General features: G+C 64.8%; 101 protein-coding genes, 1 tRNA gene and 1 rRNA gene (1 of these 103 cut by a window edge). 34 read left to right on the top strand and 69 right to left on the bottom strand.

Going from position 1 to position 114508, the window contains the following annotated elements:
- From AB4Y73_RS06385 to AB4Y73_RS06365, 5 genes are all read left to right on the top strand, one after another.
- Nucleotides 1–1414 carry the 3' portion of a leucyl aminopeptidase gene (locus AB4Y73_RS06385; RefSeq protein ID WP_441870045.1) on the top strand. Its footprint begins 110 nt before the window's first position, so only the last 1414 of its 1524 coding nucleotides appear in the window; its start codon lies beyond the left edge, outside the window; it ends in the stop codon at nt 1412–1414.
- 251 nt (nt 1415–1665) lie between these two features.
- Nucleotides 1666–3048: a dihydrolipoyl dehydrogenase gene (gene lpdA, locus AB4Y73_RS06380; protein ID WP_441870043.1), complete on the top strand. Its 1383-nt coding sequence runs from the start codon at nt 1666–1668 to the stop codon at nt 3046–3048.
- 122 nt (nt 3049–3170) lie between these two features.
- The gene (gene sucB, locus AB4Y73_RS06375) at nt 3171–4946 is read left to right on the top strand and encodes a 2-oxoglutarate dehydrogenase, E2 component, dihydrolipoamide succinyltransferase (protein WP_441870041.1); all 1776 of its coding nucleotides are present in this window, start codon (nt 3171–3173) and stop codon (nt 4944–4946) included.
- Nucleotides 4947–5095: 149 nt separating this feature from the next.
- The gene (locus tag AB4Y73_RS06370; protein WP_441870039.1) at nt 5096–5449 is read left to right on the top strand and encodes a hypothetical protein; all 354 of its coding nucleotides are present in this window, start codon (nt 5096–5098) and stop codon (nt 5447–5449) included.
- Between the two features lie 192 nt (nt 5450–5641).
- Nucleotides 5642–6070, top strand: a complete 429-nt coding sequence (locus AB4Y73_RS06365) for an OsmC family protein (RefSeq protein WP_441870037.1) — start codon at nt 5642–5644, stop codon at nt 6068–6070.
- 97 nt (nt 6071–6167) lie between these two features.
- Here the strand turns inward: AB4Y73_RS06365 and AB4Y73_RS06360 are convergent, their stop codons facing one another.
- Nucleotides 6168–9677 (bottom strand): S41 family peptidase, encoded by a 3510-nt coding sequence (locus AB4Y73_RS06360; protein ID WP_441870035.1) that lies wholly within the window; start codon nt 9675–9677, stop codon nt 6168–6170.
- 81 nt (nt 9678–9758) lie between these two features.
- Between AB4Y73_RS06360 and AB4Y73_RS06355 the strand changes: the two genes are divergently transcribed.
- Entirely contained in the window at nt 9759–10649 is an 891-nt protein-coding gene (locus AB4Y73_RS06355) for a TIGR01777 family oxidoreductase (RefSeq protein WP_441870277.1), read from the top strand.
- 18 nt (nt 10650–10667) lie between these two features.
- Here AB4Y73_RS06355 and AB4Y73_RS06350 read toward each other — a convergent pair whose 3' ends face one another.
- The gene (locus AB4Y73_RS06350) at nt 10668–12515 is read right to left on the bottom strand and encodes a serine/threonine protein kinase (protein WP_441870033.1); all 1848 of its coding nucleotides are present in this window, start codon (nt 12513–12515) and stop codon (nt 10668–10670) included.
- Between the two features lie 136 nt (nt 12516–12651).
- Here AB4Y73_RS06350 and lipB point away from each other — a divergent pair, with 136 nt between their 5' ends.
- The 4 genes from lipB (at nt 12652) to AB4Y73_RS06330 (ending at nt 15636) form a co-directional block, all read left to right on the top strand.
- Nucleotides 12652–13320 (top strand): lipoyl(octanoyl) transferase LipB, encoded by a 669-nt coding sequence (gene lipB, locus AB4Y73_RS06345; protein WP_441870031.1) that lies wholly within the window; start codon nt 12652–12654, stop codon nt 13318–13320.
- A complete protein-coding gene (gene lipA, locus AB4Y73_RS06340; protein WP_441870029.1) occupies nt 13317–14324 on the top strand; it encodes a lipoyl synthase in 1008 nt (335 codons plus the stop codon). The genes lipB and lipA overlap by 4 nt, the downstream gene beginning before the upstream one ends.
- Nucleotides 14325–14414: 90 nt before the next feature.
- Nucleotides 14415–15179 carry a DUF4191 domain-containing protein gene (locus tag AB4Y73_RS06335; protein ID WP_441870027.1) on the top strand — a complete coding sequence of 255 codons (765 nt, stop codon included), beginning with the start codon at nt 14415–14417 and terminating at the stop codon, nt 15177–15179.
- Nucleotides 15180–15285: 106 nt separating this feature from the next.
- Nucleotides 15286–15636 (top strand): DUF3817 domain-containing protein, encoded by a 351-nt coding sequence (locus tag AB4Y73_RS06330; RefSeq protein WP_441870025.1) that lies wholly within the window; start codon nt 15286–15288, stop codon nt 15634–15636.
- A gap of 22 nt (nt 15637–15658) precedes the next feature.
- Here AB4Y73_RS06330 and AB4Y73_RS06325 read toward each other — a convergent pair whose 3' ends face one another.
- Entirely contained in the window at nt 15659–16096 is a 438-nt protein-coding gene (locus tag AB4Y73_RS06325) for an RDD family protein (RefSeq protein ID WP_441870023.1), read from the bottom strand.
- 261 nt (nt 16097–16357) lie between these two features.
- On the opposite strand from AB4Y73_RS06325, the gene glnA (AB4Y73_RS06320) reads away from it, so the two are divergent.
- Nucleotides 16358–17782 (top strand): type I glutamate--ammonia ligase, encoded by a 1425-nt coding sequence (glnA, locus tag AB4Y73_RS06320; protein ID WP_441870021.1) that lies wholly within the window; start codon nt 16358–16360, stop codon nt 17780–17782.
- A gap of 279 nt (nt 17783–18061) precedes the next feature.
- On the opposite strand, the gene AB4Y73_RS06315 is transcribed toward glnA (AB4Y73_RS06320), so the two are convergent.
- The 5 genes from AB4Y73_RS06315 to glnA (AB4Y73_RS06295) all read right to left on the bottom strand — a co-directional run bounded on the left by AB4Y73_RS06315 (nt 18062) and on the right by glnA (AB4Y73_RS06295) (nt 25396).
- On the bottom strand, nt 18062–18583 hold the full coding sequence (locus AB4Y73_RS06315) for a GNAT family N-acetyltransferase (protein ID WP_441870019.1): 522 nt from the start codon (nt 18581–18583) through the stop codon (nt 18062–18064).
- Between the two features lie 53 nt (nt 18584–18636).
- A complete protein-coding gene (locus AB4Y73_RS06310; RefSeq protein WP_441870017.1) occupies nt 18637–19386 on the bottom strand; it encodes an amino acid ABC transporter ATP-binding protein in 750 nt (249 codons plus the stop codon).
- Nucleotides 19383–20822, bottom strand: coding sequence for an amino acid ABC transporter substrate-binding protein/permease (locus tag AB4Y73_RS06305; RefSeq protein ID WP_441870275.1), 1440 nt, complete (start codon nt 20820–20822; stop codon nt 19383–19385). The genes AB4Y73_RS06310 and AB4Y73_RS06305 overlap by 4 nt, the downstream gene beginning before the upstream one ends.
- Nucleotides 20823–21034: 212 nt before the next feature.
- Nucleotides 21035–24046, bottom strand: a complete 3012-nt coding sequence (locus tag AB4Y73_RS06300; protein ID WP_441870015.1) for a bifunctional [glutamine synthetase] adenylyltransferase/[glutamine synthetase]-adenylyl-L-tyrosine phosphorylase — start codon at nt 24044–24046, stop codon at nt 21035–21037.
- Nucleotides 24047–24055: 9 nt separating this feature from the next.
- Complete coding sequence (gene glnA / locus AB4Y73_RS06295; protein WP_441870013.1) at nt 24056–25396, bottom strand: type I glutamate--ammonia ligase; 1341 nt, start codon at nt 25394–25396, stop codon at nt 24056–24058.
- A 265-nt stretch (nt 25397–25661) separates the two neighbouring features.
- Between glnA (AB4Y73_RS06295) and panB the strand changes: the two genes are divergently transcribed.
- Nucleotides 25662–26567, top strand: a complete 906-nt coding sequence (gene panB / locus AB4Y73_RS06290) for a 3-methyl-2-oxobutanoate hydroxymethyltransferase (RefSeq protein ID WP_441870011.1) — start codon at nt 25662–25664, stop codon at nt 26565–26567.
- Between the two features lie 24 nt (nt 26568–26591).
- On the opposite strand, the gene AB4Y73_RS06285 is transcribed toward panB, so the two are convergent.
- Both AB4Y73_RS06285 and AB4Y73_RS06280 read right to left on the bottom strand, forming a co-directional pair.
- Nucleotides 26592–27167 (bottom strand): YceI family protein, encoded by a 576-nt coding sequence (locus AB4Y73_RS06285; protein WP_441870009.1) that lies wholly within the window; start codon nt 27165–27167, stop codon nt 26592–26594.
- Between the two features lie 23 nt (nt 27168–27190).
- Nucleotides 27191–27355, bottom strand: a complete 165-nt coding sequence (locus AB4Y73_RS06280; protein WP_441870007.1) for an SPOR domain-containing protein — start codon at nt 27353–27355, stop codon at nt 27191–27193.
- Nucleotides 27356–27474: 119 nt separating this feature from the next.
- Here AB4Y73_RS06280 and map point away from each other — a divergent pair, with 119 nt between their 5' ends.
- From map to AB4Y73_RS06265, 3 genes are all read left to right on the top strand, one after another.
- Nucleotides 27475–28353, top strand: a complete 879-nt coding sequence (gene map / locus AB4Y73_RS06275; protein WP_441870005.1) for a type I methionyl aminopeptidase — start codon at nt 27475–27477, stop codon at nt 28351–28353.
- 57 nt (nt 28354–28410) lie between these two features.
- Nucleotides 28411–29214, top strand: coding sequence for a polyphosphate--glucose phosphotransferase (gene ppgK / locus AB4Y73_RS06270; protein ID WP_441870003.1), 804 nt, complete (start codon nt 28411–28413; stop codon nt 29212–29214).
- 189 nt (nt 29215–29403) lie between these two features.
- Entirely contained in the window at nt 29404–30333 is a 930-nt protein-coding gene (locus AB4Y73_RS06265) for a patatin-like phospholipase family protein (RefSeq protein WP_441870001.1), read from the top strand.
- 33 nt (nt 30334–30366) lie between these two features.
- Here the strand turns inward: AB4Y73_RS06265 and nrdR are convergent, their stop codons facing one another.
- The 3 genes from nrdR to AB4Y73_RS06250 all read right to left on the bottom strand — a co-directional run bounded on the left by nrdR (nt 30367) and on the right by AB4Y73_RS06250 (nt 32955).
- Nucleotides 30367–30873: a transcriptional regulator NrdR gene (gene nrdR / locus AB4Y73_RS06260; protein WP_441869999.1), complete on the bottom strand. Its 507-nt coding sequence runs from the start codon at nt 30871–30873 to the stop codon at nt 30367–30369.
- A 126-nt stretch (nt 30874–30999) separates the two neighbouring features.
- A complete protein-coding gene (gene hisD, locus AB4Y73_RS06255; RefSeq protein ID WP_441869997.1) occupies nt 31000–32376 on the bottom strand; it encodes a histidinol dehydrogenase in 1377 nt (458 codons plus the stop codon).
- Between the two features lie 9 nt (nt 32377–32385).
- Nucleotides 32386–32955 carry a hypothetical protein gene (locus tag AB4Y73_RS06250; RefSeq protein ID WP_441869995.1) on the bottom strand — a complete coding sequence of 190 codons (570 nt, stop codon included), beginning with the start codon at nt 32953–32955 and terminating at the stop codon, nt 32386–32388.
- Between the two features lie 130 nt (nt 32956–33085).
- Here AB4Y73_RS06250 and AB4Y73_RS06245 point away from each other — a divergent pair, with 130 nt between their 5' ends.
- Nucleotides 33086–33583, top strand: a complete 498-nt coding sequence (locus AB4Y73_RS06245) for a flavin reductase family protein (protein ID WP_441869993.1) — start codon at nt 33086–33088, stop codon at nt 33581–33583.
- 27 nt (nt 33584–33610) lie between these two features.
- Here the strand turns inward: AB4Y73_RS06245 and dnaE are convergent, their stop codons facing one another.
- The 24 genes from dnaE to AB4Y73_RS06125 form a co-directional block, all read right to left on the bottom strand.
- The gene (dnaE, locus tag AB4Y73_RS06240) at nt 33611–37168 is read right to left on the bottom strand and encodes a DNA polymerase III subunit alpha (RefSeq protein ID WP_441869991.1); all 3558 of its coding nucleotides are present in this window, start codon (nt 37166–37168) and stop codon (nt 33611–33613) included.
- Nucleotides 37169–37219: 51 nt separating this feature from the next.
- Entirely contained in the window at nt 37220–38146 is a 927-nt protein-coding gene (locus AB4Y73_RS06235; RefSeq protein WP_441869989.1) for an RluA family pseudouridine synthase, read from the bottom strand.
- The gene (gene lspA / locus AB4Y73_RS06230) at nt 38139–38711 is read right to left on the bottom strand and encodes a signal peptidase II (RefSeq protein WP_441869987.1); all 573 of its coding nucleotides are present in this window, start codon (nt 38709–38711) and stop codon (nt 38139–38141) included. Before lspA ends, AB4Y73_RS06235 begins: the two co-directional genes overlap by 8 nt.
- A gap of 91 nt (nt 38712–38802) precedes the next feature.
- Nucleotides 38803–39498 carry a DivIVA domain-containing protein gene (locus AB4Y73_RS06225; protein WP_441869985.1) on the bottom strand — a complete coding sequence of 232 codons (696 nt, stop codon included), beginning with the start codon at nt 39496–39498 and terminating at the stop codon, nt 38803–38805.
- A gap of 177 nt (nt 39499–39675) precedes the next feature.
- On the bottom strand, nt 39676–39963 hold the full coding sequence (locus AB4Y73_RS06220; protein ID WP_441869983.1) for a YggT family protein: 288 nt from the start codon (nt 39961–39963) through the stop codon (nt 39676–39678).
- A 121-nt stretch (nt 39964–40084) separates the two neighbouring features.
- The gene (locus tag AB4Y73_RS06215; RefSeq protein ID WP_190988925.1) at nt 40085–40615 is read right to left on the bottom strand and encodes a cell division protein SepF; all 531 of its coding nucleotides are present in this window, start codon (nt 40613–40615) and stop codon (nt 40085–40087) included.
- 89 nt (nt 40616–40704) lie between these two features.
- On the bottom strand, nt 40705–41430 hold the full coding sequence (locus tag AB4Y73_RS06210; RefSeq protein ID WP_441869981.1) for a YggS family pyridoxal phosphate-dependent enzyme: 726 nt from the start codon (nt 41428–41430) through the stop codon (nt 40705–40707).
- A gap of 4 nt (nt 41431–41434) precedes the next feature.
- Complete coding sequence (locus tag AB4Y73_RS06205; RefSeq protein WP_441869979.1) at nt 41435–42127, bottom strand: polyphenol oxidase family protein; 693 nt, start codon at nt 42125–42127, stop codon at nt 41435–41437.
- An 8-nt stretch (nt 42128–42135) separates the two neighbouring features.
- Nucleotides 42136–43368 carry a cell division protein FtsZ gene (ftsZ, locus tag AB4Y73_RS06200; protein WP_441869977.1) on the bottom strand — a complete coding sequence of 411 codons (1233 nt, stop codon included), beginning with the start codon at nt 43366–43368 and terminating at the stop codon, nt 42136–42138.
- Nucleotides 43369–43570: 202 nt separating this feature from the next.
- A complete protein-coding gene (locus AB4Y73_RS06195) occupies nt 43571–44488 on the bottom strand; it encodes a cell division protein FtsQ/DivIB (protein WP_441869975.1) in 918 nt (305 codons plus the stop codon).
- Nucleotides 44481–45857, bottom strand: a complete 1377-nt coding sequence (gene murC, locus AB4Y73_RS06190; RefSeq protein WP_441869973.1) for a UDP-N-acetylmuramate--L-alanine ligase — start codon at nt 45855–45857, stop codon at nt 44481–44483. Before murC ends, AB4Y73_RS06195 begins: the two co-directional genes overlap by 8 nt.
- Nucleotides 45854–46954: an undecaprenyldiphospho-muramoylpentapeptide beta-N-acetylglucosaminyltransferase gene (murG, locus tag AB4Y73_RS06185; protein WP_441869971.1), complete on the bottom strand. Its 1101-nt coding sequence runs from the start codon at nt 46952–46954 to the stop codon at nt 45854–45856. The genes murC and murG overlap by 4 nt, the downstream gene beginning before the upstream one ends.
- Before the next feature lie 6 nt (nt 46955–46960).
- The gene (gene ftsW, locus AB4Y73_RS06180) at nt 46961–48289 is read right to left on the bottom strand and encodes a putative lipid II flippase FtsW (RefSeq protein ID WP_441869969.1); all 1329 of its coding nucleotides are present in this window, start codon (nt 48287–48289) and stop codon (nt 46961–46963) included.
- Between the two features lie 2 nt (nt 48290–48291).
- Nucleotides 48292–49869: a UDP-N-acetylmuramoyl-L-alanine--D-glutamate ligase gene (murD, locus tag AB4Y73_RS06175; protein WP_441869967.1), complete on the bottom strand. Its 1578-nt coding sequence runs from the start codon at nt 49867–49869 to the stop codon at nt 48292–48294.
- Nucleotides 49851–50960 carry a phospho-N-acetylmuramoyl-pentapeptide-transferase gene (gene mraY, locus AB4Y73_RS06170; RefSeq protein WP_441869965.1) on the bottom strand — a complete coding sequence of 370 codons (1110 nt, stop codon included), beginning with the start codon at nt 50958–50960 and terminating at the stop codon, nt 49851–49853. Before mraY ends, murD begins: the two co-directional genes overlap by 19 nt.
- Nucleotides 50957–52423: a UDP-N-acetylmuramoyl-tripeptide--D-alanyl-D-alanine ligase gene (locus AB4Y73_RS06165; protein WP_441869963.1), complete on the bottom strand. Its 1467-nt coding sequence runs from the start codon at nt 52421–52423 to the stop codon at nt 50957–50959. The genes mraY and AB4Y73_RS06165 overlap by 4 nt, the downstream gene beginning before the upstream one ends.
- A 6-nt stretch (nt 52424–52429) precedes the next feature.
- Nucleotides 52430–54067, bottom strand: a complete 1638-nt coding sequence (locus AB4Y73_RS06160) for a UDP-N-acetylmuramoyl-L-alanyl-D-glutamate--2,6-diaminopimelate ligase (RefSeq protein WP_441869961.1) — start codon at nt 54065–54067, stop codon at nt 52430–52432.
- Nucleotides 54068–54148: 81 nt separating this feature from the next.
- On the bottom strand, nt 54149–55951 hold the full coding sequence (locus tag AB4Y73_RS06155) for a peptidoglycan D,D-transpeptidase FtsI family protein (protein WP_441869959.1): 1803 nt from the start codon (nt 55949–55951) through the stop codon (nt 54149–54151).
- A gap of 94 nt (nt 55952–56045) precedes the next feature.
- Nucleotides 56046–56723, bottom strand: coding sequence for a hypothetical protein (locus AB4Y73_RS06150; protein WP_441869957.1), 678 nt, complete (start codon nt 56721–56723; stop codon nt 56046–56048).
- Nucleotides 56720–57712 (bottom strand): 16S rRNA (cytosine(1402)-N(4))-methyltransferase RsmH, encoded by a 993-nt coding sequence (gene rsmH / locus AB4Y73_RS06145; protein WP_441869955.1) that lies wholly within the window; start codon nt 57710–57712, stop codon nt 56720–56722. The genes AB4Y73_RS06150 and rsmH overlap by 4 nt, the downstream gene beginning before the upstream one ends.
- A gap of 166 nt (nt 57713–57878) precedes the next feature.
- A complete protein-coding gene (gene mraZ, locus AB4Y73_RS06140; RefSeq protein WP_354216860.1) occupies nt 57879–58307 on the bottom strand; it encodes a division/cell wall cluster transcriptional repressor MraZ in 429 nt (142 codons plus the stop codon).
- Between the two features lie 526 nt (nt 58308–58833).
- Entirely contained in the window at nt 58834–59205 is a 372-nt protein-coding gene (locus AB4Y73_RS06135) for a DUF3040 domain-containing protein (RefSeq protein ID WP_441869953.1), read from the bottom strand.
- 262 nt (nt 59206–59467) lie between these two features.
- Nucleotides 59468–60625 carry a DNA polymerase IV gene (gene dinB, locus AB4Y73_RS06130; protein ID WP_441870273.1) on the bottom strand — a complete coding sequence of 386 codons (1158 nt, stop codon included), beginning with the start codon at nt 60623–60625 and terminating at the stop codon, nt 59468–59470.
- Nucleotides 60626–60701: 76 nt separating this feature from the next.
- Nucleotides 60702–60959, bottom strand: coding sequence for a hypothetical protein (locus AB4Y73_RS06125; protein WP_441869951.1), 258 nt, complete (start codon nt 60957–60959; stop codon nt 60702–60704).
- Nucleotides 60960–60972: 13 nt separating this feature from the next.
- On the opposite strand from AB4Y73_RS06125, the gene AB4Y73_RS06120 reads away from it, so the two are divergent.
- Together AB4Y73_RS06120 and AB4Y73_RS06115 are read left to right on the top strand one after the other, a co-directional pair.
- Nucleotides 60973–61293 carry a hypothetical protein gene (locus AB4Y73_RS06120; protein ID WP_441869949.1) on the top strand — a complete coding sequence of 107 codons (321 nt, stop codon included), beginning with the start codon at nt 60973–60975 and terminating at the stop codon, nt 61291–61293.
- A complete protein-coding gene (locus AB4Y73_RS06115) occupies nt 61290–62384 on the top strand; it encodes a polyprenyl synthetase family protein (protein ID WP_441869947.1) in 1095 nt (364 codons plus the stop codon). The genes AB4Y73_RS06120 and AB4Y73_RS06115 overlap by 4 nt, the downstream gene beginning before the upstream one ends.
- Nucleotides 62385–62387: 3 nt before the next feature.
- Here the strand turns inward: AB4Y73_RS06115 and AB4Y73_RS06110 are convergent, their stop codons facing one another.
- Entirely contained in the window at nt 62388–62741 is a 354-nt protein-coding gene (locus AB4Y73_RS06110; protein ID WP_190988944.1) for an Rv2175c family DNA-binding protein, read from the bottom strand.
- Between the two features lie 240 nt (nt 62742–62981).
- Here AB4Y73_RS06110 and AB4Y73_RS06105 point away from each other — a divergent pair, with 240 nt between their 5' ends.
- Together AB4Y73_RS06105 and pknB are read left to right on the top strand one after the other, a co-directional pair.
- A complete protein-coding gene (locus AB4Y73_RS06105) occupies nt 62982–64373 on the top strand; it encodes a LysM peptidoglycan-binding domain-containing protein (RefSeq protein ID WP_441869945.1) in 1392 nt (463 codons plus the stop codon).
- A 113-nt stretch (nt 64374–64486) separates the two neighbouring features.
- Nucleotides 64487–66571, top strand: coding sequence for a Stk1 family PASTA domain-containing Ser/Thr kinase (gene pknB / locus AB4Y73_RS06100; protein ID WP_441869943.1), 2085 nt, complete (start codon nt 64487–64489; stop codon nt 66569–66571).
- Nucleotides 66572–66621: 50 nt separating this feature from the next.
- On the opposite strand, the gene AB4Y73_RS06095 is transcribed toward pknB, so the two are convergent.
- A complete protein-coding gene (locus AB4Y73_RS06095; protein ID WP_441869941.1) occupies nt 66622–68016 on the bottom strand; it encodes a class II 3-deoxy-7-phosphoheptulonate synthase in 1395 nt (464 codons plus the stop codon).
- Between the two features lie 68 nt (nt 68017–68084).
- A complete protein-coding gene (locus AB4Y73_RS06090; RefSeq protein ID WP_441869939.1) occupies nt 68085–68828 on the bottom strand; it encodes a lysophospholipid acyltransferase family protein in 744 nt (247 codons plus the stop codon).
- Nucleotides 68829–68939: 111 nt separating this feature from the next.
- On the opposite strand from AB4Y73_RS06090, the gene AB4Y73_RS06085 reads away from it, so the two are divergent.
- The 3 genes from AB4Y73_RS06085 to AB4Y73_RS06075 are packed head-to-tail and all read left to right on the top strand — an operon-like array spanning nt 68940 to nt 71261.
- Complete coding sequence (locus AB4Y73_RS06085) at nt 68940–69782, top strand: alpha/beta hydrolase (RefSeq protein WP_441869937.1); 843 nt, start codon at nt 68940–68942, stop codon at nt 69780–69782.
- Entirely contained in the window at nt 69779–70579 is an 801-nt protein-coding gene (locus AB4Y73_RS06080; RefSeq protein ID WP_441869935.1) for an alpha/beta hydrolase, read from the top strand. The genes AB4Y73_RS06085 and AB4Y73_RS06080 overlap by 4 nt, the downstream gene beginning before the upstream one ends.
- Nucleotides 70566–71261, top strand: coding sequence for a hypothetical protein (locus AB4Y73_RS06075; RefSeq protein ID WP_441869933.1), 696 nt, complete (start codon nt 70566–70568; stop codon nt 71259–71261). The genes AB4Y73_RS06080 and AB4Y73_RS06075 overlap by 14 nt, the downstream gene beginning before the upstream one ends.
- A gap of 8 nt (nt 71262–71269) precedes the next feature.
- On the opposite strand, the gene AB4Y73_RS06070 is transcribed toward AB4Y73_RS06075, so the two are convergent.
- The gene (locus tag AB4Y73_RS06070; RefSeq protein ID WP_441869931.1) at nt 71270–72361 is read right to left on the bottom strand and encodes an ROK family glucokinase; all 1092 of its coding nucleotides are present in this window, start codon (nt 72359–72361) and stop codon (nt 71270–71272) included.
- Between the two features lie 178 nt (nt 72362–72539).
- On the opposite strand from AB4Y73_RS06070, the gene AB4Y73_RS06065 reads away from it, so the two are divergent.
- Nucleotides 72540–74357 (top strand): AMP-dependent synthetase/ligase, encoded by a 1818-nt coding sequence (locus tag AB4Y73_RS06065; RefSeq protein WP_441869929.1) that lies wholly within the window; start codon nt 72540–72542, stop codon nt 74355–74357.
- A gap of 83 nt (nt 74358–74440) precedes the next feature.
- Here AB4Y73_RS06065 and AB4Y73_RS06060 read toward each other — a convergent pair whose 3' ends face one another.
- On the bottom strand, nt 74441–77836 hold the full coding sequence (locus tag AB4Y73_RS06060; RefSeq protein ID WP_441869927.1) for a pyruvate carboxylase: 3396 nt from the start codon (nt 77834–77836) through the stop codon (nt 74441–74443).
- Between the two features lie 303 nt (nt 77837–78139).
- On the opposite strand from AB4Y73_RS06060, the gene AB4Y73_RS06055 reads away from it, so the two are divergent.
- On the top strand, nt 78140–78961 hold the full coding sequence (locus tag AB4Y73_RS06055; RefSeq protein WP_441869925.1) for a ParA family protein: 822 nt from the start codon (nt 78140–78142) through the stop codon (nt 78959–78961).
- Nucleotides 78962–79045: 84 nt separating this feature from the next.
- On the opposite strand, the gene AB4Y73_RS06050 is transcribed toward AB4Y73_RS06055, so the two are convergent.
- From AB4Y73_RS06050 to gcvH, 5 genes are all read right to left on the bottom strand, one after another.
- Complete coding sequence (locus tag AB4Y73_RS06050) at nt 79046–79645, bottom strand: MerR family transcriptional regulator (protein ID WP_441869923.1); 600 nt, start codon at nt 79643–79645, stop codon at nt 79046–79048.
- 237 nt (nt 79646–79882) lie between these two features.
- Nucleotides 79883–80386, bottom strand: a complete 504-nt coding sequence (locus AB4Y73_RS06045) for a bifunctional nuclease family protein (RefSeq protein WP_190988956.1) — start codon at nt 80384–80386, stop codon at nt 79883–79885.
- Nucleotides 80386–81102, bottom strand: coding sequence for a transcriptional regulator FtsR (ftsR, locus tag AB4Y73_RS06040; RefSeq protein ID WP_190988999.1), 717 nt, complete (start codon nt 81100–81102; stop codon nt 80386–80388). The genes AB4Y73_RS06045 and ftsR overlap by 1 nt, the downstream gene beginning before the upstream one ends.
- Before the next feature lie 23 nt (nt 81103–81125).
- Nucleotides 81126–81602 carry an FHA domain-containing protein gene (locus AB4Y73_RS06035; RefSeq protein WP_441869920.1) on the bottom strand — a complete coding sequence of 159 codons (477 nt, stop codon included), beginning with the start codon at nt 81600–81602 and terminating at the stop codon, nt 81126–81128.
- A gap of 142 nt (nt 81603–81744) precedes the next feature.
- On the bottom strand, nt 81745–82131 hold the full coding sequence (gcvH, locus tag AB4Y73_RS06030; RefSeq protein ID WP_190988958.1) for a glycine cleavage system protein GcvH: 387 nt from the start codon (nt 82129–82131) through the stop codon (nt 81745–81747).
- A gap of 118 nt (nt 82132–82249) precedes the next feature.
- Here gcvH and AB4Y73_RS06025 point away from each other — a divergent pair, with 118 nt between their 5' ends.
- A complete protein-coding gene (locus AB4Y73_RS06025) occupies nt 82250–82849 on the top strand; it encodes a hypothetical protein (protein ID WP_441869917.1) in 600 nt (199 codons plus the stop codon).
- A gap of 4 nt (nt 82850–82853) precedes the next feature.
- On the top strand, nt 82854–83723 hold the full coding sequence (locus tag AB4Y73_RS06020) for an Fpg/Nei family DNA glycosylase (RefSeq protein WP_441869914.1): 870 nt from the start codon (nt 82854–82856) through the stop codon (nt 83721–83723).
- A gap of 952 nt (nt 83724–84675) precedes the next feature.
- Here the strand turns inward: AB4Y73_RS06020 and AB4Y73_RS06015 are convergent.
- From AB4Y73_RS06015 to AB4Y73_RS05970, 10 genes are all read right to left on the bottom strand, one after another.
- Nucleotides 84676–84752: transfer RNA gene (locus tag AB4Y73_RS06015), tRNA-Pro, on the bottom strand.
- 147 nt (nt 84753–84899) lie between these two features.
- Complete coding sequence (der, locus tag AB4Y73_RS06010) at nt 84900–86450, bottom strand: ribosome biogenesis GTPase Der (RefSeq protein ID WP_441869911.1); 1551 nt, start codon at nt 86448–86450, stop codon at nt 84900–84902.
- The gene (locus AB4Y73_RS06005) at nt 86447–87139 is read right to left on the bottom strand and encodes a lysophospholipid acyltransferase family protein (protein ID WP_441870271.1); all 693 of its coding nucleotides are present in this window, start codon (nt 87137–87139) and stop codon (nt 86447–86449) included. Before AB4Y73_RS06005 ends, der begins: the two co-directional genes overlap by 4 nt.
- A 28-nt stretch (nt 87140–87167) precedes the next feature.
- A complete protein-coding gene (cmk, locus tag AB4Y73_RS06000; RefSeq protein WP_441869908.1) occupies nt 87168–87881 on the bottom strand; it encodes a (d)CMP kinase in 714 nt (237 codons plus the stop codon).
- Nucleotides 87881–88990, bottom strand: coding sequence for a prephenate dehydrogenase (locus tag AB4Y73_RS05995; protein WP_441869906.1), 1110 nt, complete (start codon nt 88988–88990; stop codon nt 87881–87883). Before AB4Y73_RS05995 ends, cmk begins: the two co-directional genes overlap by 1 nt.
- 3 nt (nt 88991–88993) lie before the next feature.
- A complete protein-coding gene (locus AB4Y73_RS05990) occupies nt 88994–90274 on the bottom strand; it encodes a pseudouridine synthase (protein ID WP_441869903.1) in 1281 nt (426 codons plus the stop codon).
- Between the two features lie 111 nt (nt 90275–90385).
- The gene (gene scpB, locus AB4Y73_RS05985) at nt 90386–91072 is read right to left on the bottom strand and encodes an SMC-Scp complex subunit ScpB (protein ID WP_441869900.1); all 687 of its coding nucleotides are present in this window, start codon (nt 91070–91072) and stop codon (nt 90386–90388) included.
- Nucleotides 91069–91881 carry a segregation and condensation protein A gene (locus tag AB4Y73_RS05980; RefSeq protein WP_441869897.1) on the bottom strand — a complete coding sequence of 271 codons (813 nt, stop codon included), beginning with the start codon at nt 91879–91881 and terminating at the stop codon, nt 91069–91071. Before AB4Y73_RS05980 ends, scpB begins: the two co-directional genes overlap by 4 nt.
- Before the next feature lie 7 nt (nt 91882–91888).
- Entirely contained in the window at nt 91889–92788 is a 900-nt protein-coding gene (locus AB4Y73_RS05975) for a ParA family protein (RefSeq protein ID WP_441869894.1), read from the bottom strand.
- 234 nt (nt 92789–93022) lie between these two features.
- Nucleotides 93023–94369, bottom strand: coding sequence for a cation:dicarboxylate symporter family transporter (locus AB4Y73_RS05970; protein WP_441869891.1), 1347 nt, complete (start codon nt 94367–94369; stop codon nt 93023–93025).
- 143 nt (nt 94370–94512) lie between these two features.
- On the opposite strand from AB4Y73_RS05970, the gene AB4Y73_RS05965 reads away from it, so the two are divergent.
- Nucleotides 94513–96153: a sensor histidine kinase gene (locus AB4Y73_RS05965; protein ID WP_441869888.1), complete on the top strand. Its 1641-nt coding sequence runs from the start codon at nt 94513–94515 to the stop codon at nt 96151–96153.
- Nucleotides 96150–96863 (top strand): response regulator, encoded by a 714-nt coding sequence (locus AB4Y73_RS05960; protein ID WP_441869880.1) that lies wholly within the window; start codon nt 96150–96152, stop codon nt 96861–96863. The genes AB4Y73_RS05965 and AB4Y73_RS05960 overlap by 4 nt, the downstream gene beginning before the upstream one ends.
- Here AB4Y73_RS05960 and AB4Y73_RS05955 read toward each other — a convergent pair.
- Entirely contained in the window at nt 96860–98758 is a 1899-nt protein-coding gene (locus AB4Y73_RS05955; protein ID WP_441869877.1) for a propionyl-CoA synthetase, read from the bottom strand. The genes AB4Y73_RS05960 and AB4Y73_RS05955 overlap by 4 nt on opposite strands.
- Before the next feature lie 173 nt (nt 98759–98931).
- On the opposite strand from AB4Y73_RS05955, the gene AB4Y73_RS05950 reads away from it, so the two are divergent.
- From AB4Y73_RS05950 to AB4Y73_RS05935, 4 genes are read left to right on the top strand one after another with little or no spacing between them, the layout of a single operon-like run.
- Nucleotides 98932–99588, top strand: coding sequence for a GntR family transcriptional regulator (locus AB4Y73_RS05950; RefSeq protein WP_441869874.1), 657 nt, complete (start codon nt 98932–98934; stop codon nt 99586–99588).
- Nucleotides 99581–101101, top strand: coding sequence for an MmgE/PrpD family protein (locus AB4Y73_RS05945; protein WP_441869871.1), 1521 nt, complete (start codon nt 99581–99583; stop codon nt 101099–101101). The genes AB4Y73_RS05950 and AB4Y73_RS05945 overlap by 8 nt, the downstream gene beginning before the upstream one ends.
- 37 nt (nt 101102–101138) lie before the next feature.
- Nucleotides 101139–102044, top strand: coding sequence for a methylisocitrate lyase (prpB, locus tag AB4Y73_RS05940; RefSeq protein WP_441869869.1), 906 nt, complete (start codon nt 101139–101141; stop codon nt 102042–102044).
- Between the two features lie 33 nt (nt 102045–102077).
- Nucleotides 102078–103217 carry a bifunctional 2-methylcitrate synthase/citrate synthase gene (locus tag AB4Y73_RS05935; RefSeq protein WP_441869866.1) on the top strand — a complete coding sequence of 380 codons (1140 nt, stop codon included), beginning with the start codon at nt 102078–102080 and terminating at the stop codon, nt 103215–103217.
- A gap of 73 nt (nt 103218–103290) precedes the next feature.
- Here AB4Y73_RS05935 and AB4Y73_RS05930 read toward each other — a convergent pair whose 3' ends face one another.
- From AB4Y73_RS05930 to AB4Y73_RS05885, 10 genes are all read right to left on the bottom strand, one after another.
- Complete coding sequence (locus AB4Y73_RS05930; RefSeq protein ID WP_441869863.1) at nt 103291–103776, bottom strand: 8-oxo-dGTP diphosphatase; 486 nt, start codon at nt 103774–103776, stop codon at nt 103291–103293.
- Between the two features lies 1 nt (nt 103777).
- A complete protein-coding gene (gene xerD, locus AB4Y73_RS05925) occupies nt 103778–104749 on the bottom strand; it encodes a site-specific tyrosine recombinase XerD (protein ID WP_441870269.1) in 972 nt (323 codons plus the stop codon).
- A 56-nt stretch (nt 104750–104805) separates the two neighbouring features.
- Nucleotides 104806–105468, bottom strand: coding sequence for an NUDIX domain-containing protein (locus tag AB4Y73_RS05920; RefSeq protein WP_441869860.1), 663 nt, complete (start codon nt 105466–105468; stop codon nt 104806–104808).
- Between the two features lie 25 nt (nt 105469–105493).
- Nucleotides 105494–107269, bottom strand: a complete 1776-nt coding sequence (locus AB4Y73_RS05915; RefSeq protein ID WP_441869857.1) for a CTP synthase — start codon at nt 107267–107269, stop codon at nt 105494–105496.
- Nucleotides 107270–107357: 88 nt separating this feature from the next.
- Nucleotides 107358–109097 (bottom strand): DNA repair protein RecN, encoded by a 1740-nt coding sequence (gene recN, locus AB4Y73_RS05910; protein ID WP_441869854.1) that lies wholly within the window; start codon nt 109095–109097, stop codon nt 107358–107360.
- 3 nt (nt 109098–109100) lie between these two features.
- A complete protein-coding gene (locus AB4Y73_RS05905; protein ID WP_441869851.1) occupies nt 109101–110129 on the bottom strand; it encodes an NAD kinase in 1029 nt (342 codons plus the stop codon).
- A 13-nt stretch (nt 110130–110142) separates the two neighbouring features.
- Nucleotides 110143–110955: a TlyA family RNA methyltransferase gene (locus tag AB4Y73_RS05900; RefSeq protein ID WP_441869848.1), complete on the bottom strand. Its 813-nt coding sequence runs from the start codon at nt 110953–110955 to the stop codon at nt 110143–110145.
- 2 nt (nt 110956–110957) lie between these two features.
- On the bottom strand, nt 110958–111188 hold the full coding sequence (locus tag AB4Y73_RS05895) for a hypothetical protein (RefSeq protein ID WP_441869845.1): 231 nt from the start codon (nt 111186–111188) through the stop codon (nt 110958–110960).
- A 17-nt stretch (nt 111189–111205) separates the two neighbouring features.
- A complete protein-coding gene (locus AB4Y73_RS05890; RefSeq protein WP_441869842.1) occupies nt 111206–112195 on the bottom strand; it encodes an HAD-IIA family hydrolase in 990 nt (329 codons plus the stop codon).
- A 6-nt stretch (nt 112196–112201) separates the two neighbouring features.
- Complete coding sequence (locus AB4Y73_RS05885; RefSeq protein ID WP_441869839.1) at nt 112202–113119, bottom strand: hypothetical protein; 918 nt, start codon at nt 113117–113119, stop codon at nt 112202–112204.
- Between the two features lie 6 nt (nt 113120–113125).
- Here AB4Y73_RS05885 and AB4Y73_RS05880 point away from each other — a divergent pair, with 6 nt between their 5' ends.
- Nucleotides 113126–113974 carry a hypothetical protein gene (locus tag AB4Y73_RS05880; RefSeq protein WP_441869836.1) on the top strand — a complete coding sequence of 283 codons (849 nt, stop codon included), beginning with the start codon at nt 113126–113128 and terminating at the stop codon, nt 113972–113974.
- Between the two features lie 462 nt (nt 113975–114436).
- On the opposite strand, the gene rrf is transcribed toward AB4Y73_RS05880, so the two are convergent.
- Nucleotides 114437–114508: ribosomal RNA gene (rrf, locus tag AB4Y73_RS05875) — 5S ribosomal RNA — on the bottom strand; the annotation flags it as partial.

Genomic DNA, 114508 nt, shown 5'->3' with positions numbered 1-114508 from the left:
GCTCGGGAACCCACTGACCGCGAAGTCAGCCGAGGCGCTGAGCGATTCCCTTAAGGTCCTGGGAATCACCGGGGCTGCCGATCAGGCGGTCCGGCTTCCCGGCCTGCCCGAAACCGGCGCCGGAGTGCTCGTCCTGGCAGGCGTGGGCAAGGTCGCCGCCGGCCAGCAGCTGTCCGAAGAGGCGCTCAGGCGCGCTGCCGGTTCCGCCGTCCGCCAGTTGGCCGGCATGCCCACTGTTGTCCTGGCACTCCCGACGACGGGAGTCGCCGACGTCGCGGCAGTCGCCGAGGGTGCCGCACTGGGCGCTTACGCCTTCACCGAGCACAGGTCCACCAGCGATGGTCTCAAGGACCCGGTGCGCAATGCAGTGATTTACACGGACGTGCCTGCAAGCGACGAACTCAGCGCAGCACTGAAGCGCGCGAGCCTGATCGGCGAGGCAGTCAACGCCACCCGGTCGCTGGTCAACCAGCCGCCGAGCCACCTCTACCCCGAGTCCTTCGCAGAGGCCGCGAAGGAACTGGCCAAGGGCCTGCCCATCAAGGTGACTGTCTGGGATGAAAAGCGACTGGAGAAAGAAGGCTTCGGCGGCATCATGGGCGTGGGCAAGGGCTCCACGCGCCAGCCGCGCCTGGTGAAAGTGGAGTACACCCCCGCGAAGGCGACAAAGAAGATCGCCCTCGTCGGGAAGGGAATCACCTTCGACACCGGCGGCATTTCCTTGAAGCCGGCCCTCGGCATGGGTGACATGAAGAGCGACATGGCGGGCGCCGCCGTCGTCCTAAATACTGTGCTGGCAATAGCGCGTCTTGGCCTGCCCGTGAAAGCCACCGCATGGCTGTGCATCGCCGAAAACATGCCCGGTGGTGCGGCATCCCGCCCCGCCGACGTCCTCACCATGTTCGGCGGCAAGACCGTTGAGGTGCTGAACACCGACGCCGAAGGCCGCCTGGTCATGGCGGACGGGATCGTCGCTGCCAGCCGCGAATACCCCGATGCGATCATCGACGTCGCCACGCTCACCGGCGCACAGCTTATTGCCCTCGGAAACCGCACAGCGGGGGTCATGGGCTCAGACAGCGTGACGGGCCCGCTCAAGGCCGCCGCCGACCGCGCCGGTGAACTGGTGTGGCCCATGCCCCTGCCGGAGGAACTGCGCCCCAGCATCGACTCCCAGGTGGCGGACCTGGCCAACATCGGCGAACGCCACGGGGGCATGATGACCGCTGCGGTCTTCCTGCGCGAGTTCGTGGGCAAGGGCAAGGATGGGGAACAGATTCCCTGGGCCCACATCGACATTGCCGGCCCGTCCTTCAACAACGGCAGCCCGTACGGCTACACCCACAAGCAGGCCACCGGCTGCACCGTACGTACGCTGGTGGCCTATGTGGAGGATGTCCTGGCGGCAGCCTGACCACGTCCCGGTGTGGCACGCGGCTTTGTGGAACCGGCGTGATCCGTCGGGCACAAAGCCGCGTGACACTGGACACAAGCGCTCCACAAACGCAGCGGCGAGGTGGAGCATGGATAGGTGGTTCGCTAAGGTAAACCACGGTAGTCACAAATGAAAGAGAACCTGCCTGCTGGCATAATCACGGCAGTACAAGTTCCAAAGACCAGATGATGCGCAAGCTCGCGTCATCGTTCACGCGAGGGAGCGTCTAAGTGGCCGATCAGGCAACTGCGCAAGAATTCGACATTCTGGTACTCGGCGGCGGAAGCGGCGGCTACGCCACCGCCCTTCGGGCCGTTCAGCTTGGCTTCACCGTTGGTCTCGTTGAGAAGGGCAAGCTCGGTGGTACGTGCCTGCACAACGGCTGTATCCCCACCAAGGCCCTGCTGCACTCCGCTGAGCTGGCCGACCACGCCCGCGACTCCGCAAAGTACGGCGTGAATGTGACCCTGGACAGCATCGACATCACGGCTGTCAATGCTTACAAAGACGGCATCATTGCCGGCAAGTTCAAGGGCCTCCAGGGCCTGATCAAGTCCAAGGGCATCACCGTCATCGAAGGCGAAGGCAAACTGACCGCCCCGGACACCGTTACGGTCAACGGCACGGCCTACAAGGGTAAGAACATTGTGCTTGCCACCGGCTCGTACTCGCGCACGCTCCCGGGCCTGGAAATCGGCGGCAAGGTCATCACCTCCGACGAAGCCCTCACCATGGATTACATCCCGAAGAGCGCCATCATCCTGGGCGGCGGCGTGATCGGCGTCGAATTCGCCTCGGTGTGGAAGTCCTTCGGCGTCGACGTCACCATTGTTGAGGGCTTGCCCTCCCTCGTGCCGAACGAAGACGCAACGATCGTCAAGAACTTCGAGCGTGCCTTCAAGAAGCGCGGCATCAAGTTCTCCACCGGCGTCTTCTTCCAGGGTGTGGAGCAGAACAACGACGGCGTCAAGGTCACCCTCGTGGACGGCAAGACCTTCGAAGCCGACCTGCTCCTCGTTGCCGTGGGCCGCGGCCCCGTCACCGCCAACCTGGGCTACGAGGAAGCAGGCCTGAACATCGACCGCGGCTTCGTCATCACCAACGAGCGCCTGCACACCGGTGTGGGCAACATCTACGCCGTGGGCGACATCGTCCCAGGCGTCCAGCTCGCGCACCGCGGCTACCAGCAGGGAATCTTCGTGGCCGAGGAAATCGCCGGCCTGAAGCCCGTCATCGTCGAGGACGTCAACATCCCCAAGGTCACGTACTCGGAGCCGGAAATCGCCACCGTGGGTTACACCGAAAAGGGTGCCAAGGAGAAGTTCGGCGACGACCAGGTGGAAACGCAGGAGTACAACCTGGCCGGAAACGGCAAGAGCTCCATCCTGGGTACCAGCGGCATCGTGAAGCTCGTCCGCCAAAAGGACGGCCCCGTCGTCGGCGTGCACATGATCGGTGCCCGCATGGGCGAGCAGATCGGTGAGGCGCAGCTGATCGTCAACTGGGAAGCCTACCCGGAGGATGTGGCAGCACTGGTCCACGCCCACCCGACCCAGAACGAGGCCCTGGGCGAGGCCCACCTCGCACTCGCGGGCAAGGCTCTCCACGGCTAACAGCCCCCGTTTCACCGCAAGACATCAGGGTTTGGTGCACCCGGCTCATATTGCCGGGTGCACTAAGCTCGAACAGGCAGCAATCATCCGCACTAAAGATCAATAAGGAGAACGGGGACGACATGTCTGAATCCGTTAACTTGCCCGCCCTCGGTGAGAGTGTCACCGAAGGAACCGTCACCCGCTGGCTCAAGCAGGTAGGTGACCGGGTAGAGGTGGACGAACCGCTGCTCGAGGTTTCCACCGACAAAGTAGACACTGAAATCCCCTCTCCAGTAGCTGGCATTATCGAGGAAATCCTCGTAGCCGAAGACGAGACCGCCGAAGTCGGCGCTCCCCTGGTCCGCATCGGCGACGGCTCAGGCGCCGGCGCAGCTCCCGAAGCTGCTCCGGCCGCAGAAGAAGCGCCCGCAGCTCCGGCAGCGGAGGCCCGCGCGGAAGAAACTCCCGCCGCACCTGCTGAGGAAGCTCCTGCCGCTGCACTTTCCGAAGAAGCGCCAGCCGCTTCGGGCGGCGAAAGCCACGACGTCACCCTCCCCGCCCTGGGCGAAAGCGTTACCGAAGGCACCGTCACCCGCTGGCTGAAGGCCGTGGGCGACACGGTAGCTGTCGATGAGCCGCTGCTCGAGGTGTCCACCGACAAGGTTGACACCGAGATCCCCTCTCCCGTTGCCGGCACGCTGCAGGAAATCCGGGTCAACGAAGACGAAACTGCCGAGGTTGGCGCCGTCCTCGCCGTCATAGGCTCCGGCGCGGCAGCCCCTGCGGCTGCTGCCCCGGCACAGCCGGCACCCGCCGCTGCTGCCCCGGCCCCCGCAGCCCCTGCTCCGGCACCGGCTGCACCCGCTGCACCCAAGGCAGAAGCGGCTCCGGCTGCTCCTGCGCAGGCTCCGGCTCCGGCTCCTGCTCCGGCAGCCGCCCCGGCCGCAGCCGCGCCCGCCCAGGCTGCCGAGCCGGCCGGGAACGGCGAGTCCGGCTACGTGACCCCGCTGGTCCGCAAGCTGGCCAACCAGCACGGTGTTGACGTCTCCGCGCTCTCCGGCACCGGCGTCGGTGGCCGCATCCGCAAGCAGGACGTGCTCGCGGCAGCAGAAGCCAAGGCCGCCCCCGCAGCAGCCCCGGCCAAGCCGGCCACCGCTGCAGCCCCGGCTGCGTCCGGACCGTCTGCCTCCTCCCTCCGCGGCACCACTCAGAAGGCTCCGCGAATCCGGCAGGTCATCGCCCGCCGCATGCGTGAGTCGCTGGACCTTTCCGCCCAGCTGACCCAGGTGCATGAGGTCGACATGACCCGCATCGTCAAGCTCCGCGCCGCAGGCAAGGATAACTTCCTGGCCACCAACGGTGTGAAGCTGACCTACCTGCCCTTCATCGCCAAGGCCGTAGCCGAGGCTTTGAAGCAGCACCCGAAGCTGAACGCAGAGTACAACGAGGAAACCCAGGAGATCACCTACCACAACGCCGAGCACCTGGCGATTGCGGTGGACACGGAAAAGGGCCTCCTCGTTCCCGTCATCTCCAACGCAGGCGACTTGAACCTGGGCGGCATCGCCGGGAAGATCGCCGATGTTGCCTCCCGGACGCGCCAGGGCAAAATCGGTCCTGACGAGCTGTCCGGCGGCACCTTCTCCATCACCAACATCGGCAGCGTGGGGGCCCTCTTCGACACCCCAGTCATCAACCAGCCGAACGTCGCCATCCTCGGGACCGGCGCGATCGTGAAGCGCGCCGTTGTAGTGGCCGATGAGAACGGCGACGACTCCATCGCCATCCGCTCCATGATGTACCTCTCACTCACGTACGATCACCGACTGGTTGACGGCGCGGACGCCGGCCGCTTCCTGATGTCCCTGAAGGCCCGCCTTGAAGAAGGCGCCTTCGAAGCGGACCTGGGGCTCTAACGTCCGGGCTTGAAACGAGCAACGGCGGGGCGGGAGCCGGCGGGAAACCACCGGCACCTGCCCCGCCTCTTTCGTTTGGGCACGACTTTTCGCTTGCCCTGTGCGTGGCTTTGCTACATTGCGTAGAAACGACTGGATAAGCTGATCCCATGACTATCGTCCTCAGCATCCTGGTGTTTCTGCACATCGTCGGCGCCGCAATGATCGTTGGCTACTGGATCGCCACCATCAAAGAGCCCACCGTCCACCCCCGCCAGCGGGACGGCGCCTTCCTGCAGCTTCTGACCGGCATCGCCATGATGGGCATCATTCCCATGCTGCCCAACGCTGACCCCAACTACGTCAAGCTGGGCATCAAGTTCGCCATCGGCCTCGCGGTCGCCGTGCTGGCCGTGATCGGCACCCGAAAGGTGAAGAAGGGTGAACCGGTCTCCACCGGCCTCGCCCACGGCGTTGGCGGACTGGCCCTGGTCAACATTGCCATCGCCACGCTCTGGAACTGATCGCCCACGCACCACCCACGACGGCGCCGCTCCCCACTGCGGGGAGCGGCGCCGTCGGCGTTTAAGCACCTGGGTGGTCATAATCCACTGAGAGCGGACAGTCCGTGCAAGCGTGCAGCCGAATCCCTAGGATGGGAACCGGCGGGGGCGGCAACGGCCGGCCCCGGTTCGTATCGACCTTGAGGAGTGGACATGGCAGCAACACGCACCGCACACACAGTATGGAACGGCGACCTTATGTCGGGGTCCGGTCAGACCACGCTGGACAGCTCCGGCCTGGGCACGTTCGACGTCACCTGGAAGGCGCGCACCGAGGCCGCCGAGGGGAAAACCAGCCCCGAAGAGCTGATCGCCGCAGCCCACGCGAGCTGTTTCTCGATGGCATTCAGCCATGCACTGGCACAGGCCGGCCACGCCCCCGAGGAAGTCAACACCAAGGCGGACGTCACCTTCGTTCCGGGCACCGGCATCACCGGCAGCCACCTGACGATGTCGGCGAAGGTCCCGGGCCTCTCCGAAGAGGAATTCCAGCGGATCGCCGGCGAGGCCAAGACGGGCTGCCCCGTATCGGCGGCTCTTGCCAGCATCGATATCACATTGGACGCGACCCTGCAGTCCTAATCACACCTTGCGGTAAGCCGCGAGCACAAAACAAAAGGCCCTGCCCCCGCCCGGATAACCGGCGGGAGCAGGGCCTTTTGGTCTGCTGCGGTCGCTGTCAGCTGTGGCGGGCCGGGAGCGGCGCGGGCCGCAGGCGGCGGTAGCCTTCACGCGCCGGGGGCCGGTCGGTGGGCAGTTCCTGGATCATTTCCCTCAGGGCGCCGATGCCGTATTCCAGCTGCGGATCCCTCCCGGCCGCATAGGCGTGCGGCGGGTAGGTGACTTCGATGTCGGGATCCACGCCGTAGTTTTCCACGGACCATCCCACACCGCCGCCAAACCAGGTAGCGTAGCGCGGCTGGGTGACGCCGGTACCGTCAGCCAGGGAGAACCTGTTATCGATCCCCACCACACCGCCCCAGGTCCGTGTGCCGATGACAGGCCCGATGCCCCGCAGCTTGGACACCTGGGTGATGATGTCGCCGTCGGACCCGGCAAACTCATCGGCGAGGATGATCACCGGACCCCGCGGAGCGTGGTGCGGGTACGTGCGCGGGCGTTCCCCGCGCGGCATGCTCCAGCCGGTAACCTTCCGGCCGATCAGCTCGGCCACGAGCTGCGATGTGTGGCCGCCGCGGTTGCGCCGGACGTCCACAATCAGCCCGTCGAGGGCCGTCTCGGTGTCCAGGTCCCGGTGCAGCTGCGCCCAGCCGTTCGCCATCATGTCCGGGATGTGGAGGTACCCGTAGCGGCCGCTCGAAGCCTCCCGGACGGTCCTGCGGTTCGCCGCCACCCACTCCTGGTAGCGCAAGCGTTCCTCGTCCTTGACCGGAACGACGGCGATGCGCCGCTGCTTGCCCGCATCGGCTCCGTGGCCGGGACCATTGCGGAGGGTAAGTTCCACAGCGCGTCCGGCGGCGCCCACCAGCTGCATGGCCGGTGTCACGGTGCCGGACAACGGCACGCCGTCAATGGCGAGGAGCACGTCCCCGGCAACGGCGGCAGCACCCGGGCGCGTCAGCGGCGAGGTGGCCAACGGATCGGACGACTCTCCGGCAAGGATGCGCGTGATCTCCCAGCCGGCGGCCGTGAAGACGAAGTCGGCGCCAAGCCGTCCCTGACCGTTGCTGCCGTTTTCCGTGACCATGGCGGGCCGGACATAGGCGTGGGACGTGCCCAGTTCCCCGTGGAGTTCCCAGAGCAGGTCCACCAGGTCGTCGTGCGATCCCAGCCTGTCCACCAACGGACGGTACCGTTTGTGGATCGAATCCCAGTCCTGGCCGGCCATGTCCTCAGTCCAGAAGAAATCACGCTGCAGGCGCCAGGCCTCGTCAAAGGCCTGGCCCCAGACGCTGACAGGGTCCATCATTACGCGGATCCTGCCCAGATCAACCTTGACCAGCTGGCCGGATTCCTCGTCTGCCTTGGCGGTGGAAGGAACAACGCTGACCTGCTTGTCGTTTATCAGCACCACCTTTTCGCCGTCGCTGGAGACACGGTAGCTGTCCACGGCCTCAACCAGGGTGACGGGTTTGCGCCGTGCCAGGTCGAACCGGACCAGGCTGGGCCGGGCGTCCTTGTCTTCCTGGCTGGCCTTGCCGTCCCCCGTGACACCGGCCAGTGCCCAGTCGAGCCAGAGCAAAGCTCCCTCGGTGGCTGTCAGGGCGGTGTAGTTGCCCTGCGGCACAGGGACGCCGATGACGCGGTGGGCGAGGCCCTCCGGATCCACGTGGACGGGGGCCACTGCTGCCTCGTCGGCTTCGTTGACCGCACCGGCGGAAGGTGCCAGGTCCACGGACGGACCAAAGGGCGACGGCGTTGCCGCCGCAAGAGCCACGAGGTAGGGCTTGATGGGGCTCGGGAACGAAAGGTCGAACGAGTGTCCGTCATAGACCGGGTCAAAGCTGCGGTTGGACAGGAACGCCAGGAACTTCCCGTCCGGTGTGAAACTCGGGGATCGGTCACAGAAGCGGCCGTCAGTGACCTCAACAATTTCCTCGCCCAACTGCGCCACACTCGCTAGCCGCAGCCGGCTCCGGGAGCCGAACGACGTAACCGGTTCCGACCAGGCCAGCCACTGTGAGTCCGGCGACCATGCCAATTCCTCGATGGTGCCCTCACCGATGCTGGTGACCAGAGACAGCTCGCCCGTGGCCGTGTTGGCCACGTACACGTCGCCGAAGGAAGTCCCCACTGCAAGCCACTTGCCATCGGGGCTGGCTTCCAGGGCGCTGGCGCGCGACGGCTTCGGGAAGGCGATGCGGGACGGGCCCGCAGGAGCGTCGCCCGGGGCGGCGGCGGATTGGCCCTCGGCAGCACCGGCGGCGGTCTTGCCGGCGGCAGCGGGGCCGGCGCCGGTGGAGGCGGCATCATCGGCAACCACGACGTCGGCAGTCACCACTCCTGCGGGGCCGGCCGCCGGAACGGGGCGGGGAAGCTGCGGGGCCGGCTCCTCCTCCGCGGCGCCATCACCGGTGGCGGCAGCGGCCGGGATCGCGGGTGCTTGGGTTGCCGGGGCGCCAGTAACAAGCGTTGCAACTTCGGCAGCGATTTCCTTGATGTAGATGGCCTCCACACCGTCGTGGTCGGCGACGTAAGCAAGGCGGCCGCCGTCGAGCGGTCGGGGCAGCCGCGCCCGGACTCCGGGGGTGGCTTCGACGATGCGGGAAGGGCCGTCCTTGTGCCGGATCCAGTGGACGGTGCCGTGGGCCTCGACGGCGCTGGAGGAGCCGGAGGCGTCCGGGACCACCGCGCCCAGGTGCTTCGCAACCTTCAGCAGAGCGGGGCGCCGCGACTGCGACGCCGAGCCCAGGGTGATATCCAGCCGCACGGCCTCCGAGGACAGATCATGGAGGACCCAGAGCTCGCCCGCGGATTCGAAGACCACCCTTTCGCCGTCGCTGGCTGCGTGCCTGACGTAGAAGTCTTCGTGGTCCGTGTGCCGGCGCAGGTCGCCGCCGCCGGGAAGCACCGAATACAGATTGCCAAACCCCTCGTGGTCAGAGAGGAACGCCACCCGCCCCTTCACCCACATCGGGTCGGTGAGGTTTCCGTCCAGTTCGGGAACGAGCCGTTCGAACTCACCGTTGCCGTCGGCATCGATCCACAGCTTGCCGGCGGTTCCCCCGCGGTACCGCTTCCACCAGGCCGGCTCGCGGGAGAGCACGCTGGCCAGGACAACCGGCCGTTCGTCGCCGACTTCCGGGCCAAAGGCCACGGACTCCACCGGTCCGAAGGGAAGCTCCTCGGCCCAGCCGCCCTCAACGGGCAGGCTGTAGGCGTACGTGTGCCGGCTCTCGGCTTGGCGGAAGGCGCTGGTCACCACGACATCACCGGCGGCGGTGAAACCCTTGACCTTCGTGGTGCCATGGCCGAAATACGTCAACTGACGGTAGCCACCGCCGTCGACCTCGGCCGAAACCACTTCCGGCGCTGTCCCCTGGATGACAGTCCAGACCAGCCGCTTGCCGTCGGGAGTGAAGCGGGGGTTGCGGGCGGGCAACTGCAGTGACGAAACACGCCACGCCCGGCCACCGCTGAGCGGCGCGATCCAGACGTCGTCCTCTGCCACAAAGGTGACCAGATCGCCGTGGACATGCGGAAATCGGAAGTAGCTCGAAGAAGTCATCGTTCGATCATAGTCAACCCGCACGGAGGTCCCGGGAGGTGGGGCGGTTCCGTCAAGGGTTGGGCCATGGTGAGATGGATCATGCACATTGTCATTGCCGGAGCCTCCGGGCTGATCGGGACACATTTGTCCGCAACGCTGCGCGAAGCCGGCCATGAGGTGGTTACCTTGGTCCGCCGCAAGCCCTCCTCTTCCGCTGAAATCGAATGGGATCCCGCAGCCCACCGCCTGGACCCGGCGGCGCTGGCCGGTGCTGACGCGGTGATTAATCTGTCCGGCGCCGGGATAGGCGACAGGCCCTGGACCCGCCATCGGATCACCGAGCTGTTCACATCGCGCCTAAGTGCCACGCGCACACTGGTTGATGCCATGGGCAGGCTCGACGCGCCGCCCGGGACGTTCATCAACCAGTCAGCTTCCGGGTACTACGGAGACTCAGGATCCGCGCAACTCCAGGAAACCGCCTCGCCGGGTTCGAGCATCCTGGCCCGCCTCTGCCTCGAGTGGGAGGCTGCCGCGCACGAGGCACCAGCTCCCGTCCGAGTGCTCACAACCCGTACGGGGATTGTGCTCAACCGGTCCGGCGGCGCGCTGGGGCGTTTGCTTCCACTGATCCGCCTCGGCGTCGGCGGTCCGCTGGGCAACGGCAGGCAGTACTGGCCCTGGATCACGTTGCCCGACGTCTCAGCGGCCTTCCTTTTCCTGGCCACCTCTGCAATCCGCGGTCCGGTTAACGTGTGTGCGCCCGAACAGGCAGACGTGAACACGCTGACCGCTGCCATGGCCTCGGCCTTCCACAGGCCGGCCATCTTCCGGGTGCCCGCACCCGCACTGCGCCTGGTCATGGGAAAACTCGCCGACGAGCTCCTGCTGCCGAGCCAACGCATGGAACCTGCCGTCCTGAAGGCAGCAGGATTCCAGTGGCAGCACCCCTCCCTTGACCAGGCCGCCGCTTGGGTCGCCGGGAACTGAGCCACAGGAGCCGGATTGTCAGGAGCCCGGGAGGACATCGGTAATCCGCCACTGCCCCTCCAAGGTAACCAGCACAAGCCGAAGAGCCTGTTTTGTGCCGGCGGCAGCGGCTGCTACCGCCGCGCCGGAGCCGTCCTGTTCCACGTACGGCGATGTCGCCGACATGACTCCCACTATCGCCTGGCCAGCTGAAGCTCCGGGCTGAACCTGGACGTCGGACACTGTGCTAGTGAATCCCGCGAGGATATGACCGGATCCGCGGAGCTCGTCCTTGAGTCCTGCGTCGGTGGCTGCCGCCGCGGAGCCCGGAGCGTTAACAAGGTCCAGGAGCTCCAGCCGGCCCGAGCTGAACGCCAGTGAGCGGACGGCAGCTAGCCCGTGGACCGCCACGGCAGGGTCCTGTGAACCCAGCTGCGCGGCGACGGCAACCGGAATCCCGCGGTTGTCGGTTCCGTTCGCTGCCTGACCGGACGGCACCAACTCGACCCCATTCCGGGCTTCCTGGGCCGAGCCGCTGCCGCCTGCCGGCTCGCCGTAGCCGGCCAGGCCCGTGAATGGTCCGCCAGGCCCGAAGGCGCCGGCCGTCCAGATGACCCCTGCCACCACGGCAGCAGCGCCCGCGGCCAGCAGCACTGTCCCGCGCCGGTGCACCGCCTTCGGCACCCGGCTGCCCTGCGCCCGTGAAACGGCGCCCGGCCTCGGGGAGTCGGCGCCCGGCTGGACGGCGTGCCTGCCGCGGGGCGTGGTGTGGTGTTCTCCTGTATCCAGGGACAGCCCGGCAGGAAGATCCGCGTCTGCAGTGCGGGGTTTGGGCTCTGATGCATCCTCCTCGGCAGGGAAAGGGAGTGCCTGACGAACTCCGATGAGGCCGGACCAGCGCGACGTCGAGAGTCTTCTGTGCCAGGCCCGCAGGCCGTTCCGGACAGCACCGTCGGGACGCTCCGGAATGCGACGACGGGTCAGTAGTTGCGGGATAACCGTCGCATGGACAGAGGACGCGAGGTCGATCGGCAAGGGCGGCGCGCTGCGGTAGATCGCCGTCGCCAGCTCAACGGCGGTAGGTCGCAGCCGCCGGTCCTCATTCAGGCCGCCCTCCAGGGCTGCGGCCAGCTCGGGTGGTACCTCCGGGAGCAGGAGCGATAGCGGTGGTCGGTCCGCACTCCGCCGCGGCGCCTCGCCCGTCAGGCAGTACCAGCCCAGGGCCGCCACCGAAAAGACATCACGTTCGGGCTGCAACCCGGCCCGCACTGCATCCACCGGCGCCGGATCCATAAAGCCGGCCGTGCCGTGGTCAGCCACTGCCGATGCATCTCCCACCATCCTGGCGATACCGACGTCGGACAGCATCGGTTTGCCATGCCCCGTAAACAGGACGTTTCCGGGCGAGACGTCGCCATGCGTGAACCCTTTGGCGTGCAGGTAACCCAGCACCTGGGCGATGGGGGTCAGTACGGTGACCGTCTCCCCGACGGGAAGTTTGCGCCGGCTGCCAACCAGTTCTGCCAGTGAGCCGCCGGGCGCATAGTCCAACAGCAGGCCAATCCCGGTGCCGTCGGTCTCCGCAGCCCCTGCCGGCCTCGGCTGCCGCGCGAACCGGAGGGCATCGTGTGCCTTGATGAGATGCTGGTGGTCCAGCACCGAAAGAATGCGGATCTCACGGCGGACCCCTTCCTCCCCGGGCGCTTCGGCAGCCGGCGCGACGTCACCGCCGCCCCCTGCAGTGCCAGCCTCACCGCCGAGGCACTTCAGCGCAAACTCCCGGCCGGTCCTTTCCTCCGTGACCAGCCACACCGTTGAGCTTCCGCCGCGGCCCAACATGCGGCCCACGAGGAAGCCCGGGACGTCCGGAGCAGTGAAATGATCCATGACTCATGTCTAGCGGAATCCCGGAATCCGCGCAGAAGTTATCCACAGGCAGTGAGCGTCGCTGTACTCCCGGGCGGCATGAGAGGTCCGCCACTTATATCGGACCCCTTAGGAACCGGGGTCTAAGCTGGATGGCATGACTCTTGAGTTTTCACAGGTGGGTCTCGCCCCGGACTTGGTCGACTACACACGAGGCTGGGACCTGCAACGCGAAATCCACGCCAAAGTTGTCGCAGCCGAGGCACCCAGCACGGTTCTGATCCTTGAACACGCCGCCGTCTACACGGCAGGCAAACTCACCGAAGAGCACGAGCGCCCGCTCGACGGAACGCCCGTTATACCTGTGGACCGCGGGGGCAAGCTCACCTGGCACGGACCGGGCCAGTTGATCGCCTACCCCATCCTCAAGCTGAAGAACCGGTCAGGCATCCGTGACTACGTTGAACGGCTCGAGGCCGTCATGATCGCTGTTATGGCTGACTATGGCATCAACGCCGAGCGCATCAAGGGACGTGCCGGCGTGTGGATCACGGCGGATGACAAAGGCCCGGACCGGAAAATTGCCGCGATCGGCATCCGCGTCCTGGATGGTGTAACCATGCACGGTGTGGCCATCAACTGCAACAACGACCTGGCGCCCTATGCCCAGATCATTGCCTGTGGCATCACCGACGCCGGCGTCACCACGATGTCCATCGAAGCCGGCAGAACCATCAATCCGAGTGACATAGCAGACCGGTTTATGGACGAGTTCCGCAAACATGAAGAAGCTCTCGTAGCAAACCCCGAAGGAGCGCTCCTGTGACATTGGCACCAGAAGGCCGGAAGCTGCTGCGCGTTGAGCAGCGTAACTCCGCTGTACCCGTGGAGCGGAAGCCGGAGTGGATCAAGGCCAAGGTCCAGATGGGTCCCGAGTACGTCCAGCTCAAAAACCTCGTGAAAAAGGAAGGCCTGCACACGGTCTGTGAAGAGGCGGGCTGCCCGAACATTTTCGAGTGCTGGGAAGACAAGGAAGCCACGTTCCTGATCGGCGGCTCCGAATGCACCCGGCGCTGTGATTTCTGCCAGATCGACACGGGCAAGCCGTCCCCGGTGGACATGTTTGAACCCACCAAGGTGGCCCGCTCGGTCCAGGCCATGCAGCTGCGGTACGCCACCGTGACCGGTGTGGCCCGTGATGACCTCGAGGACGAGGGTGTGTGGCTGTACGCCGAGACGGTGCGGAAGATCCACGAGCTGAACCCGGGCACCGGCGTGGAGCTGCTGATCCCGGACTTCTCCGGCAAGCCCGAGCACATCGCGGCGATCTGTGATTCCAAGCCTGAGGTCTTCGCGCACAACGTCGAGACAGTGCCGCGGATTTTCAAGCGGATCCGGCCGGCGTTCCGGTATGAGCGGTCCCTGGATGTCATCACCCAGGGCCGGAAGCTGGGCATGGTGACCAAGTCCAACCTGATCCTGGGCATGGGCGAGACCCGGGAGGAGATCTCCGAGGCGCTGCGGGACCTGCACGAGGCCGGCTGCGACCTGATCACCATCACCCAGTACCTGCGCCCGTCCGAGCGGCACCTGCCCGTGGACCGGTGGGTCAAGCCGCAGGAGTTCGTGGACCTGCAGGATGAAGCAACAGAGCTCGGGTTCCTCGGCGTCATGTCCGGCCCGCTGGTCCGTTCGTCCTACCGTGCCGGCCGGCTCTGGGCCACCGCGATGCGGAAGAAGGGCTGGGAAATCCCGGCCGAGCTCGCCCACATCGAGTCCTCCGGCAGCACCCGCCAGGAAGCCAGCTCACTGCTCGCAGCACGCTCCTAAACGATTCCCCACCTCATTGCCGCCCAGGGCCGGCGCCGGAGTCATCCGGGGTCCGGCCCTGAGCCGTGCATCACGTAGAATTAAGGCACTATGGCGAATTCCCCTGACCCCCGCACGTCCAGTTCTTCAGCCGCCGGCTCTTCAGCCGTTACGCCGAAGCGTGGCCTCTTCTCCCGCAAGCCTAAAGAAGCGAAGGTCAAGAAGCCCAGCCGGCTCAAGCAGATCGGCGAAGTCTTTAACATGACCCGCCGCCACGACCCGATGGTGCCGTGGCTCATGCTGCTGGTGTTCCTTGGCGTTGTGGCCATCAGCTTCCTGGTGGGCTTCTGGCTGGAGAACTGGATCACGGGCCTTTTGATCGGCATTCCGCTGGGCCTCCTCGGGGCCACCCTGATCCTTTCCCGCCGGGCCGAGCGGGCGGCGTTCGCGCAGATCGAGAACCAGCCCGGCGCTTCAGGCGCCGCCCTGGGCACCCTCAAGCGGGGCTGGGTCACCGAAGACCAGCCCGTTGCGGTCAACCCGCGCACCCAGGATGCCGTTTTCCGCGCCATCGGCCGTCCCGGCGTCGTCCTGGTCAGCGAAGGCCCCACCGTCCGCGTCAAGCCGCTCCTGGACGCGGAGCGCAAGCGCCTGGCGCGCATCCTCCCGAACGTAACTGTCCACGTCATTGAGAGCGGCCGCGGCGAGGGCCAGGTTCCCATCAGCCAGGTTGCCAAGAAGATGGGGAAACTGAAGAACGAACTGACAAAGCTCGAGGTGAACGCGGTGTCCAAGCGCATCTCGTCATTGGGCAACCGCCTTCCCATCCCCAAGGGAATCGACCCCTACAAGGCGCGTCCCAACCGCGGACGCTAAGAACCTAGAACCGCCCCGGTTCCGGCTCAGGCTGGGCACCGGGGCGGTCTTTTTGTGGCGCCAACCGCCGCGTCAACGCATCCTGAGATCGGAGAAGCCCATTAAGATGCCGCTGAAAACTGTTCTTATCCGTACTTTCCGGATCCTGGCGGTCGCCGAGGCGTTCAGCTGGGCGGCCTTGCTGATCGGGATGTACTTTAAGTGGATCGCCAAGACCAGTGAGCTGGGCGTGGAGATCGCGGGACCGTTTCACGGCGCACTCTTCGTCGGCTACGGGGTGAGCGCCCTCGCGTTGTGGCGGCTCCAGCGCTGGCCGTTCCTTGTGGCGCTGTTTGCGGGGGTCTCAGCAGTCTTCCCCTTCGCTACGATCGCCTTTGAGCGCTGGGCGGGGAAACGCGGTCACCTCACCGAGCGCGCAGCAAGCACGACGGAAGTCAAAGAAACCGCAGGCGTCTAGGAGAAACCCGGGGCGTAAGTATCTAGTGCCGCACCAAGACTGTGTTCATGGCTTTGTCGGGCAGGCCACGGTGGTCCGGGTCGAAGATCACGGCCGGAATCACCAGGCACAGGAGTACAGCCCTCACCAACCCGGCCAGCGGCCCCGCCGGCCCCCCGCCGATGCGGACAACGTGGATCCCCACTACCCGGTGGCCGATGCTGTAGCCGAGGGTGCCCACGAGCAGCATCTGCTCCACGGCAAATACTGCCAGGGTGGCCCAAGAGTCACCGGCGAAGGCAAAATTGCTGATCAGCAACGCAAGCCCCCAGTCCACCACGATGGCGATAATGCGGCGTCCTGCACGGGCGATGGAACCGGGGCCGGATTCGGGCAGCCCCAACCGCTCCCCCGGATACTTTGAAATGCCGGAAGTGTCCGGTCCGGTGAGCCAGGAGCCAATGTCGTTGCGATCTACCACCGTCCAATCTTACCGACTCGTCACCGTTCACTGCGTGAAATCCGCTGGACCGCAGTCTGGTCACCGGATAGCGTTGCGTGGGCAGGGCATTCTGTAACCTGCCCGAAACAATGCGGACACTGTCGGGAAATGACATGTCCATAAGGTTGGTAGCAGTTTCAAGCAATAGCCCAAGCAGGGAAACGCTGTTTCCCTGCCCTTCGGATTGCGCTGGACCAGACGGCTTGCAGCCAGATATTTACATATGCGATAGGAGCATAGATGTTCAAGAATGCGGACGAAGTCCTCAAGTTCATCAAGGACGAGGATGTCAAATTCGTCGATATCCGCTTCACCGACCTCCCCGGCGTCCAGCAGCACTTCAACGTGCCGGCCAAGAGCGTTGACGCTGATTTCTTCGTCAACGGCCAGCTCTTCGACGGATCCTCCATTCGCGGCTTCCAGGGCATCGCCGAGTCCGACATGCAGCTGATTCCGGATGTCACTACCGCATTCCTGGACACTTTCCGCATGGAAAAGACCCTTGCGCTGAACTTCTCCATCGTGAACCCGCGCACCGGTGACCCGTACCACCGTGACCCCCGCGGCGTGGCCGAAAAGGCTGAGGCCTACCTCGCCTCCACGGGCATTGCCGATACCGCGTTCTTCGCTCCCGAGGCCGAATTCTTCGTCTTCGACAACGTGCAGTACCAGTCCTCCCCCGAGGGCAGCTTCTACAAGATCGACTCCGAAGAAGCGCACTGGAACTCCGGCCGCGAAGAAGAAGGCGGAAACCTCGGCTACAAGACTCCCGTCAAGGGCGGCTACTTCCCGGTTTCCCCCACCGACAAGCAGGCTGACCTCCGCGACGCCATGTGTGTTGCCCTGGACGAGGCCGGCCTTGAGGTCGAGCGCAGCCACCACGAGGTAGGCTCCGCCGGCCAGGCCGAAATCAACTACAAGTTCACCACCCTGACCCACGCGGCTGATGACCTGCAGAAGTTCAAGTACGTCATCAAGAACACGGCCGACGCCTGGGGCAAGTCCGTGACCTTCATGCCGAAGCCGGTCTTCGGTGACAACGGCTCGGGCATGCACTGCCACCAGTCGCTGTGGACCAATGGCGAACCGCTGTTCTACGACGAAAAGGGCTACGCCGGCCTGTCCGACACTGCACGCTGGTACATCGGCGGCCTGCTGCAGCACTCCTCCGCAGTGCTGGCGTTCACCAACCCGACGGTGAACTCCTACCGCCGCCTGGTCAAGGGCTTCGAAGCTCCGGTCAACATGGTTTACTCGCAGGGCAACCGCTCCGCCGGTATCCGCATCCCGATCACGGGTTCCAACCCGAAGGCCAAGCGCATCGAGTTCCGCGCACCGGACCCGTCCTCCAACCCCTACCTGGCCTTCGCTGCGCAGCTGATGGCCGGTATTGACGGCATCCGCAACCGCATCGAACCACCCGCCCCCATCGACAAGGACCTCTACGAGCTCCCCGCCGAGGAAGCCAAGGACATCCCCAAGGCACCGGGAACGCTGGAAGAAGCCCTTGAGGCACTCCGCGAGGACAACGAGTTCCTGCAGGCCGGTGGCGTGTTCACCCAGGACCTGATCGACACCTGGATCGATTACAAGTACGAGTACGAGATCCGCCCGCTGTCCCTGCGCCCGAACCCGTACGAGTTCGAGCTCTACTACGGCGTCTAGCACACCGCAGGGCTGACCCGTTCAGCCCAAAACAGTCCGCCCGGACAGCCAGCAGCATTGCTGAGCCGTCCGGGCGGACTTTTTTGCATCCGGCCAGCTGCGGGGCAAGGTGGAGGCTGGCTCCAGACGTGCTGAGACCAAGAGCCAGCCCCCTGACGTGTGCTCCCCCGGACGAAGACTTTCTAGCCTTCCCCCCAACAAGGACTGAAGAACACCGCCACCCACATGATGGGTCAATGTGCGCCCAGAGGCAATGCTGTGGCTCCGTGTCTCGCCGAATTATCCCGTAAAGGCGCGGAACATGATCCGCTGAGGCCCGGCACTGCCGCCGAGGTACTGCCCGTAGTCAGCGAATCCTGCCTTCCGGTAGGCGGCCAGGGCTGCCGGGTTGTCTTCGTTAACTGACAGCACGACGCCGGTCTGACCGCCTCCGTGCCTCGCCGTGAGTTTAGCGGCAACCTCCACCGCCGCGGCAGCCGCGAGCTGTCCCAGTCCCCTCCCCTGCCGGCGCCGGTCGATCAGGAACCCCCGCAGCAACCAGGCGGATTCGTCATCGGGCCAGCCGGCGAGGGTTGCGGCTTCCGTTTGCAACGTCAGGATGCCGACGGCGGTCCCGTTGGAGTCAATGGCGCAGGGATGCCGGCTCTCCTCTTCCAGCCCCACAAGCGCCATCCGCAGGGCTTCACCCACGAACCTCCGGTGGGCAGGAATGACCTCGAGTCCGGCAATCTCCCCCAGCTTCACGGCGCGAGCGTCGTCGTCCACATCCTTCAGCGGCAACAGCCACACATTTTCAGCCATCAGAGTCACCCCTCCAACGCATCGCGCTGACCCGCTACGTACCGGTCTCCCGCCTAGAGAACCTTGGACAGGAAGTCCTGGGTCCGCTGCTGCTGCGGATTTCCGAACAGCTGCTCCGGCTTCCCCTGCTCGCAGATAACACCGTCCGCCATGAAGAGCACACGATCGGCGACTTCGCGGGCAAAGCCCATTTCATGCGTTACCAAGACCATGGTCATGCCTTCGCCAGCCAGGTCCTTGATAACCTGGAGCACCTCGCCGACCATCTCGGGGTCGAGCGCGGACGTGGCTTCATCGAAAAGCATGATGTCCGGGTTCATGGCCAGCGCCCGCGCTATCGCGACGCGCTGCTTTTGGCCGCCGGAAAGCGACGCCGGGCGGGCGTCGGCTTTCTCGGCCAGTCCAACCCGTTCCAGCAGCTTCAGGGCGGTTGCCCGTGCCTCGTCCTTGCCCTGCTTCTTCGACTCCACCGGCGCCAGCATGATGTTCTCAATGACCGACATGTGCGGAAACAGGTTGAAGTGTTGGAAGACCATGCCGATGTGGCGGCGGACCTCGTTGATGTCCACTTTGGGGTCCGACACATTGAAACCGTCCACGGTAACGTGACCTGCGGTGATGTCCTCAAGCTTGTTCAGGCAGCGCAGAAAAGTGGACTTGCCTGAACCGGAGGGACCGATCACGCAGACCACCTCGCCCTCGGCAACCTCGGCGTTGATGCCTTTGAGGACTTCATGCGCCCCGAATGACTTCTTGAGGTCCCTGACCGAGATCTTGCTGGCGGCGCTTACTGCTGTGCTCATTTGTTGAACCTCTTATCTGCAACGTTGGCCAGTTTGGTCAGGAGCATGATCACCACGAAGTACAGAACGGCGACAATCAGCAGTGTTTCGGTGATCCGGAAGTTTCCGGCGTAGATCTGCTGGCCTTGGTAAAGAAGTTCGGCGAAGCCGATGGCGAGCAGCAGTGAGCTGTCTTTAAGCATGATGATCAGCTGGTTTATTAGGGACGGCGTCATAATTTTGAAGGCCTGCGGGACCACAACCTTCTGCATGGACTTGGCGTAGCCCAGGCCCAGGCTGCGGCTGGCTTCGAGCTGGCCCGGGTCCACGGACTGGATGGATCCGCGGACGATTTCGGTGATGTAGGCACCCGAGTTCAGGCTCAGTGTCAGGACGCCCGCCACCCAGATGTCGATCGGCTGACCGGTGAGCTGAGGGATGCCGAAGTAGAAGAAGAAGGCCCAGACCAGCAGCGGGGTGCCGCGGAAGACGCTCACAAAGGTCGTCGCAATCCCGCGCAGCAGCACGCTGGTGGAGATCTTCAGGAAGCCCATGAACAGGCCGATTAGCATCGCGATCGCGAAGGAGATGGCGGTGACCAGCACCGTGTTGCCGAGGCCCTTCATGAGTGCCGGGAAGCTACTGACCAGCAGGTCCCAGAAGCTGGACGCGGTAGCCTGGGTCGGGTCCTTGAGGTACTTGTCCAGAATCTCCTGGTACTTGCCGCTGGACTTCAGCTCCCCCAAGCCAGTGTTGAACGCCTTCAGCAGTTCCGGGTTCTTGCCCTTGTTGACGGCGAAGCCATAGGAGCCGCCCTTCTCCTTTTCTGTCACGGCCTTCAGCCCGTTGTTCTGGCTGATCCCGTACGCCAGGACCGGGTAGTCATCAAAGACCGCGACGGCGTTCCCGGACTTCACAAGCTCGTACATGGTGGCGGACTGATCAAGGGACTTTACCGTGAAGCCGTACTTGTCCGCGATCGACTTGGCGAACGTTTCGCCCTCACTGCCGGTCTTGGCCGTGACAGTCTTGCCCTTGAGGTCCTCGTAACCCTTGAGGTCCGAGTTGGACTTGGCGACGGCCATTTGGACACCCGACTCGAAGTAGGGGTCGGAGAAATCGTAGATCTGCTTGCGGGGCTCGGTGATGGACATGCCGGCGATCACGCCGTCCACCTGGTTGGAGGACAGCGCCTGGAGGGCTGCGTTGAAGCCGAGCGACTTGATTTCGACGGCGAATCCCTGCTTTTTCGCGATCTCACGGATGATGTCCATGTCGATGCCGGTCAGTTCACCGCCTGAGTCGCGGAACTCGAACGGGGCGAACGTGGTGTCCGTGCCGATGACAAAAGTCTTGCCGGAGAGGCTCGACGGCGCGGCGGCCGGTTGCGCTGAACCGGCGGTGAGTGCCGGTGCGTCCGTCGGTGCCGCTGCGGCGCCGACGGCACCGAAGAGCATGACGGCAAAGGCCAGCAACGCTCCGATGACCGTGACCGTTCGCGGCCTGTTGGCCCCGGTCTGCTGGAGTCTGGACAAGTTCAAACAACCCCTAGGTATGTGCGGCAGCCGGCCCGTGGACCGGCAAACTAACCCCTAGAGGTTACCCGCATTTGGCGGCTATCGTCGCCGCCGCATCCGCCGTGGCACCAGCAGCAGGACCTGTCCGGCCGTCAATGCCCGTAAAACACCCGTTCGAAGACCGCACGCGCCCGCCGGCTCAGGCGCAGGTAGTCCTCTTCCAGCGTGGCGGCGTGGCCCGGTTCATAGCCACACCATCGGGCCACGGCTTCAAGGTCCCGCCGCGAGGACGGCAGCAGGTCCGAAGCCCTGCCGGTCCAGATGACGTTGGCCGAGCGGATCCGGCTGGCTAGCCGCCACGCATCTGCAAGGAGCTTCGCGTCTGCCACCGAAAGCAGGCCGAGGGACGCCGCCGCATCCAAAGCCTCCACCGTTGAGGTGGTCCGAAGTTCACGGTGTTTCCCCGCGTGCTGGAGCTGAAGGAGCTGCACCAGCCATTCGACGTCGCTCAGTCCCCCGCGTCCCAGCTTCAGGTGGCGTGCAGGATCAGCCCCGCGCGGCAAGCGTTCGGCTTCCACCCGGGCCTTAACCCTGCGCACCTCGCGGACGTCGTGCTCCGAAATATTCTCCGGGTACCTGATCGGATCGATGAGGGCGAGGAAGTCATGGGCCAGCGCGTCATCCCCGGCCATGGGCCGCGCCCGGAGCAGCGCCTGCGCCTCCCAGATCAGGGACCACCGGCGATAGTATTCGGCGAAGGAATCCAGGGAACGCACCATGGCGCCGTTCTTCCCCTCCGGGCGGAGATCCGCATCCATCTGCAGGACCCGTTCCGCCATGATGGCCGGCTTCAGCGGCTGCGTCAGAAGGCTGGAGACCTTGGAGACGATCCGGGCCGCCTGTTCCTGGGCCTCCTCCTCCGTGTAGCCGGGCAGGGCCCGATGCACGTACATCACGTCCGCGTCAGATCCGTACCCGATCTCGCGACCGCCCTGCCGGCCCATGGCAACGATCAGCATGGCGGTTTTGAGCGGCCCCTTCGCGGACACAATGCCTTCGGCTACCCGCAGGGCGCCCAGCACGGCCGCACGGTCCGTTTCCGCCAGCGCCGCCCCAACGTCGTCCTGGTTGAGCAGTCCCGCGGAGTCGGCAATCGCGATTCGCAGGATTTCCCTGCGCCGGATCAGGCGGATCAGCCGCATGGCGTTTTCCGGGTCGGAATGGCGCGACATCTTCGCGGTGATTTCCTGCCATTGGGCTTCGAAACCCAGCGGCACCAGATCTTTGTTCGTTCCCAGCCAGGCCACCGACTCCGGCGATACCTCCAACAGGTCAGCGATCAGGCGTGAGTTGGAAAGAACATGGCATAACCGTTCGGCCGCGGCCGTGGAGTCACGGAGCATACCCAGATACCAGTGCGTAGTTCCAAGCGCTTCGCTAACCCGCCGGAACGCGAGCAGCCCGGCGTCCGGATCAACCCCTTCGGCAAGCCAGTCCAGCAGGATGGGCAACAGCTGGCGCTGCAGGGCGGCGCGCCGGCTGACCCCGGCTGTCAGCGCCTCTATGTGGCGCATGGCTCCCTTGGGGTCAAGGTAGCCCAATGCTGCCAGGCGCCCCTGGGCTGCCTCCGGCGTCAGCTTGGTGTCTTCTGTGCTGAGTTTGGCTGCCGTGTTGAGAAGCGGGCGGTAAAAAATGCGTTCGTGCAGCTCACGGACGGATCTCTTGGTTTTCTGCCATTGTGCGAGCAGTGCGTCTGAATGGGGACGGTCCGTGGAGAACGGCCCAAGCACTGCCTTGGCCAGCGCGCGCAGCGCTGTTTCATTGACTGGCATGAGGTGCGTTCGGCGGAGCTGGAACAGCTGAATCCGGTGCTCCAATAGCCGGAGATAGCGGTAGGCGTGGTCGAAGGCCGCGGCGTCGGACCGGCCAATGTAGCCGCCGGCTGAGAGCGCCGCGATGGCGGCAGTGGTGTCCCTGCGGCGGAGTGACTCGTCGGATTTGCCGTGCACCAGCTGGAGCAGCTGAACCGTGAACTCAACATCACGGAGGCCTCCCCGGCCAAGCTTGATCTGGCGCTGCTCCTCGGCTGCAGGAATGTGTTCGGTCACGCGGCGGCGCATCGCCTGGACCGATTCGACGAAGCCGTCCCGCCCGGCGGAACTCCAAATGAGGGGTGCCACCGCGTTCTCGTAGCGTTCACCAAGTTCCCTGTCCCCGGCGATGGTGCGGGCCTTCAGCAGTGCTTGGAACTCCCAGCTCTCCGCCCAGCGGGCGTAGTAGCTCTCGTGGGAGGCCAGGGTCCGCACCAGCGGCCCGGACTTCCCCTCGGGGCGGAGGTTGGCATCCACTTCCCAGAGGCCCGGTTCCCGCGCCACCGAGGAAATCGCCCGGGAGATCCCGGCGGCCAAGGCAGTACCGATCGTGTTGGCCCTGGCATCGTCCAGGTCTCCGGCGTCGATGACGTAGATAACATCGACGTCGGAAATGTAGTTCAGTTCGCGGGCTCCGCACTTGCCCATGCCGATCACGGCCAGGCCAACGCCTGCCACTTCCACGGCGCTGAACTTTTCTGCCGCCTCCGCCCGGGATACCGCCAAGGCAGCTTCGATGGCGGCCCCTGCAAGGTCGGCAAGTTCAGCGCCGACGGCGGGCATAAAGTCCAGCGGGTCGGCGGCGCACAAATCCTTGACGGCAAGGTCCACCACCCCGCGGCGGTATGCCGTCCGTAACGCGGCATACGCCTCGGCGCCGGTTATCCCGGCCAGCGGCCTGGGCGACCTCGAGTCAGCCCGGACCGAGGAGAGAAGAGTTGCCCGCAGCTGCTCCGGATCCGCCTGCAGCGGTTCCGGGCTGGCGGTGACCTCGAAGGCCACCAGGTGTTCAGGATGCCGGATAAGGAATTCACCCAGCGCTTCCGAGGCGCCCAGGACCCGGTAAAGCGGCTCGCTGGTCTCCGGGTCGGCTGCAGCCAGGTCCCGGAGACCCGGATGTTTCTCGATCAGGCGGACCAGGGACTGCAGCGCGACGTCCGGGTTCGCAGCCATCTGCAGGCCCGCGAAGAGCCTCTCCTGGTCCAGGCCTTCCAGTTCGGGGGCAGCGAGGAACCTCTCGCCTTTCTCCAGGTCACTGAAGCCGGCCGAGATCAGGCGGCGGGCGAGGCTCACCGCCGCCGCCTAGAGGATGCCGAGGTTGCGCTGCAGTTCGTAGGGCGTCACCTGGAGCCTGTAGTCCTGCCACTCGGCCCGCTTGTTGCGCAGGAAGTGCTCGAAGACTTGTTCCCCGAGAATCTGCGGCATCAGTTCCGAGTCCTCCATGGACCGGATGGCGTCGTGGAGGCTGGCTGGCAGCGGATCATGCCCCATGGCACGCCGCTCAGCCGAGCTCAGCGACCAGACGTCATCCTCTGCGGCTGCGGGAAGTTCGTAACCCTCCTCGATGCCCTTCAGGCCCGCGCCCAGCAATACCGCGTAGGCGAGGTACGGATTGGCCGCCGAATCGATTCCGCGGTATTCGATCCGGGCTGACTGGCCCTTGCCGGGCTTGTACAGCGGCACTCGGACCAGTGCCGAACGGTTGTTGTGACCCCAGCTCAGGTAGCTGGGGGCTTCGCCGCCGCCCCAAAGGCGCTTGTAGGAGTTGACGAACTGGTTGGTCACCGCCGTGAACTCCGGGGCGTGCTTCAGAATGCCGGCGATAAACTGGCGCGCCGTTTTGGAGAGCTGGAACTCTGCGCCGGCCTCGTAGAAAGCGTTGGCGTCACCTTCAAACAGCGAGAAGTGGGTGTGCATGCCGGAGCCCGGGTGCTCGGTGAAGGGCTTGGGCATGAAGGTGGCATAGGTCCCCTGTTGCAGGGCCACCTCCTTGATGACAGTCCGGAACGTCATGATGTTGTCCGCCGTCTGGAGGGCATCGGCGTAGCGGAGGTCGATCTCGTTCTGGCCCGGGCCGGCCTCGTGGTGGCTGAACTCCACCGAAATGCCAACGGATTCCAGCATGGTCACCGCTGTGCGGCGGAAATCCTGGGCCACACCTCCGGGCACGTGGTCGAAGTAGCCTCCTTCATCCACCGGAATCGGCGAGCCGTCAGGGCCAGGCTCCTGGGACTTCAGGAGGTAGAACTCAATTTCGGGGTGCGTGTAGCACGTGAACCCCATATCCGCCGCCTTCGCCAGCGTGCGCTTGAGGACGTTTCGCGGATCGGCGGAGGACGGTTCACCGTCCGGGGTCAGAATGTCGCAGAACATCCGGGACGTCTGTTCAGTCTCACCGCGCCACGGCAGGATCTGGAAAGTGGAAGGATCCGGCTGTGCCAACATATCCGATTCGAAGACCCTGGCCAGGCCTTCGATGGATGAGCCGTCGAAGCCCAGCCCTTCTTCGAAGGCACCCTCAACCTCGGCAGGTGCCAGTGCCACCGACTTAAGCGAACCTACGACGTCGGTGAACCACAAACGTACGAACCGTATGTCACGCTCCTCGATTGTGCGCAGGACAAACTCTTGCTGGCGGTCCATGGTGGCCTCTTCTCCGGTCAACGTTCGTGCCCCGGGTCCGCGGAAGCGGCAGCCGGCAGCAGTTCACCATCACTTTACTAAGCAATCGATCCCGATGCGGGAGCCGCCGCCCCGCGTAACACAGGGTTAACATCGCAACGCCGCGCGATCCTGTCAACGCGGGGCATAACCGACCCCGTCCGGCGGCAACGTTATGGCGCGTATCACAGGACGCGTGACTGCAGGCGGGTGGCTAGGAGCCTCTGCGCCGCACTACGCTCTTGCCATGGCCACAACCAATAGCTCCGGCTCAAGCGCGTCCGCTGAAGTACCCGCACCCTACGGAAACGGGCCTGCACCGGCGCAGGCGCCGTCGTCGGGGGCCGCTGCCAAGCCAGCACCCAGAGTCCGCATCCACCACCTGCAGCAGGCCAAGCGTGACGGCACCAGGTTCGCCATGCTGACCGCCTACGAACAGTACAGTGCAGAGATCTTCGACCAGGCCGGCATTGACGTTCTTCTGGTGGGAGACTCCGCCTCCAACAACGTCTTTGGCAACGAGACCAGCCTGCCGGTGACGGTGGATGAACTCCTCCCGCTCTGCCGGGCCGTGGCCCGGTCGGCGAAGCGTGCCCTCGTGGTGGCAGACCTGCCGTTCGGCAGCTACGAGGTCTCGGCGCAGCAGGGCGTGGAAACCGGCGTCCGCTTCCTCAAGGAAGGCCTTGCCCACGCCGTCAAGATCGAGGGCGGCAAGTACTACGCCGAAACCGTCCGGGCCATGGTCCAGGCAGGTGTCCCCGTGATGGCCCACATTGGGTTCACCCCGCAAAGTGAACACGCACTGGGCGGCTACCGCGTCCAGGGCCGGGGCGACGATGCCCAGAGATTGATTGACGACGCCGTGGCGCTGGCTGAAGCAGGCGCGTTCAGTGTCCTGATGGAGATGGTGCCCGCGGAGACCGCCGCTGCCGTCGACGCGGCCGTGAGCGTGCCTACCGTCGGGATTGGCGCGGGAAATGCCACCACCGGGCAGGTGCTTGTCTGGCAGGACATGGCCGGACTCCGGGGCGGCCGGATGGCGAAGTTCGTGAAGCAGTACGCCGACCTCCGCACCACGCTCAGCGACGCGGCAAAGGCCTACGGCGAGGAAGTGCGGTCTGGACAATTCCCCGGCCCGGAGCACTCGTTCTAGCCCAGCCAGCTTGAGAGCGGGGCCTTACTCCCCGACTTTTGCGGCGCCGTCGTCGACCTTGATGGCGGACACTTCAAACTCCAGGGTGATTTTGTCCGATACCAGCACCCCGCCGGAGTCCAGCGTGGTGTTCCATTTAAGTCCGAAATCCTGCCGGTTGATGCGGCGGGAACCCTCGAAGCCGGCCCGGAGGTTGCCCATGGGATCCCGTTCCACACCCATAAAGTCGATCGGAATCGAAACCTCCCGCGTGACGCCCCGAATGGTCACGCTTCCGCTGACAATGAAGTGTCCTTCGTCTACCTGATCCACACGGTCGCTCACGAACGTGATCTCCGGGTAATTGGGGGCGTCAAAGAAGTCATTGGTCCGCAGGTGCTGATCACGGTCCGCATTACGGGTATCGATGCTCGCGACCTTGATGGTCAGCTGTACAGCTGACCGTTCGGGGGCCTCCGGGTCGACGGTGATGGTGCCCTCGAAGTCATTAAAAGCGCCGCGGACTTTGGTGACCATTGCGTGGCGGGTGGAAAAACCGATGCGCGTATGTGCCGGGTCGAATCGCCACTGACCTGCATATTCGGGCTTGATGTCTGCCATGATGCGCCTCCTCGCGGTACCAGTCAGTCTTCCTCGTTCTTTTCCCAGGATTCGTTGCGGGCACGGACCTTTTCCATCGCGTGCTCTGCCTCTTCACGGGTCTTGTACGGGCCAATCAGCTGGCTCCAGTCAGACAGCGCATCCTCTTCCACTTCATGGGTGTTCACGTTGTACCAGTACTCAGTCATCGATACTCCTCGTTCCGGCCGGCGGGAGCCCCTCTGTGATCCACGTAACCTAACAACTGATGCGGGCAGGTTGGGGCTTCCATTACTTGGCGTTCTGCGCCGCCTTATATGATCAATGTATGCCTTCCCTCGCCTCAACTGCACCTACCGGAACCCTGACCAGGGGAACCGTCAGTCCGCAGCTCCCCGTCCCGGCGTCCATCCCCCGGCCGGAGTACGTGGGCAAGCCCGGCCCGGCCAAGTTCACGGGCTCGGAGGTCAAGTCCGCTGAAACGATCGAAAAGATCCGGATTGCCAGCAAGATCGCGGCCCAGGCAATTGTCGAAGTGGGGAAGCATATCCAGCCGGGAGTCACCACGGACCAGCTGGACAAAGTGGGCCACGAGTTCCTGGTGGACCATAAGGCCTACCCGTCCACCCTGGGCTACCGGGGATTTCCAAAGTCCTTGTGCTCGTCGCTCAATGAGGTCATCTGCCACGGCATCCCGGACAGCACGGTGGTTCAGGACGGCGACATCATCAACATCGACATCACGGCCTTCATCAACGGCGTGCACGGCGACACCAATTACACATTCCTGGCCGGGGACGTCGATGAGGAATCACGCCTGCTGGTGGAGCGCACCCGCGAGTCGCTCAACCGGGCCATCAAAGCCGTGGCCCCTGGCCGCGAAATCAACGTGATCGGCCGTGCCATCCAGTCCTACGCAAAGCGCTTTGGCTACGGCGTGGTACGGGACTTCACCGGCCACGGTGTGGGGGAAGCATTCCACACCGGCCTGATCATCCCGCACTACGATGCCGCCCCTGCTTACAGCACCGTGATCGAGCCGGGAATGGTGTTCACCATTGAACCCATGCTGACCCTCGGCACCGTCGAATGGGACATGTGGGAAGACGACTGGACAGTTGTCACCCGCGACCACAAGCGGACCGCCCAGTTTGAACACACGCTGCTGGTAACGGACACCGGCGCCGAAATCCTCACCCTCCCCTAATCTCCCCCCGGTCAGCCGCCCGGCCTGCCCGCCCGCCCTGCCACGAACGGAACAACATTGGCCAACAAGGACGAGAAGTCGCACAAGAAAGCCCCGCTGATCGGCATCGACATCGGTGGCACCGGGATCAAAGGCGGCATCGTCGACCTGAAGAAGGGCAAGCTCCTTGGTGAACGATTCCGGGTTCCCACTCCCCAGCCCGCCACTCCCGAGGCCGTAGCCGAAGTGGTGGCACAGGTCGTGGCGGAGCTTTCCAGCCGTCCCGAAGCTCCGGCCGCCGACTCGCCGGTTGGCGTCACGTTCCCCGGTATCATCCAGCACGGTGTGGTGCATTCCGCGGCGAACGTGGACAAAAGCTGGCTCAACACGGACATCGATGCCCTGCTCACGGCACGCCTGGGCCGCCCGGTAGAGGTCATCAACGACGCCGACGCCGCCGGCCTGGCTGAAGCCCGGTACGGCGCCGGTGCCGGTATTGACGGCACCGTCCTGGTCATCACCCTGGGCACCGGGATCGGGTCGGCCTTTATCTTCAACGGCCATCTGGTGCCGAACGCCGAGCTGGGACACTTGGAGATCGACGGCTTCGACGCTGAAACAAAGGCCTCCGCCGTGGCCCGGGAGCGGGACGGCCTGTCCTGGGACGAATACAGCGTGCTGCTGCAGCGGTATTTCTCCCATGTTGAGTTCCTTTTCTCCCCGGAGCTGTTCATTGTGGGCGGCGGCATTTCCAAGCGCGCGGACGAGTACCTGCCCAACCTGAAGCTACGCACGCCTATCGTTCCCGCTAAGTTGAAGAACGAGGCAGGAATCGTGGGCGCCGCCGTCGAAATCGCCGTGAAGCATAAGCTCACCAAGTAAGCCAACCGGATGGCCATTGCGCACCGCATCGCTGGTGTGCGATTATTCCCGTAATCGTGATCCGTCGGCAGGAGGTGAGACCCATGAACGCAGTATCCGCAATGGGTGCTCCCCTGCAGTCCACGATTGCGCGGCTTAGGTAGTCGTCGCCGGGAGCGCCCGCCAGGCAATTCGCGAAAGGCGACTCCCTTGAACTCAACACCCCCTTCAACTCCGCATTTCACCTCGGCGGCCGCTTCGCGCCGGGCGCTGGTCCTCGGTGGCGGCGGATCGACAGGCAATGCGTGGCTGATCGGCGTCATCGCCGGCCTGTTCGATGCCGGCCTGGATATAACCGACGCCGAGCTGACCATCGGGACCTCGGCCGGATCGACGGCCGCGGCCCAGCTGGCCGGCGGCACCCCAACCGACCTGTTTGCCGCCATCCTCGCGGGGGCGCCCCAGCAACGGACCGGCCCCGCCGGGTCCTCCAGTGGACGCGTTCCGATCAGCCCGGTGGCAGACCACCTCGAGAGGACGAACAGGATCATCGCCGCCGCAAAGGATGCGGCTGAGATGCGCCGCAAAATGGGTGCGGCGGCACTCGACCTGGCCGCGGCGTCGGACGGTTCCGGGCAAACGCGGTGGCGCGCCACCGTCGCCGCGCGCCTGCCCGGCCAGCGCTGGCCGCAACGAACGGTGCTCATCACGGCGGTCGATGCCCATAGCGGTGAACCCGTCGTGTTCGACCGCCACAGCGGGGTCGAACTGGTGGACGCCGTCGCTGCCAGTTGTGCCAGCGGCTTCGCCTACAGCATCGGGGATAAACAGTACATCGACGGCGGCTATCGACGTTCCAGCGAGAATGCCGATCTGGCAGCCGGATGCGGGCGGGTGCTGGTGCTGTCACCCTTCGGCGGCAGAACACGGACCCCGCTGGAGTGGGGCACGCACCTCGGAGCCCAGGTCGAGGAGCTACGCGGGGGCGGGAGCAGAGTCGAAACGATCTTCCCGGACAGCAAGGCCGAGCACATGTTCGGCGCCAACGCGATGGATCCGTCGCAGCGTCCGCCCGCAGCCCGTGCCGGTTACGACCAAGGCATGGCGCTGGCGGGGCAGCTCATCGAATTCTGGCGCTGACGCGGTGGGGCTCTCAGCCACCGGCATCAGTGCTTACAGTGGGCTCTTTTCGGAACTTCTGGTGCCCTTTGCGGCCGGGCCAGCCGTTTCACCCACCGACTCGTGGCGTAGCAGGGAGATGGCCGTCTCGAAGTCTTCCAACGATTCGAAGGCCTGGTACACGCTGGCGAAGCGCAGGTAGGCAACCTGGTCCAGCTTCTGTAGCGGGCCCAGGATCACAAGGCCCACTTCGTGCGCTTCGATTTCCGCGGCCCCCGAGGCGCGGATCTGCTCTTCCACTTCCTGGGCAAGGAGCGCGAGGTCGTCTTCGCTGACCGGGCGGCCCTGGCACGCTTTGCGGACTCCGTTGATGACTTTGCTGCGGCTGAAGGGCTCGCCGACACCTGAGCGTTTGATAACCGAAAGGCTGGTGGTTTCCACCGTGGTGAACCTGCGCCCGCACTCGGGGCACTGACGGCGGCGCCTGATGGCCGAGCCGTCGTCAGCCATGCGGCTGTCCACAACGCGGGAGTCCGGATTGCGGCAGAACGGACAGTACACGGGGGCGCCTCCTCGATCTTCAGCTAGGGGTCTACGAGTGATCTTACGTCATGAAGGAGTCCGCACGCACTACATGTAGTGGTGGCCCAACTACATGTAGTGCCGAACGCTCCCTGTCCCGCGGAATCAGGCAGTCCCGGCGAACCGTGCCGTGACCGCCTCGCCGTGTGCCGGCAGGTCCTCGGCGCCGGACAGTCTGACGATGTGGCCGCGGACTTCCTGCAAGGCGGCCCGGCTGTAATTGACCACCTGGATGGCACGGAGGAACGTGGTCACGTTCAGGCCGGAGGAGAACGCCGCCGTACCGCTGGTGGGCAGCACATGGTTCGAGCCTGCACAGTAGTCCCCCAGGCTGACGGGACTGTAGTCCCCCACAAAGATGGCGCCCGCATTCCTGATTCGGGCGGCCACCGCGGAAGCATCCGCAGTCATGATCTCCAGGTGCTCGGCAGCATACGCATCGCAGGCCGCAACGCCCTGATCGAGGTCCTCCACAAGCACGACGCCGGACTGGGGCCCGGACAGTGCCTCGCACACCCTGGCTGAGTGCTTGGTGCCAGCTGCCTGCCGGTCCAGTTCGGCGCGGACCGCAGCGGCAAGTTCCTCCGAATCGGTGATGAGTACGGAAGCGGCTTTCGGGTCGTGTTCAGCCTGGCTGATCAAGTCGGCGGCCACAAGGTCGGGCCGCGCGGAGGAGTCTGCCAGAATGGCAATCTCTGTGGTCCCGGCCTCGGAGTCGATGCCCACCACGCCCTTGACAAGCCGCTTCGCAGTGGCCACAAAGATGTTTCCAGGACCGGTGACCACGTCAACGGGCTCCAGGGCCGGTCCCGCGTCAGAGGCATCCGCTCCGTAGGCGAACGCAGCGATGGCCTGTGCGCCGCCGATGGCGTACACCTCACTGATGCCCAGCAGGGCAGCCGCCGCAAGAATGGTGGGGTGCGGGAGGCCACCGAAGTCTTTCTGTGGCGGGGATGCCAGGGCGATGGATTCCACACCGGCGGCCAGCGCCGGGACAACGTTCATGATGACCGAGGACGGGTAGACCGCTAAACCGCCGGGAACGTAGAGCCCCACCCGCGAAACCGGCACCCAGTTCTGGCTCACCAGGGCGCCGTCGCCGAGTTCGACGTCGACGTTGCGCGGCCGTTGCCCGTCCGCGAACCGCCGGGCACGGCTGATGGATTCTTCCAGGGCGCTGCGCACGGCCGGGTCCAGTTCCGCCAGCGCCTTCGCCAGCGACTCGGCCGGAACCCGGGGGTGCACCTGGTCAACTCCGTCGAAGCGCCGGGCAAGGTCGCTGAGTGCAGAAAACCCGTGCTGGCGGACCGCGTCGATGATCTGGAGGACCTTTTCTTCCGCGTCAGCCACGGTGTTCCGCCGGGCGCGCGGAACGGCGGCGCGGAGGCCCGCCAATGTCAGTCCACGGCCCCGCAGGTCGACTGTGCGGAAGTTGACGGCCGCGGTTGGCGTGGTTGCTGGAGATTCAGGAGAAATGGTCACCCGTTCATTTTACGCGTCGGGCGCAGTGCCCCCGGCGACCGGTGCGCGCCCGGCGCCGGGTGCGGTCCCGGCGTCGGGTGCGGGCCCGGCGTCGGATGCGGTCCTGAGCAGGTTGAGCAGGCTCAGGGCAAATACTGATACTGCCGTTGCGGCCGGCCACAGCAGCAGCACGGATAACGAGCGGAGGGAGAACGCCACACTGGCGTTGATCGCCGCATCCACTGGCGGGCCCCACAACCGGCCTGACAACACGCCCGTCTGCCAGGCAACGACGGCGCCCACCAGGCCGCCGGCCAGGCTGAGGAGGAATGCCGGCTGCTCGGCACGGCCGCCCTTGTCGGTGAGGAAGACGGCCACCAGGCACCCGGCTAAGACCAGGAGACCGCCGAGGGTCAGGTCCCGCGGCAGCCACACGTCCGGGTTGGCCCCGTCACGCAATGCGGGATTGCGGGTGATGAGGTTCAGCCCGCCGGGAGCGAGCAGCCACCACAGCAGCCCCGCTGGCACACCGCCGGCCGCGGCAGCAACAAACCATTTCCATGGCGGCCGGGCGGAAGGGTGGCTGAGGTGTTTTTCCATGAAACAAACCTTAACAAACGTGGGTGCGCATGGCCGCATGACGTGCGTGGTCGGCCGATTCCGCTGTGCACCGGCGGAGCAATACGCTTAAGGGAGAATCCATATGAGCATGTTTAGGAGCAGTTTTACAATGTCAGATGCAGCGCCGTTCGAGGGCACGTTCAAGGAAATGTTCCGGCGCCACGCTGCCGGCGTCGCGATCATCACGGTGAACTACCAGGGCGAACCGTATGGCTTCACGGCCACGTCCGTGGCATCGCTCTCAGCCCAGCCGCCGCGGTTCACCTTCAACATGGCCCGCAGCTCAAGCTCCTGGCCGGCCGTGGCCAACGCCACGCACCTCGGCGTCCACATGCTTGGACTGGAAAACCAGGCCCTGGCCGACCGCTTCGCACGGACCAAGGACCGGTTCGGCGGTGACCATTGGGAACTTGGACCACACGATGTCCCGATTCTCAAGGACGTCGCAGGCTGGCTGATCGGTAAGATCCAGATGCGCCTCTCCTTCGAGAACAACGCCGTGGTGGTCGTCGAAGTCGTGGCCGGCGCCGTTGGCGAGGACGGCTCGCCGCTCCTGTACCACGCAGGCAGTTATGGCCAGCCGGTCCCCCTGGACTACGAAATCTAGCCGGCGGACGACGTCCAGCCCGGCAACCTAGTAATCCAGGCAGGTCGGCCCGAGGAGGACCTTGAGGTCTCCGAACAGTGACGGGCTCGGGTTGACCCGGAGGTGCACCGGCAGAGCCATGACTTCAGTTCGGGTGTCTCCCTGCAGGTGCAGCCGGACTTCGGAATTCCCCCGGTGGTTCCGCAGGACGTCCCCGAGTTCGGTGACTACGGCTTCGGTGGCCTTGTGGGTGGGCATGGAAATCTGCAGCGGACCGTTTGTTCCCTCGCTGAGGTCCGGAACAGAGAGTTCCATGCAGTTCAAGGTGACTGCACCGTCGTCGCGCCGCTGGAGGCGGCCCTTGACCACCACAATCAGGTCCTCGGCCAGGACCGACGCGATCGGCCCATAAACCTGTCCGAAGAACATGACCTCCATAGAGCCGCCAAGGTCTTCGATTTCGGCGCGTGCGTAGGCATTGCCGCTCGCCTTGGCGATCCGGCGGCTCAGCGACGTGATCATGCCTGAGATGGTGACGATGGCGCCGTCGTGCGGGCCGTCGTCGGCAATGATCGAGGTGATGCTCTGGTCCGCGTGCTGGCTGAGGAGCCCTTCGAGTCCCTGGAGCGGGTGGTCTGAGACGTACAGGCCCAGCATGTCGCGTTCGAAGGACAGCTTGTCTTTCTTCTCCCACTCCGGCAGGTCGGGAATCTCAATGCTCAGCGATGCTTCGGACTCGGCTTCGTCGAAACCGGCGAAAAGGTCGAACTGGCCGATCGCCTCGTTGCGCTTGAGCGTGATGACCGAATCGATCGCCTCTTCGTGGATCATCGCCAAAGCACGCCTGTGGTGGTTGAGCGAATCGAATGCGCCGGCTTTGATCAGGGATTCAATGGTGCGTTTGTTGCAAACGACGGCAGGAACCTTGACGAGGTAATCTTTGAAAGACGTGTAGGCGCCTTCCTTTTCGCGCGCAGCCACCATGGCTTCGACGGCGTTGACCCCCACGTTGCGGATGGCTCCCATGCCGAAGCGGATGTCGTTGCCCACAGGCGTGAAGTTCAATGCGGACTCGTTGACGTCCGGCGGCAGCACGGTGATTCCCATGCGCCGGCATTCATTGAGGTAGATTGCCGATTTGTCCTTGTCGTCGCCCACCGACGTCAGCAGCGCCGCCATGTACTCCGGCGCATAGTGGGCCTTCAGGTATGCGGTCCAGTAAGAGATCACGCCGTACGCGGCCGAGTGTGCCTTGTTGAACGCGTAGTCGGAGAATGGGAGAAGGATGTCCCAAAGGGTCTTGACCGCGGCCATGGAATAGCCGTTGTCCTGCATGCCTTGGGAGAAACCGGCGAACTGCTTATCCAGCTCGGACTTCTTCTTCTTGCCCATGGCACGGCGGAGGATGTCTGCCTGGCCCAGCGAATAGCCAGCGAGTTTCTGCGCCACGGCCATGACCTGCTCCTGGTACACGATGAGGCCGTACGTCCCGCCGAGGATCTCCGCGAGGGGTTCCTTGAGCTCGGGATGGATCGGAATGACTTCCTGGATCCCGTTCTTACGGAGCGCATAGTCCGTGTGCGCGTTGGCACCCATGGGACCGGGGCGGTAGAGGGCCAGGACAGCGGAGATGTCTTCGAAGTTGTCAGGCTTCATCAGCTTCAGGAGCGCACGCATGGGACCGCCGTCGAGCTGGAACACGCCCAGGGTGTCGCCGCGGGCCATCAGCTCGTAGGAGGCGACGTCGTCCAGCGCCAGGCTGTCCAGGTCCAGATCGTGGCCGCGGTTGAGCTTGATGTTCTCCAGGGCGTCCGAGATGATCGTCAGGTTTCGCAGACCCAGGAAGTCCATCTTGATCAGCCCCAGGCCTTCGCAGGTGGGGTAATCGAACTGCGTGATCACCTGGCCGTCCTGGATGCGGCGCATGATGGGGATGACGTCGATGATGGGGTCCGAGGACATGATGACGCCCGCCGCGTGGACTCCCCACTGGCGCTTCAGTCCCTCGATGCCGAGCGCGGTCTCGAAGACCTTGGCCGCTTCAGGGTCGGTGCTGATCAGCTGGCGGAAGTCCCCCGCCTCGCCGTACCGCTTGGACTCCGGGTTCTGGATGTCGGCGAGCGGAATGTCCTTGGCCATCACGGCCGGCGGCAGGGCTTTGGTGAGTTGCTCACCCATGCTGAACGGGTAGCCCAGCACGCGGGAGGAGTCCTTGAGCGCCTGCTTGGTTTTGATGGTGCCGTACGTGACGATCATGGCCACGCGTTCGTCCCCGTACTTTCGGGTGACGTAGTCGATCACCTCGGACCGGCGGCGATCATCGAAGTCGACGTCGAAGTCAGGCATGGATACGCGGTCCGGGTTGAGGAAGCGCTCGAAGATCAGGCCGTGGTGCAGCGGATCGAGGTCGGTGATACGCATCGCGTAGGCAACCATGGAACCCGCGCCAGAGCCACGGCCAGGGCCGACCCGGATGCCGTTGTTCTTCGCCCAGTTGATGAAGTCGGCCACCACCAGGAAGTAGCCGGGGAAGCCCATGGAGGTGATGACTTCGAGCTCATAGTCAGCCTGCGTGCGGACCTTGTCCGGCACACCTCCCGGGTACCGGTATTCCAGGCCGGCGGCCACCTCCTTGACCAGCCAGGATGTCTCGTCCTCGCCCGGAGGGCAGGGGAAGCGCGGCATGTAGTTGGCACCGGTGTTGAACGAAACTTCGCACCGCTCGGCGATCAGCAGGGTGTTGTCGCACGCGTCCGGGTGGTCCCGGAACAGTTCCCGCATTTCCTGCGGCGACTTGAGGTAGTAGCCGCTGCCGGAGAACGCAAAGCGGGAACCGCCGTTGTCGTATGTGGGTTCCAGCAGGGTGGAACCGGACTGGATGGCAAGCAGGGCCTCGTGCGCCTTGGCATCATGCTCGTGCGTGTAATGGAGGTCGTTGGTGGCCACCAGGGGCAGGTTCAGGTCCTTCGCGAGCCGGAGCAGGTCCCCCGTGACGCGGCGTTCGATGTCCAGGCCGTGGTCCATCAGCTCGCAGAAGTAGTTCTCCGCGCCGAAAATGTCACGGAACTCCGCGGCGGCCTCCAAAGCCTCCCGGTACTGGCCCAGGCGCAGGCGGGTCTGGACTTCGCCCGACGGGCAGCCCGTGGTGGCGATCAGGCCTTCCGAGTACGTGTTCAGGAGCTCACGATCCAGCCGCGGCCACTTGCCGAAGACGGCATCCAGAGATGCGATGGAGGAGGCCCGGAAGAGGTTCCTCATGCCGGCGTTGTTGTAGCTCAGCAATGTCATGTGGGTGTACGAGCCACCACCGGAGATATCGTCCTTGCGCTGGTGTTCCTCACCCCAACGGACACGGCTTTTGTCCGTCCGCGCGGTCCCGGGGGTCACATAGGCTTCGACGCCGATGATCGGTTTGATGCCCTGGTCCGTGGCGCGCTTCCAAAAGTCGAAGGCGCCGAACAGGTAGCCGTGGTCCGTGGTAGCGAGGGCCGGCATGCCCAGGCGTTCCGTCTCGTTGAAGAGTTCTCCCAGACGGGCGGCGCCGTCCAACATGGAGTACTCGGTGTGGTTGTGGAGATGAACGAACGAGGCATTGCTGGAAGTCACCGCACCAGTCTAAGCGTTGGCGGGCTGTCCCTGCCCCCAGCGACCCGGTGCCTAGGCCTCGCCCGACTCCAGTATCTCCAAAGCGTAAGCCAGGTCCTGCGGGTATTCGCTGGTGACCGTCACACGCTCGCCGGTGACGGGGTGGTCAAAGCTGAGTTGGCGCGCATGCAGCCATTGCCGCGTCAGTCCCAGTGTCGCGGCGAGCCGGGGATCGGCGCCATAGGTCAGGTCGCCGGCGCACGGGTGGCGCAAGGCCGAAAAGTGCACGCGGATCTGGTGCGTGCGTCCTGTTTCCAGGTGCACTTCCACCAAGGTTGCCTTGCCAAAGGCTTCCAGCACTTCGTAGTGCGTAATCGACGGGCGACCATCCTCGATCACGGCGAAACGCCAGTCGTGTCCCGGGTGGCGTCCGATGGGGGCGTCAATGGTTCCCTCCAGCGGATCCGGGAGCCCCTGGACCACCGCGTGGTAGACCTTGTCCACGGTGCGTTCCTTGAAGGCACGCTTCAGGGCGGTATAGGCGCGCTCCGTCTTGGCCACCACCATCACGCCTGACGTGCCGACGTCGAGCCTGTGGACGATACCCACCCGCTCGGGGGCGCCGGAGGTGGAGATCCGGTAACCGGCCCCGGCGAGCCCGCCCACCACGGTGGGCCCCACCCACCCGGGCGATGGATGCGCCGCAACTCCTACCGGTTTGTCCACAACAACAAAGTCGTCGTCGTCGAGCAGGATTTTCAGGCCTTCCACAACTTCCTCCACCACTTCGAGCGGGTCCCGTCGTTCAGGCACCGTCACTTCCAGGACATCCCCGGCCACCAGGCGCGCGGACTTTCCGAGCTTCTTGCCGCGGCTGAGCACGTTGCCTTCGGCAATGAGGGTCGCCGCCAACGAGCGGGATATCCCCATCAGCCCTGCGAGCCCCGCATCCGCACGGGTTCCGCCGAATCCGTCGGCCACCACCAGTCGCTCAGGCATTGTCGGACTTCTCCTTGGGCGCCGCGATATGCCGCGAGCCGTCCAGCGAGATTCCCCTTAGCGTCAGGATACAAATGATGGACACCGCAGAGACCACCGCCGAGTCTGCGATGTTGAATATCGCAAAGTTGGGCAGTTGGATGAAATCCACCACGTGCCCCATGGCGAAGGAAGGCTCCCGGAACAACCGGTCCGTCAGGTTGCCCAGCGCACCACCGAGGAGAAGGCCTAGCGCCAGGGCCCACCAGGCCGAACCGAGCTTGCGCACCTGGAACAGGATGGCAAGGGAAACTCCGGCCATGATGATGGAAAACACCCATGTCACGTTCTCGCCAATGGAAAAGGCGGCCCCGGAATTCCGGATGAAGTACCAGTGCAGAAGCGGCGGCAGCACGGGGATGCGCTCACCCTCGACCATGGTGGTGGTCACCCAGATTTTTGTCAGCTGGTCAAAGGCGTAGGCAAAGGCTGCGAAGCCCGCGAAAAGCGAGAGCAGGAGCCTTTTCCGGGGCCGGGGTGATGATGGTGCAGGGTGCGCAGCGTCGGCGGCAAGGTCGTCAGTCATGGTGCTTTCATTTGTAAAACCGATGTTAATCACAAAAGCCGGCGGCCGAGGAATCCTCAGCCACCGGCTTTCAGAATACGTGCTTGACGGACTAGTTCGCTTCGACCTCAGGCGCCGCAACGGAGCCGCGGGCATCAAGATCGCGCAACTGGCCTTCGATGTAGGCCTTCAGGCGTGAACGGTAATCGCGCTCGAAGCCACGGAGCTGCTCGACCTTGCGCTCCAGGACGGAGCGCTGCTGTTCCAGGGCGCCGAGGATCTTGCGGGACTTCTCCTGGGCATCGTTCACCAGGCTGCTGGCCTCGATCTGGGCCTCGGCGATGATCTTGTCCTTCTGGGACTGCCCATCGGCTACGTGGCGGTCGTGCATCTGCTGCGCCATGGCAAGCAGGCCGGCGGCAGACTCGGCGGAAACGCTGCTTCCCGCGGCGGGTGCAGGAGCGGGAGCCGGGGCGGCTGCAACGGCGGCGGCAGGCTCGGCTTCCTTCTTCTTCGGAGCCTCGGCAACCTTAGCTTCGGCTTCGGCTTTCGCCGGGGCCTCAACCTTGTCAGCCTTGACGGGCGCGGGGACCTTCTCAACCACGGGCGCGGCTGCAGCGGAGCTGGCGGGCACGGCAGAACCGGACTCGGCAAGCTTCTTGCGGAGCTCGTCGTTCTCCTGGTTCAGGCGCCTGAGTTCCACGACGATTTCGTCCAGGAAGTCGTCAACTTCGTCCTGGTCATAGCCTTCGCGGAACTTGGTCGGCTGAAAGCGCTTGTTGACAACGTCTTCTGGCGTCAAAGCCATCTGGTCACCTCATTGGTCTAGTTAGTCAGTAGGCCTTCCGGCCGTCAAAACTACGGTACCTAAAATCTGTCTCGTTCCTCTAATTCAACACTGGGTGTCAAACCGGAGATTTCTTTCGCTTCACAGGGGTGAGTTCCGTTCGAGGAACGCCCCTGAACTGCTAGGTCTTGTCGAAGATTACGCGAAACCCCTGGTCACCGCCATTGCGATACTCACGGCGATGAAGAGAATCAGGAATCCGAGGTCCAGGGTCACACCGCCGAGCCTCAGCGGTGGGATGACCCGGCGGAGCCCCTTGAGTGGCGGATCGGTCACCGAGTACACCGTGTGGGCGGCCACAAGGGCTGCGCCGCGGGGCCGCCATTCCCTGGCAAACATCTGCACCCAGTCAAAGACCAGGCGGACGATCAGGGCTACGAAGAACAGCAGCAGGGCTATATAGAGAAGTCCGAAAACAATTCCCATGACTTAACTCATATCTCCATGTCCATTCCGGATACCGCAGTGCCCTGCCAATGTTTCTTGTCTATTTCAGCACAGATGCCAGACAGGTGTCCCTGCCTGGCATCAGCACTAAGCTTTGAGGCTAGCTTTGGTTGAAAAAGCTGGCCTGGGTCTCACTGACTTTCTTGTCATCGCCGATAACCTCAATGTACGACGGCGAAAGCAGGAAGACCTTGTTCGTGACCCTCTCGATGCTGCCACGGAGGCCGAAGACGAGACCGGCCGAGAAGTCAACGAGACGCTTGGCATCTGCCTCGCCCATGTCGGTGACGTTCATGATGACGGGGATGCCGTCGCGGAAACTCTCACCGATGAGCTTGGCGTCATTATAGGACCGCGGGTGGATCGTGGTGATCTGCCGAAGTCCGGACGTTTCTTCGCGGCTCGAGGCCGCACGCTTGATGGGTGTCACAGGTGCGCGGTATTCCTCTTCAGGGGCGTGGACCGATTCACGGCTGACTTCGCGGACCGGTGCAGGGGCCCGGCGTTCCTCGCGGTCAGCTTCCATTGAATCGTCCTCGTCCTTACGTGTTGTGGTGTGCTCGGACTCGTAGTGTTCATCGCCATCGGCGAGCCCAAGATAGATCATTGTCTTGCGCAGAGCGCCGGCCATGGTCGACTCCTAATCGTGTCCGTAGGCGGGCCGCCCAATAACTTGACAGCACTGGAATCCCCCGCCACTCACTTCCTATGTGGTCGACGCTACCCCACGGCGGGACGCGATCCGAGAATATCGGAACCGATTCGCAGGTGTGTCGCCCCGAACCTGATGGCCGCTTCCAGGTCCTGGCTCATACCCGCAGAGATAGCTGTGGCAGACGGATGCACGGCCACCAGCGACGCTGAAATTGCGGCGAGTTTTTCGAAAGCCGCCTCCGGAGGCACTCCGAGGGGGGCGACGGCCATCACCCCTGCCAACTCCAGTCCGTCGGCTGCGGCCAGCCGGTCAGCCAGCGGCGGGACCTCATCAGGCGCCGCGCCACCGCGGTGCGTGCCGGCGTCGTCATCGAGGCTGACTTGAATGAAACACTGAAGGGCACCGCGGCCGGTGCGCTCCTGCTCCGCGGCAATAGCCCGCTCCAGGCCCTCAACCAGGCCAGGCCGGTCGATGGAGTGGACGGCGTGGGCGTACTTGGCCACTGACTTGGCTTTTTTGCTTTGCAACTGTCCGACAAAATGCCAGTTGAGCCCCAGGCCGGCCAGTTCTGCCGCCTTGCTTGAGGCTTCCTGATCCCGGTTTTCGCCAACATCGCGAACCCCCAAAGCAGCTAGGAGCCTGATGTCCGTGGCCGGATGGAATTTGGTGACCACGATCAGTGTGGGCAGCTCATCGCCGCGGCCGGCCTCAGCCGTGGCGGATTCGATTCGCTGCTTTACCGCGGCCAGCCGTTCCGCCAACTCCGCGGTCCGTGCAGTGCCTTCACTCATTCCATCAGCCATGGGACCACACGATCCCGGCAAGGCGTCCGGTGATGGAGGAACGACGGTAGGAGAACAGCTGATCGCTTTCGAGCGTGCACCGCCCGGCGTACTCGACGACCACCCCCGCGGCCTCCAGTTGACTGCGGGCTCCTGCCGGCAGGTCCAGCGCCGGGGTCCCCCAGGACGTTTCAGCCCACGCTGACGGCACCTGCTCAGCCACCTGGGCACGCAGGTCAGCGGGCACCTCGTAGCAGTTGCCACAGATCGAGGGTCCGAGCCAGGCCCGAATGCCGATTGCCCCGGCTGCCCGCATCCGTTCCACTGCTGCAGGCAGAATCCCGTTGGCTATTCCCGGCCGGCCCGCGTGGACAGCTGCCAGGACCGGACCACCGTCCGGCCGCTGCCCCACAAGCACCGCCGGGATGCAGTCCGCCACCATGACCGCGAGCGGAAGCCCCCTGGACACCATGGCGTCTGCCGTGGGCGACGGAGTACCCGGCTCCATCATTTCCACCGTTGCGCCGTGGACCTGGTTCATGAACCGCAGGGACCCGGGTGCCAAATGCGCAGCTTCCTCCAGCGCTCCGCGTCGCCGCCGGACCTCAGCGGCATCGTCCCCGACATGGAGGGCGAGATTGCCGGCATGGATATCCGTAAACGCGACACTCACGCCGGGTGAAACTTCGGCACGCCAAAGGAACAAACCGTGCCCTACTTCAGGAAGTCGGGGACATCCAGGTCATCGGCGCGGTTCCCCGACAGATCCGGCTCCACCACTGAAGGAAGGTCGACGTCGAAGCCTGAGTCCGCGGGAACGGCCGAGGGGCGCTGCTGGCCCCAGTTGCTCAGCCCGGACGCACCCACTCCGGCGTGGACCGGCTGCGTGTTGAGCTGGTGGCTGCCGCCGGACGTGGGGGCCTGAGACGGCGCGGGAGCAGCGGCGGGGCGCTGGGGCGCCACCTGCGGCTGTGACTGGTCCATGGAGGGCGACGTAGCCTTCACGTCGTCGAAACCGGCCGCAATGACCGTCACGCGGGCCTCGTCACCGAGGGCGTCGTCAATCACGGCACCGAAGATGATGTTGGCTTCGGGGTGGGCCACTTCCTGGACGAGGCGGGCTGCTTCGTTGATTTCAAACAGGCCGAGGTCCGATCCGCCCTGGATGGAGAGCAGGACACCATGGGCGCCGTCGATGGAGGCCTCCAGGAGCGGGGACGCGATAGCCAGTTCCGCCGCCTTCACGGCACGGTCTTCACCGCGAGCGGAGCCGATGCCCATGAGGGCCGAGCCTGCACCCTGCATCACGGACTTGACGTCGGCGAAGTCCAAGTTGATCAGGCCCGGAGTGGTGATGAGGTCCGTGATGCCCTGGACACCGGACAGCAGGACCTGGTCAGCGGAACGGAAAGCGTCCAGGACGGAGACGTTGCGGTCGCTGATGGAAAGGAGGCGATCGTTCGGGATCACGATCAGGGTGTCCACTTCGTCGCGGAGGGCGTCAATGCCCGCCTCGGCCGAGCCGGCGCGGCGGCGGCCCTCGAACGTGAACGGACGGGTGACCACACCGATGGTCAGCGCGCCGAGGGAGCGGGCGATTCGGGCCACGACGGGGGCGCCGCCGGTTCCGGTGCCGCCGCCTTCGCCGGCAGTCACGAACACCATGTCTGCGCCGCGGATGACCTCTTCGATCTCGTCAGCGTGGTCCTCCGCAGCCTGCTTCCCCACCTCAGGGTTGGCCCCGGCGCCGAGCCCACGGGTCAGCTCGCGCCCGACGTCGAGCTTGACGTCGGCGTCACTCATCAGCAGTGCCTGGGCATCCGTGTTGATGGCGATGAACTCGACACCCCGGAGGCCTACCTCGATCATGCGGTTGACTGCGTTCACGCCACCGCCGCCGATGCCGACGACCTTGATGACGGCCAAGTAATTCTGCGGAGCTGCCACGTTACGTGTCCCTTGTTCGTGTTCTATTGCGAAAACTGTGGAGTCGGGCTTGAAGCCTGCAACCTTAACCTTCGAGTTGAAGGTTATAGTTATGTCAAGTAACTCATGTCTGGAACGCTATTTCCTATGGTTCTGACATTCAATAACCGGCGCCGCGTGTCGCGCGAATACCGGGAAAGTTTGCAGGTGCCGGAGAAGAGGTTCAACGCGTCACCGGATGTCGGGGCGCGCTCACATCGTACACGCGCACTGGGTTCTTTGGGTCGGCGGGAACCTTCAGCAGGGCTGCAAGCACCTTGGCTTTGAGTTCCTTCTCCCCCGCGTTTCCCCAGATGATGGTCTGGCCGTCAACCAGCTTCAGTTCCACGGCATCCACCGACTGGGCGGAGGCGTTGGAAAGTTTGGACAGCACGTCGGGCGGGAGTGCCCCAAGCACCTGGGCGGTGGCCTGGAACAGGTCCTTGCCGATGGTGCCGGCGCCGCCGTCGATCACGGGCAGGGAAACCGATGCGGGGTCCGCCGTGGTGGCCAGCACCACGCCGTCCACGTCCACCAACTGGTACTGCTCCCCCTGCTTGACCAAAGCCACCGGGATGCGTTCATGCACTTCCACCACCAGTTCCGACGGCGGCCGCGCCTGTGTCGACACGGATTTGATCTGGACCAGGGAAGCGAGCATGCGGCTGACCTCATCGTGGCTGACCTGTGGAAGCGGTTTGCCCTTCAGCGGCTCAAGCGCGGACCTGACCTGATCCGTTGTGACCAGTTTGGTCCCCGTCACGGATATGGTGCCCACGGCCAGGAGCGGAGAAAAGATGGCTGCGGCCAGGAGCGCGGCAACCAGTCCCAAGACAGTACCGGCCGCGATCAGGAGGTGTCGCTTCCGGCGCTTTGCCGGCGGCTCGGGAAAGACCAGTACGTTGTCGCTGGCGGGCGGCGTCTTCCCACGGGACGGCGCCGGGCCCGGATTCTTGCCCTTTTTGGGCCCTGGCGTGGACGCCATGTCCGGGCCGGGGGCGCTCTTGGAGGCGGAGATGGTGTCCGGTTCTGCCGACGGCGGTCCCGCCGCAGGCTGACGCCGTGCCGGTGAAGCGTAGGTGGGGCGGCGCGGGCTACCCACCGAGTGCCTGCACGATCTGCGGCCCGAAGCCCGTTACGTCGCCCGCTCCGACGGTCAGGATGATGTCGCCCGGCGCAGCGGCGCGCGCGAGGGAGGCCACAGCTTCTGCCGGTGCCACCAGCCGGCCTCCCGGCCCCAGATGATCAGCGATGAGCTGGCTGGTCACGCCGGGGATGGGATCTTCACGGGCAGGGTAGATATCCAGCACCAGGGCAGTATCTGCCAGGTTCAGGGCCTCGGCGAACTCGCTGGCAAACTCCCGGGTCCGGGAGAACAGGTGCGGCTGGAACAGGACGTGGACGTTGTGGCCGCCTGCCACGGACCGCGCCGCGGTCAGGGCGGCGCGGACCTCGGTGGGATGGTGGGCGTAGTCGTCAAAAACGCGCACGCCACGGGCCTCCCCCTTCAGCTCGAAACGGCGCGACGCGCCCGAGAAGTGGGACAGGGCCTGCGCGGCAGCGTCGGCGTCGACGTCTAATTCCAGGGCGACGGCGACGGCGGCGGCCGCGTTGAGCGCGTTGTGCCGGCCGGGGACCTGCAACTGCAAAGCGAACCGGCCGGCAGGGGTGGATACTTCCACGTTTCCGGGGCCGGCGTCGTGCAGGACGAGGTCTGCCCGGTCGGAGGTTCCGTAGAGGACCACCCTGGTGTTCCCGCGGGCCCGCGTGCGCTCCGCGAGTGCCAGCGCGCCGTCGTCGTCCGCGCAGGCGATCAGGACGCCGTCGGCCGGCAGCAGTTCGGTGAAACGGTCAAAGGACTCGTAGACGGCTTCGGCAGTGCCGTAGTAGTCCAGGTGGTCGGGTTCTACGTTGGTGACCACCGCAATCTTCGGGCGGTAGTTCAGGAAGGAGCCGTCGGATTCATCCGCTTCGGCCACAAAGATGCCGGAGGTGCCGTGGGCTGCGTTAACTCCCAGCGCGGGCACGTTGGCACCGATGGCGAACGAAGGGTCCAGCCCGGCCCCCTGGAGCAGCACCGCAATCATGGACGTGGTGGTGGACTTTCCGTGGGTTCCGGCGACGGTCACAACGATGTCGTGCCCCATGGTGGCCGCCAGCGCCTCGGACCGGTGCAGCACAGGTAGGCCGGCTTCCCGCGCGGCCACCAGTTCCGGATTGTCCGCACGGATGGCCGAACCCGCCACCACAGTCTGGGCATCGCCCAGGTGGGGCGCGGCGTAGCCCACGGCGATGCGGGCTCCGGCGGCAGCCAACTCCGCCATGACCGGCAGGTCCTTGGCATCTGAACCGCTGACGGTGACACCGCGGGCCACCATGATGCGGGCCACGGCCGACATTCCCACGCCGCCGATACCGATGAAGTGGACGCGGCCCAGGGACTCCTGGCTGCGGATGCTTGCGGGGGTCATGCGGATACCGCTTCCAGGACAAGACCAGCCATGCGCTGGTCGGCGTTTCTGATGCCAAGCCGGCGGGAACCGGCAGCCATCGTGGCCAGCCGGCCGGAATCGGTGATCAGCGGGATGACATGACCCGTTATCCACTGGGCAGTGAAGTCCTTGTCGGGGACGATGAGCGCGCCGCCGCTTTCCACCAGACCTGCCGCGTTGAGTGCCTGCTCACCGTTACCGATGGGCAGCGGTACAAAGACGGCCGGAACTCCCACTGCTGCCACCTCGCAGACCGTGGCGGCACCGGACCGCGCCAGCAGGAGGTCAGCGGCGGCGTACACGAGTTCCATCCCGTCCACGTACTCAACCTGCCGGTATCCGTCAGCGGCGAGAGGGCCGCCGTCGGGCCCTGTGACCGTCTTGCCGCGGCCTGTGATGTGGAGCGTCTGGATCCCGGCGGCGCCCAACTCCTCGGCGGCATCGGCCACCGCACGGTTGATGCTCTGGGCGCCGGAGGACCCGCCCGTCACAATCAGTGTGGGCTTATGAGCCTCCAGGCCCAGGGCTTCGCGCGCAGCTCCGCGGGCGGCGTCGCGGTCGAGGCCGGAGATTTCAGTCCGCATGGGCATACCGACATGGCGGGAGTGCCGCAGGCGGGTGGTGTCGAACGCGGTGGCCACGTGACGGGTCAGCAACGATCCCACACGGTTGGCCAGGCCCGGCCTGGTGTTGGCTTCATGGATCACGATGGGAATCCCGCGGCGGCGGGCGGCGAGGTACAGCGGTGTGCAGACGTAACCGCCCACGCCCACCAGGACGTCGGCCGAGGCCTCGTCCAGGATGCGGCCCGACTGGCGCACCGCTCCGGCCAACCGTGCCGGCAACTTCAGCAGGTCCAGGGAAGGTTTCCGCGGAAACGGCACCCTGTCAATGGTGGCGAGCTCCACTCCGGCCGCAGGAACCAGCCGGGTCTCCATGCCCGACGACGTGCCCACAGCCAGCAGCCTTGCCCCCGGCGAGGCGGACCGGAGGGCAGCCGCGATCGCCAGGAGCGGGCTGATGTGGCCGGCGGTGCCGCCGCCCGCAAGGACAATGGACAGGTTCTGGGAAGTCATCTGCTGCTAGGTACGCTTTCTTGCGGTTTTGGTGCGACGCGGGGATTTCCCGGCCTTCTTGGTGCCGAACTTCAGCATCTTCTTGGGCCGAAGTGCGGGCGCCATCTGTTCACGGGCCAGCGACAAGACCACCCCGACGGCACAGAGTGACATCAGCAAAGCCGAACCGCCGTAGGAGATGAACGGCAGGGGCACCCCGATGACGGGCATCAGGCCCGTCACCACGGCCATGTTGACGGTTGCCTGCCCCAGCAGCCACACCATGATGGTGCCGGCCAGGACACGGTGGAACATGTCCTCCTGCGCTACCACCACACGGTAAATAGCGGCTCCGAGGATGGCAAAAAGGACCAGGACGACGACGGTGCCAACCAGGCCGAGTTCCTCGCCGATGATGGCAAAAATGAAGTCGTTGTGGGCTTCCGGAATCCAGCTGTACTTCTGGCGGCTCTGGCCCAGACCAACGCCGAACCAGCCTCCGGATGCGAGTCCGTAAAGCCCGTTGGTGGCCTGGTAGTTGGCGTCGATGCCGTCGGCGCAGGACTGCCCGGTCCACCAGGAGGTGATCCGGCACATCCGGTTGGAACTGGTGATGGCCATGACAGCTGTTCCCGCTGCGGCTGCCACAGCCGCAAATCCGAAGAGGTAGAGCGGCACGCCGGCGAAGAACAGGGCTGCAGCCGTGATCATCATAATGAGCATGGCAGTGCCGAGGTCATTGCCCAGCAGCACCAGGAGGATCACCATTCCCGCCGCTGGCACGACGGGGATCAGCACGTGTTGCCAACGCCGAAGCAGCTGTCCTTTCCTGGCTAGTACCGTGGCCATCCATAGCGCCAGGGCAAGCTTTGATGCCTCGGAGGGCTGGAAGGTGACGCCGCCCAGGTCGATCCAGTTCTTGTTGCCGTTGACTTCGTCACCGATCAACTGGACCAGTGCTAGAAGGAAGAGGGCAACCCCCAGTGCCGGCCAGGCCAGGCGCTTGAGCCACACCACGTTGATTCGCGAGAGGACGAACATCACGAAGACGCCGATCGCCGCGAACATCCCTTGTTTGAGGGCGTCCCCGTACGGCGATTTTCCGGCGGCGATGGATTCAACGCTGGAAGCCGAGAGCACCATCATGATGCCGATGGCCGTGAGAGCCAGCGTTGAGCCCAGGATGAGGTAGTAGGTGGAGCCGTTCCGGGACGTCCCGTTTCCTTCCAGGGCGGACCAGAAGCCCCGGTACCAGCCCCTGATCCGGACCGGCAAGGTGGGCCTGGACGCCGTAGGCGAGCCAGGTTTCCCGGCGCGCGGCTGTGAGGCCTTCGGCCGGGTGGGCGTGCTGACCATTGTTACTCCTCGCCGGTCTGGGCCTGCCCTTCCACCAGCTCGCGGACAGCTTCGATAAAGGCGTTGCCGCGGTGAGCATAGGAAGAGAACTGATCCATGGAAGCAGCCGCCGGTGCCATCAGGACGGTGTCGCCTGATACCGCCAGCTGCGCCGCTGACGCAACGGCCCGGGACATCACGTCCTCCCCGGAAACCGGCGAGTCGCCCGCGATGGCTCCGCCCGTTACGGCAGTCTGCATATTTTCAGTGTCGCCCGCCGGAGTGATGATCACCGGGACATCCGGCGCGTGTCGCTGCAGGGCGTCGGCCAGTGGAGCCGTGTCGACGCCGATGAGCACCACGCCCCTCAGCCTGGCCGCCTGGTCCCTGACCAGGTCGTCGTAGCTGACGCCCTTGGAGAGTCCTCCCGCGATCCAGATGACCTTCTCGAAGGCAGTCAGTGATGCGGCCGCCGCGTGGGGATTGGTGGCCTTCGAATCATTCACCCAGAGAACACCGTTTAGGCGGGCAACTTGCTGGATTCGGTGGTTGCCCGGCACGTAGTCCTGGATTCCCCGCCGAACCGCCTGCGCGTCCACTCCGTAGGCGCGAACCAAGGCGGCAGCAGCAAGGGCGTTCGCCACCATATGGCGGGGCGCAAACTGCCCCAGGTCGGTCATTGAGGCCAGCTCCGCAGCGCTGTCCTTGCGCTGCTCAATGAAGGCGCGGTCCACGAGGAGGCCTTCCACCACACCCAGCATGCTGATGGCCGGAGTGAGCGTGGTGAAGCCGACGGCCCGGCAGCCCTCAACCACGTCGGCGTCCTCGACCATACGTTCGGTTTCGATCTGCTCGGCGTTGAAGATGCAGGCCTTTTGAGTCCGCGCATAGACCTTGGCCTTGTCGGCCAGGTAGGAGTTGTAGGAACCGTGCCAGTCCACGTGGTCTTCGGCCACGTTCAGGCACACACTGGCCACGGGAGACAGGGACTCAGCCCAGTGCAGTTGGAAGCTGGACAATTCAACCGCGAAGGCGTCGTACTCAACGGGATCGCGGAGGGCATCGAGGATAGGCGTGCCCACGTTGCCGACGGCAATTGCCTTCAGACCTGCAGCCTGCAGCATCGAGGCCGTCAACCCCACCGTGGTGGTCTTGCCGTTTGTTCCGGTGATGGTCAGCCAGTCAGCGGTCTTGTGTCCTTCGCGGACACGCAGCCGCCAGGCGAGCTCGACGTCGCCCCACACCGGGATGTGCGCGCGTGCAGCAGCGGCGAGCAGTGCCTGGTCGGGCCGCCAGCCCGGCGACGTGACGATGAGGTCCGGGAAACTGCCGTCCACCTTCGGGACCCTGCTGACAGCCTCCTCGCCGAGGAGCACGTCCACGGCGCCCACAATCTTCAGGGTGTCGGCCTGAGCCTTGGCTGTGTCCGTGGTGGCGGCGTCCACCACCACCACGCGCGCGCCGAGCTCGATCAGGGTGTCCGCAGCGGCGAACCCCGAAACCCCGATTCCGGTGACCACTACGCGCAGGCCCGCCCAGTCGGAGTCCCAGCTGACAAGGTTCTGCAGGCGGGGAGAAACAGTCACAGGAGCACGACCCATTCAGCGTAGAAGACACCCAGGCCCACGGCCACAAAGAGCCCGCCCAGGATCCAGAAACGGACAACCACAGTGACTTCGGCCCAGCCTTTAAGCTCGAAGTGGTGCTGGAGCGGTGCCATCTTGAAGACACGTTTGCCGCCGGTTAGTTTGAAGTAGCCCACCTGGATGATCACCGAGAGGGTAATCAGGACGAACAGGCCGCCAACGATGCCCAGGAGCAGTTCCGTGCGCGACAGGATAGCGAAGCCGGCAATGGCACCGCCGATGGCGAGGGACCCGGTGTCCCCCATGAAAATCTTGGCGGGCGAGGTGTTCCACCACAGGAAGCCCACCAGGGCGGCGCTGAGGATCGCGGCCAGGAGCGCCAGGTCCAGGGGGTCGCGGACCGTGTAGCAGCCGCTGCCCGCTTCCCGCGGCGATCCACAGGCCTGGTTGTTCTGCCAGATTCCCATCAGAGTGTAGGCACCGAAGACCATCACGGAGGCACCGGCGGCCAGCCCGTCCAGGCCGTCCGTCAGGTTCACACCGTTGGTTGCTGCCGTCACGATCAGGTTGGACCAGAGGACAAACAGAATGGCGCCCACAACCGTGCCGCCGAAGGCCAGGTCCAGCCAGGGAATATCGCGGACCAGGGAGATTTTTGTCGACGCCGGCGTGAGGCCGTCGGGGTTGGGAAAGTTCAGGGCGAGGATGGCGAAGGCGATGCCTACCGCCGCCTGGAGGATGAGTTTGGCCTTCGCATCCAGGCCCAGGCTGCGCTGGCGCGAGATCTTGATGAAATCGTCCAGGAAGCCCACCAGGCCCATGCCGACCATCAGGAACAGCAGAATCAGGGCAGACGCCGATGGGCCGGCGGACGCCGGGTTCATCAGCCACATGATCAGGTGGGTCAGCCCGTAGCTGAGGAGGACTGCTCCCACCACCACGGTCCCGCCCATGGTGGGTGTGCCGCGTTTTGTGTGGTGCGACGTGGGTCCGTCATCGCGGATGAATTGTCCGTAGCTCTTGCGGACGAGCAGGCGGATAAATAAGGGGGTTCCCACCAGGGCGAACAGCAGGGCAAGACCCGCGCCGATCAAAAGTGCAATCACAGCAGCTCGCTCCTTTCTTCGGCAGGTTCCGTGGTTTGTGGGGGTAATGCTATCCGATCGCCCAAGTGCCGAAGCCCGACGCTGTTGGAGGACTTGAAGAGCACCAGGTCACCCGGTTCGAGCTCGGCGTCGAGGAGCGAATAGGCGTCCTCGACTGTTTCCGCGAACACGCATTCGTCGCCCCAGGAGCCTTCCTGGACAGCGGAAACGTAGAGGGCCCGTGCCTCGCGGCCAACAACAACCAGCCGCGAAATGTTCAGGCGCACCACTTGGGTTCCCACAGCTGTGTGCTCCCGGATGGAATCCGGCCCCAGCTCAAGCATGGCTCCCAGCACGGCCCAGGTGCGGCGTCCGCGCCCCAGGTCAGCCAAGGTGCGCAGGGCGGCGCGCATGGACTCAGGGTTGGCGTTGTAGGCATCATTGATGACCGTGACGCCGTCCGCGCGTTCGGTGCGTTCCATCCGCCAGCGGCTCGCCGCTGACTGGGCGCTGAGGGAAGCTGCGATGTCCGCGCCCGGCACGCCTGACGCATGCGCTGCCGCTGCTGCCGCCAGGAGGTTTCCGGTGTGGTGGGCGCCAATCAGCTGGCTGCTCACGTGGAGGCCCGCTTCGCTGCCGGGCAGGACGAGGTCGAATTCCGGGTTTCCGAAGGCGTTGGTATCCGGGTTGACTGCCCGCACGGCTGCTTCAGGGCGGTCCTCGGCGGTGAAGCCCACGACGGCGGCGACGGTGCGGGGCCGCATGCCCGCGACCCGGTCGTCGTCAAGGTTCAGGATGGCGGTGCCGGTGGGCGCGAGTGCCTCCACGAGTTCGCCCTTCGCAAGCACGATGTTTTCGACGCCGCCGAACTCCCCCGCGTGGGCTGTGCCGACGCCCAGGACGACGCCGATGTCCGGCTTGACCATATCGGCCAGGTAGCGGATGTGCCCGATGCCGGTGGCGCCCATTTCGATCACCAGGAACCGGGTTCCGGCGTCGGCCCGGAAGACCGTGAGCGGCACGCCCACCTCGCCGTTGTAGGAGCCTTGAGGGGCGACAGTCTTGCCCTGGGTTGTGAGGATCCCGGCGAGAAGGTCCTTTGTGGTGGTCTTCCCTGCAGAGCCTGTGATGCCAATGACTGTCAGGGTTGCGCCGGCCGAAGCCCTGGCCGTACGGATACGGCGGACGGCTTCGGCGGCCAGTGCGCCCATGGCCAATACGGCGTCCTCGACCAGGACCGAGGGGTAGTTCACACCATCGGGCCCGGTGACGGGCCGCTCCGCGAGAACCAGCACGGCACCGCGGCTGAAGGCAGCATCGACGAAGTCGTGCCCGTCCGCGTGCTCACCGGGTTTCGCGACGTAAAGCGCCCCGGGAGTGGCCTCCCGCGAATCGGTGACCACCGAAAGCGGGGTGATCCCCGGATCGGCGGCCAGGCGGCCGTTTGTGATTTCGGCGATTTCCGCCGCAGTAAGTGCAATCATCTCGGTCTAGGACTCTATCCGGTCGTCTTGGAGAACCGTGAATCCCCTGGCTGTCAAGGCGTTCCGGAGTTCCACCCGGTCATCGAGGGCAAGGTTGACGCCTTTCACCTCTTGCCAGACCTCGTGTCCGCGGCCGGCCACCAGGATGGTGTCCTCACGTCGGGCCAGCTCAACGGCACGTTTGATGGCGGAGTCCCGGGGATGGATTTCCTCGATCACGCACTCGAGAGCTCCCTGTTCCCGGGCGCCCCGGGCACCGGCGAGAACGTCCGCGCGGATGGTTGCTGCGTCCTCGTCATGGGGGTCGTCATCGGTGACGATCACAACGTCCGCTAGCTTGGCGGCGATGGCCCCCATGGCCGGCCGCTTGCCCTGGTCCCGCTGCCCGGTTGCACCGAAAACAACAATGACCCGGGAATCGGGAAGCGGTGACCGGACAGCCTCGAGCGCGCGGGCCAGCGCGTCGGTATTATGCGCAAAATCGACGACGGCGGCGGGTTCTTCGGAGACGAGTTGCATGCGGCCCGGTACCGCCACGGTAAAGGGGTCATGATCAGCCAGGGCAGTCTGGACGGCGTCGGCATCCATTCCGCTGGCCAGGACCATCACAGTGGCAAGGGCCGCGTTGGCGACGTTGAAGGCGCCCGGCAGGCCGGTGTGGACCTGGAGTCGGGCGTCGTTCGGTCCGCTGAGGGTGAATTCGGTACCCAGCCCGCGCGCCGCCGTCGCGGTGACCGTCCAGTCAGCCGAACCGCTGCTTGGGGCAGCCGCGACTGTAGTGACCGGTATCCCGGCCGAGGCAGCAAGCTTGCGGCCCCATTCGTCGTCGACCATCACTACGGCCGCGCGGGCGCGGCGGGACGTGAACAACTCTGCCTTGGTGGCAAAGTACTCGTCCATGGTGCCGTGCAGGTCCAGATGGTCCTGGGTCAGGTTTGTAAAGCCTGCGACGTCGAAGATCACCCCGTCGACGCGCTGGAAGGAAATGGCGTGGGAGGACACTTCCATGGAGGCTGCGTCCAGGCCCCGCTCCCGCATGAGTGCCAGGAGGCCGTGCACATCCGTTGACTCGGGCGTGGTGAGGAGGCTGGGAATGGGTTCTCCGCCGGCGAGGATTTCGATGGTTCCGATTAGGCCGGTCCGTTGTCCCAGTGCACGGAGGAGCGCATTGATGAAATACGTGGTGGTGGTCTTGCCGTTTGTGCCGGTCACTCCGAACAGGCGCGGAGAATGGCCGGCGTCCGGCTGGCTCTGGTAGATCATGGCGGACAGGGGCCCCACCACGTTCCGCGGACCGTCCACCACGAGCACAGGGACATGAGTCTCCGCCGACAACGCCAGCAGACGCGCACCGGCGTCGTCGGTCAGGACCGCCACCGCTCCCCTCTCCACCGCTTGCGTGACAAAGTCTGCGCCGTGGCGGGAAGCACCCGGGAGCGCGACGTAGAGGTCGCCACGTTCCACAGTGCGTGAATTAAGCGAGATTCCCGTGACACCCACGGCGGCCGAGACGCCCGGGACAGGCACGCCGAGGGCCTCCCCGATGCTGTCCAGGCGGACTGCAGCCACCGCCGTCGGCCTGAACCGGGCGGCGGACTCCCCCGCCTGCCCGGTGGTGGTGCCTGGTGTGTTCTGCTCTGACAAAAGAAATCTCCGATGGTGCTAGTGGTTCAAACCCGCGCGATAAATATCCCGGTGCGGGCGGCGAACTGTGGCTGCCTGGCGTTACTTGGCGAACTGCGCCAGCCGGGCCGGTTCGCCGGTGGACGGCTGGACGTTGTAGGTGCGCAGCGCCTGGCTCATGACCGACCGGAAGACCGGACCATTGGTGATGCCGTAGATGCTGCCCTTCGGACGCTGCAGGACCACCTCCACAATAAACCGCGGATCATCCATCGGCGCCATCCCCACCATGGAGGCCGTGTAGCCGCAGTAGCCGGACTTGCCGTCGTCGCACGGGGACTCGGACGTTCCGGTCTTGGCACCAACGCGGTAGCCGTCGATGGCGGCGTCTTTGATCTGCCCCTCGGTGACCGCGCTTTCCAGGATGTCCCGGACCTGCTGGGCGGTGCTGTCCGAGACCACCTGCCGCGACGGCTGCGGGGCTACCTTATCCTCGGTGCCGTCTGCTGAAACGTAGGAGTCGATCAGGCGGGGCTGGAGCATCACGCCCTTGTTGGCGATGGTCTGGAAGGCGCGGACCGTCTGCAGCGTGGACTGGGAGACTCCCTGGCCGAACAGCACCGTGTATTGCTGGCGGCTGTCCCACTGGTCCGCGGGCGCAAGGATGCCGGACGCGATGGCAGGGAGTCCGATATCCGGCGCCTCGCCGATGCCGAACTTCCGCAGCCAGTCGTAGCGTTGCTCCTTGGTGAGCCGGGAGCCGGCCGCAACGGTTCCCGTGTTCATGGAGTAACCCAGGATGCCGGCGAGCGTGCGTTCCTCGGTGCCGTGGGTGAAGGCGTCCGTGAAGGTCTGGCCGTCGATCGTGTACGACGGCGGGAGCGTGAACGTGTCCAGGGGGCTGGACTTTCCTTCCTCGATGAGGGCCGAGGCCGTGATCATCTTTTGGACGGACCCCGGTTCGTAGGCTGCTGTCACGGTTCGGACTCCACGGTCCTTGGCGGCCACCCGGCCGGGGTCGTTCGGGTCCGGGGCGTTGGTGTCCGCCATAGCCACGATGTTGCCCGTCTTGACATCCATCACCAGGATGCTGCCCCACTCCGCACTCAGTTTATCGCTCTGGCTTTGGATGGCCTGCTGGGCGAAGTATTGAAGGTCCGAGTTCAGGGTTAGCTTGACATCCTTGCCGTCCTTCGGCGGGGTCAGTTCATCCACCCCCACGGGGATCCTGAGACCGTCGGCGCCGATCTCGAAGAGCCGTTTGCCGTCTTCTCCACGCAGCCGCCCGTCCTGGGTCTGCTCAATACCGGCCTGGCCGGAGTTGCCGTCCTGGAGGAATCCGATGATGCCGCCGGCAATTGATCCGTTGGGATAGACGCGCTTACTGACGCCCTCGGTGACAATGCCGGGGATCTGCAGGTTGGAAACCCTGTCCTCGACGTCCGGCTTGAGGTCCTTCGCCACGATGTAGTAGCGCTGTTCGCCGGTTACGGCGTTCCGGACGGCGTCTTGGTCCATGCCCAGGACGCCGGCCAGTTCTTTCAGCCCCTCGTCCCGTGAAACGTCTACCAGCTTGTCCTTGCCGTCCACTTTGGCGAGCCGTTTGAACGTCTCCGTCTTCGTGTTGACGGTCTGGTCCACCACCACGTTGTACCGGATCACGCTGTTGGCCAGGACTGTGCCGTTGGCGTCAAGGATGCTGCCGCGCTCGGCGGGGAGTGAAGTTTCGCGCATGCGATAGTCAAGGGCGGCCGCAGCCATCCCGCCAACATCGAGGCCCTGGACCATAAAGAGCTTGCCGCCCACCACCAGCAGCAGCGTCAGCATGATTCCCAGGCCGAGGCGCAATCGCTTGGTGGCGTTCGGCGCCTTGACATCCCTTGCGTTGCCGGTTGTCTGCGCCACCGTGATTCCTTGCTGCTCGCCTTGATGCCTGCTGTGGTGCCCGGCCGGGCACTTGGCCTTCCTGCCTGAACGGCTGCTTTTCAGCGGCTGTCAGTTACTGCCCGGGCACTTTCTGCTCGGGCGCCGGTACCGAACCCCCGTGGAGATCGACGGCCGGTACCGGTGGTGCCGGTATTGCCGCCGGAGTTCCGGCCGCGGGAGCCGGAGCCGGCGCTGTTGCTGCCGGCGCGGGCTCTCCGCTGGCAATCTTGCGGCTCACGGACGCATCGGAGGCTGTCACCGGCGGAACAACTGTCAGCGCCCCGGCCACCGCCGGCGCCGGAATGACGGCTCCGGCAGCGGCGCCCTTCACGGCCGGTGTTGCCTTGCCCGTGACGGTCAGGGTGGATAGGTCGATCTGGCCTTTGACGGTGGAAGCTACCATTCCCAAGTCTGCAGCCTTGGCGGCCAGATTCTGGGGAGCTTCGAAGTTTTGGAGCTGCTGTGTCAGATCCTGGTTCTGCTTGGTCAGCGTACTCTGCTTGCCCCTGAGTTCCACGAGCTGATACTGGGAGGTGGACACCGAAATATTGAGTACAAGCACCGCCACCAGTGCGACGGCCAGCAGGGCGAAGCACATCACCACAAACGGGGCACGGCGCTTCTTCGGCGCGGAGCGCACCACGGACAGGGGCGTGCGTTCCTTCCGGACAGGACCGTCAGGCTGGGCCCTGATAGCGGGCGCGCTGCTGCCGGAGAGGACCGGGAAGTTCTTAACGGCGGCGGTGCTCATGCTGCTCTCCTGGCTCTGATGCGTTCCACGGCGCGCAGCCTGGCGGAAGCGGCGCGCGGGTTTTCGGCGATTTCGACGGCGGTGGGTACCTCGGTGCCCTTTGTCAGGGTCTTAAGGGCAGCCTTGTGTTCTTCCAGCTCCACCGGGAATCCCAGCGGTGCTGAGGATTTGGAGCCGGCCTGGAAGACGGACTTGACGATCTTGTCCTCAAGGGAGTGGTAGGACATCACCACGATGCGTCCCCCCAGTGCTATGGCGTCCACGGCTGCGGGTACCGCGCGCTCCAGCACGTCGAGTTCCTCGTTGACTTCGATCCGCAGTGCCTGGAAAGTCCGCTTGGCCGGATGGCCGCCGGATTTGGCGGCTGCCGCGGGAACCACCGAACGGATCTGCTCCACCAGTTCCCCGGTGGTCGTGATTGGTTTGACCGCCCTTGCTGCGACGATCCTGTTGGCGATCCGGCCGGCGAATTTCTCCTCGCCCCATTTACGGATGATCCGAACGAGGTCCTCTTCGCTGTAGTTGTTGACCACATCCGCTGCTGTCTGGCCGCGACTGGTGTCCATGCGCATGTCCAGCGGCGCGTCGAAGGAGTAGGCGAAACCACGTTCGCGCTCGTCCAACTGAAGGGACGAGACACCCAGGTCCATCAGGATGCCGTGGACCTCCTTGACGCCAAGGTCCTCGAGGACTTCGGCAATTTCGTCGTACACAGCATGCACAAGGTCCGTGCGGTCAGCGAAACGGGCCAGCCGCTCCCCCGCCAGGGCCAGCGCCTCTTCGTCGCGGTCGATACCGATCAGGTGCAGGTCGGGGAAGCGTTCCAGCATGGCTTCGGAGTGGCCGCCCATGCCGAGCGTCGCGTCAATGGCGATGGGGGTTTCGCCACGGCTCCGCGCGGCTTCGAAACCAGGGGCCAACAAATTGATGCACCGGTCCTTCAGGACCGGCACATGGCGTTCGGACGTCGGCTTCGGGTGATCATTCATGCCTTCGTCCTTTCATTCGGCCGGTGTCCTGGGGTGCTTCTTGAGCCAGATCCCCATCCGCGCCTATCGTTCTCCCGCCTGGCTCCGGGGAAGTGAGCCAGGTGGACTGTCCGATGGGCGGCTGGAGATCTCGTTCAAGAAACGGTCTTCTGTGCCGTTCAGGTGATCACAGAATCCCCGGAATGGCGTCGTCGGTTTCAGAGAAGGCGGTTTCCTTCTCTGCCAGGTACTCATTCCATGCCTGGGCGTCCCAGATCTCGGCACGGGTTCCTGCGCCGATGACGGCCAGTTCCCTGCCGAGGCCTGCATACTCCCGGAGCGCCGCCGGAATGGTCACGCGCCCCTGCTTGTCAGGTACCTCGTCCGAGGCTCCAGAGAGAAAGACACGAATGTAGTCGCGAGCCTGCTTGGAGGAGATGGGCGCCTCCCGCATTTGCTCGTGAACCTTCGCAAACTCCTGCTCACTGAAGACGTAGATACAACGCTCCTGGCCCCTTGTAAGAACCAGCCCGGCAGCAAGTTCCTCGCGGAACTTTGCGGGGAGGATAATTCGGCCCTTTTCGTCCAGACGTGGCGAATGCGTGCCCAGAAACACTGGCCCACCGCCCGTCTGCCGTCAGGAACTGCACATCCCCTAATGTTGCAACTACCCTCTTATGTCCTCCACATTACTCCACTTTCCCCCACAGTCAATGCAAAAGGGGCCCCACAGGCTCCTTTTTGATGAACTTTTCCGCCACCTGGCGCGGAACCTCGAGGTGGATGAGAGTGGAGGGCCCGGGGAGCTTGGTGGGCCTCCCTGAAGCGAAAGGCACGACGACGGTTCGACCCGCCGTCGTGCCCTCCCCGCATGAGCCCCACCCGTCGTCGTAAATTTCCCAACCAGGTAGCTCTAACTGTCGTCTTGAGCGCTCAAAACGTCAGTTAGCGCTACCCACGTGGGCGGGGGTGCCGTTAAACGCCGAAGACCCGCCGAGGCGGGTCTTCGGTGGCGGTTCCACTTAGCAGCAGGAGCCAGGCGGGGAGAAAAGTGGAGGGGTGGGAAGTGGAGTAAAAAGGACAACCATCAGCGCGGCGGGCAGTTCGACACGTAGAACCGATAAATCAGCGCTGGAAGGGCCTCAGGAGTCGTCCCGGCGGCGCTCGTCCCAGCGCTCTTCAAGGCTGGACATGAAGGAACTCCGGGGCTTTCCGGACTTCCCTGCGGACGGGGAGCCTCCCTTGCCCCCGGAACCATTGCGCATGGTGGCGAAGTAAACTCCACCGCCCATAACAACGAAACCGAGAACGCCAACAATGATGATCTGGGTGGTAACGCCGACCAGGAGCAACGCGATGCCCGCCAAAGCAGCGAGGACACCGATGACGAGGTGACGGGTGGACCAGGTACGTCCAGGATCCGATCCCATGCTGTTTGCGAACTTCGGATCGTCCTCGTGCAGCTGCTTCTCCAGCTGCTCAAGCAGCTTCTGTTCGTGCTCCGAGAGCGGCATCACGACCTCCTTATGTAGGCCAACGTCCGGGCTGGTCCCATCCTGTACTCCTGCTCCAATAACGACCCACATGCCCGGGAGGTTCCCACCCGCCAACGTAGCGGATTGCGAACACCGGCATGAGGGTGATTGGAACGGCAGTGCGTCCAAGAAGTCCGGCAGTAACTGAAAACTATGTACATATAAGGATAGTTTGTCGGGGCCTGTTCTGAAAGACGGCCAGCACCCTCCCGGGCCGCTTGAACCGGGACCGAAATGCCTCTTAGCGGGCGCTGCCGGGGTCCAGCAGACTGGCTGGCAGGACGGATTTGTTGCCGAACTTCCGGCTGACCTGGTCCAGTGCCTGTTCAGCCGCGCGCCAGTTGTCATCCCTGCGGTCGAAGCTCAGCTGCAGGGAGGTCTGCGCGGCCTCTTCCAACTGCTCTGCCCTGATCCCCACCAGACGGACGGTCATGGGACGCGGCCCCAGGGACTCCAGCAACTGCAGTGCCACCCCGTGGATCAGCTGCGCACTGTCCACCGGCGTGTGCACTGTACGGCTCCGGGTAATAGTGGAAAAATCCGCATACCGAAGCTTCAAGGCCACGGTCCGGGCCACTGTTCCTGAACTTCGCAACCGGCCGGCGGTGCGATGGGCCAGCCGCAGCAGTTCGCGGCTGATGATGGCATCATCCCCGGTGTCCACAGCGAAGGTCTCCTCTGCGCCAATGCTTTTTTCCAGCCGCACAGGAGTTACCGGACGCGGGTCGATCCCCCACGACAGCCGGTAGACGTGCTCACCCGTGGCGCCGAGCACCTTCTTGAGGGAAGTCACAGGGGTGGCGGCCACATCTGCGACGGTTCGGATGCCCATCCGGGCCAACACGTCGGCGGTCTTGGCACCAATTCCCCACAGAGCCCCAACGGGCAGGCTGTGAAGGTAGGGCACGGTCTCATCCGGTCCGATGAGCAACAGTCCGTCAGGCTTGCAGCGCGTGGAGGCAATCTTTGCAACGAATTTGCTGGCCGCGATTCCAACGGACGCCGTGATGCCCAGTTCGGCAGCAACCCGGCGGCGGATCAACTCGCCGATTTCGCGTGGGGGGCCCAGCCGCCGGATTGCCCCACTCACATCCAGGAAGGCTTCGTCCACGCTTAACGGCTCGACGAGGTCGGTGATGGACTGGAAGATTTCCATCAACTGGGCGGACACTTCGTAGTACAGCTTGTGGCGCGGCTCAATAATGACGGCCTGCGGGCACATCCTGGCTGCGACCGCCATGGGCATGGCGGACTTCACGCCGAAGGCCCGGGCCTCATACGAGGCTGACAGGACCACCGAGCGGTCCGCCGGGAACCCCACGATCACAGGCCTTCCCCGGAGCTCCGGACGAGTGCGCAGCTCTACGGACACGAAAAATGCGTCCATGTCCACGTGCATGATGCAGTTGCGCTGGAGCTCGCGAAGACCCGCTTCGGTGTACTGGTTGTTCCGCTCTGGCCCCACAGCGGCAATTCTAGCTGTTGGTACTGACTAAACTGGAGGCTGAGCCCGGCATCAACCCCAGGAGGAAAGTCCCTGTGACGGTCACGAAGAATCTTAAGCCAACAGGATTAGCGGCCCTCGCCGCCGGCGCAATGCTGGCCCTTGCCGCCTGCAGTCCCGCGGCGCCCGACGTGACCTCATCGTCGGCAAGCACGTCCTCACCCGCCTCCAGTTCGTCCAGTGTCACGGCGTCTGCGAGCCCGACGGCCTCCCCCGGAACGTCTGCCACGGTGGGAAAGATCGTGGAAGGATTTCCGGAAACGCTGATTCCCGTGATGCCTGGCGCCACGGTAATTTCCAGCAGTCTGGATAAGGCCAAGCAGCCGGCCACCGCAGCGCTCGTTGCCAGCATCACAGCCCCCACCGCCGCCGTCGTGGACTTCTACACCAAGCACCTCGAGGGCCAGGGATTCAAAGCGGTACCCGGCGACGCAGTGGGAGCGGTTGCGTCCAAGGACTTCGTCCGAAACAACAACGAGACTGTCAACGTTGCGGTGGTCGAGGCGGCCGGCGTCTCCACCTTCACCATCGGCGCCAATGCGGCAGTTGAGTCAGCCAAGTGACGGTTTCGGAGCAGCTAAGGCTTGAACAGGCGGCCTTTGTAGCCGCGGTTGCCGGTGAACTGACAGACTTCCTCACCACGCGGCAGGCCCTTGTAGCGGGAATTTCCCCCGATATCGAACCCCTCATGGGGTCAATCTCCAACCTGGTGACCGGCGGCAAGAGACTCCGCGCTCTCATGTGCTACTGGGGTTGGCGGGGCGCCGGTGGCGAGCCTGAGTCCGGACAGATCGTCACGGCCGGCTCGGCGCTGGAGCTGTTCCAGGCGGCGGCGCTCATCCATGACGACATCATCGACCGTTCTGACACCCGCCGGGGTGGGCCGAGCGTCCACCGGCGGTTCAGCCAGTTGCACGATGCCCAAGGCTGGGCGCTGGACAGCGAACGGTTCGGACACGCGGCGGCCATCCTGACCGGCGACCTGTGCCTGTCCTTCAGTGAAGAGGCCTTCACCGACATTGGCAGGCAGGCGGCCGCCGGAAGCAGGGCGAGGCTGATCTTCAACCTCATGCGCACAGAAGTGATGGCGGGCCAATACCTGGACATCCTGGAAGAGGTCGCCGGACCAGTCCGGGACCGGGCAGGAGCTGTGACTCGGGCCCAGTCGATCATCAGGTTCAAGTCCGCGAAATATTCCACCGAACATCCGCTGGCACTTGGCGGTGCACTGGCGGGTGCCTCGGATGACCTGCTCCGTGGCTATTCGGCCTTTGCCTTGCCACTGGGTGAGGCGTTCCAGCTGCGTGACGACGTCCTGGGCGTCTTCGGTGACCCCGTCACCACCGGCAAGCCGGCAGGCGACGATCTACGCGAAGGCAAGAGGACTGTGTTGATTGCGCTGGCGCTGGAACAGGCATCAGCGCAGGAGTCAGCGTTTATAGATGCAAAGCTCGGGAGCCCTGACCTGGGCGACGGGGACGTGGCCGAGATCCGCCGGATTATCGAAGAATCCGGGGCGCTGGAGGCAACCGAACTGCTGATCAACGAATTCGGCACAGCCGCCTACCAAGCTCTGGAAGAGCTGCCACTGGACGAGCTGCCTAAGACGGCGCTGCGACGGCTGGCCGAAGCCACCGTCAGCCGCGCCGCCTGATTCTTACCAGGCGAGAGTCTGCGCCCGGCGCCTAATCTCGGTCTTTCGGCCTTCCCGCAGGGCGTCAATCGGCCGGCCACGCAGGGAATCGTCGGCAGTAAACAGCCAGACGATGAGGTCCTCGTCGGAATAGCCGGCATCCGCCAGGACCACGATGGTTCCCCGCAGGCTGTCGACAACCTGGCCGTCCTGAATAAACGCGGCCGGAACTGAGCGGATCCGCCGTTCTCCGACGCGCAGGGCCGCCAGCGCACGTTCATCAATAAGGCTGTGGACTTTCGTAATCGAAACATCCAGCAACTGCGCGACATCAGGCAGGGGCAGCCACTCGCCCACAAGGCTTTCTACGTTACTCACGGATCAAGGTTGCCACGGGCGGAGCCCTGCCGCCTAGTCGGGTATCCCGCGCATTCCGAGGAATCCTTCGACACTCCGCGAAACCGCACCTGCGAGGCCGTGCCCACTTCTTGTGCTACGGGCAAATTCATGAGAGATTCACATAGATCACATTTGTAACAGCAATAACTTAAGTAACACTAGTATCAATAATCACACGCATCACCCGTCCCCCGGCAGTTAAAGAAGAGGATTCTTTCCATGACGACGTCCCGCTCGCCAAAGCAGGCACCCCGGCCTAGCCTGCCCATGATTGCGGCCACCACCGCGGCACTTCCTGCGGTTGTCTTGTCGTCCTTGGCCCTTGCACATCCGGCCGCGGCAGAGGCGCCGGCACGCGCCATCCCGGCAACCCTTGCCGCCGCCATGAAAGCTCAGGCCGCCGAAGCCAAAGCGGCCCTCATCCCGGCGGCTTCAGTTTCCTCCAGCATTCCGACCGCTTTTATGCCGGCACAGCCCGCGGCTCCTGCCGAGTACACGATCGCCCGCGGCGACACCATCAGCGCCATCGCCGGGAAGTTCGGCCTGAACACCGGCGAAATCCTGACTCTGAACAACCTGCAGCCGAACACCATCATTTACCCGGGTCAGAAAATCAAGTTGTCCGGGTCGGCTGCGTCCCCGGCTCCGGCAGCAGCCCCTGCAGCCGCCCCGTCCGCGCCCGCCAACTCCGGTGGCAGTTACACCGTAAAGGCCGGAGACACACTCAGCGCCATCGCCTCCCGGCACAACGTCGGCCTGTCTGAGATCTTCAGCTGGAACGGCCTGAACATGCGCTCCATCATCTATCCGGGCCAGAAGATCAAGGTCGGATCCGGCGAGGCGGCCCCGGCCCCTGCGCCGCAGCCGGCTGCCGCACCGGCTGCTCCTGCTCCGGCCCCGGCTCCGGCAGCCCCTGCACCTTCCGCCGCTCCGGGTGGCTCCTACACCATCAAGGCAGGCGACACCCTGTCCGCTATCGCCTCGAAGCACGGCGTAAAGCTCTCGGACATCCTCTCAGCCAACCAGCTGAGCATGACCACAGTGATCTACCCGGGCAACAAACTGGTCATTCCCGGCGCCTCCATCCAGCCGGCGTCGTCCACTCCTGCGGCCACAGTGACCCCACTGGTTCCGAGTTCCTTCCTGGGCTTTTCCTACCCTGAAGCCGTGGTCAGCTCCGCCAACCAGAACAAGGCCTTGCTGAACGCCGCACCGGTGCCGTCCCGGGATGAGATGCGCGCTATCGTGGCTGACAGGGCCCGCGCGATGGGGGTGGAGCCGTCCCTGGCTCTCGCCTTCGCTTATCAGGAGTCAGGCTTTAACCAGCGTGCGGTTTCGCCTGCCAACGCCATCGGCACCATGCAGGTGATCCCTACATCCGGCGAGTGGGCATCGGACCTCGTAGGACGGAAGCTGAACCTGCTTGATCCCTACGACAACGCGACTGCTGGTGTTGCCATCATCAAGCGGCTGATTGCCACCAGTAAGGACGTGGACACGGCGATTGCCGGGTACTACCAAGGCCAGTACTCGGTCAGCAAGTACGGCATGTACGACGACACCAAGGCGTACGTCGCTGCCATCAGGGCGCACCAGAAGAACTTCGGCTAACCGGCCAACTGCAGCGCGCACCGGTCTTGCCGAAAAGGGCACCCGGGATAACGATAAGGGTCCGGACCGCACGTCGGTTCGGACCCTTTTCGTTGCGGGATTAGGATCGTAAGGTGCAGGAACAAGTCTCTGACCGTCTCGTTGGAACGCTGGTGGACAACCGCTACGCCGTCCGTTCCAAACTCGCGCGCGGAGGCATGTCCACCGTCTATCTCGCCACTGATCTCCGGCTGGAACGGGATGTTGCCCTCAAAGTCCTCCATCCACACCTCGCCACGGATGAGACCTTCCTGGACCGGCTCGGCCGGGAGGCGAAAGCCGCCGCAAAACTTTCCCACCCGCACGTTGTGGGGGTCCTGGATCAAGGCAACGACGGCGTGACGGCCTACCTGGTGATGGAGTACATCAAGGGCCACACTCTGCGCGACGTCATCAGGTCCAAGGGTGCGCTGCCTCCCCGGCTGGCACTTGCGCTCATCGATCCCGTGGTGGAAGGCCTGGGCGAGGCCCATGCGGCCGGTCTGATCCATCGCGATGTCAAGCCGGAGAATGTCCTCATCGCTGACGACGGCCGCATCAAGATCGGCGACTTCGGATTGGCCCGGGCCGTGACTACCTCCACCAGCACGGGAGCCCTGATCGGCACCGTGGGCTACCTCTCCCCCGAACTTGTGCTGGGAAAAACTGCGGACGCCCGCAGTGATATCTACTCCGTGGGCATCATGCTGTATGAAATGCTCACCGGCCAGCAGCCGTACGACGGCGAGGTCCCCATCCAGGTGGCCTACAAGCACGTTAACGAAACCGTGGGGCCGCCGTCGGCACTGGTGCCCGGGCTCGCCGCCGAAATGGATGAACTCGTTCAGTGGTGCACCGCCAACGATCCCGAAAACCGGCCGGTGGATGGCCATGCGCTGCTCCAGGAGTTGCGCCACATCCGGACCAACCTCACCAATGCCGAACTGGACCTCCGGCCCCCGGCTGCCGTCCCGGCCGGGCAGCCCAACTCCACCGAGATTATCGCGCGGACCAACAATCCCACCGCAGTGTTGTCCTCCTCCCTCGGCCGCCCGCGGCCCCAGCAGCCGTCGCGTCCGCCGCACGCTGCCGCCCCGCCTCATGCCCTGTACCCGCCGGATGACCTGTACCCGCCGGACCCGCGGCATATTCAGTATGAGCAGGATTTCCGGAACCAGGCCGAGGCGCCCGTCCCCCTCAGCAAGCGCGCGCAGCGAAAACTTGACCGCGAGGACGAGAAGGCAAGGTCGCGGGCAGCGGCGACGCCGGTCAGGAGCCTGCGCGAGGGGAACCCTCGCCGCCGCGGCATCCTCTGGATAGTGGCGCTCATCATCATCGCGCTGCTTGCCACCGGAGCCGGCTGGTTCTTCGGCATGGGACCGGGCGCATCCGCTACGATTCCGGCGGTCGCCAACAAGTCAGTGGCCCAGGCCCAGCAGCTGTTGAGCCAGGCTGGCTTTCAGTCCCGCACCAATGATGTGTTCGACGACGACGTGCCCTCGGGACTCGTAGTGGGCTCGGAACCGAAAGCGGGGACCGAGATCAGGAAGTTCCAGCCCGTGGCGCTGTTTGTCTCCAAGGGGCCCCAGCTGTACGAGCTGCCAAAGCTGACGGGCGGAACACTGGACCAGGCAAAGGTTGCACTGAACCAGGCCGAGATGGCCCTGGGCAATATCACGGAAAAATTCGACGAAGCCGTGGCCGCCGGCGTTGTGCTCGCCCAGGATCCGGCCGCCGGCGCCCCCGCACGGCACGGCACCCCGGTGAACCTCCTGGTATCCAAAGGCCCGCAGCCGATTCCCGTTCCGTCAGTTGTGGGCATGGACGAGAACGAGGCGGTCGACGCCATCCAAGCAGCCGGCCTCACGGCTAAGGTCGCGAAAGACAAGGTCAAAGATCCCAAAGTTCCCAAGGGGTCTGTTGCCGCCCAGTCGCCGGCCAACGGAACGCTGACAAAGGGCGCAACTGTGACGCTGACCATTTCGGATGGACCCAAGCTGGTCAAGGTTCCCAGCTTCGTCGGCAAGCAGGCCGCGGACGCCCGGAAGGGACTGGAAGCCCTGGGGTTCAAGGTCCAGGTCAACAACATCCTGGGCGGGTTCTTTGGAACAGTCCGTACCCAGGACCCCGTCGACGAACAGGTCCCGGAGGGTTCCGTCATCACCCTCACGGTGGTGTAGCAAAAGGGTGCCTCCCGTGACGCGAAGTCCGGAAGGCACCCTCCTGACGGTCAGTGCTTGGTCAATGCTCCAGCCACAAGGAAAGCCATCTCGAGGGACTGCATGTGGTTCAGGCGGGGGTCGCAGACCGACTCGTACTTGTCGAGGAACGCCTCCTGGTCCACGGGATCGGCACCGCCGAGGCACTCGGCGACGTCGTCACCGGTCATTTCCACGTGCAGGCCGCCGGGAACGGTGCCCAGGGCATGATGCACTTCGAAGAACCCGCGCACTTCGTCAATGACGTCGTCGAAATTGCGCGTCTTGTAGCCGTTGGGCGACGTGACGGTGTTGCCGTGCATGGGGTCAGTGACCCAGAGGACCTGGGCACCGGACGCGGTGACCTTTTCGACGACGGCGGGAAGCTTCTCGCGGATGTTTCCCGCACCCATGCGCGTGATGAAGGTCAGGCGGCCGGGTTCGCGTTCCGGGTCCAGCTTGTCGATGAGGCGCAGGGCGTCGTCGCCGGTGGTGGACGGGCCAAGCTTCACGCCGATCGGGTTGCGAACGCGGGAGAGGAAGTCGACGTGGGCGTCCTCGAGTCCGCGGGTCCGCTCCCCGATCCACAGGAAGTGGGCGGACGTGTCATAAGGGAAACCGGTGCGGGAGTCGATGCGGGTCAGTGCCCGCTCATAGTCCAGCAGCAGCGCTTCATGGCTCGCGAAGAATTCCACGCGCTTGAGCGCTTCGAAATCGGCGCCGCAGGAGGCCATGAACTTGATGGCACGGTCGATGTCACGGGCCAGGGACTCGTACCGTGCGTGCGCCGGGTTTTCGGTGAAGCCCTTGTTCCACTGGTGCACTGAGCGCAGGTCCGCGAACCCGCCCTGTGTGAAGGCCCTGATCAGGTTCAGGGTGGAGGCCGAGGTGTGGTACGCCCTGAGCATCCGGGCCGCGTCATGGCCACGGGATTCCGGCGTGAACTCGTAGCCGTTGACAATATCGCCGCGGTACGCCGGGAGGGTCACGCCGTCACGGGTTTCGTCGTTGGAGGAGCGCGGTTTGGCGAACTGCCCGGCCATCCGGCCCATCTTGATGACGGGCATCGCTGCACCGTAAGTGAGCACCACTGCCATCTGGAGGATGGTCTTGACGCGGGCGCTGATCTTGTCCGCTGTGGCGGCCTCGAACGTCTCGGCACAGTCGCCGCCCTGGAGCAGGAACGCCTTGCCCTGGGCAGCAGCCGCCAGTCGCTCACGCAGCACGTCTACTTCGCCGGCGAACACCAGCGGCGGGAGCACGGAGAGTTCGCGGACCGAAGCGTCAAATACGTCTTTGTCCTGCCAGCTCGGCTGCTGGGAGATGGGAAGGTCCCGCCAGTCATCAAGGCCAGGATAATTGGCGGCTCCGCTCTGGGCGGTGCTGGACAGCGAAAAGGCAGGTTTTGCAGATAGCTCAGTCACCATCTAAGACTAATGCTCGCCGACGGCTTCGGGGCACCGGACCGTCACGCGTCCGGAGAGGAGCGTCACAGTCAGCCCGCGGCGGCGTCCTCGCCGTCGGCGGCCGGGTCCTTGCCGTCCGGGCCGGCGGTCTCGGCGCCGGCAAGCCGGAGTTTGACGACGGCTGCGTATTCGTCCACATACTCCTGGCCGGAGAGCCGCATCAGCTCGAACATGATCTCGTCAGTGACTTTGCGCTGCACCAGCCGGTCATCGGCCTGGGCCGCGTACTGGCTGAAATCCAGCGGCGCCCCGAAAATCATGCCGATGCGCCGTATATTCGGCATGCGTTTGCCGATGGGCTGGACTTTGTCGGTCCCGATCATGGCTACCGGGATGACCGGCACGCCGGCCTGCAGCGCGAGCCTTGCCACGCCCACTTTGCCGCGGTACAGGCGCGCATCGGGGCTCCGGGTCCCTTCGGGGTAGATGCCCAGCAGGCCCCCGCTGGTGAGGACATCCATGCCGGCATTCAGCGAGACCGCAGATGCTGCCCCGCCGGACCTATCCATGGGCAGCTGGTTGGTGAGCCTGAAGAACATTGCCGTCAGCCTGCCTTTTAGACCAGTGCCCGTGAAGTACTCGGACTTTGCAAGGAAGACCACGGGCCTGGGAACCATCAGGGGCATGAATATGGAGTCGGAGAACGAAAGGTGGTTCGAAGCGATGATGGCTGCGCCCTCTGCCGGAACGTTGTCCAGGCCCTTGACCCAGGGGCGGAAAAGAAGCCTCAGCACCGGCCCCAGGAAGATCCTTTTCATGACCCAATAAAACACGTCTCGAACCTCTCCGGAAGCCTGCCGGCCAGCCCGCCGTTGGGTCAGGCCAGCACTTCAATGCAACCCTACTCTAGTGAGATTTGTCGCGAAGAGTGACACGATGGAGTCATGACAGAAAGCAGCACACCGCCCCGGCCTGCCGCTTTCAGCTACCCCGGCCACGGACCCAACGCCAGGACCGGGATCGCCATCTGCCACGGCTTTACCGGCAGCCCGCTCAGCGTCATGCCATGGGCTGAAGAACTTGCCGCCCAGGGGTTTGCCGTGTCGGTTCCCCTTCTTCCGGGCCATGGGACTGACTGGAGGCAGCTTGCACGCTCCAACTGGCGGGAATGGTACCGAACCTTCGAAGCTGCCTACCAGGAACTGAACGCCCGCACCGACCAATGTTTTGTGGCGGGCTTGTCCATGGGCGGCGCCATCGCACTGCTGACGGCCGCGCTGCATCCTGTGGCAGGCGTTTCGGTGGTGAACCCGGGGCTTAGCTTCTACGACCGTCGCGTCCGCGTCATCGGGGTGCTCAAGTATTTTCAGCGGACCACGGTGCCCATCCAGGAGGAAGAGCCGACGGCGGCAGTAACCGACGACGGCGACTACTCGCGCACACCGTTGGCAGCTGTGCATGAGCTGAAGAAGCTTTTCGGCGCAACCATCCGCGGGTTGTACAAGGTCAACGCCCCCGTGCAGGTGTTCAAGTCACGGACCGACGCCGTGGTGCCGCCCACCTCGCTTGCGACGCTTCGACGCCGGCTGGGACCGCGGCTGGTTGAGGTGGTTGATCTTCACAACAGCGGCCACGTAGCCACGCTCGACCTTGACGCTGCGGAGATTTTCAGCCGTTCCATCCAGTTCTTCCTCGACCATTCGGCAAACGACGGTCGCCGTTCCGCCGGCTCTACCGAGCCGGCACGCAGTGCAAACGCCGCCCAACCCACCTCGGAGACTTCATGACCGGCTTTCCGGACCACAGCCCCTTCAGCAGCCCGGCCGCCGGTGACGGAACCCGGGTCGGGGTAGTCCTCTCGCACGGGTTCACGGGAAGCCCGCACGGGCTCCGCACGTGGGCCCAGTCACTCGCCGACGCCGGCTTCGCCGTTCGCATGCCGCTGTTGCCGGGGCATGGCACCAGCTGGCAGGAGCTGGCACGGACCCGGTGGACGCAGTGGCATTCCGCGCTTGACGACGCATTCCTCGAGCTGGACGAGAAGTGCGACCATGTCTTCGCCGCCGGGCTGAGCATGGGCGGTGCGCTGGCACTGAGGATCGCCGCCACCAGACCCGTCTCGGGCGTGATTTTGGTAAACCCCGGGCTGGTCATAGATGATCCCCGTGCCCCGCTGGCCGGCATCCTGAAGCTTGTGCTGAAGAGCACTCCGGCGATCGCCAACGACATCCTCAAACCCGGTATGGATGAGGGGGCATACCCACGCACGCCGGTGGCCGCGGCCCATGAACTGAACAAAATGTTCAAGGACACCATCCGGCTGCTCCCCCGCGTCACCGCCCCTGTCCGGGTGTTCCGATCAACTGTGGACCATGTGGTCTCAGACTCGAGCATCGTGGCCCTGCGCCGCGGCCTGGTCAACGCTCCCCTGACGTTGACCACCCTGGAGAACAGCTACCACGTGGCAACCCTGGATAACGACGCCCAGGAAATCTTCAAGGGGTCCGTGAACTTCATCCATGCTGTGCTGGCCGAGGCTGCAGCAGCCGAGCTCAAGGAGGGCACTGCCCATGACCAGGCCTGACTCCGGCTCTCCGGACCAGAGTGCAAACCAGGACGACGCGGTCTGGCTCGATCTTGTTGCCCGGCTGGAGGGCACAGCCTCTGAGGACAGCAGCGCGGCCAACGGGAGCACTGCGGAGGACAGCACTGCGGAGGACAGCACGGCGCCGAACGTTCCGGGCAATCCGGCCAATCCGGAGGCCAACGGCACAGACACCCCGGGCCCCGGCCCTTCCCTGGCCACCGCCGACACGCCGGAAAGGCCGGCAACCTTCCGCGACTTTGATCCACTGGGCCTGGCCGGTCAGGCTCCCACCGAGTTGTCCGCAGCCGAACGCTCGGCCGCAGCCCGAACCGGCAGCGCCGGTCAGTCACGATCCGCCGAGGATACCGGCGCCGCGCAGGATGGCCACGCCAACCAGGGCGGCCTGGACGGCCCACGGGACTATGCGGTGGAGGACGACGGCGGCGAGTTTGTTCCGGAGGAACCCCCCAGCCTTTCCGGTACGGACCCGCTGACCATGCTTGCGTGGCTTGGCGCGGTGGGTGGCCCAATGGCCCTGCTCCTGTCCGCGATGTTCTGGCGGTCCGCGCCGTTGCTGGCGATAGTGGGAATGGTGTCAGTCTTCATCATGGCCGTGGTCTATCTGGTCATGAAGCTGCCCCAGGAAAAAGACGACAACGACGACGGCGCCCGCGTCTGAGCAGTGACTCAGCGGCGCATGCGGCCGCTCACTCGCGACAGATCCGCTGCTCCGATGAGCCCTGCATTGGGTCCCAGCGCTGCCAGTTCAATGCCAGCGGCGGGACGGAACCCGCGGCCCGTCAGATTCCTCGCGAACGCTTTGCGGGCCGGTTCCACCAGCAGGTCCCCCGCTGAACATAGCCCGCCGCCGATCACAAAGAGTCCCGGATCCAGCGCTGCGGCGAGATTTGCCAGTCCCAGGCCCAGCCACTCTCCCACTTCGTCGAGCAGCTCTCGGCAGGCTGCGTCGCCGGCCAGGGCAAGGTCGGTAACTATCGCACCGGTGATCCGGTCCGGTTTTCCTCCCACCGCGCCCAGCAGTTCCTGGGCCACCGGCGAATTTGCCGAGGCCAGGATCCTGGCTTCGCGCCCCAGCGCATTGCCCGAGGCATATTGTTCCCAACAGCCCCGGTTGCCGCACTCACAACGGTGTCCGCCCGGCATGATGATTTGGTGGCCAAATTCACCGGCCACACCAAACCGGCCCCGCTCCACCCGGCCGTCCATCACCATGGCGCCACCGATGCCGGTGCCGAGCGTGATGCACACGAGCCTGCTCTCCCCCTGTCCCGCACCGAAGCGCCATTCCGCCCACGCCGCAGCATCGGCGTCGTTCGTCAATAGGACGGGCCGGCGCAACAAGCGCTGCAGGTTGGCCCGCAAAGGCTCGTTGCGCCAGGCCAGGTGCGGGCTAAAAAGTACTGTGCCGCCGTCGAGATCCATCCAACCGGCCGCCCCGATACCCACTGACCGGACCCTGTGACCTGCACCCAACTCGTCCACGAGCTCCACGATGACCTGCTCCACGGCCCGCGGGTCGCTGCCTGGCGTGGATCGCCGCGCCTCGCAAAGGATCCGGCCCTCGCCGTCCACTACGCCGGCGGCCACTTTGGTGCCACCGATATCGATGCCAATCGCCAGCCCCGTTCGCCCGAGCCGCGGGCTCGCGCGGAACTTCTCCCCGCGCCAGGTCTGTCTGCGGCCAAGGCGGGGTCCCTGACGCCAGGGCACCGGCCGGCTGGTCGGACTGGCCTGCTCAGGGAGGGACGCTGCGTACATAGTGACTCATTCTAGGTGCGCCGCCGGGTTGGGGTCCGGTAGGCCTGCCACGTATCTTCTCCGCACCCTTTGACTCCTATGTTACTGGCCAGTAGGTTTATGACTGCACGACCATGTTGCAGGCGTATTAGTCTTTAGGGACACCCTGCGCGGGTCCACGGATATCAAAGGAGCTATAGTGCGCGAATTCAGTGTTCCGCCACTGGTTGTTGTCCCACCGGAAACCAACATCACCGATCTGGTGCTGCGGCAGGCCGCCAAGCCCAGCAACCCGGCACTGTTCTCCCGGCTCAACTCCGCAGGCGCCTGGCAGGACGTCTCGGCAAAGGACTTCCTCGCAGACGTCTCCGCGCTTGCCAAAGGTCTCATCGCAAGTGGTGTGGCCGCCGGCGACCGGGTAGGAATCATGTCCCGCACGCGCTATGAATGGGCGCTCGTCGACTTCGCTATTTGGTTTGCCGGGGCAGTCTCGGTGCCGATCTACGAAACGTCCTCGCCGTCGCAGGTCGCCTGGAACCTCGGTGACTCGGGCGCCGTTGCCGCATTCGGCGAGTCCTCCCACCACGAGGACGTCATCCGCCAGGCCGCCATTTCCGAGGGTCTCACTGCGCTGCAGCACGTCTGGCAACTCGAAGGCGCCGGGCTGGACGCGGTTCGCGAAGCGGGCCGGGATGTCAGCGACGCCGACCTCGAGGAACGCCGGACGTCCGCCAAACTTAGCGACGTAGCCACCATCATCTACACCTCAGGAACCACCGGCCGGCCCAAGGGCTGCGAGCTCACCCACGGAAACTTCGTTGAGCTCTCCGACAACACGCTGGCAATCCTTGGCGGCGTCGTCAACGAGCAAGCCAAAACCATCATGTTCCTGCCGCTGGCCCACGTTTTCGCGCGCTTCATCTCGGTCCTCGCCGTTGCTGCCGGTGCCACCGTGGCTCACACTCCCGACATCAAGAATCTTCTCGCTGACCTGCAGAGCTATCAGCCCACGTTTATCCTGGCTGTCCCCCGCGTGTTCGAGAAGGTCTACAACTCGGCGCTGACCAAAGCCGAGGACGGCGGCAAGGGCGCCATCTTCCACAAGGCCGCCGAAACAGCCATCGCGTTCTCCAAAGCCCGCCAGGCAGGACACGTGGGCTTGGGGCTGAAACTCAAGCACGCCCTGTTCGACAAATTAGTGTACGGAAAGCTGCGTGCTGCCATGGGCGGGAATGTTGCCCATGCAGTGTCCGGCGGCGGCCCGCTCGGCGAACGGCTGGGCCATTTCTTCCAGGGCATCGGTCTGCAGATCCTGGAGGGTTACGGCCTGACGGAGACCACCGCTCCCATTTCGGTGAACACTCCGGCCCTTATCAAGATCGGCTCGGTCGGCAAGCCCCTGCCGGGCAACTCCGTCAAAATTGCCGACGACGGCGAAATCCTCGCCAAAGGCGTTTGCGTCATGCGCGGCTACTACCAGCGCGACGACCTGATGGCCGACACCTTCAGCGACGGCTGGTTCCGGACGGGCGATATCGGAAAGCTGGACGAGAGCGGCTTCCTCTGGATTACCGGCCGGAAAAAGGAAATCATCGTCACTGCCGGCGGCAAAAACGTCATCCCGGCCCTTCTGGAGGATCAGATCCGCGCTGATGCTCTGGTCTCGCAGGTCCTGGTTGTCGGTGACAACAGGCCGTTCATCGGCGCCCTGGTCACCCTCGACCAGGAAGCACTCCCCGGCTGGCTGCAGCGCCACGGGCTGCCGGAATCCACCACCCTCGAGGAGGCAGTGGAGAATCCTGTGGTCAAAGCGGCCGTGCAGGACCTCATCACGCAGGCCAACAGCTCGGTGTCCCAGGCCGAGGCCATCAAATCCTTCCGGATTGTCGCGTCCGACTTCACGGAGGCGTCCGGCCACCTGACCCCGTCCATGAAAGTGAAGCGGGCCCAGGTGATGAAGGACTTCGAAACAGTCATCGAGGAAATGTACGCCGCGAAGCGCACCTCCAACGTCTAATACAACGAACGCGGGGTCACTCCCCGCCCGATAAACCGAGTTTATTGGGTGGGAAGTGACCCCGCGTTGCGTTTGATTGGTGTTTACTCCACGACCAGGAGGAGGTCACCGCCCTGGACCTGCTCCACCGCTGAAATGGCGAGGCGCGAGACCTTGCCGCCCACCGGCGTCGTGATGGATGCTTCCATCTTCATCGCTTCGATGGTGGCCACGGTGTCGCCTGCCGTAACCGTATCGCCGGCCTTGACAGTTACCGTGACAGCGCCTGCGAACGGTGCCGCAACGTGGCCCTGCTGGGCCGGATCTGCCTTTTCGGCAGCCTTGACGTTGCTGACCACGGAACGGTCACGGACGACGACGGGGCGTGACTGCCCGTTGAGCGTACACATCACCGTTCGCATGCCCTTTTCGTCGGGCTCCGAGACGGCCTCCAGCGAGGCAATCAGCCGGACACCCTTCTCGAGCTGGATCTCGTGCTCGGCGCCACGCTGCAGACCGTACAGGTAATCGCGGGTGTCGAGCACCGAGATGTTGCCGTAGGTCTCCACACTCTTGAGGTAATCCTTGGTGGGACCGTCGAAGAGAAGCCGGTTCAGCGTAGTCTGCCGCGTCTTGGAATCTCCCTTGAGCGCGGCACTGTCCTCAGCGCTGAGCTCAACGTCGCGGACCTTGATGCTGCGGCCCTGTAGTGCCTTGGTGCGGAACGGTTCCGGCCAGCCTCCGGGCGGGTCACCGAGTTCGCCGGACAGGAACCCGATGACCGAGTCAGGGATGTCGTAGTTTTGCGGGTTCTCATTGAAGTCGGCGGGATCTGCGTTGAGTCCCACCAGGTGCAGCGCAAGATCGCCCACAACCTTCGACGACGGCGTGACCTTCACCAGGCGGCCCAGGATACGGTCAGCCGCGGTGTACATGTCCTCGATAGCTTCGAAGCGCTCCCCCAGTCCCAGCGCCATGGCCTGCTGGCGCAGGTTGGACAGCTGGCCACCCGGGATCTCGTGCTTGTAGACCCGGCCGGTGGGGCCCGGCAGGCCCGATTCGAACGGTGCGTAGACGCGGCGCACGGCCTCCCAGTAAGGCTCCAGTGAGCTGACCGCATCCAGGTCCAGGCCGGTGTCCCGCGGGGTGTGGGCCAGTGCCGCCACGAGAGCGGAAGCCGAGACCTGGCTGGTGGTGCCGGCCAAGGAGGCCGACGCGACGTCCACGGCATCCACGCCGGCGTCAACCGCCGCCATCAGGGTTGCCAGCTGGCCGCCTGCGGTGTCGTGGGTGTGGAGGTGGACGGGAAGGTCGAAACGCTCGCGCAGGGCGGCCACCAGCTTGGCAGCCGCTGCCGGCCGGAGCAGGCCGGCCATGTCCTTGATTGCCAGGATGTGGGCGCCGGCGTCGACGATCCGCTGCGCGAGTTCCAGGTAGTAATCCAGGGTGTAGAGCTTCTCGTCCGGGTTCAGCAGGTCGCCGGTGTAGCACAGGGCCACCTCGGCCACTGCAGTTCCGGTGGCCCGGACCACACGGATAGCGGGCGCCATCTGGTTCACGTCATTAAGCGCGTCAAAGATGCGGAAAATGTCGATGCCGGTGGCGGCGGCCTCGTTGACAAAAGCCTCGGTCACCTCTTCCGGGTACGGCGTATAGCCAACCGTGTTCCGGCCGCGCAGCAGCATCTGCAGGCAGACGTTGGGCAGCGCCTTCCGGAGGGCCGCCAGGCGGTCCCAGGGGTCCTCGCCCAGGAAGCGCAGCGCTACGTCGTAGGTGGCACCGCCCCAGGCTTCAACGGACAGGAGTTCCGGCAGCAACGCTGTGACGGACGGGCCTGCCGCCACGAGGTCGCGGGTCCGTACCCGGGTAGCCAGCAGCGACTGGTGGGCGTCGCGGAACGTGGTGTCGGTGACCGCGACGGCCGTCTGCTCCCGGAGCGCCTTCGCGAATCCTTCCGGGCCGAGCTCCTGGAGACGCTGGCGGGAACCGGGCACCGGCCGCAGGTCGCCCACGGCAGGCAGCTTTGCGGCCGGATCCGAGTGCACGGTGAGCTCGCCGTTGGGCTTGTTGACTGTCACTTCGGCCAGCCAGGTGAGCAGCTTGGTTCCGCGGTCAGCTGAGACCCGGGCCTTCAGGAGCTGCGGACGCTCGTCGATGAAGTTGGTGGCCACATTTCCGGCAATGAAGTCAGGATCGTCCAGCACGGCCTGCAGGAACGAGATGTTGGTGGATACACCGCGGATACGGAACTCGGCGAGGGCACGCCGGGCACGGGCAACAGCTGTCGGGTAATCGCGGCCACGGCAGCTCAGTTTCACCAGCATGGAGTCGAAGTGGGGGCTGATCTCGGCACCCGAGTAAACGGTGCCTCCGTCGAGCCTTACACCGGCGCCGCCGGCGGAGCGGTAACCGGTGATCTTACCGACGTCGGGACGGAACCCGTTGGCGGGGTCCTCGGTGGTGATGCGGCACTGCAGCGCGGCACCGCGGAGCTTTACCGTCTCCTGGGACAGGCCGAGGTCCGCCAGGGTCTCGCCGGACGCGATCCGCAGCTGCGCCTGCACCAGGTCAACGTCGGTCACTTCCTCAGTGACGGTGTGTTCCACCTGGATGCGGGGGTTCATTTCAATGAATACGTGCTGGCCCGCGCGTTCGCCGACTGTATCCACCAGGAACTCAACTGTTCCGGCGTTGACGTAGTTCAGGGCCTTGGCGAACTTCACGGCGTCGCGGTACAGCGCCTGGCGGATCCCTTCGTCCAGGTTGGGCGCGGGCGCGATCTCAATAACCTTCTGGTGACGGCGCTGGATGGAGCAGTCACGCTCGAACAGGTGCATGACGTTCCCCTCGGCGTCCGCCAGGATCTGCACCTCGATGTGGCGGGGGCGGAGGACTGCCTGCTCCAGGAACATCGTGGGATCGCCGAATGCCGCATCCGCCTCACGCATGGCCGCCTGAAGGGCTTCCGGGAGGGCTTCACGTGTGTCCACGCGGCGCATGCCGCGCCCGCCGCCGCCGGCCACTGCCTTGGCGAAGATGGGGAAGCCTATCTCGTCGGCAGCCGCGATCAGTTCATCCAGGTCCTTGGACGGTTCGCTCGACTTCAGGACCGGAACGCCCGCGTCACGTGCAGCCTTCAGAGCCGCCACCTTGTTGCCGGCCAGTTCCAGCACCTCGGCCGGCGGTCCGACAAAGGTGATGCCCGCCTCCTTGGCGGCGCGGGCCAGGTCGGGGTTCTCCGAGAGGAATCCGTACCCGGGGTAGATAGCGTCTGCCCCTGACTCCTTGGCCACCCGCACAACCTCCGCAACATCCAGGTAGGCCCGGACGGGGTGGCCTTCCTCGCCGATCAGATACGCCTCGTCGGCCTTCTGGCGGTGGATCGAGTTGCGGTCCTCGTTGGGAAAGACAGCAACGGTCTTGGCGCCCAGCTCGTAGCTGGCGCGGAAGGCCCTGATCGCGATTTCGCCGCGGTTGGCCACCAGAATCTTGGAAAACATACTTCTCCTGCATCATCGCGGGTGTATCGGTAGGTGGTGACAGTGTCTAAGACCTGTGCCGACAAACACAAATCATTGTGGCCACAGTCACACAAACTTCCGTCATGTCCCGCGTGAATCGACGGACGCCCGCAGAAGCGGTCCGCTCAGCAGACGGTAAAGCCATGCCGGTCTCCCTTAAAGCGGAATTCGCCGGCATAGCCACATATGATGAGTACGGCGGCAGGGGCTGCCCGGCTTCGGCACTGCCGGAGCAAACAGTACCCCCAACACGGCATCCGGCGTTAGGTTTTGGTCTCACAAGTGCAAGTAGTCAGCATCAGCAGCCTCAAGGGCGGAGTCGGCAAGACTTCCGTCACCACAGGATTGGCGTCTGCGGCGCTTGCCGCAGGGATTCCCACACTGGTGGTGGATCTGGATCCCCATGCAGACGCGACCACGGCCCTCGGCGTCCAGCCCGGCGACCAACTGGACATCGGCAGGATGCTCAAGAGCCCGCGCCGCGCCAAGCTGGCGGAGAACGTAGCGGGCAGTTCCTGGACCGCACGGGCCAATTCGAACGGCTCCGGGCCGGCCATACTGGACGTCGCTGTGGGCTCCGCGTACACCGGCATCTACGACCGGCCGGACCTTGGCCGCCGCGACCTCCGCCGGCTGTCGTCAGTCCTCGCCGGCGCCGATCGTTATGACCTGGTCCTCATCGACTGCCCGCCGTCCCTGAACGGACTGACCCGGATGGCCTGGTCCGCGAGCGACAAGGTAGCGCTCGTGGCCGAGCCTGGGCTCTTTTCCGTGGCCGGCACGGAACGGACCATGCGCGCCATCCAGCTCTTCAAGCAGGAATTCGCCCCCAACCTCTCCCCCGCCGGCATTGTCGCAAACCGCGTCCGCACCGGCTCGTCCGAACACACCTACCGGCTCGCCGAGATGGAATCGATGTTCGGCGACCTGCTGTTGAGCCCGCGGATTCCCGAGCAGGCGAACTGGCAGCAGATCCAGGGCGCCGCCCACCCTGTGCACCACTGGCCCGGAGAATCGGCCAAAACTTCGGCCGCACTGTTCGATGCCTTGCTGGCCAACCTTCTCGCGGCAGGCAGCGGATTGCGCAACCGGACCCAGCGCTGATCCTCCGGGGATGGTCCTCGACACGGAAGAGGCCACCCCCGCCTGAGTAATTCAGGCGGGGGTGGCCTCTTTTTCTGTCGTATGTCAGCTGATTTTACGTGCAGCGCGCCGTTTGCTCAGTTCGTCGTCGGGAAAGGACTGCACTGCCGCGTGTTCGCTCGGCAGGGAAGCCAGGCTGCCCTCGACTTCTCGCCAGACGCGGCCCACAGCGATGCCGAAGACGCCCTGGCCGCCCTGGACAAGGTCTATTACTTCATCGGCGGAGGTGCATTCATATACGCTGGCGCCGTCGCTCATGAGGGTGATCTGGGCCAGATCCTCCACCCCGCGTTCGCGCAGGTGTTCCACGGCTGAGCGGATCTGCTGAAGGGAGACGCCGGTATCCAGCAGGCGCTTAACCACCTTGAGTACCAGGATGTCCCGGAAACCATACAACCGCTGCGAACCGGAGCCGGCAGCACCGCGGACGGCGGGTTCAACCAGGCCGGTACGCGCCCAGTAGTCCAGCTGGCGGTAGGTGATGCCCGCGGCTTTGCAGGCCGTCGGGCCGCGGTAGCCTGCGTCTTCGTCAAGGACAGGGAGGTCTTCGGTAAACAGGAGGCCCTGGGCACCGCTTGCGGGCACAGCCACACCAGCCGTCGTCGTGGGCTGCTTCAGTCCGCCTGCTTCGCCTTTGGGACTCACCTGGATCCTCCTTCGTATAAGCTCCCGGGGACCACTGCATCAGCCAGTCCACGCATGAAGTCCATCCGTGTAATTCGCGGGGGTCGTACTTTTACAGTGTGACTTGCGCGGCTGCTGTAAGCAATGGGAGCCTGATACCTTCGACGTTAGGCCCGCGCGGGCCGCAGGTCAAAGACCTCGGCCGGATCGCAAAGGCGTGTCGGAACTTTCAGCCTCAACTTTAACCTTAATGAGACCTTAACCGTCGAAATCCTCAGGTTCCACGTCGTCCAGGAACTCGCGGAACCGCCGCAGTTCCCGCTCCTCGTCCACGGTGGGGCCGGGCTCGGCGTCCTCGCCCTCATCGTGTTCGGTGATGCGGACCCCGGCCTCGTCCATCACGGAGTCAGCGCACCAGATGCGGCACTTGGCCCGCAGTGCGATGGCCAGTGCATCCGAAGCCCGGGAACTGACAGTGGTGCCGTTCTCGAACTGGAGTTGACCGTAGAAGATATTGTCCTCGACAGCAACGATGTTCACGCTGACCACTGAATGCCCGAGGGACTCCACAACGTCCACCAAAAGGTCATGGGTCATGGGCCGCGGCGGGACTACCCCCTGCTGGGCGAGGGCGATGGCACTGGCTTCGGGCGTTCCAATCCAAATGGGCACGTGGCGCTCACCGTGCATCTCGCGCAGGAGGACCAGTGGCTGGTTGGAGGGCAGTTCGATGCGAACGCCTACGATCTCGACTTCGATCATCAGATGTCCATACGGGAGATGCGGTCCTGCACCAGGGCCCGGTGCAGGATCAGGCAAAGGTCGGAAATTTCGCGGGCTGCTTCGGCGGCCCGCGCCTGGGAAGCGGAATCGCGCCGGGACGCCAACGGGGCAACCGCCCGCTCCACGAGCCCAAATTCGCGTTCCGCGGCGGCCTGGAACGGACGCAGGTGGCGCGGCTCCAGCCCGTGGCCCTCCAACTGCACACACGCCCTGGCCACTTGGAGCGCATGCTCATCAAATTTGCCGTTGCTGTGGCTGATGAGCCCAAAGCTCAACAGCGACTGGAGCAGCGGGACGCTCGCGCCCGACTCGGCCCGCAGTTGCTCCTCGCTGAATTTCCGTCCCCGGTTTTGGAGCTCCGCTGCCAGTTCGTCGGAGACGATCCGGGGCGAAACCACGACGCCGGGCGGCAGGTTTTCGGGGCGTTCGCCCCTGTCGATCGCATCAAGGTAGTCCTTGATGACCTTGAGGGGAAGGTACTGGTCGCGTTGCAGCGCCAACACAAAGCGGAGGCGCTCCACATCGCTCTCCGCGTACTGCCGGTAACCGGCCGGGGTCCGGCGCGGATTGATCAGTCCCTTTTCCTCAAGGAACCTGATTTTCGACGCGCTCATACCGGGAAAGTCGGCGCTGAGTTGGGCGAGGACTTCCCCGATGTTCAGGACTTGGGGTCCCCGGCGTTCCGGTTGGGCCATTGCCACAGGCAAATGTCCCTGAATCAGGCGCGGCCTGCAGCGCGGGCAGGGCTCAGGTAGAAGGTGAGGCGGAACTTGCCGATCTGGACTTCGTTCCCGGATTTGAGCTCAACACTGTCCACACGGTCGTGATTGACGTACGTTCCGTTGAGGCTGCCCGTGTCCACGACTTCGAAGCTACGGGGAGTGCGTCGGAACTCCACGTGGCGCCGCGAAACGGTGACGTCATCGAGGAAGATGTCGGCGTCCGGGTGCCGGCCGGCCGTGGTGGTGTCGGAGTCCAGCAGGAAGCGGGCTCCGGCATTCGGTCCGCTATGGGCAACCAGGAGCGCCGACCCCGCAGGCAGAGCCTCAACGGACAACCGTTCCTCGGTGGACAGCCTGGGGGCGATGATGGGCTCATCGGCGACGGGGGTGAGATGGATCGAGGTGGTCTCCGAAGCCCTGGCCGCACCCGTGCCGTAATCGCCTTCGGCATGGTCCTTCTTGTGGCCAACCATGGCTTCCTCCTCTTTCGCTGCAGCTCACACGACTGCATTCAACATTTCCTGCGGGTTACACCGCGCGGTTCGGACGCGGGCCCGCATCCGGCCATTGACGTGCGACGACGCCCACTGGCCGGACCGGAATATCCCGTTAGGTTCAGCCTACCTGCTGTTCGTACTCCGATGCACTGAGCAAAGAGTCAACGGCGTCGGCTTCGGCGAGCTTGATCTCGATGAGCCAGCCGTCGCCGTACGGATCAGTGTTGATCAGAGCCGAGTCGGTGTCGAGGGATTCGTTGCGGGCAACCACTTCCCCGCTCACCGGAGCGTAGATGTCGCTGACGCTCTTTGTGGATTCCACCTCGCCCACCACTTCATTGGCGGTGACCTTACTTCCGGCTTCAGGCATCTGGGCGTAGACAACATCTCCGAGTGCGTCCTGGGCGAAATCAGTAATGCCCACACGGACCACGCCGTCAGCGTTCGGTGCGGTTACCCACTCGTGTTCGGCGGTGTAGGACAGGTCTTCGGGAATGTTGCTCATCAGGGGCCTTTCATCGGGTCAATCACCAATGTCAACGGGGCCTGGGAAACAGGCCGCCGCTGAAAGTATAGGCACAAGTCCACGGGCGTTCGAGGATGATTCTGACATGATGGGACGCATGGGATCACAGGCACAGGAAACACCCAGGAAAAAGGGATATTGGGCTCCGCGGATCATCTTTGGCGCCGTTGCCATTCTGTTCCTGGCCATTGCGTATTTCGCCCTCGCAGCCGTCCTGCCAGTGTGGTGGGCGAACGTCATCCGCAACCAGGTCCAGGGCGATCTTGGCGCCGGGATCCTGGTGGGGATGTTTTTCGGGTTTGTGTTCACCTTTGTGCCTCTCCTGGTGGCGTGGCAGGCAACGCGTAAGAGCCTCGGCTGGCCGTGGAAACTGGTGATCCTGGTTGTTGCGGTGGCCGTCGCGGCGCCCAATCTCCTGACTGCCGGGATCATGTTCGGCAGCTCCCAGGCCGCGCACAACGGCCAACGGATCCTGGGCACGGAGGCCACCTGGTTCCCGCTGTGGACACAAATCGCGGCGATTGCCGCCGTCGTGATTTTCGTCGTGGGCGTCATCCTCTGGAAGATTTGGCGGCAGCGTGGCAGGAAGGTGAAGTTACTCAAGAAGGCCGAGGCTGAGCGCTCCCTTGCCTCGATGGCGGACGGGGAAGGCGAGCCAACGCCCGCTGCACCCGACACACAGGCTGACCGCCGGTAGTCCCATGCCGGAACTACCCGAGGTTGCAGGCCTGGCCGGATTCCTGGATGGACAGCTGCGCGGTTCGGTGGTGCAGAAGCTCCAGATCGTCTCGTTCGCCGTCCTGAAGACCGCAGATCCGCCTTACACTGCACTGGAGGGGAGAAGTGTTGCCGGTGTGCGGCGGTTCGGAAAGTTCATCTGCATCGACACCGATGGGCCTTCGTTCGTTTTCCACCTGGCCCGGGCAGGTTGGGTCCGCTTCACGGACTCTCCCGCCGACACGCAACTTCGGCTTGGCAAGAGCTACATCGCCGCCAGGCTCACGTTCGCCGGCGCCGACGGCCGCCACGGCATGGATCTCACCGAGGCCGGGACCAAGAAGAGTCTTGCAGTCTACGTAGTACGCGATCCCCACGACGTGCCGGGCATCGCCGCCCTCGGCCCGGATCCTTTCAGCGAGAAGTTCGACGCCGACTCGCTGGCCGAGATTCTCGGCTCCAGTTCCCAGCAGATCAAGGGCCTCCTGCGGAGCCAAAGCGTTATTGCCGGAATCGGCAACGCCTACAGCGACGAAATCCTGCATGCAGCCAGGATTTCCCCCTTCGCCATCGCCAAAACCCTGGACCGCCCTACCGTGCAGGTGCTTTACGACGCGATCCACACCGTCCTCGGAACGGCCTTGGCCGAGGCTGCAGGGAAGCCGCCCAGTGAACTCAAGGACGCCAAGCGCAGCCACATGCGCGTCCATGCCCGCACCGGCGAGGCGTGCCCGGTCTGCGGCGATACCGTCCGGGAAGTCTCGTTCGCAGACACAGCCCTGCAGTACTGCCCCACCTGCCAGACGCACGGAAAGATCCTGGCGGACCGCAGGACCTCCAAGTTCCTGAAGTAGGAAGCGGCTGGTCGCTAAAGGTTGCCGCACAGGGCTGCGTAACATTTCCCGCGCCTTTATGGAGGATTATCCCCCTAATAACACCCCAAGCCTTCCCACCTGGGAGTCAGCTGAGTAGTGTGGTGGTCACGTCCCCCCTTCGAATACAAAGCGCGGACGGAAACTGGTTACATGAGGGCCCGGACACCGGCGCTCATACCTAAAATTCAGTGCCCATTTTTGGGCCTTCATCATCACCCACGGCGCCCTTCCGTTCTGAACCCGGGGGCAATTAGGGTTCCCCTTTGGTGCGGGCGCTGGCACCCTCAAGTTTGGTGCTTCCCGCGGACCCACCGCGCCAGCAAAGCTACCGGACTTGATAAATAACCGCAGACAGGCGACTCAGCATAGGAGTGGACTGCGCCGAAGATGGCCGGCTCACGCCGCCTGTTTCACCTGTTCCTGCGGTAGCCACGAATTGATCACGTTTGGATAATTCTCATGAACAAAGTAGCTCGACTCTTAGGCTCTACTGCACTTGCTGCGAGTCTGACCCTCGGTGGATCGGCTCTTACAGCTGGTGCTGCCTTCGCAAACAGCGGCAACGATCGCGCGTCCTACAGCAATGACCACCGAAGCGACGACCACCGCGATGACGGCCGCCGCGGTGATGACCGCGACTCCCGCCACAATAATTACCGGTACCTCTACCACTGCTTCGACAGGCACCACGACTGGTACGAGTGGGGCAACAAGTACGACCACAGGTGGAATTGCGACCTCGTCTATGTGCGGCGCTGATTCCAAAGCCTGGGGTGAACTGGCGGCGCCTCCACGTGAGGGCTAACCAGCCCAGCGGGCAGCGCCCAGTAAGACTGGGCAATGCCAAGCCCTCAGTAAGCGGCCCGGCTAAACGGACCGCCAAATAATAAAGGACCGGAACCACGCGTTTCCGCGTGATTCCGGTCCTTCGTGGTCGGGCTGACAGGATTTGAACCTGCGACCCCTTGACCCCCAGTCAAGTGCGCTACCAAGCTGCGCTACAGCCCGTCAGTTCCGCCGTTCTCCGCTGCGTTTACTCCCAGTGTTACCCAGGATTTCAACTCAGCAGTCCGGCCGAACCACCTTGAAAAGCTTACACGATCCCGGGGGGTGCCGGTGACACTTCGCCACCCACACGCCCCCGGTGTGTCGGATTTAACGCTGCTTACCGCGTTTTTCGCGCACCCGCATGTTGACCTCGATGGGTGTGCCTTCGAAACCGAAGGTCTCACGCAGCCGGCGGGTGATGAAGCGGCGGTAGCCGGGGTCCAGGAATCCGGTGGTAAACAGCACGAACTTGGGCGGCCGGCTCGATGCCTGCGTGCCAAAGAGGATGCGCGGCTGCTTTCCGCCACGGACCGGGTGCGGGTGTGCTGCCACCAGTTCGCCCAGGAAGGCGTTGAGCCTGCCGGTGGGGATGCGCTTGTCCCAGCTCTCCAGGGCGAGGTCCAGGGCGGGCACCAGGCGGTCCTTGTGCCAACCGGTGAGCGCCGAAATGTTGACCCGGGGTGCCCAGGCCACGTGGGCCAGGTCCTGTTCGATTTCGCGTTCCAGGTAGGTGCGGCGTTCGTCGTCGAGCAGGTCCCACTTGTTGAACGCCAGAACCAGCGCGCGGCCGGACTCGATGGCCAGCTGCAGGATGCGGACGTCCTGCTCGCTGAGCACCTCATCAACCGCGAGGAGCACGACGGCGACCTCCGCCTTTTCGAGCGCGGCCTGCGTACGCAGTGAAGCGTAGTAGTCCGCGCCCTGCGCCATATGCTGACGGCGGCGGATGCCTGCCGTGTCCACGAAGCGCCAGGTGCGGCCACCCAGGTCAATAAATTCATCCACGGGGTCCCGGGTGGTGCCGGCAGTGTTGTCCACCACCACGCGCTCGGAGCCCGCGAGCTTGTTCAGCAGTGATGACTTACCAACGTTGGGCCGGCCGATCAATGCGATCCGGCGCGGTCCGCCGGAACGTTCCAGGCCCTCAATGGTGGAGAACTCCGGCAGGGTGTCCATGACATGGTCCAGGAGGTCCGCCACGCCGCGGCCGTGCAGGGCCGAGACGGGGTAGGGCTCGCCGAAGCCGAGGCCCCACAGGGTGGCGGAGTCAGCCTCCTGGGCGAAGTCATCCACCTTGTTGGCCACCATGATGACCGGCTTTTTGCTGCGGCGGAGCATCTTCATGACGCCCTCGTCAGTGGCGGTGGCGCCCACAGCCGAATCGACCACAAAGAGCACGGCATCGGCGAGTTCCACGGCCATTTCAGCCTGTTCGGCCACACGTGCATGGATGCCACGGGCGTCGTGCTCCCACCCGCCGGTGTCCACCAGGGTGAAGTTGCGCCCGTTCCAGTGCGCCGAGTACATCACGCGGTCGCGGGTCACACCCGGGGTATCCTCCACCACGGCTTCGCGGCGGCCGAGGATACGGTTCACCAGCGTGGACTTGCCCACGTTAGGGCGGCCGATGATGGCCAGGACGGGGTCGAGCTTTACGGGGCCGTCGAAGTCCTCATCGTCATAATCCCCGCTCAGCAGGGCGGCATCGTCCTCATCCAGGTCGTAGTCTGCCAGACCGGCCCGGAGCGAGGCGGCCCGAAGCTCCGCTTCGTCGTCGCCGATCGCGGCCAGCCGCTCGGCCACCTGGTCCGTGCCGGAGGGCGTGTATTCGTCTTCGCCGGCGCCGGAGGGGCCGGAGGTTTGAGTCGTATCGCTCATTGCACTTTCCTTATGTGGTCATCTGCCGGCGTCCCGGCTACTGCTGGTTCGAGCGGTTGGTCCGCGTGGGGCAGGGGCTGCCCGCTGTGTTCAATGGTGTCCTGGACGTGCCCCGCCAGCGCAGCGCGGATTTCCAATCCCGCCCTGTCCATTGAAGCACGGCCTGTTTCGCCGGGGTTGCGGCTCAGGGTCAGTGCGTTTCCGAAGCTGACGTGGAACCGCCGCCCGGGCCTGGGTACGGTGTCGAGGTGTTCATTGCCCGTCCTGGTGCCGAGGATCGCCACAGGGACCACGGGTGCGCCCGAGTTCAGTGCCAGCCAGGCGACCCCGTTGTTGATGTCCGTCGCCTGCCCGCTCCCCCGTGTACCTTCCGGGAGAATCCCAATGCAGCGGCCGGCGTCGAGCACGTCCTTGCCCAGCAGCAGTGCTGCCCGGTCCCCGGAACGGTCCACCGGAAGCTGGCCGGAAGCGCTGAGGACCCGGCCCAGGAAGCCTTTGAACATCTCCTTCTTAACGAGGATGTGCATGGGGCGCGGAGACGCCCCGAACATCACCGGCCCGTCCAGGAAGCTGATGTGGTTGCCGGCAAAAATCACCGGCCCGCCTGTGGGGACGTTATGCCTGCCGGTGACGGATGTCCGGTACACCGCGTGGTCCAGGAGCCAGCCGACGGGCCTGCTCCAAGTCATGGTCAGAGCCGAGGGAAGCTTAGCGCGGTCAGTCACGGTTGAGGACCTTCGTCACGATCACCAGGGCGGCATCAACCGTTTCCGTAAAGTCAAGGTCCGACGAATCGAGTGTGACCACGCCGTCGGCTGCCTGCGTGAAGTTCACCACCGTGGAATCCTTGGCATCGCGCTGGGTCACCTGGGCGGCGAGCTGCTCCGCGTTCTGCGTGCCGCCCAGCTGGATGCCGCGGCGGCGAAGCCGTGCTTCTTCGCTGGCAGTCAGCAGCATCCGGACTTCGGCGCCCGGCGCGACGACGGTGGTGATGTCCCGCCCTTCCACCACCATGCGGCGGTGGTGCTTTTCGATGAGTGCGCGCTGCCTGCGGATCAGTTCGGTCCGGGCGCCCAACGTGGTGGCCACCGCACTGACCGCCGACGAAATGGCTGGCTCGCGAATGGCATCGGTAACATCGGTCCCGTCCACGCGCACGAATTCCGCCTGGGGTGTGGTGCTCAGGTCCAGGACCAGGTCCCGGGCCGCCTGCTCCACGGCGGCGGCGTCGGCAAGATCGATTCCGCCGTTGACGCAGAACCACGTCAGGGCACGGTACATGGCGCCGGTGTCCAGGTAGGCAAGGTGCAGCCTGCGGGCCACTTCCCTGCTGACGCTGGATTTGCCCGATCCGGAAGGGCCATCGATGGCCACCACGAGTGGCCTGCCGACGCGCAAAGCCGGCATGGTGTCGAGAAGTTCTTGTGTCATTACTGGAGTACCCGCCATCCGCGGTCGTTGAGTGCTTCGATCAGGTGGTCGTGCTTGTTCGGCAGCACGGAGAGTTCCACCATGCCCACATTCTGCCCCGAGGAATGGTCAAGCCGAAGGTCCTCCAGGTTGACGCCGATCTCACCGATCTCGGTGAGGAGCCTGGCGATCTGGCCGGGCGTATCATCAACCAGGACTGTCAACCAGGCATACGCCTGCGGCGGCCCGCCGTGCTTGCCCGGAATGCGGGCCTGCCCGGCGTTGCCTTCGCTGATGAGTTGGGCCAGGTCCAGCCTGGCACCCGGCGCCAAGGGTTCCTCCAAGGTGCCGATCAGCCGGTTCAGGTCCTCGCGGACGCCGTAAAGGATCTCCACGACCTTCGCCGCGTTGCCGCCCAGGATCTGCACCCACAGCTTGGGGTCGCTGGCAGCGATCCGGGTAACGTCCCGCAGGCCGTTGCCCGCAAGGGACAGCGCGTGAAGCGGGGTCCCCTGAAGCCGGCTGGCCAGCAGCGAGGACATGATCTGGGGCAGGTGCGAGACGAGGGCCACGGCCTGGTCATGTTCGTCAGGTGTGAACTCAGAAACTACCGCTCCGAGATCGGTTGCCAGCGAACGCGCTGTCTGCACAGCGGCAGCGGACGATTCCGGGCCGGGGCAAACCACCCACGGCATGGACGTGAAGAGCTCACCGCGGGCCGCAACAGGACCGGACTTTTCGCGGCCCGCCATCGGGTGCGTACCCACATAACGGGACATGTCGGCGCCGCTCCCCTGCATCTCCGCCAGGATGGAGGCTTTGACGCTGGCGATGTCCACCACAATGGAATCCGGGTAGTCAGCCAGCGCCTGCGCCACAACAGTGGCTGTCACATCCGGCGGTGCCGCCACCACCACAAGCTCCGGCGACTCACCGCCGAGCATGGCCAAGGGCTGGCCGGCACCGATGTCTACCGCAACGGCCTGGTTGGTGGGCGACGGATCGGAGAGGAACACGGGCACACCGCGCCCCCGCAGGCCCAGCCCGATGCTGGTGCCGAGCAGGCCGGTGCCAATCACCACGACCGGACCGTTGAGGTGTCCGCGCCCGTGAGAGCGAAATGCGGACATGCGTCAGAGCCCTACGGATGCCAGCAGGTGGCCGACTTCCTGCTTGCCAAGGTTGCGGATGCTGCCCTGGCGCTGGTCGCCCAGGCCAATGGGGCCCACCTTGACGCGCACCAGGCGCAGGACCGGGAAGCCAACAGCGTCAAACAAACGCCGGACAATCCGGTTTTTACCGGAGTGCAGCACAACTTCAATCAGCACGTGGCCAGGGGTGGAGTCCACCAGCCTGAACGAGTCCACGGAGGCAAAGCCGTCTTCGAGTTCCACGCCTTCCTTCAGCTGGGCACCAATTCCTTGCGGGAACGGGCCGCGGACCTGGACCAGGTAGGTCTTAGGCACCTCGTAGGACGGATGGGTCAGTCGGTTGGCCAGCTCGCCGTCGTTCGTAAGGAGCAGCAGGCCCTCCGTGGCGACGTCCAGCCGGCCCACGTGGAACAGGCGTTCCCCCTGATGGGTCTTCCGCACAAAATCACTGATGCACGGCCGGCCGTCGGGGTCTTCCATGGTGGACACCACGCCCTTGGGCTTGTTGAACACCATGTAAACGAGGTTCTCGTCCAGCTGGATGCGCAGCCCGTCCACGTGGATGACAGCTGTCTTGGGATCCACGCGGACACCAAGCTCGGTGACTACCTGGCCGTCAACTTCAACGCGGCCCTCAGCGATCATTTCCTCACAGACGCGGCGCGACGCCACGCCTGCCTGGGCCATGACCTTCTGCAGGCGGGTGCCATCGGCGTCGTGCATTTCAGACTGCGGTACCGGACCGCGGGGTCCGCGCTTGCGGGAAGGCTTGCGCACGGGGCCAAGGTTCTGGCCGAAGCGTTCGCTACCGAAAGCACGTGAGGCTGCTGCCCCCGGCTTGCCGGCGCGCGGCTTAGGCTTGAGCGCCCCGGGAGTGCCCGGTGCTTTTTTGGCGCCCGGCTTCCGGGCGGCAGGCTTCCGTGATGAGGCCGCGGCGCCCTTCCAGTCGGAGTCTCCGCGGCCGGTAGCAGATGCCGGGGCATCGCCGGGATCAACGAAAGGCTCCTCGCGCGGCTTCGGCGCTTTGTAGGGGCGGTCGCCGCCGCCGAACCCGGCGTTGCGTTTGCCGGCGCCGGCGCGGAATCCACCGCCTGCTGCGCTGGGGCGGCCGCTGCCGCCCTGTGCAGGATTACGGCCCGCGCCGCCCTGGGCAGGATTACGGCCCGCCGGCGTACTGCGGCCCGTGCCGCCTCCGGCACTGCGTTCTGAACTGTTGCGTCCCGAACTGTTACGTGGTGAACCCTGGCGTCCCGCCTGTGTCATGACCCGTCCTTCGATATGTTGACCGGCAAGTTGTCCAAGAACAACCCTAGCCAGCCATGCAGAATTTATCTGCCCTTATGAATACTCTTGTGCGCAGGCGGGAAATCCCGCCTACATTCTGTCGGCGTCGTAGAACTCGGCGATGCCCTCGAGCCCCGGAAGATGGGGTGAGAGCTGCGGCAGTTCCGCCACGGACCCGATTCCCATCCGTTCCAGGAAATACGATGTGGTCCGGTACAGGATGGCTCCCGACTCGGGATCATTTCCCGAATCTTCGATCAGCCCGCGCTGGGTCAATGTCCGTACGACAGAATCGACATTGACTCCCCGAATTGCGGACACCCTGGCTCTGGAGACAGGCTGGCGATACGCGATGACAGCAAGTGTTTCAAGTGCCGCCTGCGTCAGCCTGGCCGTCTGACCCTCCAGCACAAACCGGCCCACAATGTCGGCGAAGTCTGCGCGGGAGTAGATCCGCCAGCCACCGGCGATGCTCCGCAATTCAAAACCCCGGGGGCTGGAGCTGAAACCAGCAACGCTGGCATCGTCCATGTCCGGGGCTTTAACAGTATAGCCGCTATACTCCCGCTGCAGTTCCGCGAGTAGCTGCTCGACGGCGGCGACCGTCAGATTAAGGCCGGTGGCGAGTTCGGTGGCGGTGGCAGGCTGGTCCAGCACCATCAGGACCGCTTCGAGGGCGGCCTTGGCACCACCCGGGAGCCCGTGGTGGACATCCGGATATTCCTGCGCATCATCATCGGCAGGTGCCGTGGGGGTGGCTGAAAAGCCCTCAGTCACAGTTGCTCCTCATACTCTTCACTCAGGTTTTCCGTTGACCAGTCCTTGCCGTCCGCCGTCCAGTGCACCGTGAGGTCGCCCAGCGGTGAAAGCTGGTCGAAGGAGACCGCCCTGTCGCGGAACAATTCAAGCAACGCCAGAAAACGGGCCACCACCACCAAGGTGGACTCGGCGTCGGCTATCAGTGCCCGGAAGGACAAGGGCTTTCCCACTTGGAGCCGCAGGGCCAGGACTTCAGCCTGTTCCTTGACGCTGACTGCACTGCCGTGAAGGTGGGCGAGGCCCACTTCAGTGGGCTTGGGCGCCTTTGGCTGCAGGGCTGCTTCGGCCAGGCGCGCGAATTGCTGCGGCGTATGTTTCCACACCAGCTCCGGAAGCATGGCGGCAAAGTGCTCCTCCAACGCAACCTGCCGCGGAAACCGCTGTGCCTCCTGCTCCAGGCTTTCGGCCATCAGCGCGGCCACCTGCTTGAACGCCTTGTACTGGAGCAAGCGGGCAAACAGGAGGTCAGGGGCCTCCAGCCGGGCGATGTCCTCGTCGTCTTCCACTTCGCCGGCCGGCAGCAGGCGTGCCGCTTTGAGGTCCAGGAGCGTGGCCGCTATGACGAGGAACTCGCTGGCTTCGTCCAGTGCCCATTCCTCACCGAGTTTCTGGAGCTTCCTGATGTACTTGATGAACTCATCAGTGACGGTGGCGATGGCCACCTCGGTAATGTCCAGCTGGTGCTTGGCGATGAGGCCCAGCAGAAGGTCAAACGGACCCGTGAAGTTGGCCAGCCGCACCTCAAAGCCGGGCTTGGACTCAGCCACGGCCTGGCTAGGGTGCGCCGCCGCGGGAAATCAGTTCCTTGGCCAGGCGGCGGTACGCATCCGCGCCGATGTGGTTTCCTGCGTAGCTGGTGATCGGTTCGGCCGCCACTGTGGCGTCGGCGAACTTGATGGAGCGCTTGATGACGGTCTCGAACACCTTGTCGCCGAAGGCTTCCACCAGACGGCTGATGACTTCGCGGCTGTGCAAGGTTCGGGCGTCATACATTGTGGCAAGAACGCCGTCCACCTGCAGGCGGGGATTGAGCCTGTCCTGGACTTTGTCGATGGTTTCCACCAGCAAGGCAACCGCACGGAGGGCGAAGAACTCACAAATCAGCGGGATGACCACGCCGTGCGCGGCAGTGAGGGCATTGACGGTCAACAGGCCAAGCGACGGCTGGCAGTCGATCAGGACGACGTCGTAGTCGTCCTCAACTTTCTTCAACGCCCGGTCCAGGACCTGTTCGCGGGCCACCTCGTTGACAAGCTGTACCTCGGCGGCGGAGAGGTCGATGTTTGCCGGCAGCAGGTCCAGGTTTTCGACGCCGGTCTGGTGGATGGCATCGCGGATGTCCACCTTGCGGTCCATCAGGACGTTGTAGACAGTCAGGTCCAGCTCGTGGGGATTGATGCCCAGTCCGGCGGAGAGCGCGCCCTGGGGATCAAAATCAACCACCAGCACCCTGCGGCCGTATTCGGCGAGTGCAGCCGCCAGGTTGATGGTGGACGTGGTCTTTCCCACGCCACCCTTTTGGTTGACCATGGCGATTACTCGCGCCGGCCCGTGGGAAGACAGCGGTGCGGGTTCCGGAAATTCGCGGTGGGGGCGCCCGGTGGGACCCATCACGGCGTCTTCCAGATCGAGTTCCGTGCCTTCCAGAGTTGCCGAACCCTGTTCGCTGCTCACGTATCTATCCACACTTTCGATGACGGTGATTTTTCCTGCCGCTGATGATCCAGCGCCGATCCTGCTTTTCACCTAGGCTACAGGCCCCGACACGGTATTCGAGGGAACTTGACTTTGGGGGCATTCTGAGCCTTTACCTTCTACTAGAGGTCGAAGGTTGCCCTGCCGGACAGAGAAACCGCCCCTGCAGCAGGGCTGCAGGGGCGGTTTATCTCGCAGGGTCAGAAGGGAGTTTTAGGCGTGGGCCGCTACCTCTGAGTTGGCGGAGGACGTGCCCATCCGGTCGCCGTGGCCTGCGATCATGGTCTGCTCGTCGAAGGGACGTTCGCCGGAGAGCACCTTGGTGACCTGCTCGCCGTCGATCTCCTTGACCCAGGTGCCGATGAGGACAGTGGCGACGGCGTTACCGGTGAAGTTGGTCAGGGCCCGGGCCTCGGACATAAACCGGTCGATGCCGACGATCATGCCCACGCCTCCCAGCAACTGGGGCGCGTGCGCCTGGAGACCGGCAGCCAGTGTGGCCAGGCCGGCACCGGTAACGCCGGCGGCACCCTTGGAGGCAATAATCATGAAGATCAGCAAGGAAACCTGTGCACCAAGATCCATAGGCATGCCCATGGCGTTCGCCACGAACAGGGATGCCATGGTCAGGTAAATGGCGGTGCCGTCAAGGTTGAACGAGTAACCGGTCGGAACCGTGACGCCGACAACCGGCTTGGAGACGCCCAGGTGTTCCATCTTGGCGATCAGGCGCGGCAGGGCTGCTTCGGAGGATGAGGTGGAGAAGATCAGGAGGTATTCGCGGGCCAGGTACTTCATGAGCTTGAAGATGTTGACGCCTGCAACCACCTGGAGGATTCCGCCGAGGATGACCACAATGAACAGCGCACAGGTGATGTAGAACGCCACCATCAGCGTAAACATGCTGATGATTGCCTGGAAGCCGGTGGCGCCGACAACGGCGGCGATGGCACCGAAGGCACCTACCGGGGCGAGCCACATGATCATGATGAGGATGCGGAAGACCAGTGCCTGGCCGTGACCGATGGCCTTAAGGATTGGAGCACCCTGCGGGCCCATCTTCTGGAGGGCAAACCCTACCAGGATGGCCGCCAGGAGGGTGGGCAGGACGGGGATATCACCGGGGATGATGCCCAGCAGGAAGTCCACGGTGCTGTCGGTGGCAGCCTTCTTGTTGGGATCGTAGGGCGTCAGCTTGAGGCCTTCACCCGGGTGGATGAGGTTGCCCACTACCAGGCCGATGGCCAGGGCAAAGGTGGACATAACGATGAAGTACCCCAGCGCCAGGCCTCCCACTTTGCCCACCGTGGCCGCTTTGGCGATGGAGCCGATGCCCAGGACGATAGTGCAGAAGATGATGGGGGCAATCATCATCTTGATCAGCTTGATAAAGCCGTCGCCGAGCGGCTTCAGCGATTTGCCGACCTCTGGGAACAGCAGGCCGACCACGGCGCCCAGGATCACGGCGGCAATAACGGCCATGTAGAGGTAGTGCGATTTGTCGAGCCCCTTGCGGGCGGCCTTTGCAGGCGCTGCTGACTCTCCTCGTTGAGAAGCCAAGATGTGTCTCCTTATATGGATAATCTGGTAGACGCTGCGGCGCATTCTCTGGGCTCGTCGCGTCGGTCTGGTGTGATATCCATCATTGGGCATGCCGTGACTTAGCTCACCGTTGCGTTCATATTGGTCATGGGAGGTGCTTGATGATTCACCGCTGGAGTATCGCCCGCAGGCTTTTTGTTGCCAACCTGCTGATTGTGCTTGCCTTCATCGCGATCGTGGGCACGGCGACCTATGTTGATGCCCGGGACCGCAGCTATGAGGAAGCCGGACGGCGGATGACCGGGGTGGCGGCCGCTGTGGCCGCCAATCCGCTGGTCCTGCAGGCTGCTGACGCCGCGGATCCGTCGTCGCTGCTGCAGCCTTATGCGCTGGCCGTCATGGCTGGTTCCGGAGCGGATTTCGTCACCATCATGGCACCGGACAGGACCCGCTGGACACATCCCCGGAACGAGGAACTCGGCAGGCCCTACATCGGCTCCATCGAGGCCCCGCTGCGCGGCGAAATATTCACGGAGGTCACGGCGGGAACGCTTGGGCCCTCCGTGCGGACCGTTGTTCCGGTCAAGGATGCTGCCGGGAAAGTCAGGGCCCTCGTCGCCGCCGGTGTCACAGTCCGGACGGTCGATGTGGCCCTTTCCGGCCGGTTGCCGGCGCTGCTGGCCCTCGGCGCCGCCCTTCTGGTAGGCGGCTCGCTGGCGTCCTTGCTGTTGGGCCGGTACTTGCGCCGCGTAACCCGAGGCTGGGGGCCCGAGCAGTTGGCGCAGTTGTTTGCCTATTACGAATCGGTACTTCATTCCGTCCGCGAAGGGCTCATTCTCATCGACACCAAGGGCAGGGTGGTGATGTACAACGACCAGGCAGCAGACCTGCTGGGGCTGGAGCCCCGGGGCTCGGACGACGATCCGTCACGGCCACCGCTGCTGGCGGACCTCCCGCTGGCACCGAGCCTAAAGGCCCTCTTCGAATCGGGCCGGACTGCCCTCGACGAGATCCATCTGACGGGTCCGCGGATCGTGGTGGTGAACCAGGGCCCGGCCGTTGAGCCGGTCTCCCCCGGCGTCCGGCGCCCGGCCGTCTTCGGAACCGTTGCCACCATCCGCGACCGGACGGAGATCGAGTCACTGGGCAGTGAACTGGAGACAATGAGGACGCTCTCCGATGCCCTCCGCGCCCAGACCCACGAGCACGCCAACCGGCTGCACACCATGGTTTCCCTGCTGGAACTGGGCCGCACCCGGGAGGCCTTGGACTTCGCCACCAAGGACCTTGAACTGAGTCAGCAGCTCACGGATGAGATGGTGAGCTCCGTGGACGAGCCCGTACTCAGCGCCCTGATCATGGGCAAGGCGGCAGAAGCGAATGAACGCGGCGTCAAGCTGACGCTCGCGGCAGAAGGCTCTGCGTCAGTCACGGGCCTGGCTGTCCAGGACCTTGTCACCATCCTGGGAAACCTCTTGGACAACGCGATCGACGCAGCCGCGGATGGCGCCGGACCCAAGTCGGTACAGCTGACGGTTGAGTCCGATTCTGAAGGCCTGGACATCACGGTGGAGGATTCGGGCCCGGGTGTGGACCCGGCCGCGGTGGAGGACATTTTCCGGCAGGGCTTCAGCACAAAGGCTGCGGGCCCCTTCGGGCGCGGCATTGGCCTGGCCCTCGTCCGGCAGGCCGTGCAGCGGCTGGACGGTACCATGACAATCACCGGCGCACACGGCGCACGCTTCCATGTCTTCCTGCCGGCCCTGGCCGCCGGAACGGATAAGGAGGAGCAGGTCCTGTGAGTGATATCCGAGTCCTCGTGGTGGAGGACGAACCGGTGGCATCCGCAGCCCATGCGGCCTACGTGGGCCGGATGCCCGGGTTCGCGCTGGCAGGCACCGCACCTGACGGACAGTCCGCGCTCAGGCTCCTGGCGGAGCTCGCGGCTGCCGGCCAACCGGTGGAACTCGTCCTGCTGGACATGAACCTTCCGGATCTGCACGGCCTGGACATTGCCCGGCGGATGCGCGCCGCCGGGATCCTGGCGGACATCATCGCGATCACTGCCGTACGGGAGGTGGCGATCGTCCGGAGCGCGGTTGCCATCGGCGTGGTCCAGTACCTGATCAAGCCCTTCACGTATTCCACGTTTGCGGACAAGCTGGGCAGCTACCGGCTGTTCCGGCAGCAGTTGGCGGCGCCCGCGGCCGGGGCGGGCAGGGCGGGGGCGTCCCAGAGCGAAGTGGACCAGGCGTTTGCAAGCCTCCGGGCGCCGTCGGAACTGCCGTTACCGAAAGGCCTCTCCGGCTCCACGCTCGAGGCCGTCAAGGAGTACCTGAAGCAGCAAGGGAGCGCGGTGTCGGCCACCGAGGTCATGACGGCGCTGGGCATGTCGCGGGTGACCGCCCGGCGCTACCTCGAATACCTTGCCGACGCCGGCACGGCCACCCGGGCACCGCGCTACGGCACGCCCGGCCGTCCGGAGAACGAATACGGCTGGAACCGGTCCTAGGCGGCGCCGCCCGGCCGCAGCACGCCCAACAACTGCCCGATGACGTCCGGGTCCTCAATGGTGGAGGGCACTACGTACTCGTCGCCGTCGGCAATCTGCCGCATCGTCTTGCGCAGGATCTTGCCCGACCGGGTCTTGGGCAGGGCCTGAACCACCGTCGCGTGCTTAAAGTCGGCCACGGGTCCAATGTCCTTGCGCACCAGGGCCACCAGCTCGCGGACCAGTTGGGCTTCGTCGGCGTCCACTCCGGCTTTGAGTACCACGTAGCCGCTGGCGCGTTGCCCCTTGAGGGGGTCCGCCACCCCGATCACGGCGCACTCCGCGACGGCCGGGTGGCTGGAGATGACCTGTTCAATTGCACCGGTGGACAGCCGGTGGCCTGCCACGTTGATGATGTCATCGGTGCGGCCCATCACAAAGACATAGCCATCGGCGTCCCGGTAGCCGCTATCGCCCGTAACGTAGCTGCCCTCGAAGGCCGCCAGGTAGGAGGCCACGTAGCGGTCATCGTTTTGCCAGAGCGTGGTGAGGGTGCCCGGAGGCAGCGGCAGCCCCAGTACGATGTTCCCCTCCTCCCCCGGGTCCACCGGTTCGCCGGAACTATCCACGATGTTCAGGGCAAAGCCAGGCATGGGCACGGTGGGTGAACCAGGCTTGAAGGGCAAGTCCTCCAAGCCGCGAGGGTTGGCGCAAATGGCCCAGCCGGTTTCGGTCTGCCACCAGTGGTCCACCACGGGAACGCCCAAGACTTCGCCGGCCCAGCGGTACGTTTCCGTGTCGAGCCGTTCCCCGGCCGCAAACAGTGTGCGAAGGCTTGAGATGTCGTACCGGGCCAGTTCCGCCGCCTGCGGGTCGGCCTTGCGGATCGCCCGCAGGGCAGTGGGTGCAGTGAACAGCACGTTCACTTTATGGTCCTGAACTACGCGCCAGAAGGCGCCGGCGTCGGGAGTGCCCACCGGCTTTCCCTCGTAGAGTACCGACGTGGCACCCGCCAGCAGAGGGCCATAAACGATGTAGGAGTGGCCCACCACCCAGCCCACGTCTGACGCCGTCCACATCACGTCGCCGGGTCCAATGTCGTAGATGTTCGCCATGGTCCAGGAGAGGGCGACGGCGTGCCCGCCGTTGTCCCGCACCACACCCTTGGGGGTTCCGGTCGTGCCGGACGTGTAAAGAATGTAGAGCGGATCCGTTGCGGCCACGTCCACGGGCGCCGCCGGAACGGCGTTTTCCATCGCCTGGTCCCAATCCAGCCACCCCGGAAAGTCTGCGAGCGCGGTGGCGAAACCTTCCCGGCCCTTGACGATGACCGGAAGCTGGCCGGCGGCACTCAGGGCGAGGGCCTCGGCAACGGCGGGCAGATACTCCACCCGCCGTGAAGGTTCGATGCCGCCCGAAGCGGTGACAATGACAGACGGCTTGGCGTCGTCGATCCGGGCCGCCAACTCCTTCGGCGCGAACCCGCCGAACACCACTGAATGCACGGCCCCGAGCCGTGCGGTCGCCAGCATGGCGATGACCGCTTCGGGAATCATGGGCATGTAGATGACCACGCGATCTCCCTTCCCCACGCCCTGCGAGCGCAGCACCCCGGCAAACCGTGCAACCAAGGCCGTCAGTTCGGCATAGGTGAAGGTGCGCTTGACACCCAGCATCGCGGAGTCGTAGATGAGGGCGTCCTGGTCACCGCGCCCGGCTTCAACGTGCCGGTCGAGGGCGTTGTAGGAGGTGTTCAGCATGCCGTCCGGAAACCAGCGGTAAAGCGGGGCCGCCGAGTCATCCAGCGCCGCAGACGGTTCCCTGCTCCACGACACCGCATTCGCAGCCTCAAGCCAGAAGTCGTCCCGTTTTTCCAAGCTCCGCGAATAAGTTTCCTGATAGTTCATGCCGACCATGATGAGCTCCCGTCCACGCTGACAATTGCTCTCCATGCTATGCGCGGACCGCCGGCCACACAAGGCCTATGTATACATAGGTGCTTCCGGAAACGCGATTATGGGTAGAACTAGAGCGAAAAGGTGGTTTTATGTATACACTGGAAATCGTCACGAAATGAAGGGAGGACACCTTGCGGGCCAGCGACAAAGCCTACGCGGCGCTTCGCGAAGACATCATCGAATGGCGCCTCGCGCCCGGCACCGTCCTCGCCGAAGTCGAACAGTCTGAACGCCTCGGCGTGTCGCGTACCCCCGTCCGGGAGGCGCTGAGCCGCCTCACCGCCGAGGGACTGACGACGGCGGCAGGCGGCCGCGGCGTCGTCGTCACCGATATCTCCCTGGAGGACATCGACGAAATGTTCGAACTCCGCGAGACCCTCGAGGGCAAAGCGGCGGCCCTCGCCGCCGAACGCGGCGAGCGCACCGTGTTCGAACAGCTCCACGCCGACCTCCTGCGCGCCCCCGAACTCATCAGCCAGGATGACCCCGCCCGGCACGCCTACTACGCACTGGTGGGCCGCCTCGATGAGGCGATCGACGCCGCCATCTCGAACTCCTACCTCGCCCAGGCGATGCGCAGCCTGCGGGTCCACCTGGTCCGGGTCCGCCGCCTCGCCGCCGACGACGCACCGCGCCTGAATGCGGCCGCCGTCGAGCACGCAGCGATTGCCGAGGCGATCGCCGCCGGCAACGCCAAACTCGCCGAAGCAGCCACCACCCTGCACCTGCACCGCAGCCTTTCCCACGTCAAAGCCACCCACTCACCTAATGAGGAGAACCATGGTTAAGCTCAACCACGTCCGTGTCTACAAGAGCGAAGAGAACCTCGCCCGAAAAGACCAGCTGGCCCACAAAATCGCAGAGGTCGCCGCCGACCCCGTCGAGGTAACTCCGGAAGTCACCGAGATGGTCATCAACCGGGTCATCGACAACGCCTCCGTGGCCATCGCTTCCCTGAACCGCGGGCCCATCGTCGCCGCCCGCGCCCAGGCGTTGACACACGCCCCCACCACGAACGGCAAGGGCGCCGGCGTCTTCGGCATCACGGACAGGGTCTCCCCCGAATGGGCTGCCTGGGCCAACGGCGTGGCCGTCCGCGAACTCGACTACCACGACACCTTCCTGGCGGCCGAGTACTCGCACCCCGGCGACAACATCCCGCCGATCCTCGCCGTTGCACAGCACGTCGGAGCCAGCGGCAGGGATCTGATCCGCGGCATCGCCACCGGCTACGAGATCCAGGTCGATCTGGTCAAAGCCATCTGCCTGCACAAGCACAAGATCGACCACGTGGCGCACCTCGGCCCGTCCGCCGCTGCCGGCATCGGCACGCTGCTGGGCCTTGACGTCGAGACCATCTTCCAGTCGGTCGGCCAGGCGCTGCACACCACTACCGCCACCCGCCAGTCCCGCAAGGGCGAGATTTCCACCTGGAAGGCCCACGCTCCCGCGTTCGCCGGGAAGATGGCCGTTGAAGCCGTGGACCGTGCCATGCGCGGCCAGACCTCCCCCGTGCCGATCTATGAGGGCGAAGACGGTGTCATTGCCTGGATGCTGGATGGCCCGGATGCCTCCTACGAGGTGCCGCTGCCCGAGGCAGGCGAGGCAAAGCGGGCCATCATGGACACCTATACCAAGGAACACTCCGCCGAATACCAGGCCCAGGCCTGGATCGACCTGGCCCGCAAGCTGCACAAGGAGCACCCGGAGGCCACCGACCCCGCCAACGTGAAGTCGGTCCTGATCAAGACCAGCCATCACACGCACTACGTGATCGGTTCCGGCGCCAACGATCCGCAGAAGTACAGTCCCACGGCCAGCCGCGAAACGCTGGACCACTCCATCCCGTACATCTTCACCGTCGCCCTGCAGGACGGCTCCTGGCACCACGTTGATTCCTACGCCCCGGAACGTGCCGGCCGGCCCGACACCGTGGAGCTGTGGCACAAGGTCACCACCGAGGAAGACCCCGAGTGGACCCGCCGCTACCACTCGCTGGACATCGCCGAGAAGGCCTTCGGCGGATCCGTGGAGATCACCCTGAACGACGGCACCGTCATCACCGATCAGATCGCCGTGGCCGACGCGCACCCGCTCGGCGCCCGGCCTTTCGCCCGCCAGCAGTACATCAACAAGTTCCGCACGCTGGCAGCCGGGCTCGTCGCCGAGGAGGAAATCGAGCGTTTCCTCGCTGCCGCCGAAAGCCTCCCGGACTTGGGCCCGGGCGAGCTGGACCAGCTGAACATCACCGCCGCGCCCGGCGTCATCAACCTCAGCGACGCGCCCGCCGGCCTCTTCTAGGCCCACCGCCTTTTCCGACCTTCGACAGGGAGAACCCATGCTGTACTCCAAAACCACCCCGGAGCAGAAGCGCGTCGCACTGCGCCGGATGCTCGCCTCCGGCACCATCCAGCAGTTCCCGGGCGCCTTCAATCCGCTCTCGGCACGGCTAATCGAGGAAAAGGGCTTCGCCGGTGTGTACATCTCCGGTGCCGTGCTGGCCAATGACCTTGGCCTGCCGGACATCGGGTTAACCACCCTGACCGAGGTAACCACCCGGGCCGGGCAGATCGCCCGCATGACCGAGCTGCCCTGCCTGGTGGATGCGGATACCGGGTTCGGCGAACCCATGAACGTGGCCCGCAGCATCCAGGAACTCGAAAACGCCGGCCTGGCCGGCTGCCACATCGAGGACCAGTTCAACCCCAAGCGCTGCGGCCACCTGGACGGCAAGAACGTGGTGGACTTGGATACGGCCACTAAGCGCATCCGCGCTGCAGCGGATGCCCGCCGGGACCCGAACTTCCTGATCATGGCGCGCACCGACATCCGCGCCGTGGACGGAATCGAAGCGGCCCAGGACCGCGCCCGGGCCTTGGTGGAGGCAGGCGCGGACGCCATCTTCCCGGAGGCGATGAGGGACCTGTCCGAGTTCCAGGCCATCCGCGACGCCGTGGACGTGCCCATCCTGGCCAACATGACCGAGTTCGGTAAGAGCGACCTCTTCACGGTTGACCAGTTGCAGTCCGTGGGCGTCAACATGGTGATCTACCCGGTCACCCTCCTGCGCATTGCCATGGGGGCTGCAGAGCGTACGCTGGAAACGATCAAGGCAACAGGGTCGCAGGAAGCACAGGTGGAGAACATGCTCACCCGTGCGCGGCTCTATGACCTTGTGGACTACGAGGCCTACAACCACTTCGATACCGGCGTTTTCAACTTCCAGATTCCCGGCGTCCGCTAGGACCCGATCCCCGCAAGAACGAAGGAGTTCAACATGGTAGCTGTTGATATCAAGAAGGGCCTGGCCGGCGTCGTGGTGGACTACACCGCGGTCTCCAAGGTCAACCCCGACACCAACTCGCTGTTGTACCGCGGCTATCCCGTGCAGGAGCTCGCCGCTAAGTGCAGCTTCGAGGAGGTGGCTTTCCTGCTCTGGAACGGCGAACTGCCAACCCCCGAAGAGCTCGCGGAGTTCACCAGGCGCGAGCGCGCCGGACGCGCACTTGATCCGGTGGTGAAGCAGGTCATTGACGCACTGCCCACCACCGCCCACCCGATGGACGTGTGCCGGACCGCGGCGTCTGTCCTGGGCGCCCGGCATGAACTGGCCGAGGACTCCTCACCCGAGGCCAACATGGCCAAGGCCGTGGACCTTTTCGCGGCGATGCCGGCAGTTGTTGCCTACGACCAGCGCCGGCGCCGCGGCCAGGACGTGGTGGAACCCCGGGACGACCTGGGCTACTCAGCCAACTTTCTCTGGATGGCATTCGGCGAAGACCCGGTGGACGAAGTCATCAAGGCCTTCAACGTCTCGATGATCCTGTACGCCGAGCACTCGTTCAACGCCTCGACCTTCACGGCACGGGTGGTCACCTCGACCCTTGCTGACCTTCATTCGGCTGTGACGGCTGCCATCGGTGCACTCAAGGGTCCGCTCCACGGCGGTGCCAACGAGGCCGTCATGCATACTTTCGACGAGATCGGTATTCAGCCCGAGGAATCGTTGGAGGACGCCGCCGCCCGGGCGAAGGCCTGGATGGAGGACGCCCTGGCGCAGAAGAAAAAGGTCATGGGCTTCGGTCACCGCGTCTACAAGCACGGCGACTCCCGTGTCCCCACCATGAAGGCAGCGCTGGACAAGATGATCGCCCACTATGGCCGCCCTGAACTCCTGGGACTGTACAACGGGCTCGAGCAGGCCATGGACGAGGCGAAGGCCATCAAGCCCAACCTCGACTACCCGGCAGGCCCCACCTACCACCTCATGGGTTTCGATACGCCCACGTTCACGCCGCTGTTCGTGGCCAGCCGGATCACCGGGTGGACCGCGCACATCATGGAGCAGGCTGCTTCCAACTCGCTGATCCGGCCGCTGAGCGAATACAACGGTCCGGAGGAACGGCACGTCCCGTAAAACATTCAGGAATGAACGACGGCGGCCCGGTCACCTTGGACGGGTGACCGGGCCGCCGTTTGCGCGTTAATTCTCAGCGGGTGGAGTAGTCCAGCACCTCGCGGACGGTCTCGTTGTCATCGTTCAGGACCACGGTGAGGCGCAGCAAGGACCCTTCCAGCGCCATCGGAAGCCAGTGGGCTGCGTCCTGCCACATCCGCTCAACCGGCAAGGCACCGACGTCGAACCATTCCGGCGCGATCTCCACGCTTTCGGACGGTTCACCGTCCCAGCGCTCCGCCACGAACAGTCGGGTGCTCATGTTCCAGTCCGGCCGGGCCGGGAAGTCGAAGACCACCACGCCGGCGTCGTGGAGATCCGTTTCGAGGACCACCACGCCGGCTTCCTCCTGCACTTCGCGGCAGGCAGCCTGTTCATCTGTCTCCCCCGGCTCAACGTGGCCGCCAAGACCAACGATCTTGCCCATGCCAAAGCCGGTCTTCTTTGTTCCGAGGAGGACCTGGGGTGCGCCGGCGAACTCCCGGGTGAGAAAACACAGCGTGACGGCGGTATAGGTCATGTCAGCCCAGCGCCCGCGGGTGGGCGGCGGCGTAGATTTCGCGGAGGGTGTCCGCCGTGACCAGGGTATACACCTGGGTGGTGGTGACGGAGGCATGGCCCAGCAGTTCCTGCACCACGCGGACATCCGCCCCACCCTCGAGCAGGTGCGTGGCGAAGGAGTGCCTCAATGTGTGCGGCGAAACGTCCTTGGTGATGTTGGCTTTATCCGCGGCCGCCTTCAGGATGGTCCAGGCACTCTGCCGGCTGATTCTGCCGCCCCTCGCGTTCAGGAAGAGAGCGGGCGTTCCCTTGCCCTTTGCCGCCAGCAGCGGGCGGCCCCGCACGAGGTAGGCGTCCAAGGCCCGGGCGCCGTAGGAGCCGAGCGGCACCAGCCGTTCCTTGGACCCCTTGCCGAACAGCCGGACCACCGCAGGCCCTGCTTCGAGGTCCTGCAGGGAAATGTCGTCCACGTCCAGGCCCACGGCCTCGCTGATCCTTGCTCCCGTGGAATAGAGGAACTCAAGCAGGGCACGGTCCCGGAGTCCGGTGGCGGTGTCCGTGCCGGCCGCTTCGAGGATGCGGGTGACCTCGTCCACGCTGATGGCCTTGGGCAGCCTCTTGCCCGGCATGGGCGGGTGGACGTCGCTGGCGGGATCCGTGGTGGTCAGCCCTTCCAGCGCCCAAAACTTGTGCAGCCCGCGGACAGCCACCACTGTCCTGGCCGCGGACCTGACGCCCAGGGCCGTACCGCCGTCGGAACCATCATTGAGGGCAAGCACGAACCCCGTTACATGGTGGCGGGTGACCTGGTCCGGGCTTTCGCAGCCCTGTACTGCCAGGTAGCGGGAGTACCGGGCCAGGTCGCGGCGGTACGCTGCGAGCGTGTTCGGAGCCAGGCCGCGTTCGACGCCCATGTGCTGGAGATACGCCGTGACGGCACGGTGGACGGGGCTCTGGGGAGGAACGGTCGGCGCGGTCGCTTCCGAGGGCATGACCGCCGGGGCTGCGGCTTCCGGGGCTGCTTTGTCCACGGACGTGGCGGCTGTCATCAGCGCTGGCTAGGGTGCGCAGGCCAGGGTGCGTCTCCGGGACGCAGCCCGGCAAAACCATCGGCGCGCGCCGCTGCCGCGGCCAGGATTCCGACGACGGCGGACGGGTTATGCAGCCGTCCCGCCAGGACGGACGCCACAGCTTCGTCCAGTGCGATCCAGTGGAATTCGATTTCCGCTTCCTCATCGGTCCGTTCGTGGCGCTCGTGGTGCGGCACTTCGGTGAGGCCGCGCGCGAGGTAGATCCTGATGGCCTCGCTGGAAGACCCCGGTGAATTGAAGAAGTCGGCCAGGACGTTCCATGTGTCGGCGGCAAGGTCGGCTTCTTCAGCCAGCTCGCGGGCAGCGCCCACCACAAAATCCTCGCCTTCCACGTCCAGGAGCCCGGCCGGGATTTCCCAGAGGTCCATGCCCACGGGGTGGCGGTACTGCCTAATGAGCAGGACCTCACCGGCGTCGTTCATCGGCAGAACCGCAACGGCACCGGGGTGGTCGATGTAATCGCGGGTCAGTGCCTCGCCGGTCTCGCTCAGTTGGAAGCTGTCCCTCACAACGTCCCAGATCCGGCCTTCATAGACCTTCTCCGTAGACAAAAGACGGCGCGGGCTCGGTGCATCCGAAACCTGCTTTGCAGCTGGGGTCGTCTCAGGTGTACCGGGCATCGCGCCGTCCTCTACTTATTCGGTTCTATTGTGCAGCAACCGCAGGTGACGGCTCGGCGTCCGGTGCGTCCTGTGCGTTCTGCTCCTGGGCATTCTGATTCTGGGCATTCTGATGGTCCAGGGCGGCATTAATCAGCCCGCTGAACAACGGGTGGGGCCGTGTGGGACGCGAGCTCAGTTCCGGGTGCGCCTGGGTTGCCACGTAGTACGGGTGTACGTCACGGGGCAGTTCCACGTATTCCACGAGCTTGCCGTCCGGTGACGTGCCGGAGAACACCAGTCCCTCGGCTGCGATCTGATCACGATACTTGTTGTTGACCTCGTAGCGGTGGCGGTGGCGTTCGCTCACGGTGGTCTTGCCGTAGGTTTCTGCGATGACGGACCCTTCGTCGAGCTTTGCCTCGTACAAGCCCAGGCGCATGGTGCCGCCGAGATCGCCCTTGCCCTCCACGATGTCCAGTTGCTCTTCCATCGTCGCGATCACCGGGTACTTGGAGTCGGGTTCGAATTCGCTGGAGGATGCGCCTTCGAGGCCAACCACGTTGCGTGCATACTCGATGACCATGCACTGCAGGCCCAGGCAGAGGCCCAGCACCGGCAGCTTGGATTCGCGGGCGTACTTGAGGGCGCCCAGCTTTCCTTCGAGGCCACGGATGCCGAAGCCGCCGGGTACGCAGATGGCGTCCACGCCGTCGAGGGACGCCACAGCTCCCTCATGCGTTTCGCATTCATCCGACGGTACCCACCGGATCTTGACTTTGGTGTCGTTGGCGAAGCCGCCTGCGCGCAGGGCCTCGGTCACGGACAGGTAAGCGTCCGGGAGGTCGATGTACTTGCCCACCAGCGCGATTTCGACATGGTGCTTGGGGTTGTGGACTGCTTCGAGCAGCTTGTCCCAGCTGGTCCAGTCAACGTCCTTGAACGGCAGGTCCAGTGCGCGGACGATGTAGGAGTCCAGGCCCTGGGTGTGCAAGGTCTTGGGGATGTCGTAGATGCTCGGGGCATCAGGGCAGCCGATGACAGCTTCAATGTCGACATCACACATGCGGCCGATCTTGGCGCGCATGGCTTCGGGGATCTCGCGGTCCGAACGGATCACGATGGCTTCCGGCTGGATGCCGATGGAGCGCAGGGCGGCCACGGAGTGCTGGGTCGGCTTGGTCTTCAGTTCCTGCGAGGGTCCGATGTACGGAACCAGGGAGACGTGGACGAAGAAGACGTTGCCGCGGCCGATGTCCTGGCGGACTTGGCGCGCGGATTCGAGGAAGGGCTGCGACTCGATGTCGCCCACGGTGCCGCCGATTTCGGTGATGATAACGTCCGGCGCGTTCTTACCCTCGGCGGGAAGGCGCATGCGGCGCTTGATCTCATCAGTAATGTGCGGGATGACCTGGACGGTGTCACCCAGGTATTCGCCGCGGCGTTCCTTGGCGATCACGGTGGAGTAGACCTGACCGGTGGTGACGTTGGCGGAGCCTTCCAGGTTCTCGTCCAGGAAGCGCTCGTAGTGTCCGATGTCCAGGTCCGTCTCGGCGCCGTCGTCCGTGACGAAGACTTCACCGTGCTGGAAAGGGTTCATCGTGCCCGGATCCACGTTCAAGTACGGATCGAGCTTCTGCATAGTTACAGACAGGCCGCGTGCCCGCAGCAGGTGACCGAGGCTCGAAGCCGTCAGTCCCTTACCGAGCGAGGACGCCACACCACCGGTTACGAAGATGTGTTTGGTCGTCTTGGACGAGCCCGGGAACCGGGAATTTACACGGGAATTTGATCGCTGCACCACGGAATTCGAGCCTATCATCAATTGAGCCTTTCCCGGATCAGGAACTGGTTCCCCAAATGATCCAGTGTGCACGGCCGGACCCATGCGATCAAGGGTTGGCCGCGGGTCAGGCCCGCTGCGGCAGCAGTTTTGCGTCGTCAAGGAGCTCTTGGGCGTGCGCCTGCGCCGATTCGGAATCCTCTTGGCCTGCGAGCATCCGCGCAAGTTCCCTGACCCTTTCCGTGCCGTCGAGGAGTCGCACATCACTGGACGTGAACCCGGTGGCCGTACCGCCGTCGGCTCCCCGCACCGATGTTTTGGTGACCGTGATGTGCTGGTCAGCGAACGCCGCCACCTGCGGCAAGTGCGTGACCACCAGGACCTGAACGTGCCGGGCGAGCATGGCCAGCCGGCGTCCGATTTCGACGGCAGCGCGGCCGCCCACTCCGGCGTCCACTTCGTCAAACACGAAGGTAGGCACCGGGTCAACCGCTGCCAGCACCACTTCGATGGCGAGCATCACGCGGGACAGTTCACCCCCGGAGGCACCCTTCCCGAGCGGCCGCGCCGGGGCCCCGGAGTGCGGCTGCAGCAGGAACGAGATCTCATCCGCACCATACGGGGTCAGCTGTCCGGCACCCTCGAGGTTGATCACCAGGGTGGCATCGGCCATGGCCAGCGCCTTGAGCTCGGCGCTGACCCGGCGGGAGAGGTCCTTCGCGGCCTTGGCCCGGATCTTGGTCATGGCGGCGGCCTGCTTCTGCAGCTCCGCTTCGGCCCGGGCAACCTCGGCATCCAGCGCCTCGATGCGGCTGGAGTCGTCCTGCAGTTCGTCGAAGCGGACCCGGGCGTTCTCGGCCCAGACCAGGACTTCGTCGATGCTGGGAGCGTACTTCCGGACCAGCTTGGCCAGGGCTGCCCTGCGGTCTTCGATTTCGGCAAGCCGCTCCGGCCCCTCCGAATCCAGGCCCGCCTGGTAGCTGGCCAGTTCCGTGGCGATGTCGTTGAGCAGGAAGCCCACTTCGGCCAGGCGTGCCGCGGCGGCCCCCAGTTCGGCGTCGTGTTCAGCCACGTGTTCGAGGGTCCGCTTCGCGGCGTCCACAAGGGTGGTGGCATCGCCCTCGTCACCGTAATCCTCCGCGATGAGGGCCTGGTGCGCGGTGTTGGCCGCGATCCTGAGTTCCTCCACGTTGGCCAGTTTCATGGCCTCCGCCTTCAGAGATTCGTCCTCCCCCGGCTGAGGATCCACCTCGTCGATCTCGGCCAGCGCGATCTCCAGCGACTCGGCCTCACGGATCCTGTCGCGGGCGGCGCTGCGGAGGCTCTCCAGCTCCGTCTGGCTGGCCTTCCAGTGGCTGTACAGCGACTGGTAGGTGCCCAGCGGGACCGCCAGGGCCTCGCCGGCGAACTTGTCCAGGGCGCCGCGCTGGGCAACTGCGCCCTTCAGCCGGATCTGGTCCGACTGGCCGTGGACCACCACGAGGGTTTCGCCGATTTCGGCGAGAACGCCTACCGGCGCCGCGCGCCCGCCCAGGAAGGCCCGGCTGCGCCCGTCTGCCCCAAGTCGCCGGGCCAGGATGAGTTCCGCGCCGCCGTCGAACTCCTCGACGTCGGCACCCGCCTCCACTGCCCGGGCAATCGCCGGGTGCCCGGCGTCGAGCTTAAGCACGGCTTCGGCGGTGGCACTTTTCGCACCGCTCCGTACCGCCCCAGCGTCGGATCTGGCCCCCAGCAGGAGACCGACGGCGGTGACCACCATGGTTTTTCCGGCGCCTGTTTCGCCGGTGACGACGCTCAGCCCGGGGCCAAGGGGCAGGGTGGCGTCGGTGATGACGCCCAGATCGCGGATTCTCAGTTCTTCAAGCATGGTTCACTTTGCGTTCGCGGGATCGGTTTCATCTTCTTCTGGGTGGTCCTTGGCGGGCACCTGAAGCGGCGGCATCGGGGCGGGCGTCCTGACCACCGGGATGGGACCGGTGTGGATGGCGCCCGACTGGGGAACCGGTCCCCGCCAGCCATGGATGGGCAGTTCGAATTTGCGGACCAGCCGGGCGGAAAACGGCGTCTGGTGGGTTCTTGCCAGCCGGACCGGGGTGGGAGATTTTGTCACTTCCACGCGTGCACCGGGCGGCAGGTCCACAGAGCGACGGCCGTCGCACCAGAGCACGCCCTCGGCGCCGGTACGGGTGAGGACCTCCACCGCCAGCCGCGACCGCGGTGATACCACCAGGGGCTTGGCGAAGAGCGCGTGCGCGCTGATGGGTACGATCAGCAGGGCTTCGACTTCGGGCCAGACCACCGGTCCGCCTGCGGAGAAGGCGTAGGCAGTGGAACCGGTGGGAGTGGCCAGCACCACGCCGTCGCAGCCAAAGGATGACAGGGGGCGCTCGTCCACTTCGGTGACCAGCTCAAGCATGCGTTCGCGGTTGGCCTTTTCGATCGCGGCCTCGTTGAGGGCCCAGGTGTGCCAGATTTTTTGGCCACGGACCCAGACCTGCACGTCGATGGTCATCCGCTCTTCCACCGTATAGTCGCGGCGCGCAATCCATTCCACGGTCTGGGCCAGGTCCGCACGCTCACTTTCGGCCAGGAACCCCACGTGTCCCAGGTTGACGCCCAGCAGTGGAACGTCGACATCCCGGACCAGCTCGGCGGCGCGCAGGATGGTGCCGTCACCGCCCAGGACCATCACCAGCTCTACGTCCGGCAGCATCACATGGTCGTGCAGAATTTCCACCGGCTGGGTGAGGTGGCCGAAGAATCTTTCCATGTCCGCCAGCTCGGATTCCTGCATCACCGGGACAATCCCTGAGTCGTGGAGCTGGGCGCAGGCCTCCCAGGCAGCCTTCAGCGACTCCTCGCGGCCAGTGTGGGCAAGGACAAGTACTCGCCTGGTCATCAGGTTCCGCTCTCTAGTGGTTCGGCCAAATTCGTCCAAGCAAGCCATCAAGGGCTGCCTGGCGCTCTTCGATCTTAGGCAGGTCCTGCGTCATCCTGCGCTTTATCCACAGGAAGTATTCGACGTTTCCGTCCTGGCCGGGCAGGGGGCTTGCTGCCAATCCGCACAAGTCCAGTCCGGCGTCGAGCGCTGAATTCGCGACTTTTTCCACCGCCATCCGGCGTTCACGCTCGGAATTCACCACGCCCGTACGGCCCAGCCGGTCCTTGCCGATCTCGAACTGCGGCTTCACCATGAGCACCAGGTCACCGCCAGGGTGTGTGCACAGAGCCAGCGGATGGACCACAAGGGTCAGCGAGATGAAGGAGAGGTCAGCCACCGTCACCTCGGACTGGCCGCCAATGTCCGCGGGCGTCATGTACCGCACGTTCATGCCTTCATGGACGGCCACCCGGGGGTCCTCACGGAGCTGAGGCACCAGCTGGCCGTGCCCGACGTCGACCGCCACCACGTGTGCCGCACCGCGCCGCAGGAGCACCTCGGTGAAGCCGCCGGTGGAAGCGCCGGCATCCAGGCACCTTTTGCCTTCGACGATGACCTCGGGGAACGCATCAAGCGCTCCCGCGAGTTTGTGGCCGGCGCGGCTGACATAGCTGTCCTCGTCGGTGTGCTGGACGGCCAGGTCCTTGTCCTCCGGCACTTGGAGGGAAGCCTTGGAAAGGACCTGCCCCGCGGAGCTCACCTTGCCCTCGGCTATGAGGGCGGCGGCGTGGGTCCGCGACCTCGCCAGGCCGCGGGCCACCAGGGCCTGGTCAAGCCGCGCCATGGTCAGGCCCTTCCTTCACCGTTGGGAGCGTCCTCATTCAAGGCCATCAGCAGGGCGTCATGCAGTTCTGCATAGACTGCCTCATGATCTGCCACCGGCTTGTCCGCCACCCCATCCAGGGCCGCGACGATGGCCACGATCCGCGGATCGCTGACCTGTGGCGCCTCGGTCCCGGGCCATTCTGGTGTGTGCTGGGCTGGTTCGTCGTTGTCCTCGTCGTTCAGCTCAGTCATTGGCCCAGTCTACTGATTTACTGAGTGCGCCATTCGAGTCGGGGCAACCGGGCCTCTGCGGTTTCCGGTACGGCGGCCCACCAAGCGGCACAGGCAGCCCGCCAGGCGTTGAGGTCATCCTCGCGCCCTTGGACGCGGACGGTGTCCCCTTCGGCGTGTGCCGTGGCATCGCCGCAGCGATAGCTCCCGTCGTTGTTGTCGACGGCGGGGTAGGGGCGGTGCAGGTCGCTGAGTTCGCCGATAATGTAGTCCGGACGTTCGGCAGTGCGGGCCGCGAGGATCGTGGTTTTGGTGTCGACCCCGGTCAGCACCGCCACCGTGGCAAAGCCCGCGTTGTTACCGCCGAGGATGTCGGTGTCCAGCCTGTCACCCACCACCAGGGGGCGGTCAGCGGCGAGCCGTTTGGCCGCGGTATGGAACAGCGGAGCCTCGGGTTTTCCTGCGACCAGGGGCGTCTGGCCCGTTGCTGCCGCAACGGCTGCCACCAGGGCCCCGTTGCCTGGGGCGATTCCGCGTGCCTGCGGGATGGTCCTGTCCGTGTTGGTGGCTACCCAAAGGGCCCCTGCGGACACCACGTAGGAGGCCTCCGCAAGGTCCTTCCAGCCGATCTCCGGATTGAATCCCTGGACCACAGCGACAGGATCTTCGTCCTGGCCGCTGACAGGGGTCAGGCCCACGAGCTCGATCTCTTGTGCCAGCGCCGGGCTGCCGGTAATCAATACTTTGGCTCCGGCAGGCAGCATTGAGGACAGCAGTTCGGCTGCCGCCTGTGAGGAACTGACAACTTGGTTGTCCTCGGCGGGCGCACCCAGTTCACGCAGGTGCGCTGCAACCTGCGCGGGCGTGCGGGAGGCATTGTTGGTGACGTATCCCAGGCCGATGCCCAGGCCTGCCAGTTGCTGCAGCGATCCCACGGCACCGGGGATGGCGTGGGGCCCCGCGTAAACCACTCCGTCCAGGTCGGCCAACAGTGCATCAAATAGGGAAATCAGGGGAACTTCAGTCATAGCGGGCTAGCTGTCCCGTCCTTCGGAGTGCCCCGCTTCGTCGACGTTGCCGCCGTCGAAGTCGCCGGCGTCGGCTGCATCCTCGTGGACTGAACCCTCGGGATCCGCTGCGGCCTCTTCAGAAACACCGGATTCGAGTTCGTCAGATTCAACCGAGTCCTCATCAGACTCGGCGTCATCGGACTCGAAGTAGTCGGATTCCACGTCATCGATTGCGGCGTCCACACCAGTGGACGCGGCTGTTCCTGCAGGATTCTCGCCTGCTGCTTCGGGCCGGGAAGCAGCTGTGGTGTTCTTGGCTTCAGGGGCTTCGGCCGCACGCTCCAGGAGGCGCCGGCGCTGGGCTTCCTCCCGGGCTTCCTCTTCCTCGTCCCAGCCCAGGTCCACGATGTCCGGTTCTTCGTCAACCCCGAGGCCCAAGGCGTTCTCAGCCACTACAGCCTGCTTCTGCCATTTGGCGGCTTCTTCCTGGCGGCCCACGGCGGCCAAAGCGTCAGCGTAGGCGCGGAACAGACGGGGGCTGTAGGAGAAAGCGCGGTTGATGTCCAGCTGGGCGATTTCAAGCTCTGCCACGGCAGCGTCCAACTGGCCGAGATCCGTCCGGGCTCCAGCTGCCACAATGGCCAGCTCGGCCTTGCCCGCAGCGTCCAGGTCGTTGGCTTCCTCAGAACGCACCACGTCCAAGGCGCGGTCGGGCCGGCCCAAGCCACGTTCGCAATCCGCCATCACTGGTAGGTGCACGTTCGAACCGCTAATGCGGCGGTAGGTCCGGAATTCGCGCAGCGCCTCGCCGTAGTGTCCTGCCGCGTAAGCGGTCAGTCCGACGGCCTCACGGACGGCAGCCAGCCGGCCACCACGCCGGCTCGCGGCCAGGGCGTGCTGGAAGGCAAGCTCGGGTTCTTCATCGATCAGGCGACCAGCCATGACGAGGTGGCGGGCAACCCACTCCGCGCTCTTGGCTTCCAGCGTCTTGATCTGGTGCTGGGTGGCGCGGTCAAGTTCCTTGCCGGTGACGTCCTCATCGATCTCAGGAGACCGTTCGCGGTCGGGACGGTTGGCGCTGCGAAGATCACGCGCATTGGGAACACGGGCCGGACGATCTTCGGCGCGGTCCCTCCCGAACTGGCGGGGACCGGAGTCACCGCGGTCGAAACTGCGGGGTGCACGGTCCTGGCGGTCGCCAAACGGCTTGCGATTGTCACCGCCACCGAACCCACGCCGATCACCTTCACCCTCGCGGCGCGGACGATCACCAAAAGGCTTGCTGTCGCGGTCACCGAACGGTTTACGGTCGCGCTCCCCGCCACCGAACCCACGGCGATCACCCTCACCTTCGCGGCGCGGACGATCACCAAAAGGCTTGCGGTCGCGGTCACCGAACGGTTTGCGGTCGCGCTCCCCGCCGCCGAACCCACGGCGATCACCTTCGCCCTCGCGCCGCGGACGATCACCAAAAGGCTTGCGGTCGCGGTCACCGTAAGACTTCCGCTCTCCACCACCGCTGAACGGCTTCTGCTCTCCCCCACCGAAGCCGCGGCGATCACCTTCGCCCTCGCGGCGCGGACGATCACCAAAAGGCTTGCGGTCGCGGTCACCGTAAGACTTCCGCTCTCCACCACCGCTGAACGGCTTCCGCTCTCCCCCACCGAAGCCGCGGCGATCACCTTCGCCCTCGCGGCGCGGACGATCACCAAAAGGCTTATCACGCTCGCCATAGGGCTTGCGGTCACCCGCCCCGGGCGCACGCTTCGGCGACTCGGAATTCCGGTCATCACGTGAGCGGAATCCGCGCGGTTCTCCGCCGGAATTGTTCGTCCCGCGGAAGGGGCCGCGGTTGTTGCCGCCGCGATTGCCGCCGTTGTGCTCAGCCATGGGGATTCCTCCTGTTGTGAGCCGACCACTGGCGCAATCGCAGCCGCTCATTCCGTGTTTCGTTATCCTACGCAACCCGAAATCAAGCGCTTCGAAGTCCGTACATCTGAGTCAATTCTAGGCGACACGGCACCGGCGCATGACATGGATCCGCCCCGGAAGCCCCGGCCGTGGGAATGTTCACACCTCCCCGGGGGACGCTCTCGCAGTTGGTGTGGGTTTCCGTGGGAGGCTCCCGCGGTGTGTGTGGGGTTCGACGGCGGCCGGTCGGGGGTGGGTGTTTTGTGCCGGCGGGTGGTTATTGAAGGGGTGGTTAAAGTGGGAGAGCCTCCAAACGGTGTTTGGAGGCTCTCAACCATTTAATAGTTGTTCCGGCGGTGACCTACTCTCCCACACCCTCCCGGGTGCAGTACCATCGGCGCTGTGGGTCTTAGCTTCCGG

The organism is Pseudarthrobacter sp. TAF60_1 (genome assembly GCF_052113505.1).
GTDB lineage: Bacteria > Actinomycetota > Actinomycetes > Actinomycetales > Micrococcaceae > Arthrobacter.
The sequence above is the reverse complement of the archived record's forward strand: the minus strand, read 5'-3'. Positions and strand labels throughout refer to the sequence as shown.

Bases quoted from the DNA above. Each gene is read 5' to 3' on its own strand.
- sucB (WP_441870041.1), top strand. From the start codon at position 3,171: ATGTCTGAATCCGTTAACTTGCCCGCCCTCGGTGAGAGTGTCACCGAA.
- AB4Y73_RS06370 (WP_441870039.1), top strand. From the start codon at position 5,096: ATGACTATCGTCCTCAGCATCCTGGTGTTTCTGCACATCGTCGGCGCC.
- AB4Y73_RS06365 (WP_441870037.1), top strand. From the start codon at position 5,642: ATGGCAGCAACACGCACCGCACACACAGTATGGAACGGCGACCTTATG.
- AB4Y73_RS06360 (WP_441870035.1), bottom strand. From the start codon at position 9,677: ATGACTTCTTCGAGCTACTTCCGATTTCCGCATGTCCACGGCGATCTG.
- AB4Y73_RS06355 (WP_441870277.1), top strand. From the start codon at position 9,759: ATGCACATTGTCATTGCCGGAGCCTCCGGGCTGATCGGGACACATTTG.
- AB4Y73_RS06350 (WP_441870033.1), bottom strand. From the start codon at position 12,515: ATGGATCATTTCACTGCTCCGGACGTCCCGGGCTTCCTCGTGGGCCGC.
- lipB (WP_441870031.1), top strand. From the start codon at position 12,652: ATGACTCTTGAGTTTTCACAGGTGGGTCTCGCCCCGGACTTGGTCGAC.
- AB4Y73_RS06335 (WP_441870027.1), top strand. From the start codon at position 14,415: ATGGCGAATTCCCCTGACCCCCGCACGTCCAGTTCTTCAGCCGCCGGC.
- AB4Y73_RS06330 (WP_441870025.1), top strand. From the start codon at position 15,286: ATGCCGCTGAAAACTGTTCTTATCCGTACTTTCCGGATCCTGGCGGTC.
- glnA (WP_441870021.1), top strand. From the start codon at position 16,358: ATGTTCAAGAATGCGGACGAAGTCCTCAAGTTCATCAAGGACGAGGAT.
- AB4Y73_RS06315 (WP_441870019.1), bottom strand. From the start codon at position 18,583: ATGGCTGAAAATGTGTGGCTGTTGCCGCTGAAGGATGTGGACGACGAC.
- AB4Y73_RS06310 (WP_441870017.1), bottom strand. From the start codon at position 19,386: ATGAGCACAGCAGTAAGCGCCGCCAGCAAGATCTCGGTCAGGGACCTC.
- AB4Y73_RS06305 (WP_441870275.1), bottom strand. From the start codon at position 20,822: ATGCTCTTCGGTGCCGTCGGCGCCGCAGCGGCACCGACGGACGCACCG.
- glnA (WP_441870013.1), bottom strand. From the start codon at position 25,396: ATGGACCGCCAGCAAGAGTTTGTCCTGCGCACAATCGAGGAGCGTGAC.
- panB (WP_441870011.1), top strand. From the start codon at position 25,662: ATGGCCACAACCAATAGCTCCGGCTCAAGCGCGTCCGCTGAAGTACCC.
- AB4Y73_RS06285 (WP_441870009.1), bottom strand. From the start codon at position 27,167: ATGGCAGACATCAAGCCCGAATATGCAGGTCAGTGGCGATTCGACCCG.
- AB4Y73_RS06280 (WP_441870007.1), bottom strand. From the start codon at position 27,355: ATGACTGAGTACTGGTACAACGTGAACACCCATGAAGTGGAAGAGGAT.
- map (WP_441870005.1), top strand. From the start codon at position 27,475: ATGCCTTCCCTCGCCTCAACTGCACCTACCGGAACCCTGACCAGGGGA.
- AB4Y73_RS06250 (WP_441869995.1), bottom strand. From the start codon at position 32,955: ATGGAAAAACACCTCAGCCACCCTTCCGCCCGGCCGCCATGGAAATGG.
- AB4Y73_RS06245 (WP_441869993.1), top strand. From the start codon at position 33,086: ATGTCAGATGCAGCGCCGTTCGAGGGCACGTTCAAGGAAATGTTCCGG.
- AB4Y73_RS06235 (WP_441869989.1), bottom strand. From the start codon at position 38,146: ATGCCTGAGCGACTGGTGGTGGCCGACGGATTCGGCGGAACCCGTGCG.
- lspA (WP_441869987.1), bottom strand. From the start codon at position 38,711: ATGACTGACGACCTTGCCGCCGACGCTGCGCACCCTGCACCATCATCA.
- AB4Y73_RS06225 (WP_441869985.1), bottom strand. From the start codon at position 39,498: ATGGCTTTGACGCCAGAAGACGTTGTCAACAAGCGCTTTCAGCCGACC.
- AB4Y73_RS06220 (WP_441869983.1), bottom strand. From the start codon at position 39,963: ATGGGAATTGTTTTCGGACTTCTCTATATAGCCCTGCTGCTGTTCTTC.
- AB4Y73_RS06215 (WP_190988925.1), bottom strand. From the start codon at position 40,615: ATGGCCGGCGCTCTGCGCAAGACAATGATCTATCTTGGGCTCGCCGAT.
- AB4Y73_RS06210 (WP_441869981.1), bottom strand. From the start codon at position 41,430: ATGAGTGAAGGCACTGCACGGACCGCGGAGTTGGCGGAACGGCTGGCC.
- murC (WP_441869973.1), bottom strand. From the start codon at position 45,857: ATGACCCCCGCAAGCATCCGCAGCCAGGAGTCCCTGGGCCGCGTCCAC.
- murG (WP_441869971.1), bottom strand. From the start codon at position 46,954: ATGACTTCCCAGAACCTGTCCATTGTCCTTGCGGGCGGCGGCACCGCC.
- ftsW (WP_441869969.1), bottom strand. From the start codon at position 48,289: ATGGTCAGCACGCCCACCCGGCCGAAGGCCTCACAGCCGCGCGCCGGG.
- murD (WP_441869967.1), bottom strand. From the start codon at position 49,869: ATGGGTCGTGCTCCTGTGACTGTTTCTCCCCGCCTGCAGAACCTTGTC.
- AB4Y73_RS06165 (WP_441869963.1), bottom strand. From the start codon at position 52,423: ATGATTGCACTTACTGCGGCGGAAATCGCCGAAATCACAAACGGCCGC.
- AB4Y73_RS06150 (WP_441869957.1), bottom strand. From the start codon at position 56,723: ATGAGCACCGCCGCCGTTAAGAACTTCCCGGTCCTCTCCGGCAGCAGC.
- rsmH (WP_441869955.1), bottom strand. From the start codon at position 57,712: ATGAATGATCACCCGAAGCCGACGTCCGAACGCCATGTGCCGGTCCTG.
- AB4Y73_RS06135 (WP_441869953.1), bottom strand. From the start codon at position 59,205: ATGCCGCTCTCGGAGCACGAACAGAAGCTGCTTGAGCAGCTGGAGAAG.
- dinB (WP_441870273.1), bottom strand. From the start codon at position 60,625: ATGCACGTGGACATGGACGCATTTTTCGTGTCCGTAGAGCTGCGCACT.
- AB4Y73_RS06105 (WP_441869945.1), top strand. From the start codon at position 62,982: ATGACGACGTCCCGCTCGCCAAAGCAGGCACCCCGGCCTAGCCTGCCC.
- AB4Y73_RS06095 (WP_441869941.1), bottom strand. From the start codon at position 68,016: ATGGTGACTGAGCTATCTGCAAAACCTGCCTTTTCGCTGTCCAGCACC.
- AB4Y73_RS06085 (WP_441869937.1), top strand. From the start codon at position 68,940: ATGACAGAAAGCAGCACACCGCCCCGGCCTGCCGCTTTCAGCTACCCC.
- AB4Y73_RS06080 (WP_441869935.1), top strand. From the start codon at position 69,779: ATGACCGGCTTTCCGGACCACAGCCCCTTCAGCAGCCCGGCCGCCGGT.
- AB4Y73_RS06075 (WP_441869933.1), top strand. From the start codon at position 70,566: ATGACCAGGCCTGACTCCGGCTCTCCGGACCAGAGTGCAAACCAGGAC.
- AB4Y73_RS06070 (WP_441869931.1), bottom strand. From the start codon at position 72,361: ATGTACGCAGCGTCCCTCCCTGAGCAGGCCAGTCCGACCAGCCGGCCG.
- AB4Y73_RS06060 (WP_441869927.1), bottom strand. From the start codon at position 77,836: ATGTTTTCCAAGATTCTGGTGGCCAACCGCGGCGAAATCGCGATCAGG.
- AB4Y73_RS06045 (WP_190988956.1), bottom strand. From the start codon at position 80,386: ATGATCGAAGTCGAGATCGTAGGCGTTCGCATCGAACTGCCCTCCAAC.
- ftsR (WP_190988999.1), bottom strand. From the start codon at position 81,102: ATGGCCCAACCGGAACGCCGGGGACCCCAAGTCCTGAACATCGGGGAA.
- AB4Y73_RS06035 (WP_441869920.1), bottom strand. From the start codon at position 81,602: ATGGTTGGCCACAAGAAGGACCATGCCGAAGGCGATTACGGCACGGGT.
- gcvH (WP_190988958.1), bottom strand. From the start codon at position 82,131: ATGAGCAACATTCCCGAAGACCTGTCCTACACCGCCGAACACGAGTGG.
- AB4Y73_RS06025 (WP_441869917.1), top strand. From the start codon at position 82,250: ATGGGATCACAGGCACAGGAAACACCCAGGAAAAAGGGATATTGGGCT.
- AB4Y73_RS06020 (WP_441869914.1), top strand. From the start codon at position 82,854: ATGCCGGAACTACCCGAGGTTGCAGGCCTGGCCGGATTCCTGGATGGA.
- der (WP_441869911.1), bottom strand. From the start codon at position 86,450: ATGAGCGATACGACTCAAACCTCCGGCCCCTCCGGCGCCGGCGAAGAC.
- AB4Y73_RS06005 (WP_441870271.1), bottom strand. From the start codon at position 87,139: ATGACTTGGAGCAGGCCCGTCGGCTGGCTCCTGGACCACGCGGTGTAC.
- cmk (WP_441869908.1), bottom strand. From the start codon at position 87,881: ATGACACAAGAACTTCTCGACACCATGCCGGCTTTGCGCGTCGGCAGG.
- AB4Y73_RS05995 (WP_441869906.1), bottom strand. From the start codon at position 88,990: ATGTCCGCATTTCGCTCTCACGGGCGCGGACACCTCAACGGTCCGGTC.
- AB4Y73_RS05990 (WP_441869903.1), bottom strand. From the start codon at position 90,274: ATGACACAGGCGGGACGCCAGGGTTCACCACGTAACAGTTCGGGACGC.
- AB4Y73_RS05965 (WP_441869888.1), top strand. From the start codon at position 94,513: ATGATTCACCGCTGGAGTATCGCCCGCAGGCTTTTTGTTGCCAACCTG.
- AB4Y73_RS05955 (WP_441869877.1), bottom strand. From the start codon at position 98,758: ATGGTCGGCATGAACTATCAGGAAACTTATTCGCGGAGCTTGGAAAAA.
- AB4Y73_RS05945 (WP_441869871.1), top strand. From the start codon at position 99,581: ATGGTTAAGCTCAACCACGTCCGTGTCTACAAGAGCGAAGAGAACCTC.
- prpB (WP_441869869.1), top strand. From the start codon at position 101,139: ATGCTGTACTCCAAAACCACCCCGGAGCAGAAGCGCGTCGCACTGCGC.
- AB4Y73_RS05935 (WP_441869866.1), top strand. From the start codon at position 102,078: ATGGTAGCTGTTGATATCAAGAAGGGCCTGGCCGGCGTCGTGGTGGAC.
- AB4Y73_RS05930 (WP_441869863.1), bottom strand. From the start codon at position 103,776: ATGACCTATACCGCCGTCACGCTGTGTTTTCTCACCCGGGAGTTCGCC.
- xerD (WP_441870269.1), bottom strand. From the start codon at position 104,749: ATGCCCTCGGAAGCGACCGCGCCGACCGTTCCTCCCCAGAGCCCCGTC.
- AB4Y73_RS05920 (WP_441869860.1), bottom strand. From the start codon at position 105,468: ATGCCCGGTACACCTGAGACGACCCCAGCTGCAAAGCAGGTTTCGGAT.
- AB4Y73_RS05915 (WP_441869857.1), bottom strand. From the start codon at position 107,269: ATGATAGGCTCGAATTCCGTGGTGCAGCGATCAAATTCCCGTGTAAAT.
- recN (WP_441869854.1), bottom strand. From the start codon at position 109,097: ATGCTTGAAGAACTGAGAATCCGCGATCTGGGCGTCATCACCGACGCC.
- AB4Y73_RS05905 (WP_441869851.1), bottom strand. From the start codon at position 110,129: ATGACCAGGCGAGTACTTGTCCTTGCCCACACTGGCCGCGAGGAGTCG.
- AB4Y73_RS05900 (WP_441869848.1), bottom strand. From the start codon at position 110,955: ATGGCGCGGCTTGACCAGGCCCTGGTGGCCCGCGGCCTGGCGAGGTCG.
- AB4Y73_RS05895 (WP_441869845.1), bottom strand. From the start codon at position 111,188: ATGACTGAGCTGAACGACGAGGACAACGACGAACCAGCCCAGCACACA.
- AB4Y73_RS05890 (WP_441869842.1), bottom strand. From the start codon at position 112,195: ATGACTGAAGTTCCCCTGATTTCCCTATTTGATGCACTGTTGGCCGAC.
- AB4Y73_RS05885 (WP_441869839.1), bottom strand. From the start codon at position 113,119: ATGGCTGGTCGCCTGATCGATGAAGAACCCGAGCTTGCCTTCCAGCAC.